This window comes from Pseudomonas sp. QS1027 (genome assembly GCF_002814235.1).
GTDB lineage: Bacteria > Pseudomonadota > Gammaproteobacteria > Pseudomonadales > Pseudomonadaceae > Aquipseudomonas.
Genome location: NZ_PHSU01000003.1, coordinates 510,061 through 625,403, shown reverse-complemented (window position 1 = coordinate 625,403; position 115,343 = coordinate 510,061). Strand labels below are relative to the sequence as shown.

The window sequence follows — 115,343 nt, the reverse complement described above, 5'->3', positions numbered from 1 at the left end:
ACCGTTGCCAGTGTCGCCGAGCGCCTGAATCTCGGTGCTTCGACATTGCGCCGTCAATTGGCGAACGAGGACGACAGTTTCAGCAATATCCTCGAGAACGTCAGGCTGGGGATGGCGTTGCAGTGGCTGCAGGTCACTCCGCGACCCATCGGGGAAATTGCTGCAGCCAGTGGATACGCTTCGGCGTCACGGTTTGCGGTGCGGTTTCGCAAGCATTATGGGTTATCACCGCGGGAGTTGCGGGCGGTGTTGTAACCCAAGACAAAGATAAACCCGCTAAATCTCTTCGTTTATTTCGGCTCTATAAAGCACCTTCTATTCAAGAATAGAGTCACAGGCATGGCCCCATGCCGTTTTTTTTGCAACATTCCAACCCCGCGCCACTAAATCAATAGTGACCGTTGAGCCGAACAACAATCTCGAAAATAGAGATTCTTCGAAGACCGTTCGTCGCCACACGAACAGAAGCCATCTTCATTTAGCGTATGAAACAGCCTACAAAAATCTAGTGCTCCGTTTCACAAACCTTGTTTCAGACAATCCGTAATCTCGCTAAAAAAATAGCGACTCCCTCTACTTCCCAAGAACCCGGCGAAACTTCCTACAGACAAACCTATCCGTATTTGACGCAGCCACAGCATAGAAACTATAGCTACTACTGTAGTTGGTGAAAACAGCTACTCACATCAACAGTACGTAGGAGCAACATAATAATGAGCACCGAAATTTTCGGAGAAATACTCTTCAACTTTAAAAATGGCCCAAGCTTCGACAAGAGCCCTCAAGCCAACAATGGCGGATCAGGTGGCCAAGGTGGATGCGGTGGCAGTGGCGGATGCGGTGGTGGCGGTGGCTGTAATGGAGGTAGCGGCGGAAGCGGAGGGTCTGGGGGGAATGCAATTACCAGCCATGAGAAAAGCCCAAGACTAGAAACTTCATGTGAAGGTTAAACCTCATAACCCTGCCAAGGTTGCTGCGCGGCAAGCTCCGCAACCTTGGCAGCAAGATCAAGGAGGCGCCCGATGAATATAAGCATACATAACTACGAAATACTGAACTTCCCAAAAGAAAATCTCATCGTGTCAGAAATGGGAGTTTCGAAAATAAGCTCCCCTTCTTTGCTAAACGCACTAAAAACAATAAAAAATCGAAACCAAAGCAACATATCTAAAGAAGAAATAAATGACATCTTAGTAGAGAACGGGCTTGATTCGGAAGCGGCTTTTTCCTTCATGGAAAAAGCCTTGCTGATCAAAAAATCAATCCATGAATACTACTTTAAAAAAATAATATTTATCCACAACTTGAATGACGAAGCAGTTGAGAATATTCTAACTTCTGAAATATGCCTCCCTGTTGAGTTCCATCACATATCTTCAACAACCCGTAAGCTCGACAACAATAGCCGAGATTTTATTTTTATTCTCTGCAAAGACTACGACTATAGCCGCCTGAAAAAATTATACTTCGAAATGGCATCTACTGCCCCACAAAGCGCCCTATCGGTAGGGACAATGATAGGAAACTTTTTCTGCATCAGCCCACCTTATATTGCCGAGATCGGCAATCCCTGTCACTTCTGCAATGTAGATCGATTAGAGTTCAATGATCAATTAAACCCAAGAGACAGTAGCTGGATAAAGCTATTCACGTTTTTCAAGGATCGAAACTCACCCATTCCATCCAGCCAACACACGCTTCTCCAAAAGAGCCTAATTTTTGGAGCTGTTGCCAACCACATAAATTTTTACACCACATCCAAAAACGAAAGCTGCCATCAAGACAGCCTCTTTCTTACATCATACGTAGATATCAGCAAAGGACTCATCACCGAAGAAAATCTATCCCACTGGTTCATGTGTGATTGTTTGAGGTCAACCAAATGAAAACCATTCCTCACGATTACTATTTAAAATTCATGGATCCGAAGGTGTTCGAACACGTACAGAATTTTCACAACAAGGAAAACTATACACTCCATGAAGCCTTCGAGGACATCACCTACCTGCATCAACTGAATGAAGAGCAACTTGATCTTCTGTGTACGAACGAGCTAAGCCTGTATCCAGACCTTGGCCTAACACAGGCCCTGCCTGAAAATATAAAAAAAATAAACACTTCTTACAGAAACGAATCCTGCGATTTTTTTGAACCTTCAACGTTAGATTTTTCAACCATCCAACAACTGATCGCTACGCTCCTGACAAAAAAAGCCAACTCCAAAAAAAGAAACTACCCAAGCGGAGGCGCACTCTATCCAATAGAAACCTTCATATGCTCGTTAAATGATGAAAATGAAGACTGGCCTCACCCTCAAAAAATCTTACACTTACTTCCCGCCTCAAAATCTCTTGAGATCATGCAAAATAGCTGTAGCACTCAGCATTTAAAGAAAACCATACTCTCAAACATACAAAGCGTCGGCAGCCCCAGCATAGCACTCATTTATGTCGCCTATTTGCCAAAAACCTTATTCAAATACAGATACCGCGGATACCGCCTAGCCTTAATGGAGGTAGGCTCAATCTATATGTTAATAGAGCTCAGAGCTGCGAGCCTTGGGCTGAACTGCAGATTATGGTCCGGCTACACAGACCATATGTTATCGAAAGCGATAGGGCTGAACCCTGCTCTATTTGCGCCGATGTGCGTCCATTTAATCGGAGCAAAAAAATGAATATCATAAACAATGATTTCGGAATCACACTCCCCAACCAAATAAGTTACCAACCTTCCGCTACGCTCGACTTCCCATCCATTACTGAAGTATTTGACTTCCACCTGAATACCGGCTCTGGCATAGGTATAGGTTCAAGCGCCATCAACACTGCCATGGGAGAGTATTTTGAAAGACGACATTTTTACATGGGAGTTTTTCCAACCTCAGAAAACACCCTTTCCAGCAGCCTCACCAACAAAGAAGTCAAATCCTTTACTCAAGCCTTCCGCCAGACGAGTTTCAAAAACCTCAAAAACGCTGACCTGGAGTCGCACAAATATAAACTAACGAATGTTTCAAGACTCTCCGACTTCACACCATGTGCTATCCCAACAGTCTGTATCTCCCTGAATGCATTTTCTTTAGGTAGCGATAATGAAATTTATCCATCGCGAGACACCTGTGGCTGCAGTTTTCACTGGGGCGCCGAGGAGTCAATGTTCGGCGCATTGAAAGAAAATCTGGAACGACAATTTTTATCCAGATTTTGGCTTACTCGAAAATGCTCTGCCATCCTAGAGCCTACAAAAATATTAAGATCTCTAAAATATCACGCTCTGACTAAATTACACGAAGCACTATGTAAGTCGGGAGAACTCATAGCTTTTGACATATCGGACAACAAATTCCCTGGCAAGTGCCTACTCATCGTTTACGGACAGAAAGAAACAACTCGCAACGTACAATATTGCGCAGGATTGTCCTATGCAGAAACCGAAGCAATCGCCTTGGAAAAAGCGATTAACGAACTTTGGCAAACCTTTCGCTTCATGAACCTATTTTCCAGCGCCAATGGAGAACCGCAAAAACTCCACGATCCTTATCTAAGGTATTTCTTAAGCTGTAACAACCATAAAATATTTAAAACCATGAACAACCCCATTATAAATGCCGACACCAACAAACGCACGACTCTCCCATTTAACTTCAGAGCCATCAGACAAGCCATTATAGATCAAAATATATCTGGCTATCTTTATACAAAAACACACCAACTCGGCGGCAATATTTGCACCATGAGCAAATTTATTTCCCCTGATCTATTCATGCACATGGATAACTCAAAAAACATAAATACAAACAACAAATACTCTTCTCAATTCAAGCACGACATAATCCCTGAACGAAAAGCGATGATGGTTCCATTCCCATAAAGGATAAACTAATGCAAAGCCGAATTATTTTCCGTTCAAATCGCCTGGCATGGCTTTTCATAAAGGAGCAGCTCAAGGAGCCCGTTGCCTTATTCTGGATTATTATTTCGCCATGCGCCGCTTTCTATCTACTAGCCCTGTCCAGAGGAGGAATGGACTCGCTCTCGGAAAGTTACATCGAACACACTGCCTGGTTCTATGCCTACATTTCCTCCAGCGTTGCCTTGTTCGGATTCTCTTTTTACATCATAGGCCGTCGAGAAAGCGGCTACATCCGGTCATTCATTTATAATCACGAGGCGAAACGCGTTTTCATCCTGGCCCAAACCATCGCCTACTCAATCATTGCCATAGTTTATTGCATTGTGTTTTACCTTACAACTCGCCCGTCATTTGGTACTTACTCCATCTTGGAACTCTTGGATATTATTTCGAGATTCTATATTTGCTACCTGCTATTCTGCTCAATCGGCATCTGCTTTAGCCTGCTACCCTTAAACTTCCAAAACGCAAACACTCTATTTTCTATTTTCTCATTCACCCTTCTAATCCTTGGTCTAGCCGGTTCACTCTCAACAAGTCCTTTACTTAAAGTCATCAACCTGGGCAACCCCTTACTGCGCGCCGCCGAGCTGATTGAAAACGGTTTTAAAGGAAAAACACTATTCATCCTACTCACTTTATCCCTATTCACTTCAAGCGTACTTATCACTATCAAATTTTTGCGCATCAACCCCGTCTGGAGTCGTTATTAATGAAAGGCCTCAAGATAGATTCAATATCATTCAAATATCACGATAAAATAATTTTTGAAGATGCGACATTGACAGTACAACCCGGCACCATTATCGGTGTGCTGGGCCCAAATGGATCAGGAAAAACAACACTCTTTGATATCATCTGCAAACTGAAGCACCCTTGCAGAGGGAACGTTAAAAACGGTTTCTCAAAAGAGCTTTATCTATCCCAGACACTGATGACACCGCCCGCTCTACGCATGTTCGATATTTTCAAAATGACCAACCTGTTTTGTTCTTCGACAACAAATACCCGATCACAAACACTCGACAAGCTTTCACAATGGAGTCCCGGCATCATCAATCGCTACAAAGAGATTTGGAAAAAAAAGTCTGCCTTGTGTAGCTATGGAGAAAAGCGTTGGTTTTTCACCCTTTCCCTTTTATCGATAGACGCGGACTTCATCATCCTGGACGAACCCACCGCGGGCGTCGATCCAGAGTTTCGTCACTATATCTGGCAGTGTCTGCACGGAGCGGCCAAAAGCGGGACTGCCATTCTGGTTTCCTCGCACAATGTCGATGAAGTCACCAACCACTGCGACTATTTTTATATGTTAAGCCAAAAGCAGTTCAAGCGATTTGATGACCGCCACACGTTCATGGATGCCTACGATGCGAAATCCCTTGATGAGGCGTTCATAAAGGCTGCCATTTTTTGAAACAACGATTCGATAGATTCAGAAATATCCTAGAGGACGCCAATCCGTAGCACAACAGTCTTAACCACTCTATCGATCTGTGCTTGCACATGGAAACATTTCATCACGCTTGGAAACTTGTCCGCCCTCTCATCTATAAATACCATTCCCTCTATTCGCAAAATACTACGTCCCTACAGGCACTTTCCTTGTCGCCGTATTTTTGTGCAACAACTGGAGATCATCATGAACTGCCACCCTCTGATTTTTAGGAGTAATCCTATATGGCCTGTCGTTCAAAAAATGGCAAACAGCGTATCGTGATTCATGAAAAATCAGATAACCACTAACAACCAACAGAGTCCTTGGCACCGCCACCCAGAACGGAGCCATGTCAATTGACGAATCCCTACTTCTACATTGCTGGAGCTGACCATGTCATATGTTAAATGTGGGCATTGCACCATAGACTCGCCGCGCCAACTTCTTCAGCTTCCAAATCTATCGATGCCCAATTGCTCGGCGTGCCGAAGAACCGTGTGTCACATTTGTCAGGTGCAACTGACATCGGTAGGCTGCCACCACAGCAACTATGAGCCCGCGAGCGTCGTCCTCTCTGGCCCATTGACGCAGAGGCCCTCTACGGCCGCCATCATCTTGCAAATGGTAAGGGTAAGTGTCGGCCAAAAGACAATGACGTACTCCTACAACTGCCCACCAGGTAGCTACCCTCCCACCTCAGGCGATGTACTCGCCATCTGGTCAGCCACGGAGGGCAAGTCCTTCTCCCCCGCCATGAAGGCTGCCACCAATGGCAGCGGAGGTGGAAAGATACTCACCAGCAATTCCCCTGTGTTCAACTTGCGTCAGGGAACCTCGGGACTTGCCCGTTACGGCGCCTATGATCATTTCCACGTGGCCTCTCCCGGAAACGCCCTTGGCAGTACTGATCGGGTCTGGTATTACGTCGATACCACCACGACTCCAGTCACCATAAAGTTCAGTCAGGTTCTGAATAACTGACGTGCTGCTTCAGAAGCGAAGCGGGTCGCATAATTTCAGGCGCAAGAAAACGAAACGCTGACCTGATCGGGCGCTTTGACTGAAATTTTGAGGGGTGGTGTTTCGATGGGTCCGTTATGGAGGCAACCCCACCAGCCACACCCCGGCACACAATGTTCCCGCTGTGGCTGCTTCCTTCCGGATCTGACCAGGTTCACGGGTAATCGTTGCGGGGGGACCGATGGAGTCACCATAACGACGCCCGCCTGACGGCGAGCCGCGCCATTGTACCTAGATAACGAGAAGTTACAACCGCTTGGCGTCGATAAAAATTCGATGAGGGTCAAGTACTTGTCGGTGTCTGGCGCCAGACCGCCATAGACGCGGTCCTGAGGGTGGATGAAGGCTTGTAGCTTGTCGGGGAAGGCAGTGGTGGATTCACTGCCGTCATCGCCAGCAAGCCGGCTCCTACAGGTCGGCGTTCCAACGCAAATATCGCCGAGCACGGTTTTGTGGCGAGCGGGCTTGCCCGCTCGCCACAAAACTCAGCCAGACTTGAGATCGCTTTTAACTGACCGACATGGGTGAACAACCGGCTCAGGCAGGAAGCGTCTGCTTGTCCAGCAGACCATCCACACGGCTCAGAGCCAAATCGACCAGATGCACCACGCCCAAGGCCAGCTTGCGATTGGAGCCCTGCAGGTTGTCCGCACACTCGTAAGCCGTGGCCGAAGCGGATTGGAGGATTTCGTCGATTTGAGCCAGAACGTCTTCAGTAGTCAGCCGTTCGTGCCGGCGACGCGGGGTGTTGTCCGGTGGTAACTCGTAGTGAGCGAAAGCTCGCTCAATAGCCAGTTGGCTGGCAAGAGAAGACAGGTCTTCAGTTGGGGGATTGGGGGTGATCTTGAACATAGTGATGGTCCTAAGTTGCTGAGTGGGAGCCATCACCCGTTCGCTTGCACGCGAATAGGGTGGCAGCTGTACGCAGGTGTGCAAGACCGGGGCAACATAGGAAACCCGGCAGATCCCGAAGATCTCCCGCGCACAGCCACCATAACGCCAGACTTCAGACACGGAGAATGAATGACTGAAGGCGAGGAGCGACAGTGCGCCTGATGTTGCGAACCGGACTTGCACGTCCACATCACCGATTTTGCGGTGACGGAATGCAGACTAGCCGCCGGTTCGAACAGGCGCAACGGGCTGGATTTTCTAGGAAATTTCAGGCAAGCGAAAGGGATTTTTCTACAATCAGGGCCTGGAACAAGGTCTTGCAAGCGGTTATTACCAAGGTCGAGATATCAAGTGGTCATTGATCGGCCAAGCGATTTCGACAAGAAGAAAAATCCACCTTATTAAAGGATTTTTCCGACTGAAAGCAGGTCGATAGAGCAGTCGTTTAGCTCCCTCCATCTCAGCACAATGAGCGATATGACCTACGCTTTACCTGCGCCGGTCTGCCGGCGCCGAGGCGATCATATGAGCAGGGCCTCACAACGATTTTGCTGAATAGTCAAAACAAGGACGTACCGATGAAAAGAGTCCCCTTCATTGCTGCCTGGACGGCTTCGCAACAAATCTATGATCCCTCCAACTCGGGTGCCAAGGTCGCTGAGGTGATTGGGGGATACGTTGAAAAGAACATCAACAACCCAGACTCGGCACAGCGCTGGAGCAACACCTGCGCGGTACGGATGAGCTATATCCTGAACCAGGCCGGCCTGAAAATTCCGAGCATGCCGGGGCAGACCGTATCCGGTGCCGACAAGTCCCAGTACTTTTTCCGCGTCAAAAACCTGATCGCCTTTCTGGAACAGCGCTGGGGCAAAGCTGAAATCGTGCAGTACCCACCCTCCGGTGGCGGAACCCTGAGAGGCAAGAAAGGCGTGATCCTGTTTGAAGTTCAGGGTTGGTCGGATGCCCAGGGACACGCCACGCTGTTCAACGGCAGTACTTGCTACGACCACTGCTATTTCAACGAGCCCGGCGCGAACTATCGCACCGACCGCGCGAACTTCTGGAGCTTGCAGTGAAGAAGGTTCTATTGGGCATCCTGCCAGCGTCCATTCTGATGCTGCTGACATCCGTGGCTTATGCGAAGGACAATGCAGGTACCTCCCCCGAGGCCGGTGCACGTACTTATGGGCAGAATTACAAGGACATGGTCCTGGCCACCTGCATTGCGAGTGCCTACAAGGACGACAAGCAGGCGGCCGTTGATGCGGGAAGCAGCGTCAGCGCATTGCGCGACTGGACCGAATACGACCTGGAAAAAGCGCCTGACGCGATCAAGGCTCTAGTGGACCGCTACCTGGCACGCGACTATCACAACCCGCTGGTTGAGTCGGAAGTCCAGGGCGTGCGTTTCGATTTGCTGAAATGCCTGGACCTTTATCACAGCAAGGAGCTGGAGGCCCAGGTCAAGCAATTGGTGATCCACCCGAAGCGGATTTACAGGCAGGACAAGTGAAGGGCTAATGCTGACGCGGGGTATCTGGGGCTGCGCGGCGCACTCCCGGCCATCGCCAGCAAGCCGGCTCCTACAGGAGTGGGCCAGCTATGAGACCTGTAGCACCTCATCCGCCCGGCCACCCTCCTCCTGGATCACCAGGTGAATGAAGTGCAGCTTGGCGATGGTCGCTGGCGGCAGCACAAAGGGGTAGAAATCCGGCTGGCCCATGCTACGGGACAGTTCGTTGAGCATCCCCGCCAGTTCGATCCAGGCGTTGACGAACGACAGGAACGCCGGCCCCTCCGGATGTTGCGGGTCGTAGAGCGCGCTCAGGGGAAACGATGGGTAGTCGAAATCCGATTCCTTGGCACTCATGCCAAAGCCCAGTGCCGTGTCCACCGCATCCATCATGTGCAGGTAATGCGCCCAGGTCTCAGCCCAATCTTCCCAGGGGTGCATGGTGGCGTAGGCGCTGACGAAGTGTTGCGGCCAGTCCTGCGGGGCGCCCTGCTGGTAATGGCGCTCCAGGGCGTCGGCATAACTGGCGCGCTCGTCGCCGAACAGACCTCGAAACGGTTCCAGCCAGTGGCTGTTGGCAATCAGCCGGTCCCAGTAGTAATGCCCTACTTCATGTCGGAAATGACCGAGCAAGGTGCGGTATGGCTCACGCATCTGCACGCGGACTTTTTCCCGGTGGGCATCGTCGGCTTCCTTGATATCGAGGGTGACCAGGCCGTTGGCGTGGCCGGTCATCGGTGCCTTGCCCTCCAGGTCGACACCGACGAAGTCAAAGGCCAGGCCGTTTTCTTCGTCCCAGGTTTTCGGGATGACTCGCAGTCCCAGGGTGATCAGTTGGGCCACCAGGCGACGCTTGGCGGTTTCGACCTTGCGCCAACGCTCGGGGTTTTCCGTGATGGACAGGTCGGGGATGGTGCGGTTGAGGGCGCACGCAGTGCACAGGGCGCTGCCGTGGGCGTAGGGGATCACCCAGTTGCAAGCCGCCGCGGTGTCGAGGTTGGCGCAGCGGCGGAACAGGCCCGCGTCGGGGTCGGTGTCCAGTTGCCAGCTCTCTGGGTAGGGGCCGGGTTGGAGGGATGACAGTACGCTACCCTGGGGCTCGTAGCCCAAGGCCGCGGAACAGGCCAGGCATTGGCTGTTGCGGAAGAATACCGATTGGCCACAACGGCAATGCCAGACCTTGCTGTTGCGCGAGGGTTCGCTGGCGAAGGGTGCAGCGATGCGCGAGCTGAGTTGTTCGAAGAACCGGTACATGGCGATCTCTCCAGGGGCCTGCCTAGACTAGATCATTGGGCGTGGTGGTGGGTTCCCTGATTCTGGGAAGAAACATGGGCGGTCGGAACGCGGCTCGCCGCAGAAGATTTGGTGGCCTCAAGGGCCTCTTCGCGGGCAAGCCCTGCTCCTACAGTTTCGCGTCGGACAGAAGTTGTGTGTACGACAACCTGTAGGAGCAGGGCTTGCCCGCGAAGCTTTTGACGTTCTCAAGGACGCCATCGCCGACAAGTCGGCTCCTACAGGAGGTCACGGCGCCCTTGGGCCTAGAGCTCGATACCAAGGCCTTTCAGGAATGCCACAAACGCCTCTTCATCCAGCACCTTGAGCCCCAACTCGTTGGCCTTCGCCAGTTTCGAGCCCGCCCCCGGGCCAGCCACCACGCAGTGGGTCTTGGCCGAGACCGAGCCCGCCACCTTGGCCCCCAGGCTTTCCAGCTTGTCCTTGGCCACGTCGCGGCTCATCAGTTCCAGCGAGCCGGTCAGCACCCAGGTCTGCCCCGTCAGCGGCAAGCCTTCCACCACCTTTCTCTCGCTCTGCCAATGCATGCCGAAATCACGCAGTTGCGCTTCAATCGCCAGGGCACGCTCGGCATTCCCCGGCTGAGCGAAGAATTCACGCACGGCGTTGGCCGGCTTTTCACTCAAGGTCTGACGCAGATCCAGCCAGTCCGCCGCGATAACGCCTTCGACCGAACCGAACTTGGCCGCCAGCTTTTCCGCCGCCGTCGGCCCCACCGAGCTGATATCCAGCTTGGCGATCAAACCGCCCAAGGTAGTGCTGGCGGCAAACTCTGCCCCCAGACCACCTTGATCCTGCAATTCCAAACCGCGCTCCAGCAGTTGCGCGATCACAGTGCGGTTGTGCTCGTCTTCAAAGAAGCTGTGGATCTCATGGGCCACTTCCATGCCGACATCCGGCAGGTAGGTCAGGACCGACGGCAGCGCCTGCATGACCCGCTCCAGCGAGCCAAGGCTACGCGCCAGAACCTTGGCCGTTTCCTCGCCCACATCGGGAATACCCAGGGCATAGATAAACCGCGCCAGGCTCGGTTTCTTGCTGTCGGCAATCGCTTCCAGCAGGTTGCGTGTCGACAGTTCGGCAAAACCTTCCAGGTCGACAATCTGCTCGTATGCCAGGGTGTAGAGATCCGCCGGCGAGGCGATCAGTTTTTCATCCACCAACTGCTCGATAGTCTTGTCGCCCAGGCCTTCGATATCCATGGCCCGACGGGAGACAAAGTGGATGATCGCCTGCTTGAGCTGCGCGCCACAGGCCAGCCGGCCAACGCAGCGATACACCGCGCCTTCGCTGACTGTCTCGCGCCCCTTGCTGCGCTTGACCAGTTGCGTGCGCTCGACATGGGAGCCGCACACCGGGCAGCTTTCCGGGATCTGCACGGCGCGGGCATTGTCCGGGCGCCGTTCGGTCACGACCTGCACCACTTGCGGGATCACGTCGCCGGCCCGGCGAATGATCACGGTGTCGCCAATCATCAGTCCCAGACGGGCCACTTCATCCATATTGTGCAAAGTGGCGTTGGACACGGTCACGCCCGCGACCTTGACCGGCTTCAGTCGGGCCACGGGGGTGACGGCACCGGTACGACCGACCTGGAATTCCACATCAAGCAGTTCGGTAAGCTCTTCCATGGCCGGGAATTTGTGGGCAATCGCCCAACGCGGCTCGCGGGCACGGAAACCCAGTTCACGCTGGGACGCCAGGCTGTTGACCTTGAACACCACGCCGTCGATTTCGTAGGGCAGCGCGTTACGCCGCTCACCGATATCGCGGTAATAATCCAGACACTCGCCGATACCTTTCGCCAGCTTCAGTTCGCGGCTGACCGGCATGCCCCAGGCCTTGAGTTGCTGGAGGTTGCCGATATGGGTATCGGCAATCTCGGCGGACACCTGGCCCAGGCCGTAGCAGCAGAATTCCAGCGGACGGCTGGCGGTGATCTTCGAGTCCAACTGGCGCAGGCTGCCGGCCGCGGCGTTGCGCGGGTTGGCGAAGGTCTTGCCGCCGACTTCCAGCTGCGAGGCGTTCAGGCGCTCGAAGCCGGCCTTGGACATGAAGACTTCGCCGCGCACTTCCAGGGTCGCCGGCCAGCCGCTGCCGTGGAGCTTGAGGGGGATGTTGCGCACGGTGCGCACGTTGACGCTGATATCTTCGCCGGTGGTGCCGTCGCCGCGGGTGGCGCCACGGACCAGCGCGCCGTCCTGGTACAGCAGGCTGACCGCCAGGCCGTCGAGCTTGGGTTCACAACTGTATTCGACCTCGGCACCGCCGCCGAACAGGTCGCCGGCCGGCAGGTCGAGGCCTTCGCTGACCCGGCGATCGAACTCGCGCATGTCGGTTTCTTCGAAGGCGTTGCCCAGGCTGAGCATGGGGATTTCATGCCGGACCTGGGTGAAGGCCGACAGCGCGGCGCTGCCGACGCGCTGGGTCGGTGAGTCGGCGCTGACCAGTTCCGGGTGCTCGGCCTCCAGGGCCTTGAGTTCGTGGAACAGGCGATCGTACTCGGCGTCCGGAATGCTCGGCTCGTCGAGGACGTGGTAACGATAGTTGTGCTGATCCAGTTCAGCGCGCAGCTCTAGAATCCGGGTGTGGGCGGCGGTCATGGAGTTCTCTCAAAAGCAAAAAGAGCAGCCGAGGCTGCTCAATATGTTAGTGCGGTAGGAGCCGGTTCGCTGGCGATGAGCGCAAAGCGCTCAGCCATTCAGCGCTTCTGGGTCAAGGCGCGACGTTCGAACTCGACGATGCGCTGACGGTAATGCTCGATGGTCTGGGCGGTCAGCACACTACGCTGGTCATCCTTCAGTTCGCCATTGAGCTCTTGTGACAATTTGCGAGCGGCAGCGACCATCACGTCGAACGCCTGCTTCGGATGACGCGGACCTGGCAGACCGAGGAAGAAGCTCACCGCCGGGGTGGTGAAGTGGTCGATATCGTCGAGATCGAACACACCCGGCTTCACCGCGTTGGCCATGGAAAACAGCACTTCGCCGTTACCGGCCATGCTTTCGTGACGATGGAAAATGTCCATCTCGCCGAAACGCAGACCGCTTTCCAGAATGTTCTGCAACAACGCCGGGCCTTTGAAACCGTTGGTGTCGCGGCTGATCACGCTGATCACCAACACTTCTTCCGCCGCTGGTTGTTCCTTTTCCTGACGCGCCGCTGGCTTGTTGCCCACCTCTGGGAAGTCATCGTCGCGGCTGCTGAAGCTCGGACCTTCATCCAGGTCCAGGTTCAGGTTCAAATCGCCCTGGCTCGGCTCGCCGCCACGCTTGCCGCGCTTGGACGGCTTCTCGCGGCCCTCGCGCGCAGGCATGCTCACGGACGGCAGGTCATGCTCGTCCAGCTCAGGTTCCTTATGGGTGTCCAGCACACGGGCCGGGCCCAGCAATTCGGCGCTGGTATCCTCGTCCGGCAGGTTCGACAGGCTCCGGTCCAAACGGAACTTGAGCTTGCCCTTGCCACCGCGCATCCGGCGCCAGCCATCAAAAAGAATACCGGCAATGACTATGATGCCGATGACGATCAGCCACTCGCGCAGACCGATTTCCATGTAATCCCGTGCCTCTAAATAAATGGTTCTATGAAGAAAGGGCTGAAAACCCTTTAAAGCGTGGCGCCAACTCTATGTTCTGACAGGCCTTTTTTCCCACGCACAAGAAAACTTGACATTAAATTAACACGACACAAGGAAACTTTACACCGTCTGTCGTACAGGCTTGCATTTATAAGTCCCCAAGGATCAGTGCTAGTTCCCACAACGCCCAAGGAAATCCCCTTACGCCTCGAATATCTTTGCCTCAACGGCGGACGATTCAGGCGTCCACCAGGGCCATGGCCTCCTCCACATCCACCGCCACCAGCCGCGAGCAACCCGGCTCGTGCATGGTCACGCCCATCAGTTGATCGGCCATTTCCATGGCGATCTTGTTGTGGGTGATATAGATGAACTGCACCGTTTGTGACATCTCTTTGACAAGTCGGGCATACCGTCCAACGTTAGCGTCATCCAGCGGCGCGTCAACTTCGTCGAGCATACAAAACGGTGCCGGATTCAATTTGAAGATGGCAAACACCAGCGCCAGGGCAGTCAGGGCCTTTTCGCCGCCGGAGAGCAAATGGATGGTGCTGTTCTTCTTGCCCGGGGGCCGCGCCATGATGGTGACCCCGGTGTCGAGCAGATCCTCGCCGGTGAGTTCCAGGTAAGCGCTGCCGCCGCCGAACACTTTTGGAAACAAAGCTTGTATGCCGGCGTTGATCTGATCGAAGGTGTCCTTGAAGCGATTGCGGGTTTCCTTGTCGATCTTGCGAATAACGTTTTCCAGGGTATCGAGGGCTTCCACCAGGTCGGCGTTCTGGGCATCCAGATAACGTTTACGCTCGGATTGTTGCTGGTATTCGTCGATGGCCGCGAGGTTGATCGCGCCCAAGCGCTGGATGCGCGCGGCGATGCGCTCGAGCTCTTCCTCGGCGTCCTTCTCGCTGGCCTCGGCCGTCAAGGTAGCGAGCACGCCGTGCAGGTCGTAGCCGTCTTCCAGCAACTGGTCCTGCAAGGTCTTGCGTCGTACGTTGAGGGCCTGCCATTCCATGCGCTGATGTTCGAGCTGGCCACGAATCAGCTGTGACTGCTGCTCGGCCTGGGTACGGCGCTTTTCTGCATCACGCAGCTCGCGATCGGCGTCTTCCAGGGCGATCTGTGCGGTCTTGAGTTCGACGTCGACACTCAGGCGCTTGTCGAGCAGTTCTTCGAGCTTGAGGCGCAGCTCTTCCAGCGGCGCCTCGCCCTCCTCCAGGTTCAGGCTCAGTTGCTCGCGTTTTTCGCTCAGGCGCTCGGACTGCAGTTCCAGGCGCTCCAGAGCCTGGCGGGTGGAGTCGTGCTGGGCCTTGAGGGAGCCGAGGCGTACCGCCAGTTGATGAGCATGGTCCTTATGCTGGCGAGCTTCCTGGCGAACCCGGTCGAGGCGTTCGCGCAGGCTGTCGCGCTGGGCCAGCAGCAGCTCGCGCTGCTCGGTGTCGACGGCCATGGTGTCGAGGGCCTCCTGCAGTTGCAGGCGGGCCTCGCCGACTTCTTCGTGTTCCTGGGCCCGCTGCTCGCCCAGTTCACCCTGTTCTTCATCGAGACGGGTGCGACGCAGTTGCAACTGCTCGGCCTTGGCCTTGCTGGCGGACAGCTTGGCCTTGAGCTCGCCCTGCTGGCGGGCTTCGTCCTGCAACAGGCGACGCAGGTGTTCGCGCCCGGTTTCCTGCTGGCGCTGGGTGGCGCGCAAGGTTTGCAAACGGGTTTCGAGGCTGGCCAGGGTTTCTTCGCGCTCTTCACGCTCCAGGCCCAGTCGCTGGATTTCCTGGCCACGGGCGAGCACACCGCTCTCGGCCTCGCTGGCCCGACGGACCCGCAGGAAATGCCGTCCAACCCAGAATCCGTCGCGGCTGATCAGGCTTTCCCCGGCGGCCAACTGGCCGCGCAGGGACAAGGCCTGCTCAAGGCTTTCAACCGGCTTGACCTGGCCCAGCCACGGCGACAGATCGATATCCGCCTCGACCTTCTCCAGCAGGCTGCCCGGCACCCGGGTGCCGTCCGGCGCTGGGCTGAGCAGGCGCAGGTCGCCCTGCTGGAAACCGCCCAGGTCGAGACCGGCGAAATCATCCACCAGCACGGCCTGCAAGTCGGCGCCGAGCACGGTTTCCACCGCCAGCTCCCAGCCCGCCTCGACCTTCAAACCTTCGGCCAGGCGCGGACGCTGCGCCAGCTGCTGCTCACGCAACCACTCGGCCGTGCCGGTGCCCGGATCGAGCGCCGCCTGCTGCAAGGCTTCGAGGGAGGCCAGGCGGCCGTTGAGGCGCTGCAAGTCGCCCTGGGCCTGCTGCTGATCCTGCGTGGCCTGCTGCAAATCCTGGCGCAGTTGTTCCAGACGCTCGACCTGGCCCTCTTCGCTGGCCTGCAGATCTTCCAGGGTCTGCTCGCTCTCGGCCAACTGCTCGCTGAGTTCGAGGATCGCCGCGTCTTCCGGGTCGGCCGAGAGCAAGGCGCGCTCTTCGGCCAGACGCCGTTGGCGCTCGGCCAGACGCTCCATGCTGGTTTCCAGCTGCTGGATGCGCGACTGCTGGACTTCGGCCTGGCGCCGCGGCTCGGCCGAGCTCAGGTTGAAGTTGTCCCACTGCTCCTGCCAGCCGTGCATGGTGGTTTCCGACTCTTCCAGCGCGGCGGCGGCTTCTTCGGCCGCGGCGCTGGTCACTTCCTGCTCGGGTTCGAGCATGGCCAGCTCTTCACCGAGGGTCGCCAGCAAGGTGCGGTCGTGGCCCAGGTGCGATTCGGTTTCCAGACGGGCGCGCTCGGCTTCACGCAAGTCGTCCTGCAACTGACGCAGACGCTGCTGGCCGTGCTGGATGCTCTGTTCGACCCGGGCGATATCGCCGCCGACCGAATAGAAGCGCCCCTGCACCAGATTGAAGCGTTCCGACAGTTCATGGTGCCCGTCGCGCAGGCGTTCGATGCTGGCATCGGCGTTGCGCTGCTCGGCCACCAGGGCTTCGAAGCTGATTTCCTGATTGCCGATAATCGCTTCGCGCTGGCCGACCTGTTCGTTCAGCGCCTGCCAGCGCAGGGCCGACAGTTGGGCCTTGAGCTGACGCTCCTCGCCCTTGTATTCCTGATACTTCTCGGCGGCCTGGGCCTGGCGGTGCAGGCGCTCGAGCTGGCGCTCCAACTCTTCGCGCAGGTCGGTCAGGCGCGCCAGGTTTTCATGGGTGCGGCGAATGCGGTTTTCGGTCTCGCGACGGCGCTCCTTGTACTTGGAGATGCCCGCCGCTTCCTCGATGAAATTGCGCAGGTCCTCGGGCTTGGCTTCGATCAGCTTGGAGATCATCCCCTGCTCGATGATCGAATAGCTGCGCGGGCCCAGGCCGGTGCCGAGAAAGATATCGGTAATGTCCCGGCGTCGGCATTTGGTGCCGTTGAGGAAGTAGCTGTTCTGGCTGTCGCGGGTGACCTTGCGGCGGATGGAGATTTCCGCATAGGCGGCGTATTCGCCGACCAGGGTGCCGTCGGAGTTGTCGAACACCAGTTCGATGCTCGCCTGGCTCACCGGCTTGCGGCTGGTGGAGCCGTTGAAGATGACGTCGGTCATCGACTCGCCGCGCAGGTTCTTCGCCGAGCTCTCGCCCATCACCCAGCGGACGGCGTCGATGATGTTCGACTTGCCGCAACCGTTGGGACCGACCACCGCCGCCATGTTACTGGGGAAGTTCACCGTGGTCGGGTCGACGAAGGATTTGAACCCCGCCAACTTGATGCACTTGAGCCGCACGCTTAGTCGACCGCCAGGGCAGACAGGACGATGTCGCAGCTACGCTGGGCGTAGTTGGCCAGGACCGTGCGGATCAGCGGCAGGTCGCGAGCCATGACGGCGGCCAGCAGTTGCGCGAACAGATTCAGGTATTCGCTCATTTCCGCCTTGCGCCGCTCCAGCGCCAGGTAATAGGCGCGGCTCATGGCCGGCTGCAGGTTCTCGACGGTTTCCTGCAGGTACGGGTTGTCGGCGAACGGAAAGGCCGCGCGCATCACGTTGAAGCTGTCTTCGACGAAGGTGCGGATATCCGCGTGCTCGAAGCTGGTGCTCAGGCGCTGCTGCAATTGCAGGAACGGCGCGAGGTCGGCCTGTTCCTTCCAGCGTTGAGCCACGGCATTGCCCAGCAGGATGTACAACTCGCTCATCAGGGTGCACAGGCTCTGCACCTTGTGGGCGGTGAGCTCGGTGACATGGGCGCCACGCCTGGGCAGGATGGCAATCAGATGGCGGCGCTCGAGAATCAGCAGCGCTTCACGTACGGAGCCACGGCTGACATTGAGCGCCAGCGTGACCTTCTGTTCCTGGATGCGCTCCCCGGGTTTGAGATCGCCGCGAATGATGCGTTCGGCGAGGTGGTGAGCAATTTGCTCGGCGAGGCTGTCCGGCGCCTTGAACGTCATGGTTTTCCTTCAAAATCTTCGATCAGTGCAAGCGGCGCAGTGTAGCGCACTTGATACCGGGTGGCGCAGGGCTCCAAAGGCGGAATTTGGCACGAATCCCGCAATTATTTCAGCAGCTAGACTGGGATAAAGCGCTCTACATCTTCAATCGCGAGATTTTCCTGACCCTTAGGTCAGATATTTGTTGACCGAAAAGTCAGATATCACTAGATTCTGCCCATCGGTCAACAACAATAATGAGTCTGCGAGGCCTTCCGTGATCCAGTTTTTACTCAACCAGGAACTCCGTCGCGAGCACGCCCTGGACCCGAATCTGACGGTGCTCGAGTATTTGCGCGAGCATCTGGGCAAGCCCGGCACCAAGGAAGGCTGCGCCAGCGGCGACTGCGGCGCCTGCACCGTGGTGGTCGGCGAGTTGCATTGCGACGATTCGGGTCATGATCAGATTCGCTATCGCAGCCTCAATTCCTGCCTGACCTTTGTCTCGTCCTTGCATGGCAAGCAGTTGATCAGCGTCGAAGACCTCAAGCACCAAGGCCAACTGCACAGCGTGCAACAAGCCATGGTCGATTGCCATGGCTCGCAGTGCGGCTTCTGCACGCCGGGCTTCGTGATGTCACTGTTCGCCCTGCAAAAGAACAGCGATGCCCCCGACAGCCACAAGGCCCATGAAGCCCTGGCCGGCAACCTCTGCCGCTGCACCGGCTACCGGCCGATCCTCGCCGCCGCCGAGCGCGCCTGCTGCAACAAGCCGGCCGACCAGTTCGATGCCCGAGAAGCCGAAACCATCGCCCGCCTCAAGGCCATCGCCCCCACCGAAACCGCCGAACTGAACAGCGGCGACAAGCGCTGCCTGGTGCCCTTGACGGTCGCCGACCTGGCCGCGCTCTACGACTCCTATCCGCAAGCCCGCCTGCTGGCCGGTGGTACCGACCTGGCCCTGGAAGTCACCCAGTTCCACCGCACCTTGCCGGTGATGATCTATGTCGGCAACGTGGCCGAACTCAAGCGCATCGAGACCTTCGACGAGCACCTGGAAATCGGTGCCGCCACTCCACTCTCCGATTGCTATGCGGCGCTCAAGGCCGAGTACCCGGACTTCGGCGAACTGCTGCAACGCTTCGCCTCCCTGCAGATCCGCAACCAGGGCACCCTGGGCGGCAATATCGGCAACGCCTCGCCCATCGGTGACTCGCCACCGCTGCTGATTGCACTGAACGCGCAACTGCGGCTGCGCAAGGGCGACAGCACTCGCACCCTGGCGCTGGAAGACTATTTCATCGATTACCGGGTCACCGCGCGCCAGGACAGCGAATTCATCGAAAGCATCATTGTACCCAGGGCCAATGCCGCGTGGCAGTTCCGCGCCTACAAGGTTTCCAAGCGCCTGGACGACGATATTTCGGCAGTCTGTGCAGCCTTCAACCTGCGCCTGGAAAACGGCATCGTGGCCGAGGCGCGGATCGCTTTCGGCGGCATGGCGGCGATCCCCAAGCGGGCCCGCGCCTGCGAACGCGCCCTGGTCGGCCAGCCCTGGAACCAGGACAACCTGGAACGTGCCTGCGCGGCGCTGGGAGAGGATTTCACTCCGCTGTCGGACTTCCGCGCCAGCAAGGAATATCGCCTGCTCAGTGCCCGCAATCTGTTGCGCAAGTACTTTATCGAGCTGCAAACACCGCACATCGAAACTCGGGTGACCGCTTATGTCTAACCCTCATGCCGTGGAAAAAACCCAGGCCGAGATGGCCGAACTGTTCGCCCGGGACCTGAGCACCGGCGTCGGTCGCAGCGTCAAGCACGACAGCGCCGACAAGCACGTGGCCGGCGAGGCGGTGTATATCGACGACCGCCTGGAGTTCCCCAACCAGTTGCACGTCTACGCACGGATGTCCGACCGCGCCCATGCGCGCATCCTCAGCATCGACACCGCGCCGTGCTACGCCTTCGAGGGTGTGCGCATCGCCATTACCCATGAAGACATTCCCGGCCTCAAGGACATCGGCCCGCTACTGCCGGGCGACCCGTTGCTGGCCATCGATATCGTCGAGTTCGTCGGCCAGCCGGTGCTGGCCGTGGCCGCCCGCGACCTGGATACCGCACGCCAGGCGGCCATGGCCGCGGTGATCGAATACGAAGACCTGGAGCCGGTGCTGGATGTGGTCGAGGCCTTGCGCAAACGCCATTTCGTGCTCGACAGCCATACCCACAAGCGCGGTGATTCGGCCGCCGCCCTGGCCAGCGCCGAACAGCGTATCCAGGGCAACCTGCATATCGGCGGGCAGGAACACTTCTACCTGGAAACCCAGATTTCCTCGGTGATGCCCACCGAAGACGGTGGCATGATTGTCTATTGCTCGACCCAGAACCCCACCGAAGTGCAGAAGCTGGTGGCCGAAGTGCTGGACGTGTCGATGAACAAGATTGTGGTCGACATGCGGCGCATGGGCGGCGGTTTCGGCGGCAAGGAAACCCAGGCCGCCAGCCCTGCCTGCCTCTGTGCGGTGGTGGCGCGCCTGACCGGGCAACCGACCAAGATGCGCCTGCCCCGGGTCGAAGACATGCTGATGACCGGCAAGCGCCACCCCTTCTATATCGAGTACGACGTCGGCTTCGACAGCAGCGGGCGCCTGCACGGGATCAACCTGGAACTGGCGGGCAACTGCGGCTGTTCGCCGGACCTCTCGGCGTCGATTGTCGACCGGGCGATGTTCCACGCAGACAACGCCTATTACCTGGGCGACGTCACCGTCAATGGTCATCGTTGCAAGACCAACACCGCTTCCAACACCGCCTATCGTGGCTTCGGCGGCCCCCAGGGCATGGTCGCCATCGAAGAGGTGATGGACAGCATCGCCCGGCACCTGGGCCTCGATCCGCTGGCGGTGCGCAAGGCCAACTACTACGGCAAGACCGAGCGCAACGTCACCCATTACTACCAGACCGTCGAGCACAATATGCTCGAGGAAATGACCGCCGAACTGGAGGCCAGCAGCCAGTACGCCGAACGGCGGGAAACCATTCGCCGCTACAACGCCCACAGCCCGGTGCTGAAAAAAGGCCTGGCGCTGACACCGGTGAAATTCGGTATCTCGTTTACCGCCAGCTTCCTCAACCAGGCCGGGGCGCTGGTGCACGTCTACACCGACGGCAGCATCCACCTGAACCATGGCGGTACGGAGATGGGCCAGGGCTTGAACACCAAGGTCGCGCAGGTGGTGGCCGAGGTGTTCCAGGTGGAAATCGACCGGGTGCAGATCACTGCCACCAACACCGACAAGGTGCCCAATACCTCGCCTACCGCCGCCTCCAGTGGTGCCGACCTGAACGGCAAGGCGGCGCAGAACGCCGCCGAGATCATCAAGCAGCGGTTGGTGGAGTTTGCCGCGCGGCACTACAAGGTCAGCGACGCGGACGTGGAATTCCGCAATGGCCATGTGCGGGTGCGCGACCAGATCCTGACGTTCGAGACGCTGATCCAGCAGGCGTATTTCGCCCAGGTGTCGCTGTCGAGCACCGGCTTCTACAAGACGCCGAAGATCTATTACGACCGCAGCCAGGCCCGGGGTCGGCCGTTCTATTACTTCGCCTATGGCGCGGCCTGCGCCGAAGTGATTGTCGATACCCTGACCGGCGAGTACAAGATGCTGCGCACCGACATCCTGCATGATGTCGGCGCCTCCCTGAACCCGGCCATCGATATCGGCCAGGTGGAAGGCGGCTTTGTCCAGGGCATGGGCTGGCTGACCATGGAAGAACTGGTGTGGAACGCCAAGGGCAAGTTGATGACCAACGGCCCGGCCAGCTACAAGATCCCGGCGGTGGCCGACATGCCGCTGGACCTGCGGGTCAAGCTGGTGGAGAACCGCAAGAACCCGGAGGACACGGTGTTCCATTCCAAGGCCGTGGGCGAGCCGCCGTTCATGCTCGGGATTGCCGTGTGGTGCGCGCTCAAGGATGCGGTGGCGAGCCTGGCGGATTATCGGGTTCAGCCGAAGATCGATGCGCCGGCGACGCCGGAGCGGGTGTTGTGGGGCTGCGAGCAGATGCGTCAGGTCAAGGCGGAGCAGGCCGCGGTTGCCGAACAGACGACAGAGAGGTGTCTATGAACTACTGGATCAGCGCCCTCGCCGACCTGCAGAACCAGGGTGAACCCTGCGTGCTGGTGACCATTATCGAAGAGCTCGGCTCGACACCGCGCAATGCCGGTTCGAAAATGGTCGTCAGTGCGGCCAGCACCTTCGATACCATCGGCGGTGGTCATCTGGAATACAAGGCCATGCAGATCGCCCGCGATATGCTCGCTCGCGGCCAGCAGACGACCCACCTGGAGCGCTTCAGCCTGGGCGCCAGCCTCGGCCAGTGCTGCGGCGGTGCCACGGTGCTGCTGTTCGAGCCCATGGGCCAGGTCCAGGCAGAGATCGCGGTGTTCGGTGCCGGCCATGTCGGCCGCGCCCTGGTGCCCTTGCTCGCCAGCCTGCCCTGCCGGGTACGCTGGATCGATTCCCGTGAGCAGGAGTTTCCGGCACAGCTTCCCAGCGGCGTGCGCAAGATCGTCAGCGAGGAACCGGTGGATGAAATCGACAACCTGCCCGTGGGCAGCTATTGCATCGTCATGACCCATAATCACCCGCTCGATCTGGAACTCACCGCCGCGATCCTCAAGCGCAACGACTTCGCCTATTTCGGCCTGATCGGCTCGAAGACCAAACGGGTGAAGTTCGAACACCGCCTGCGCGAGCGCGGCTTCGACGCCAGTGTGCTGCAACGCATGCGCTGTCCGTTGGGGTTGGCCGAAGTCAAAGGCAAGTTGCCTGTGGAAATCGCCATCTCCATCGCCGGCGAGATCATCGCCACCTATAACGCGAATTTCGGCCAGCACACCGCGAGCGCCGAACCTATTGCCAAACTGCTGCCGGCTTCGCGCCGCAGCCAGGCCACACACTGAGAAAGACCATGCCTTCGACCCGTACAGCCTACCGCGCCGCCCTCCTGCACAGCCTCGCCGATCCGGCCGAGGTTGGCATCGAGGCCTCCTATGAATATTTCGAAGACGGCCTGCTGGTGGTCGAGAACGGCCGCATCATCGCCCTCGGCGCTGCCAGCGATCTGCTGCCGAGCCTGCCCGCCGACGTTGAAGTCATCCACCATGTTGACGCGCTGATCACCCCGGGTTTTATCGACACCCATATCCACCTGCCGCAAACCGGCATGGTCGGCGCCTATGGCGAACAACTGCTGGATTGGCTGAACACCTACACCTTCCCCTGCGAAAGCCAGTTCGCCGACCGGGCCCATGCCGAAGAAGTCGCGGATATCTTTATCAAGGAACTGCTGCGCAACGGCACCACCACGGCCCTGGTCTTTGGCAGCGTGCACCCGCAATCGGTGGATGCCTTCTTCGAGGTCGCCGAGCAGCTCGACCTGCGGATGATCGCCGGCAAGGTGATGATGGACCGCAATGCACCGGACTATCTGACGGACACCGCCGAATCCGGCTATCTGGAGAGCAAGGCGCTGATCGAGCGCTGGCATGGCAAGGGTCGCCTGCACTATGCGGTGACGCCGCGTTTTGCGCCGACTTCGACGCCGGAGCAATTGACCCTGGCCGGCCAACTGCTGGGGGAATACCCGGACCTGTACATGCAGACCCACATCAGTGAAAACCTGCAGGAAGTGCAATGGGTCAAGGAGCTGTTTCCGGAGCGCAAGGGCTATCTGGACGTCTACGACCACTACCAATTGCTCGGCGAGCGCTCGGTGTTCGCCCACGGTGTGCACCTGTGTGACGATGAGTGTGCACGCCTGGCGCAGACCGGCTCGGCGGTGGCGTTCTGTCCGACGTCGAACTTCTTCCTCGGCAGCGGTTTGTTCAACCTGCCGATGGCGGAGAAGCACAAGTTGAATGTCGGCGTGGGCACGGACGTGGGCGGCGGCACCAGCTTCTCGATCCTGCACACCCTGAACGAGGCCTACAAGGTGATGCAACTGCAAGGGGCGCGGTTGAGCCCGTTCAAATCGCTGTACCTGGCGACCCTCGGCGGCGCCCGGGCACTGCGCCTGGAAGACAAGATCGGCAGCCTGCAACCGGGCAGCGATGCGGACTTCCTGGTGCTGGATTATCACGCCACGCCACTGCTCAGTTATCGCCTGAAACAGGCCAGCAACATTGCCGAGATCTTGTTCGTGCTGATGACCCTGGGGGATGACCGGACGGTGAAGCAGACTTACGCGGCGGGGAATCTGGTGCACCAGCGCTGAGCGCACCCAGTCTCATCGACAACACATAACCTGTAGGAGCAGGGCTTGCCCGCGAAGCTTTTAGCGCTCTCAAGGCCGCCTTCGCGGGCAAGCCCTGCTCCTACAAGGTCCGTATCGGTACGCTGTATTGTGGCAAGGCAGAACTGGGCAATAGCCTACAGTTTTGCCCCGGACCGCCCCGGCTTCTTCGCCAGCAACAGGTGCGAGAACACCGCATGCAGGTCATCCGACGCGCTCTCCTCATCGAGGTTGAGCTTGCTGTCGATATGGTCCATGTGGTGCATCATCAGATCCACCGCCAGCACCGCATCCCGGGCCTCGATGGCATCGATCAACTGGGTGTGTTCATCATAGGAACAGTGGGAGCGATTACCGCTTTCGTACTGGGCGATGATCAACGAAGTCTGCGACACCAGGCTGCGCTGAAAGCTGATCAGCGGAGCATTCTTCGCCGCTTCCGCCAGCTTGAGGTGGAACTCGCCGGAAAGACGGATTCCCGCCCCACGATCACCACGGGAAAAACTGTCGCGCTCGTCGTTGACCATCTGCCGCAACAGCGCCAATTCCTCGGCCGTGGCGTGCAGGACCGCCAGTTCGGTAATCGCCTTCTCCACCATGCGCCGGGCCAGGAACACCTGGCGGGCTTCCTCGACACTCGGGCTGGCCACCACCGCGCCACGGTTCGGGCGCAACAACACCACGCCTTCATGGGCCAGGCGCGACAAGGCGCGACGAATGATGGTGCGACTGACCCCGAAAATTTCCCCCAGCGCTTCTTCGCTCAATTTGGTCCCGGGTGCCAGCCGTTGTTCGAGAATGGCCTCGAAGATATGCGCGTAGACGATATCGTCCTGGGTCCCGGTGCGGCCAGCCTTGCCGGCACGCGGTTGTTTCTTGAGGGGCTGCAACTGTTCGTTCATGGGCACTCGGATCGGAGACGGCGGCGAATGGACCCCGACTGGCGAACGGCACAGCGGGTCACTGACAAGTAGCGCGTAAAAGCATGGCACATTGTACACAAAGCCGGGTGCCAACACGACTGTACGGCTGTTTGCCGCGCCGGCTGTATTGCAATCAGCCCTCACCTTTACGTTTAGTCTACCCGGACTGTTACTGCTTGTTTCCCCAGCACAAGGAATGCCGTCCCATGACCGACCTCACCCAGGCACGCCTGCGCCCATTGGCCGACACTTCACCCTCCGCCGTGGTCGCCGGTTTTATCGCGATGATGACCGGCTACACCAGCTCCCTGGTGTTGATGTTCCAGGCCGGGCAGGCCGCGGGACTGACCACCGGGCAGATCTCCTCGTGGATCTGGGCGCTGTCGATCGGCATGGCGATTTGCAGCATCGGCCTGTCCCTGCGTTATCGCACGCCGATCACCATCGCCTGGTCGACGCCCGGCGCGGCGCTGTTGATCACCAGCCTGTCCGGGGTGACCTACGGCGAGGCCATCGGTGCCTACATCACCTGCGCAGTGCTGGTGACGATTTGCGGCCTGACCGGCAGTTTCGAGAAGCTGGTCAAGCGCCTGCCCTCGTCACTGGCGGCGGCGCTGCTGGCGGGCATCCTGTTCAAGATCGGCAGCGAGATCTTCGTTGCCGCGCAGCATCGCACCGGGCTGGTGCTGGGGATGTTCTTCAGCTACCTGATCGTCAAGCGCCTGTCGCCACGCTATGCCGTGCTCGCCGCCCTGCTGGTCGGCACCGCTCTCTCGGGAATGTTCGGGTTGCTGGACTTCAGCGGTTTCCACCTGGAGGTGGCGACGCCGGTGTGGACCACGCCATCGTTCTCCCTGGCGGCGACCATCAGCATCGGCATTCCGCTGTTCGTGGTGGCCATGACCTCGCAGAACATGCCCGGCATCGCCGTGCTGCGCGCCGACGGTTACAACGTGCCGGCCTCGCCCTTGATCAGCGTGACCGGGATCGCCTCGCTGCTGCTGGCGCCTTTCGGCTCCCACGGGATCAACCTGGCGGCCATCAGCGCGGCCATCTGCACCGGGCCCCATGCCCATGAGGACAAGAACAAGCGCTACACGGCCGCCGTCTGGTGCGGGATTTTCTACGGGATTGCCGGGACCTTCGGCGCGACACTGGCGGCACTGTTCGCCGCGCTGCCCAAGGAACTGGTGCTGTCGATCGCGGCATTGGCGCTGTTCGGTTCGATCATGAATGGTTTGAACCTGGCCATGACCGAGCCCAAGGAGCGGGAAGCGGCGCTGATCACCTTTATGGTGACGGCGTCGGGGTTCACGCTGTTTTCGGTGGGTTCGGCGTTCTGGGGGATCGTGGCGGGGGTACTGACGTTGCTGATCCTCAACTGGCGCAAGGCCTGAGAATCACATACAACCTGTGGCGAACGGGATTGCCCGCTCGCCACGCTGCCATCAGATCCGGAAATGCCCGACCATCCCCTTCAACTCCATCCCCAACTGTGCCAGCTCGATGCTTGACGCCGCGTTGCCCTGCATCGCCAGCGCCGACTGATCGGCACTGGCGCGGATACTGGTCACGCTGCGGTTGATCTCTTCGGCCACCGAACTCTGCTCCTCGGCCGCCGCCGCAATCTGCTGGTTCATCTGCTGGATCAGCGACACCGCCGCGGCAATGCTGCCCAGCGCACTCTCGGTCTGCAACGCATCGCTGACCGCCAGCTTGACCAACTCACCACTGCTCTGGATCTGATGTACCGAGGCCTGCGCCGCCGTGCGCAAGGCACTGACCAGGCGCTCGATCTCTTCGGTGGACTGCTGGGTACGTTTGGCCAGGGCCCTTACTTCATCGGCCACCACGGCAAAACCACGGCCCTGCTCACCTGCCCGGGCCGCCTCGATGGCCGCGTTGAGGGCCAGCAGGTTGGTCTGCTCGGCCACGCTCTTGATCACTCCGAGCACCGTACCGATATTCTGGATTTCCGCACTGAGGCTTTCGATGCTCAGGCTCGCGGAACTGGCCGAATCCGCCAGTTGCTCGATCCGCTGCATGCTCTGGCGCACCACCTGCTGTCCACTGTCGACCTTGTCGTCGGCGGTCTGCGCCGCCTGGGCGGCCTCTTCGGCATTGCGTGCGACATCGTGCACCGTGGCCGTCATCTGGTTCATCGCGGTGGCGACCTGCTCGGTTTCTTCCTTCTGGCTGCTGACTTCCAGGTTGGTCTGTTCGGTGACCGCCGACAACGAATGCGCCGAAGTCGCCAGTTGTTCGATCCCCGCCTGCAGGCCGCTGACAATACCGCTCAAGCCCGCGCCCATCTGCTGCATGGCCTGCATCAGTTGACCAATTTCGTCGCGACGCCTGACCTCCACCTTACCGGTCAGGTCACCGGCGGCAATCTGCTGGGCCACCAGGATGACACTGCGTAACGGCGCGACAATCAGACGGGTAATCACCAGTGCCGCCACCAGCCCGACCAGCAAGGCCAGGGCCGATGAGCCAATGATAAGGAGCGCGTTCTTCTTCAGCTCGGCCTGCATCGACTGGTCTTCGGCGGCGTAGGCCTGGTTGACCCGCTCCACCACCTGGGCCGCGCGCTCATGCAACTGCTGGTAAACCTTTTTTTCCTGCTCCAGCAGGCCGGTGTATTCGGTGAGCTTGTCACCGAAGCTGGCGATATGGCCACTGACCTCGGTCAGCACCGTCTGATAGCCCGGGTCCTTGACTGCGGTCTTGAGCGCCTCCACCTGGGCCAGGGCCTGGTCGGCCTGCTCGATCTTGCCTTTGTTCTGATTCTCTTCATCGCCTTTGCGGCTCTGGTCGAGGCGCACGCGGGCCTCGTTCATCGCCTGCAACATCAACTGCGAGACATGGCTGACCTGGCCGGCCTGCTCGACAAACTCCTTGCCGTCCTTGCCCTGGGAATCCTTGAGGGCATAGGTGCCATCATCGGACAAACCGGCCTGGAGCACGTCAAGGTTGTTGGCCACGCTGGACACCGACCAACTGGCCATTTCCAGCGCCAGGTCCTTGGTCTGGGTCAACTCGACGAACTCGTCGAACGCCTTGCGGTAGGCACCCAGTGCCTGCTCGACATCGGTCATGACCGGTACGTTGGCCGCCGATTGCGCCTTGAGGACCTGCGCCTGCGCCAGCAGCCCGTCGACGCCCTGGTGCAGGGCATCGACGGTCTTGGGGTCCGAATGCAGCGCATATTCCTGCTCGAGCAAACGCACCCGCAGCAACTGGCTGTTGAGCGAAGACATCTGCTTGAGCCCATCGAAGCGCAAGCTGATGGTTTGCAAGGACCAGACACCGATCGCCGCCACCAGGCCGGTCAGCAACAATACCAGGGCAAACCCGATACCCAATTTCTTGGCCATACCGAGATTGGCGAAACGTCCTTGCACGGCAGAAATCATGGCGCTTAATCCCCGATTAGAATGCTGAAGGTGCACACGCCCATTCAAGATTCATGCAGATTCGCAATCGGGACGGGTAAAGCACAAGCCTTTGGCGCCGGAATAATGGCCAAAAGCTACATCCGCGTCGCTTTCAGGATGGTCGAGGTCGATTCGGCGCCCCCCAGCAGACGGAAGAACTTCTGCGCGCGCAGGTCCGAAGCATAGGCCACATTTATCCTCAGCCAGTCACTGCTTTTACCCTGCGGCATAAAGGCATCGCCCGGGGCCAGCAGCACCCCCAGCTTGCGCGCCCGGGCCAGGACTTGCGCCAGAGGATAGCCCGGGCTGCGGGCCCAGATGAACATGCCGCCGGCAGGCTCGGTGAACACCTCCCAGCCCGCCCGCTCCAAGGTGTCCAGGGTGGTGACCCGCTCCACGCTCAGGCGCTGGCGCAGTCGCTGCACCAACTTGCGATAGGTGCCATTGGCCAGCAGCATGGCGACCACACACTCGGCAAAGCGCGAGGCGCCGAGGCTGGTGATCATCTTCACTTGCGCCAGGCGCTGGATCAGTTCGCCCCGGGCGCGGACGAATCCGACCCGCAACGAACTGCTCAGGGTTTTCGAAAAGCCACCGACGTAGATCACCCGCTGGGCGCCATCCAGGGCGGCCAGTTGTACGCCGGGCCCGTTTTGCAAATCGCTGTAGATAGCGTCTTCGACGATCAGGAAGTCATGGGTCTGGGCCAGCTGCAACAACTGCGTGGCCACCGCCAGGGTCAGGCTGGTCCCGGTCGGGTTGTGGTAGAGGCTGTTGATGAACAGGCAGCGCGGACGGTACTGCTGCAACAGCCTGGATAACTGCTCCATGTCCGGCCCGGACTGCGTGCGCTCCACCTCCAGCAGCTTGACCCCCTGCAGCGCCAGCAATTTGTACAGGTTGGCGTAGCCCGGTGTTTCCACCAGGACGCAGTCACCCGGCTTGAGCAACTGACGCACCAGCAGATCCAGCGCCTGGGTGACACCATGGGTCGTCAGTATCTGCTCGGGGGCGCAGGCAATGCCCTTTTGCGCCAGGCGCTTCTGGATCTGTTGACGCAAGGCCAACAGCCCCTGGGGCGTGCTGTAGCTGAACATCCCATGCATCTGCGTACGACTGACCTGGCGAATCGCATAGGCGATGTCATCGCTCTCGCGCCAGCTTTCGGGTACCCAGCCGCAGCCCAGCTTCAACTCGCCCAGGGGATGTTCGCTGAAGGCGCCCCACTCCGCTTCCAGGCCTTCGTACCACTGCGGCTCGCCGTTGTCTCCGGCATCACCATGGGCATCAGAGACAATAAAGGCCGAGCCGTTGCGCGGTGTCAGCACGCCCTGCGCCACCAGGCGCTGGCAGGCTTCAAGGACATTCGCCTGGCTGAGGGAGTTGTCCTTGGCCAGCTGCCGAACCGATGGCAGGCGAGTCCCGGGGCCTGCGCGCTGGCAACGAATCCACTCGACCACGGCGTTGACGATTTGCTGCACGACGGGGACCAGCGCCTGCCGATCAATTTCCAAATCCATTCTGTTTGACGCTCCAACCCATTGTTATTTCTCGTTAAACAGTTAAACACAAAAGCCCGGGGGTCTTGCTTGCACAAAAAGCCTCTCGCCCCCGCCTTGTAAGGCCCGCCCGCCGGGCCCTGAAGACACCGACTGACGCGTGCGGGCGAATGTACCGACCGGATTTCCAACACCGGCGGACATAAAAAAACCCGCCATTAGGCGGGTTCCTTGCAAAAGGGCTACGAACCGGGGCGAAGCGAGCGACAGCTCAAATCGCGGTGGCTCCGCCGTCCACGGCCAGGGCATGACCGGTGGTGAAAGCGGCACCGTCACTGCACAGATAAAGCACCGCGCTGGCGATCTCCTCGACCTTGCCGATGCGCCCGACCGGATGCATGGCCGCGGCAAATTCAGCCTTCTTCGGATCAGCCTCATAGGCGCGACGGAACATATCGGTATCGATCACCGCCGGGCAGACGGCATTGACGCGGATTTTCTTCTTCGCGTACTCGATGGCCGCCGACTTGGTCAGGCCGATGACGGCGTGCTTGGAAGCCGCGTAGATACTCATCTTCGGCGCCGCGCCCAGGCCGGCTACCGAGGCGGTGTTGACGATGGCACCACCACCCTGGGCCAGCATCAGCGGCAACTGGTACTTCATGCACAGCCAGACGCCTTTGACATTGACGCCCATGATCGCATCGAACTCGTCCAGGGTACCGTCGGCCAGTCGGCCTTTCTCGATCTCGATACCGGCATTGTTGAAGGCGTAGTCCACCCGTCCGTAGGCGTTCACAGCCTGGGCCATGAGGTTTTGCACATCGGCTTCCTGGGTGACATTGCAACGCACGAACACGGCATCGCCGCCCGCGGCGCGGATCAGCTCGACCGTGCCCTCACCGCCGGTAACGTCGAGGTCGGCAACGACCACCTTCAGGCCTTCGGCGGCAAACGCCTGGGCGGTCGCACGGCCAATGCCGGCCGCTGCGCCGGTCACCAGGGCTACCTGGCCGGAAAACGTCATGCTCATGGGTATGTCCTCAATGCAATACGAAAGGGCTGCTGTGCTCTCAGTCTAGCCAGCGCGGCAACCGTCGCGGCAGCACTATCAGAAGCCCGGTTAATAGCTTATGCGTTGCAGTGATAAGGTTATGGGGACTTTCATCATTGAAGTGGATCACGCCCTATTCGCCTTGCCTGCAAAACTTGCTGTCTGCGCGATGAGGGTCTATCAACAAGACTTCATTGATCTTCGAGTGCCTGCCATGACCACCCAGAACAATCGCCAATTCCTGCTGGCCAAGCGCCCGGTCGGCCCTGCGACCCGCGAGACCTTCACCTACCAGCAAGTGCCGGTGGGCGAACCGGGAGCGGGCCAGATCCTGGTCAAGAACGAATACCTGTCCCTGGACCCGGCCATGCGCGGCTGGATGAACGAGGGCAAGTCCTACATCCCGCCGGTGGGCATTGGCGAGGTGATGCGCGCCTTGGGCGTCGGAAAAGTCGTGGCGTCCAACCACCCCGGCTTTGCCGTCGGCGACCATGTCAACGGTGCCCTGGGAGTACAGGACTATTTCCTCGGTGAGCCGAAGGGCTTCTACAAGGTCGACCCGACACTGGCGCCGCTGCCGCGCTACCTGTCCGCCCTGGGCATGACCGGCATGACCGCCTACTTCGCCCTGCTGGATGTCGGTGCGCCGAAAGACGGCGAAACCGTGGTGATCTCCGGTGCGGCCGGCGCGGTCGGCAGCATTGCCGGGCAGATTGCCAAGCTCAAGGGTTGCCGAGTGGTGGGGATTGCCGGCGGTGCCGAGAAGTGCCAGTTCCTGATCGACGAACTGGGCTTCGATGGGGCCATCGACTACAAGAGCGAGGACGTTGGCGCCGGCCTGAAACGTGAATGTCCGAAAGGCGTCGACGTGTATTTCGACAACGTCGGGGGCGACATTCTCGACGCGGTGCTGACCCGCCTGAACTTCAAGGCGCGCGTGGTGATCTGCGGTGCCATCAGCCAGTACAACAACAAGGAAGCGGTGAAAGGCCCGGCCAATTATCTGGCGCTGCTGGTCAATCGCGCGCGCATGGAAGGCTTCGTGGTGATGGACTACGCCAGTCGCTTCGCCGCGGCCGGACAGGAAATGGCCGGCTGGATCGCCAAGGGCCAGCTCAAGAGCAAGGAAGATATCGTCGAAGGCCTGGAGACCTTTCCGGAAACGCTGATGAAGCTGTTCAGCGGGGAGAATTTCGGCAAGTTGGTGCTGAAGGTCTGAGCCGACGTTTTTTCAGGTAACTCTTGTCTCGGGCAATCGACTATCGACCGATTGCCCGCGACAAGCCCGCCACCCAATCAGGCCAGTTCGGCCACTACCGCCGCCAGCGCCTGGGCCGGATCGGCCGCCTGGCTGATCGGGCGACCGATGACCAGGTAATCGGAACCGGCATCCAGGGCCTGACGAGGGGTCAGGATACGACGCTGATCGTCCTGGGCACTGCCCGCCGGACGAATCCCCGGGGTCACCAACTGCAAGCCCGGATGAGCACTCTTGAGCGCCGTGGCTTCCAGGGCCGAGCACACCAGGCCATCCATCCCGGCCTTTTCCGCCAACGCCGCCAGACGCAACACCTGCACCTGCGGATCGACATCCAGGCCGATACCGGCCAGGTCCTCGCGCTCCATGCTGGTCAGCACGGTCACGCCGATCAACAACGGCTGCGGGCCGCTGCGCTGGTCCAGCACCTCACGGCACGCCGCCATCATGCGCAGGCCGCCGGAGCAATGCACGTTGACCATCCACACGCCCATCTCCGCCGCCGCCTTGACCGCCATGGCCGTAGTGTTGGGAATATCGTGGAATTTCAGGTCGAGGAACACCTCGAAGCCCTTGTCACGCAGGGTGCCGACAATTTCCGCCGCGCAACTGGTGAACAGCTCCTTGCCGACCTTGACCCGGCACAGCTTCGGGTCCAGTTGATCGGCCAGCTTCAGGGCGGCGTCACGGGAGGGGAAATCCAGGGCGACGATGATAGGCGTCTGGCAGGCGGACATGGGCGGGCTCTCTGGCAAGTCGAAATCGGCGCGCATTGTAGCGGAACCCGGGGCGTATCGGGACCCGGTGATCGGTAAATCTAGTCCCGATGCGCCATAAATGCCCGAGCTCGCACCAAAGCAAGTCGAAACCCAGGCGAACATCGGCGAAACGTCCTCGATACGACAGCTTTTCGCAGATAACGACGCGATCCTGGCGGCTGGCACGTCCACTGCAATCCCCTGAGCCGAGCAATAAACAAACCGTTCAGGGAGAAACGTATGAACACACAACTCAAGCCCACGCTGGGCACGCTGCACCTGTGGGGGATCGCGGTCGGACTGGTGATCTCCGGGGAATATTTTGGCTGGAGCTACGGTTGGGGGACCGCCGGTACCCTGGGCTTTCTCATCACCACCCTGCTGGTGGCGACCATGTACACCTGCTTCATCTTCAGTTTCACCGAGCTGACCACCGCGATTCCCCACGCTGGCGGGCCCTTTGCCTACAGCCGTCGGGCCTTTGGCGAACGCGGCGGGCTGATCGCAGGGATTGCCACCCTGATCGAATTCGTCTTCGCTCCACCGGCCATCGCCATGGCCATCGGCGCCTATCTGAACGTCCAGTACCCGGACCTCGACCCGCGCCTGGCCGCCGTCGGCGCCTATGTGGTGTTCATGGGCCTGAATATCCTTGGCGTCAGCATCGCCGCCACCTTCGAACTGGTGGTGACGGTACTGGCAGTAGCCGAGTTGCTGGTGTTCATGGGCGTGGTCGCGCCGGGCTTCAGTTTCAGCAATTTCGTGCTCAACGGCTGGTCCGGCTCGAGCAACTTCAGCATCGACTCGATCCCCGGCATCTTTGCCGCGATCCCCTTTGCGATCTGGTTCTTCCTGGCCATCGAAGGCGCGGCCATGGCCGCCGAAGAAGCCAAGGACCCCAAGCGCACCATTCCCAAAGCCTATGTCGGCGGCATCCTGACCCTGGTATTCCTGGCCCTCGGCGTGATGGTGATGGCCGGCGGTGTCGGCGACTGGCGCCAGCTGTCGAACATCAACGACCCGTTGCCCCAGGCAATGAAAGCGGTAGTGGGCAGCAACTCCAGCTGGATGCACATGCTGGTATGGATCGGCCTGTTCGGCCTGGTGGCGAGCTTCCACGGCATCATTCTCGGCTACTCGCGGCAGTTCTTCGCCCTGGCCCGGGCCGGTTACCTGCCCGCCTACCTGGCCAAGCTGTCACGCTTCCAGACCCCGCACCGGGCCATTATTGCCGGTGGCCTGATCGGCATCGCGGCAATCTACAGCGACGGCCTGGTCAACCTGCAGGGCATGAGTTTGACGGCAGCGATGATCACCATGTCGGTGTTCGGCGCCATCGTGATGTACATCATCAGCATGCTCAGTCTGTTCAAACTGCGTAAAACCGAACCCAATCTGGAACGCAGCTTCCGCGCACCGGGTTATCCGATCGTGCCGGGGATCGCGCTGGTCCTGGCGGTGGTGTGCCTGATCGCGATGGCCTGGTTCAACACGCTGATCGGCCTGATTTTCCTCGGCTTCATGGCCGCGGGCTTCCTCTACTTCCTGTTGACCGGGCAATCGCGTGCCGCGGCGCCGGCCGACGCGATGCTGACCGGGCTTTAAGGGCTATTCGGGCAGATCAGGCTTACAATGGAACCACCGAGAAATCTTTTGACTCGAAGTGGTAAGGGCCGACCTTGCGGATGAAATGCTCATGCGCAAACGGCCCATCTAGGAGAACCTTATGCCCTGGTATGCCTGGCTGATCATCGTCGTCGCCATCGGCTCCATCGTCGGCGGACTGATGATGTTGCGTGACACCGCGAACAAAGTGGAGCTGACCGACGAACAACGTCGGCGCGTCGAGGAACGTAATGCCGAGATGGACGCCCAGGACGCGAAGGATCGCTGACCGCCCATTCCCGCAGGTTATTTCTCCCAGGCAGCCTTGGCGATATGCAAGCCATGCTGACCTTTGTAAGCCGCTCGTTCAGGCTGGCTCCAGCCTTCGAGCAATGACGGCTCCAGCCGATAGACTTCCACCCCCAATGGGCGACAGACGCTGAGGGGGTCCTGCGCCTCAGGCCCCCACATCGGCAGCGAGAGGTCGCCACCCGGACAGGTCGACAGCGCACACAGCAGATCGATCTCGGCGAAGAACTCCAGGTAGTCGCCCTTCTGCGCCGGACAGGCTTTCATGAAATACATGTCGTCGTGATTGAGCCCTGTGCACTGGAAGATATTCAGCACGTCGTGGACATCAAACTCGGTCAAGCCATACGGCAGGACGGCGCGGGTCAGGTTCGAGTGACAGTGATGGTGGAAGTCTTCCCCTGTGAGCATCTTGTTCACATACGGATCACAGCGTGTCCCCAGCAGATCGTGCAGACGTCCGCCATGCTCGTCGATCCCGTACCCGGCCAGGCTGTCATCGGTGATGGTGACCAGCGGACGAAGGAACGGCAGGTTCGACCAGAGCCGGTCATGGGTGCTGACATGGGCCCCTTGCAACTGACGGGTGCGGGCCGCCCAGAGGCGCTCGCGCGGGTCGTTGGCATTCCAGACGTTGAAATCGCCGACCTGCGGACCGACCGGCGTGGTTACCCGGAATACATGGCCGGCGGGCACCTTCCAGGCACGCCCGGTACGAATCGGCACCTCGAACTGCTCGATCAGCGTACGAGCCCCCTTTTCCTCGCGAATGCGCTCATAAAACGCGGTATCCACCTGCAAGGCCGAGCCTTTGCTGACCTGATAGGCGGCGGGATAGTCTTTGTACATGCTCAGGATCCTCGATCAGTGATGGGAAGGACGGCTTAAAAAGTCGAGCAGCATCTGCTCGGAATCGTCGAGGTACAGGCTCATCGCCTCCCCGGCGGCGTGCTTGTCACCCTCGGCGAGCAGGTCGTGGATATAACGATCACGCGCCAGCCAGGGCGCTTGGAAACGCTGCTCATCGGGCGCCGAACAAAACACCAGGCGCAACTGCGCAACGATATTGGTAAAAAACTCGTCGAACAGCGGACTGCGCATCAAGCCGACGATATGTTGATGAAACGCCAGGCTGTGGGTGCCCAGGGCCCGCCAATCCTCGCGCTCGCGAGCCAACTCGGCGGCCTCGATGGACTCGAGCATGCGGTCGGACTGGTATTCGCGCAGGGGTTTGCTCAGGGCGATGGCCTGCAGCTCCAGGGTGCGGCGCACTTGGAACAGATCGCGTACCTCCTCGACGCCGAGGCGGCGCACCATCACGCCCTTGTTCCGGACGTAACGTGCCAGGCCTTCCTGGCCGAGCCGATGGAGCGCCTCTCGAATCGTGTTGCGCGAAGCGTTGTAGGTATTGACCAGATCGTTCTCGACCAACGGCATGCCCGGCAGCAGGCGGCCACCGATGATATCGGCACGCAACTCCAGGGTAATCTGGTCGGCCAGGGACAGCTGTGTACTCATGATCATCGCCTTGGATTGTTCAACAATCGTAGATCAATGGGTAATCACTATTCATGCCAGGTCCATGGTTTCGGATTTTTTCCATTGGCTGCATGCGCCCTTGAAAAAACATGACAAATCGCCTACACGTCACGGTTATCATGGCTTAACGATTCGGAGAACCCGCCATGCGGTATTCACAAGACCACAAAGCCCAGACCCACGAACGCATCATCCGGGAAGCCGCCGCACGCTTCCGCCGTGATGGCATTGGTGCGACCGGCCTGCAACCCCTGATGAAGGCACTGGGGCTGACCCATGGTGGCTTCTACGCGCATTTCAAATCCAAGGATGAGCTGGTGGAGAAGGCATTGCAGGAAGCGGCGGCCGAACTGGATGTGCACTGCGATACGCTGTTCAGCCAGGACAAGCCGTTGCAGGCGTTTATCGACAGCTATCTGTCCGAGTGGCACCTGACCACCCCGGATCACGGCTGCCCACTACCGACCATGTGCCTGGAGTTGGGTCAGCGAGGCGAGCCGAGCCCGACAACGGATACGGTGATCGAGTCGCGACTCAAGCAGGTGGAGGAAGCTCTGGGGTCAGGGCCGGACGCCCAGGATCAGAGCATTGTCATGCTGGCGACGCTGGTGGGCGCCCTGGTGTTGTCCAGGAGTGCCGAGGATGAGGCCCTGGCGCAAAAGATACTGGCGGTGACGAAGGCGCACTTGAAGGATCAGGTGGAGTAAGACACCGCTTTACACCTTGAGAAGAGGCCGATCATGGGATAGACCTCTTCTCCCGATAGCGCGTACTCAGTTGATATCGAGCTTGTCGCGATTTTTGTCGAGCAGCGATTTGCCGATACCTTTGACTTCGAGCAACTCATCCACTGAAGAGAAAGGGCCATTCGCCTCACGATAGGCGACAATGGCCTGGGCCTTGGCCTCACCTATGCCGGAGAGTTCGTGCTGGATGGTTTGGGCATCGGCGGTGTTGAGGTTGAGCTTGCCGGACGTGGCGCTTGCCGCCGGGCTTGAAGCAGGAACCGACGAGTCGGTCTTGGTAGTCGCGGTCGGTGCCGAATTGACCACACCCGTGATACCCAGCAGCAGGACGAAAGCGAGGGAAGAGAAAAAGCTTGTACGCATAAGTGACACTCCATGAGATCGAGGGGTTGAAGCAGCTTTTCCGAAGCTGCCTCCCAAACTTAGGCGATGGGGTGGTGCTGTCAAAAGTGTGTCCGTTACAGGATATGAAACTATAAATGCAACGGGGCCCATGCAAGCAAGCCGATTTACCTGGCCCTGTTCAACCCACGCCGCAGCACTGACCGCCAGGCATCCGCCGAGCAGAACAAGCCACCGATGAAACCAAAGGAGGCACATGGACAGCGCACACCCAGAGGAACATCGAGAACAAATGAGTCATTCAATCAGCCCGATGCCCAAACCGCTTTTTTCACGGCATCTGAATATCCTTTCGTTTGCCTTGATTTCAGCCGTCTTCTACTGGATGGCTTATTACTCTGTTTCGGGTCTTCTGCCGAACTCTATTCCCATCCACCACGACGATTACAACAACTATTCGTTTCTGGCCAATGGAGTCGCCTGGTCGTGGATCCGCCCCTTGTCGACATGGCTGATCTTCGTACTGTCATCGCTGGGGCCGGACTGGCTGATCTGGAGCGTACGGATCCTCACTGCCACTTATGTGTTCCTGTGCTGGAAGATCCTGATTGAAGTGGTGCAGCCCCGCCAATACTGGATCACCCTGGCGCTGTTCGCGACAGCGTCACTCTCGAGCCCGATCGTGGCCGAGTATGCTCGTTACACCGGCATGGTGACCCACATGATGTCCGGCTGCCTGGGGCTGGCAGCGGTCTATTGCCTGTTCAAGGATGATCGCCAGGAGAACGATACCTGGCTGTACGTTTCTGCGGCCTTGCTGCTGCTGTCCACACTGGCAAAGGAAGACTTCATCCTTTTCTACGCGTTCTCTTTCGCCTATATCCTGTTCAAATCAAAAAAGGCACTCAACAAACGCCTCCTGGTTGGCTTGGTCGGCCTGGCTATTTCCCTGCTGATCGTGGCGGGCTCGAAGTTCATCGCGGCATCCCCCTTCCTGGGGATCAGCGATGCACAATCCCCGTACCTCGTTGATATTTCACCAAGCAGGGTGGCAGCCACCGTCTGGCGTTATCTGAGGTGGGACGAGCACCCGGTGATGATGGTGCATGGCCTGATCATTTCCATGACCCTGATTTTTTCAAGCATCGTGGCAATGATTGTGCTGCTGCGTGACAGAACACTACCCAAAACACTCTATATCGTGGGTGCGGTGCTGACGCTGATCGCCCCCTATTCAGTGCTGCCAAATCACGTGAACCCTTACTACGAGCTGATTTGGCTACCGTTCATCATCGGTTCTGTTTATGTTGCGCTGACAGAGCTGCTGAACATGAACACGGTGACGCGCCCGCGCACTTATCTGGTTTGTGCCGCACTAGCCGCCCTCGTCATTCCGCTGTATCTCACCGATACGCCGAGGCGCTTCAGTGTCGGTCACTGGTATGACGCACTGGAGTCCAACAACAGCAAGGTATTCAAACTCCTTGAAGACAACAAAGTCGCCATCAACGCAGCCCCTTCGGCCTGTGTGTATGGGGCCGATAGTTTTTCGCCCTGGTACATGCATGGCGGCCAGTATCTCGACAGCGTGATGGACCTGCACACGGTATGGAACATCGTTATCGATAAAACCTCCCCGCTCTACCCGGGTTTTCTACAAGGCGCAGCATTCTCCAGGGGACGGATCGTCGTAACAGATCCATCCGAGGTAAATACGAATTGCCTGAAACTATCACTCACAAAGGCTGAGTAATGCGCACACTGGCAGATCTATTCGTTGGCAAAAATAACAACCTGACCTTTATCCGGCTTATGGCGGCACTCTCGGTCATCTACGGCCACACGCCTGCAATTGTGGCCGGAGTGCCGGCAGACTGGGTCACAAAGACGACCGGCTACGCCTACATTGGCGGCGTTGCAGTTGACCTGTTCTTCCTGATCAGTGGTTTTCTGGTCACCGCTAGCATCCTGAACAGCGGGGCGAAGCATTACGTGATTTCCCGAGTGTTGCGAATCTATCCGGCACTTTGGGTCAACATGATTCTGGTCACCTTTGTCCTGGGCAGTATTGTGACAACACTGCCCGTAGGCGAATACCTGACCAACGGAGCCGTTTGGACTTACTTCAAAGGGCTGGCATTCACCTACCAGGGAGGGTTTTTCCTGCCGGGTGTCTTCACCCAGAACCTCAACCAGGCCGTGAATGGTTCGATCTGGTCGGTCCTGATCGAAGTATGGCTGTACATCATCGTGCTGTTTGTTTATCTCTTCGGGATCATGCGCAGCCGTGCCCTTTTCAACACCGTGTTTTTCGTATTACTCGTAGTGTTCTGGAACGACAAGTCGTACTTGCCCGACGCCTTGAGCAGCAAAACCAACTTGCACGTTTGCTTGCTGTTCTATATTGGCTCTTTCCTCTACATCAATCGCGACAGTGTGCCGGTCAGCCCCTATTTCATGCTGATCGCGCTGTTTCTGGCCGGTATCACCCTGGGTACTGATAAATTTGCCTACGGGTACATTTTGCTGCTCGTGACCTTCTTCTGCACGGTCAGCTTTTTCAAGCAGTTCGCATGGCTGGATAAATGGGGCGATTACTCCTACGGAGTCTATCTCTACGGCTGGCCGGCACAGCAATTGACGGCCTGGGCATTTCCACAGTTCTCAGGAACTCAAAACTTCCTGACCGCCAGCACGATTGCACTGCTATGTGGTATTGCTTCCTGGCATCTTGTCGAAAAAAGAGCCCTGCGCCTCAAAAAAATCTTTTTCAGAAAGTCTGAAACGCCCCCACTCAACTCCGACTTGAGCACGCAAGGAGCATTACTATGATCCCCCTCTTTTCAGACGTGGCGATGAACAAAAATCTGGACCTGCTTGGCGCGGTCAAGAAAGTCCTTGATCGCCACTGGTATGTTCTGGGAGAAGAAGTAACCGGTTTCGAATCGGAGTTTGCCGACTACGTGGGCGTCGGCCATTGTATATCCATGGCCAATGGTACTGATGCCATTGAAATCGCCTTGCGCAGCGTTGGCGTCGAACCCGGTGATCTGGTCGTGACCGTTGCCAACGCCGGCTTCTACAGCAGCACTGCGATCCATGCCGTCGGGGCGGTGCCGCTGTATGTCGACATCGCCCCATCCTGCATGACCATGTCCGTAAATGCCTTGGCCGAAGCTCTTAAACAGAAACCCAGATGTGTCATCGTGACTCACCTTTATGGGCAAATGGCGAACATCAAAGAGTTGCTGGCTCTGACCCACGACGCTGGTGTGACGCTGATTGAAGACTGTGCACAATCCCATGGTGCAAAACTGGAGGGCCGACAAGCAGGCAGCTGGGGCGATGCGGCATGCTTCAGTTTCTACCCAACCAAAAATCTTGGTGCCATGGGCGATGGCGGTGCAGTAGTGACCAATAATGACAAGTTGGCGACCCGGCTCAAAGCCATTCGCCAATATGGCTGGTCGTCGAAATATCACGTAGGTCACACCGGAGGCAAAAACAGCCGCCTGGATGAAATTCAAGCGGCTATTTTGCGAATCAAATTGCCTCTGCTCGATACTTGGAACGTCGCTCGCCGAGACATTGCCTCTCGCTACAACGAAGCTTTTTCAGGCTTGGGCTTTGATGCATTGCCATTTGTAGATGAATCATTTGCCGCACACCTTTACGTTACACGTATCCACCGCCGCGAAGCACTACGCGAGTTCCTCAAGGCCCATGGTGTTGCTACAGAAATTCACTACCCCATTCCAGATCATCAACAGGTGGCCTACCCTCAGTCTCTTATTGCCGGCTCCATGGCGGTCACCAACAGCTCGTGCCAAAAGCTGTTGACCCTACCGTGCTTCCCCGGCATGACCGATGAAGCTGTAGAGTCGGTTATTGCAGCCGTCAAAAAGTACTTCGAACAATAAGGAGCACCATCGTTTGCTAACGCTAGTTATTCCCGTTTACAAAAACGAAAGCTCATTGCCAGATTTGTTGATCGCCATCGATGGACTGAGCAGCAAGCTAGCAGGCGATTTCGAAGCTGTTTTTGTGATCGATGGCAGTCCGGACCGCTGCTACGATATCTTGAGAGAACAACTGCCAAAGCAACGCTTCGAATCCCAACTCGTACTACTTTCACGTAACTTCGGTTCATTCCCGGCAATTAGGGTAGGTCTGGGGGCTGGCAGAGGCGATCGTTTTGCAGTCATGGCTGCGGACCTGCAAGAACCACCGGATCTCGTGCTCGAGATGAACGCACAACTATTGACCGAACAATACGATGTTGTTCTTGGGGTTCGCGAAGGACGGGACGATCCACTTCTTTCGCGCCTTGCATCCAAGACTTTCTGGAGCCTGTATCGTCGATACGTAGTACCCGAAATACCGGAAGGTGGTGTGGACGTCTTCGCTTGCAACAAAGCCTTTCGTGATACGTTGCTAACACTCGATGAAAGGCACAGCTCGCTCATTGCACAAGTTTTCTGGCTAGGATATCGCCGCAAGACCATTTCCTACAATCGCCTAAAACGTGAGCACGGCGCATCGGCCTGGACGTTATCCAAGAAAGTGAACTACATGATGGACAGTATCTTTGCCTTTACTGACCTGCCAATCCGCCTGCTTACACGCCTGGGTGGGATGACCACCATTTTGGCAGCCTGCTTCGGCATCGTTGTGACTGTTGCGCGGCTGATGGGATTGATTACTGTCTCGGGTTACGCGATGACCATTAATGTCATCGTCTTCCTGGGAGCGGCTAACCTGTTCGGACTGGGTATTGTAGGTTCTTACGCGTGGCGCACCTATGAAAATACTAAAGCCAGACCGCTTGCCATCCCAATGAGGACTGAGAGTTTTAATCATGACAAATGAAAACAGCGAGTACTTTGTTCATCCCAACGGGCTTTGTGAGTCTCGCCACATCGGCAAGGGCACCAAGATCTGGGCCTTTGCGCACGTTTTGCCACAGGCCCGCCTCGGTTCGGAATGTAATATCTGCAACAACGTTTTCATTGAGAACGATGTGACCATTGGTGACCGCGTCACTATCAAGTGTGGTGTCCAAGTCTGGGACGGCATCGAAATAATGGATGACGTGTTCATCGGCCCCAACGCTACCTTTACCAACGACCGCTTCCCGCGCAGTAAACAGTACCCTGACGAGTTCCTGCGTACGGTGGTAAAAACCAAAGCGACCATCGGAGCCAATGCAACCATCCTTCCAGGCCTGATCATCGGCGAAAATGCCATGGTGGGTGCCGGTGCAGTCGTGACACGCTCGGTCCCGCCCTTCGCTATCGTCGCCGGCAACCCCGCAAAGATAATTGGTTACGCAGACGCCGTCGACTCCACCAGCGAGAACATGAAGGTTCCAGTATCCTCAGCGCCCTCAGTCACCAAAACCAACGTATCCGGTGTCACACTGCATACATTCAAGGCTGTCCCTGACCTGCGCGGCAACCTGTCCGTCGGCGAGTTCGAACGTGAAATCCCGTTCAACCCGAAACGCTATTTTCTGGTTTATGACGTCCCCACTGCTGATACTCGCGGCGAGCACGCCCATCACCAATGCCATCAGTTTCTGATTGCTGTCAGAGGCAGTATTCACGTTGTTGTGGATGACGGCGAAACACGCGAAGAGATCACGCTTGATAGAGCAAACATAGGCTTGTATCTACCTCCAAAAACCTGGTGCATCCAATACAAGTACTCACCAGACGCCATGTTGCTGGTGTTTGCATCTGACTATTACGACGCCGACGACTACATCCGAGAATACGGCGATTTTATAACGTTGATCAAATCGCAAATACAGGCTTAACCGGATGTCGAGACATAGGTCATTTATCGACTTGATCAAATTCATAATAGGCGGCAGCATCAATACCGCCTTTACGTATGGCTTGTATTTTGGCCTTCAGTTCGCGATCCCTTACCAGGTTGCGTACGCCTTGGCATTTTCAATCGGCATCCTATTTTCGTACTGGTTCAACGCAACGATCGTTTTCAAGACCCCTGTCAGTTGGAAAGGTTTCTTCGCCTTTCCACTGGTGTATTTGGTTCAGTACTTGATATCGGCAGTCCTATTGAGCCTCTTCATCGAACGCTTTGACATTCCCCAAAGCGTCGCCCCCCTCGTTGTCATCATCGCGACCATTCCAATTACTTTCGTACTGACACGCTGGCTCCTGCGCCAAACCTAGCTCATTCAGCATCACATTGTACGGGGTCGTCTATCAAAAATACGCCCTTATCAAGTGTTCAACGGTCAGGTGTCCATACGGCGCTGCTGGTATATCCAGTCGACGATCTCACCATCGGGCGCGTAACCGCTTACGGTATCGCGCAACATTTGCCGTACGCGCACGTAATCATCACTCTCAACCGCAGCCACCAATTCATACAGCCTGGACTTGAGCACATCCCAGGAAAGCATATCTTCGTGGGCGCTCATGATCATCGGGTGCTGGGTCGCTTCGACGTTGTCACCGATCAGCAACTCTTCGTAAAGTTTTTCACCCGGGCGCAACCCGGTGAACTCGATCGCGATGTCACCATGGGGACTCTTGTCCGTACGAACGCTCAAGCCGGAGAGATGAATCATCTTTTCGGCCAGCTCGACGATCCTGACAGGCTCGCCCATATCCAGCACAAAGACATCACCACCCTGCCCCATCGAGCCGGCCTGGATAACCAGTTGCGCCGCCTCCGGGATAGTCATGAAATAACGTGTGATCTTCGGGTGGGTAACGGTCAGCGGCCCACCCATCTTTATTTGCTTGTGGAACAGTGGGATAACAGACCCCGAGGATCCGAGCACGTTGCCAAAGCGGACCATGGTGAAGCGGGTCTTGTTCACCCGCGATACATTGGCCTGATCGCCAAAGAGTACCGGGGCGAGTTCACGACTGAGGGCCTGGAGCGTCATTTCAGCCAGACGCTTGGTACTGCCCATCACATTGGTTGGACGCACGGCCTTGTCGGTGGAAATCAGCACAAAGTTTGCGACACCCGCCTGCAAGGCCGCTTGTGCGGTATTCAAGGTACCGATCACATTGTTCAATACGCCTTCGGCAATATTGTGCTCAACCATCGGCACATGTTTGTAGGCCGCCGCATGGTAGACCGTCTCGACATGCCAGGTTTTCATGACCGACAGCAGCTTGTCCTGGTTACGCACGGAACCCAGGATCGGTAGCAAGCGTACCGACAGCGACTCCCGATCAGCACGCTGTTCAAGCTCAGAGAGGATGGTGTAGAGATTGAACTCGCTGTGCTCGTAAAGCAGCAGGGTAGTGGGGCGAAGCGTCAGAATCTGCCGGCACAACTCGGAACCGATTGAGCCGCCGGCGCCCGTCACCAGCACCGAGCGCCCCTTGATACAGCGCTCAAGCAGGTCCTCTTGAGCAGGGACAGTATCGCGTCCGAGCAAATCGGCGATATCAACTTCCTGGATATCGTCGACCTTGACCCGTCCACTGGCCAGGTCCATGAAACCCGGCACACTTCGAACATGCAGTGGATAACCTTCCAACAGGGCCAGTATTTCACGGCGCCGGCCCCGGGAAGAGGACGGGATCGCCAGGAGTATCTCCTGGGCCCCCGTGGCATCGATCATCTGCTGGATATGCTTGGGCTTGTAGACTTGCAAGCCGGCGATATTGCGGTCGGCAATACCGCTATCGTCATCGATAAAGGCCACAGGCCGCATGGCACGACCCATGCGCAACGCGGCAACCAGTTGATTCCCCGCCGAGCCGGCGCCGTAAATGGCGACCTTGGGCAGACCATCATCACGATTGGTGAACGGCATATGCTGCGCGGTACCAAACCAGTCACCCAGGAAGTACTGGCGCATGGCAAGCCGCAGGCCACCGACCATGACCAGGCTCAACCACCAATAGTTGAAGATGATCGAACGCGGAACAACCACCTGATGGTTGCTATAGACATAGACGACCACCCCCAGGATCAGCGACGAAAGGCTCACCGCCTTGACGATGGTGATCAGCGCGTCGTTGCCGAAATAACGCATCACCGCCCGATACAGGCCGAATCGGATGAACAGGGGAATTGCGACAACCGGGGCGGCAACAAATAACCAGCGGTGCTGGGTAAATGGATTGATCAGGTCACCCACCCCCAAACGCACGACAAACGCCATCCACAGCGCCGCCCAGACCATGACGATATCGGTGAGCACCTGCAGAACGCGCTTTTTTCGACGCGGAAGGCCTACCAAATAGGCTCGTATCTTATCCATAACCCCTCTATAGCTTACCTGCAAAATTTCATCGTCCTGGATCGACAATCGGCCAACCCTGCTCCAGGCCACGACAGATTAACCAACCTTCTCCAACTCGCCTGCATGAAATCTGACCGCGATAAACACCAAAGGAGCGTAAGCCAACAACATACCGGTGAGACCATCCAGTACAGACAAGCCGACACACAAGCCGATGGGCAATAACCAGACGACATTGATCCCGAGCGCAGCCAGGGTCACGGGTAAATGCCGTCCCACCTGGCGCGAGGCAAATTGATAGGCGTGACTGCGATGAGCTTCATAGACCTTGTCTCCACGGAGCAGTCGACGCCCCAGCGTAAACGTCGCATCGACGATAAATACGCCCAGTAAAATCAACCATACCCACAGCAAATGAGGTGAATGCCAAGCGGCCTGGAGAGAAAGCCCGCCCAGCATGATGCCTAGAAAACCGCTGCCCGCATCGCCCATGAAAATGCGGGCGGGTGGAAAATTCCAATAAAGAAAGCCGGCCACGGCCAGCGCCAGGCACAGCGGAGCCCAAACCAAGCCCTCGTAACCGCCCAATTCATAGACAAGACAGGCACCGAGGCACACAAAAATAGCTTCGACACTGGCAATCCCGTCAATGCCATCCATGAAATTATAGAGATTGAGCATCCACACAAGGTAAAAGGCCGCGAGGATGTGCCCCAGCCAGCCCAAATCAACCTCTGCTCCGAACAGATTAAGGGCGGGCATGCCCCCCAAACAAAGCAGGATCCAAAAAGAGGCAGAAAAGTGAGCCAGTAGACGCCAACGAGCGGCTATATGCCCATGATCATCGAGGAAGCCCACGATGGCGACAACCGCACCGGCCGCAAACAGTGCCAGGAATACCGCCACGGGCAACCTGTCCATCCAGGCGAGTACCGGCAATGCGATCAGGAAAGCGAGCACGATCGCCACACCGCCCCCCCGCGGCGTTGCAACAGAATGGGAACTGCGCCCATTGGGAACATCCAGCAGACTGCGAGCCAACGCGTATCGGCGTAACGCACCGGTCAACAACAATGAGGAGACCAGTACGAACGCGCACAGCAGCAAAATCATCATCTAGTTCAAAAGTCCTGGAACATTGGCCACAAACAAGCCAAGGCAAAGAGCGAAGCCCGTGAATTCAATCCACCATTCTACGCAACATCGCAATAGCACGTCAGGCTCTGCCTGCCGGTAAAAGGCATTGAAAGCTCGCGCAGGGGTCGAGTCGCCCGCGGCCAGGGATGAGACCTGCCTTGCCTAAGCTGCTGGCCGTCGAGCGGCTCAGGGCAAGTCTGTATCGCTCAGCTCAAAGGGCCGGGGCAGAAAACCAAACTGGCATTGAGCCTCGGAATGATCAAACACCAGATCCTCGACCATTCGTGAGGCCATGGCGGCGGACAGATGCCGATAACGAGGCAGGCAACGCGCTATTGAAATGGCCAAGCGCAGAAAAACCACCGGGATGCTGACAATACGCACAGGCAGCCGCTGCGCCTCGAATATACGGATGACCATCGCCCGATAGGAAAGCACTTCGCCTCCGGACAGGTTGTAACCTCCCGACACGACAGCGGACGCGGTCAAGGCGCGCAAGCAGACCTGGGCCAGATCGTCGGCATGTATAGGTTGACGCAACCCCGTACCGCCGCCCGCTAACGGGAAAAAGCCAAATCGCCGGGTGAATCGGGCGACTTCAGAGATATTTTTATCCCGCCCCAAGCCATAGATCAGGGTAGGACGTAACACCACCCACTCGACCCCAAGATCCCGGGCCCAATGCTCCAGCACCGACTCGCTCGCGGCCAGACGATCGGCCAGCGCCCGCTCGGCAAGATCCGGCGATTCGCACTTGGTATATCGACTGGTTGAGGAGAGGGCAACGATGCGCTTGACCTTGCTTCGAGCAAGGCGCTCCAGATACTCGGGAAGGGCCCAGATCGGCGCCAGGCAGACACAGACGTCGAACTCCAGGCGTGGCCAATCGTCGATGTGCCGCCACGCCACTACAGAGGAGGAAAGCCGAGAGCGGTCACGGGTAAAAGAGGTCACCTCAAAACCGGAACGCAGCAACAGCGGGATCAGTCGCTCTCCGAGAAAGCTCGCTCCCCCCAGGATCGCAATACGCACCTTATGCGCCTTTTTTCTGTTTAAAAAAGGCGACCACACCCATAACCAGATGGCGAGCGACAACTAGGCTGAAGCGTAGCCAGACGCCAATCACCACACTCACCCACAAAACCCCGGGATATTGGTGGCGAAAGAACTTCTGATAAAAACGCAACATTCCACGGTGCTTGTGCCACTCGACGAAATAGGGGCGACTACGACTGCACACCCCAAACTGATGGCTTACCTTGGCGCCCGGCACATACAGGACATCCCAACCCGCCTGACGAAAACGCATGCACCAATCCAGATCCTCGCAGTGGAGAAAATACCCCTCATCCCAAAGCCCGACCGATTCGATGGCCTCACGCCGGACAAGCATGCAGGCACCGGAAATGGCTTCCACGACCATGGGCTCACGTGGCAGAGGTTGTTCATGCAGCAAGAAGTCGGAAAATGAAGCCGGCAGGAACTTCGACAACCGAGAGAGCCCGAATGCCCGCAAAAAAGCCCGCTTGGGCGTCGGAAAAACTCTCCGGCCACCCGGCTGTTCCGTGCCGTCGGGATTACAGAGGAAGCCCCCGACCATCCCTGAGCGCGGATAACTCACCAACGCCTGGATCATGCCACCCAAGGCATCGGCGGCCAGCACGCAATCCGGGTTGAGAAACAACACATAAGGGGCCGACGTATGGTGGACGCCGATATTGCACGCGGCAGCAAACCCAAGATTGGACGAATTGCGCACGATGCGCAGCTCTCCTCCTTGAAGCGACATCAGCGTGTCCAGGCTGTCGTCCCTTGAGGCGTTATCCACCACAATGACACGAGACGCTCCGCTCGCCCACGAGGAAAGCACGCTTTCAGATAAGAATCCGCCTGCATTGTAGTTAACAATGACAACATCGCAAGTACCTTCCAACGGCACAGGCGAAGAATTGGAAGAATGTACTTCACATGAAGCTTGTTCACTGCAGATCAATATAGAATTCAAAACAGCTTCCAATCCGTGATCCATACGGTAACAACTCTGATACCTAGTCGCCACCTACTGCTACAATCGTCGAAGCGACATTGAATGCGAACGCTTCCCTACCACCACGGTGCAATATATAGTACTCACGCGCCTTGAGAACAGCTAATCATCGACATGCAAAACGTCACAGGAATGACGCCACAAGAATGACACCACTCGAAAAATAATCAGCCCCACACCTACTAATAAATAAGTCATGCATGAGTCGATGCCTGATCACCCGAGACACCAGCCTGATGCAGTCGTTCAGTTCATCTCCCACCTCAATGCTGAGCAGTATCTTGAACAACAAGAGCCTGATCCGCGCCCTTATTCTCCGGGAGATCACAGGCCGCTATAAAGGTTCAATACTGGGTCTTCTCTGGTCTTTCGTCACCCCGCTCTTCATGTTGCTGGTCTATACATTTTTTTTCAGTGTGGTCTTCAAAGCCCGCTGGTCAGGCGGAAGCGACTCGAAGAGCGAATTTGCGCTTGTGCTGTTTGCCGGATTGCTGCTCTTCAATCTGTTCTCCGAGTGCGTAAACCGTGCTCCCGGGCTGATCTTGAGCAATCCCAATTACGTCAAGAAAATTGTCTTCCCCCTGGAAATCCTCCCGTTCGTATCGCTCGGCGCCGCATTATTTCACGGTGCTATCAGCCTTCTGGTCTGGCTGCTTTTTTATGTCGTGCTGTTTGGCATTCCACCTGTGACCGCCCTGTCACTGCCGCTGATCGTTCTCCCCCTGAGCTTACTGATACTTGGAGTCAGTTGGTTCCTCGCGGCCCTCAGCGTCTACCTGCGTGACATCAGTCAGTTGATCGGTATCCTGACCACCGCCTTGTTGTTTATGTCACCTATTTTTTATCCGGTATCCGCACTCCCGGAAAGTTATCATGTTTTTCTCAAGTCCAACCCCCTGACCTTTCCGGTAGAAATGGCCCGCGATGCTCTATTCTGGGGGGCCTGGCCACACTGGGAGGGGCTGGTTATCTATTATGTGGTCACTTTCCTGGTGGCGTGGCTGGGGTTTGCCTGGTTTCAAAAAACACGCAAGGGCTTTGCTGATGTCATCTGAAATGGCGATCAGTGTTGAGGGGCTGTCAAAGCACTATCATCTCTACGAAAAACCCTTTCAGCGTTTGCTGCAGATGTTTACCGGTCGACGCAAACAGTACTTCAACACCCGTCGGGTCCTGAACGATATTAGTTTTCAAATAAAAAAGGGCGAAACCGTCGGTATTATCGGCCGCAATGGCAGCGGCAAGTCCACTTTGTTGCAACTCATTTGCGGCCTGCTCAATCCCAGCGGTGGCAGTATCAAAACCCATGGCCGTATCGCTGCGCTACTGGAGTTGGGGGCCGGCTTCAACCCTGAGTTTACGGGGCGCGAAAATATTTATCTCAATGGCATCATGCTGGGTTTGAGCATTGAAGAGATCGACGAAAAATATACCGCAACAGAAGCATTCGCCGAAATTGGCGACTACATCGAACAACCGGTTAAAACTTACTCCAGTGGCATGTATGTGCGCCTGGCGCTTGCCATCCAGGCCAATATTGACCCGTGCCTGGGGGACCAGAGATGCCAGGTCATCGGTGCCCGGCTTTATGACACGCACAGAAACCCCAAAGAAATCTGCACACCGATCCATTTCGATACAACCTTCAGCATTGATCGGGTGCCTTAACCTCCACCCACTCGCCAGAAAGCACGGATAAAAAGCAGGTGTCGCGCTGTCGACCTAATGACAGACTCTCAGGTCGGCCGTTTTGCCCACAGGAAAATAAAAGCATGGAACAGATTGATCGCCTTCTCGAGCGCATGGACAAACTGACCTGTGCAGTGGAGCGTAAGTCGGGCGAAAGCGCGCAATTGCTCAAGGTCATCGAAAGCAGAGACCAAGCCATTGACCAACTGCACATCGAGAAAAAACGGCTCGATGATTGCCTGTCAATGCACGCGTCCGAGTTGGGGCGCTTGACCGGGCAAATGGAGCACAGCCAGCAACAGGTACAGGCGGTATCGCAGAAACTCAAGGAAGCCGAGAAACGGCTTCAGGAGCAAAAAGCTGAAACCCAGGGACTGTCGGAGCAAATCGCCAACCTGCATCAGCAGCTTGCGTCAAAACAAACCGAACTATTGAGTCTCTCGGACTGGGCAATCACCATAGACCGTGCACCGCTGCGCCATCTGCTGCACAAGATGCTGTTCAATTCGGCTCGTTATGTGTACACCCACCTCCCCCTTGCCCCCAGCAAGAAGAGCAAATTGGCCCGTAAGGCCCGTCGCTGGCTGAAAGGCAACACCGCACCCGTCACTCAAATCCAACCGTTTTCAGCGCTGATGACACTGCCAGCGAACAACCCCGAAGCACCAGCAGCTTACGAAAAGCAGACGGCCGCCTTTATCTTTGGCGTCATTGACTGGCATTTCCGTATCCAGCGCCCACAGAACCTGGCCAAAGAGCTGGCACGAACCGGCCAGGTGACGTTCTACATTTCCAACCACTTCATTGATAACGACCGCCCCGGCTTCGAAGTTGAACCCCTTGAGGGCGTGAGTGGGCTATTCCAGATCAGATTGAATGTGTCCGGCGCGCCGGCCATCTATCACGCCCCACCCACCAGCGCCGCGATAAAACAACTGCGCCTGAGTCTGGCGGAGTTGATGCAATGGGCAAAGATCGAGAAGGTGAACTGCGTTGTCCAGCACGCCTATTGGTTTCCGCTCGCCAGATGCGTTCCCAACTCCACCCTGATCTATGACTGCATGGATCATCACGAGGGGTTTGGCAATGTGGCCCAGGAGCTGCTGGACCTGGAAAAAGCCCTGATGCGTCGAGCGGACCTGCTGGTTGCCACATCGACCTGGATCGAACAGCACGGCAAACGTGAAAACCAGAACGTCAGCGTGATACGCAATGCCGCGGAATACAGCGCCTTCTGCCAAGCGCCAGAGCAAGTCTATCGGGATGCCCAAAACAGAAAAATCATCGGTTACTACGGCGCGATCGCGGAGTGGTTCGATCTTCAACTCGTCAAACAGCTTGCCCAGGCCCTTCCACAACACCTGGTATTGCTCATAGGCAACGATACGGTCAATGCAAAAAAACACTTCAAGGGTTGCCCGAACATTGTCATGCATGGCGAGGTTCCCTACGCCTCCCTGCCGTACTATCTCCATGCAATGGACGTGTGCCTGCTGCCGTTCAAGGTCATTCCCCTGACACTGGCGACCAACCCGGTGAAAGTCTATGAGTACCTGAGCGCCGGCAAGCCCGTGGTATCGGTCAAGCTGCCTGAACTGGATCAGTTCGGCAGCCTGGCCAATACCGCTGAAAACCCGGCGGAGTTTATCGCCGCCGTCCAAGAGGTTCTGGAACAGCTCCCCGAACCCTACTCGGCACGCCTGGCACGCCAACAATTCGCGCAAACCCAGACTTGGGAACATCGAGCCATTGCCCTGCGCCAGGCCATCGACAGCTTGCCCGCGCCAAGAGTCAGCGTCGTGGTGCTGACCTATAACAACCTGGAGTTGACCCAGGCCTGTCTCAAGAGCCTGGTCAACGAAAGCAACTACGAAAACCTTGAGATTATCGTCGTTGACAACAACTCCACCGATGACACACCGGCGTTTCTGGCCGAGTGGGCCAAGGACGGCCCAGACCGCATCATCATTCTCAACCAGGACAATAAAGGCTTCGCGGCCGGCAACAACCAAGGGTTGGCAGCCGCCAGCGGTGACTACCTGGTCATACTGAACAATGACACGATTGTCACGGCCGGCTGGATCAAGGGCCTGATGCGTCATCTGATAGACAATGATGACATCGGCATTATCGGACCGGTCACCAACAATATTGGCAATGAGGCGCGTATCACCACGCGCTATACCCACCTGGGCGAAATGCACGCCGAGTCCACCCGCATCACCCGCCAACACATGGGGCAGTGGTTCGAAATCAATACCCTGGCCTTTTTCTGCGTGATGCTGCCACGCTCAAGCTATGAGCAGATCGGCGGCTTATGTGAAGACTATGGATTGGGCTTTTTCGAAGACGACGACTACTGCCGTCGTATTCAACACCAGGGTATGCGCGCCGCCTGTGCCGAAGATGTGTTTGTCCATCATCACTTGTCGGCGTCCTTCAATAAGCTCGGCGCAGAAAAAAAGCAGGCGCTTTTTGAAAAGAACAAGGCGATTTATGAAAGCAAGTGGGGAGCCTGGACTCCCCATCGATACCGTGACGCATGAAACATGCAGACAACAGGATCTAAAGGAATGACCCAGAAGGTGCTCTGCATTATTGGCACACGCCCCGAGGCCATCAAAATGGCCCCCGTGATCAAGGCGTTGCAAGCAGAAGGCAGTATCAACTGCCGAGTCCTGGCCACGGCCCAGCATCGCCATATGCTGGACCAGGTCCTTGATTTTTTTGAGATTGTTCCAGATATGGACCTGGACATCATGCGTCCCAACCAGTCCCTTGCGACCTTGAGCGCACGCCTGCTGGAAGGGCTCGATGAGGTACTGCTTGCCGAAAAACCTGATGTCGTCCTGGCTCAAGGCGATACCACGACGGTCATGGCTGCCGCACTGGCTTGCTTCTACCAGCGCATTCCATTTGGACATATTGAGGCAGGATTGCGCACCGCAGATCTGTACAACCCGTTCCCCGAGGAGGCAAACCGGGTCATCGTCGGCAGGCTGGCACGCTGGCATTTCGCGCCGACCCAGGGCGCCATGGAAAACCTGTTGCAGGAAGGTATTGCCACAACGGCGATCACCATGACCGGAAATACCGTCATTGATGCACTCTTGATGGCGGCAGCCAAACCGCTTGCCCTTGATATGCAACTGGATGAGAGCAAACGCCTGGTGCTGGTGACCTCCCACCGCCGCGAGAACTTCGGCGCGCCCTTCCGTTCGATATGCCAGGCACTCAGGACGATCGCCGAAAGAAACGCTGATGTGCAGATACTCTATCCCGTCCACCCCAACCCCAACGTCAAGGACGTCGCCCACGAAATACTGGGCCAGACGTCCAACATCATGCTTTGCGAGCCCCTGGACTACCCACAGTTCGTCGCCGCCATGAAGCGCTCCTACTTGATCATCAGTGACTCCGGTGGCGTTCAGGAAGAAGCTCCAGCCCTTGGCAAACCCGTACTGGTGCTGAGGGAGGAAACCGAACGCCCCGAAGCCGTCGAACTCGGGGTGGTAAAGCTGGTCGGTGCAGATCGGGAGACCATCATCGGACAGGCCCAGCGATTGCTTGACGATCCCACGGCCTATAAAGCCATGGCGCGAGGTGTCTCTCCTTATGGCGATGGCCTGGCGGCCGGGCGTATCCTCGAAACCCTGGTACGGCACTTTCAAACATGCGAATGATCTATCTGTCCCCGGTCCCCTGGGCCAGCTTCAGCCAGCGCTCGCACCACTTCGTGGCCTGGTATCACGAGCAAACGCAGTCAGAGGTACTGTGGATAGATCCGTACCCCACACGACTGCCGAGACAATCCGATTTCAAGCGCAAAACCGTTGCTCCAACCCCAGCAGCCAAAGAGTGGCTGCCCACCAAATGGCTACATCTGATCAAACCCAAGGTTTTGCCCATCGAGCCCATTCCGGGGTCGGGACTGCTTCAAACACTGCTCTGGCGCGAGGTCATCAACAAGGCCCAGGCTTTCGCCGCGGAACATCCTTGCATGATTTGCGTCGGCAAACCTTCGGAACTTGCGCTGCAACTACTCACGCGCATGCCCGAAAGCTATGCGGTTTACGATGCCATGGACGATTTTCCTGCCTTCTACAAGGGGCTTTCTCGTCGCTCCATGGCTACTCGCGAGCGATTGCTGGTTGAGCGGGTATCGAAAATCCTGGTCTCCTCCACTGCCATCGGTAGAACGATGGGCGCCGTGGCCGACAAGGTGGAGCTGGCCCTGAATGCTTGCGACATCCAGAAACTGGCCCCCCTCGAATCGCTGGTGCTGGATACCAAGCAACAGTTGCTGGGCTATGTGGGGACGATTGGCAGCTGGTTCGACTGGGACTTGGTCATCGCGCTGGCACAGGCCAACCCCGAAAATCGGATACGACTGATCGGCCCGATCTTTACCCCCCCGCCCTGCCTGCTACCGGGGAATATCGAGTTATTACCTGAGCGCCCCCATGCCGAGGCCATTGCCGCCATGGCGACGTTCTCGGTTGGCTTGATCCCATTCAAGCTCAGTCGTCTGACAGCCTCCGTCGATCCGATCAAATACTACGAATACCGTTCGCTTGGCCTGCCGGTGATCTCCACTCGCTTCGGTGAAATGGCCTTGCGCGATAAAGAGACGGCGGTATGGCTGATCGATGAAAACAGCGATCTACGCCTGACAAGCCGACAGGCGCTTGACTACCGCTGCAATTCTTCAAGGATCCAGGCGTTTCGCCAGGACAATTTGTGGGCAACACGCTTTTCGGCAACTCGCCTGCTTTCGGACGCTCTTGCAGGCGCCCCGCCTCCCAGAGGCCGCTGACTATTGCAGTCTTGCGCCGCCCGGCCGATATCAAACCTCATAACGTATTCAGGACCGCCCCTTTATGACCGACGCACAACCTCCACTCGTGATGTGGCATGCCAGTCAAGTGACACCGGAAGACCGCCAGCAATTGCTGAGGCAGAAACCGATCACCGTCTGGTTGACCGGTTTGAGCGCCTCGGGAAAGTCGACCCTGGCCTTTGCCCTGGAACAACGTCTGCTGGATAAGGGGCAACTGTCTTTCGTACTCGATGGCGATAATGTTCGCCATGGGCTCAATAGCAATCTGGGCTTCAGCGCCGAGGATCGTACGGAAAATATCCGTCGCGTGGCGGAAGTGGCGAAATTGATGAACGATGCCGGCCTCATCGTCATTGCGGCCTTTATTTCCCCTTTCACCCAGGATCGTGCACTGGCCCGGACAATCATCGGAGCCGAGCACTTCCGTGAGGTTCATGTCAGCACCTCATTGGGGGTCTGTGAGTCCCGTGACCCGAAAGGCATGTACAACAAAGCCAGGTCAGGCAACCTGCCGAACTTCACCGGAGTTTCTTCTCCTTACGAAGCCCCCGAACAGCCCCACTTGAGAATCGACACGCAAAATGTGGGTCTGGATGCCGGGGTGGATCAATTAATCGCCCTGATCAACGGTCCGCATTAATCAGCTCTACCACTACCTGAACAAGGACGTTTATGTAAACACTGTCGTTTACGAGCACTTTGGAAATCCAGAAGTGCTCGACGACTACATTTCGTCACTTTCGGCTGCCGGTACAGAAACGCATACCCCACCTATTTGATAATCTGCTGGTCTCTTCGCCCAATGGAGGCGGGCTTCTATTTATACATGGAGACCAGGCATTTCACCTGGACACTCTCCATACCACGGGCATCAGCCTGAGCGGGGCGAACAGGCCGCTCGCAGGCGGGGCTGACTTCGAAGCCTGGATGAAGTTATGGCGGCTCTGGCACCTGTTGTTCTGGGGAGAACTGCCGGCCGAGTTTGCTCAGAATGATAGGACGAAGAGTCGCTTTTTGTCCGTGCGAACGCTGGACAGCTCTTTTGAGCAACAACAAAAATCAATGGTCGGCTGACGGTAAGCAACCAGTTGATCGGACCGCGGTAGGAATGGCAGTCATCTGCCTCCCCCGCGCAGATCCGTAACTGCAGAATTACCGCATACGGTTCCTGCCTTGGATTTTCAAGCCGAAGCGAGTGATGGGATAAGCAGGCATCGGCAACTCACATGGATAGGGGATGAATAATTCCCCCTGTGGCTCAACCTTCTTCCTCTTCCTCATTCACCCGATCCCGCAACTCCTTCCCCGGCTTGAAATGCGGTACGAACTTCCCATCCAGGCTTACCGACTGCCCGGTCTTGGGGTTTCGTCCAACCCGCGGAGCGCGATAATGCAGCGAAAAACTCCCAAACCCGCGGATCTCGATACGGTCGCCGGTTGCCAGGCACTGGGACATTTGCTCAAGCATGGTCTTGATGGCCAGCTCTACATCCTTGGATGAAAGCAGCCCCTGATGGGTGACAATTCGTTCGATCAGCTCCGACTTCGTCATATTTTTCCCTTCTTTTTCAAGCAGCTAGGAAAGCACTTCGAAGGTTTTAGCATGAGCGGAAGGTTTTGAACAGCCCATCTATTGACTTATCTGCATGCAGAAGAAACGAGGAACAGGATCGTCTAATTGCAAATCACCAGCATGGTGCGAGTGACAGCACCCGCCGGATTCCAGCCAAAAAGATATCCATCCCCATCATCCTTGGCATCACTGGACTTGGTGACGACCTTATAGCCCTGAGCCTTGCACTCCAGGGCCGCTCGTGCGTAGCACTTGTCCCAGTCCGACCCCAGCCCCGAACAATCGATCTCGACACCGCTCACACCGCGCCTGACGTGAGTCGTCGCCTGGGTGACGCACCCCGCAAGCAACAACAACGCGAGGACAATCATTAGCTTGCTCATTCCTTTCCTTACTGACGCGCTCCCTGAACCGCTCACGGAGCACAAACCAAACGTTCCTGACGACAAACGTTTTTACACTGATAAATAAGACCGTCGCCACCCTGAATTCGTTTCAGATTTTGAACGTCAAATCGCAGGCACAAAAAAGGGCGACCGAAGTCGCCCTTTTTCTATGGTCCGACAGAACTTAGTTCTGTTTTTCCATCTGAGCACGCAGCAGAGCACCGAGAGTGGTGTCGACTGGAGCATCCGAAGCAGCTGGCTTGTCGCGCAGGCTCTGGATGGCTTCTTTTTCGTCTTCAACGTCTTTCGACTTGATCGACAGCTGGATCACGCGGCTCTTGCGGTCAACGCTGATGATCTTGGCTTCTACTTCTTCGCCTTCTTTCAGAACGTTGCGCGCGTCTTCAACGCGGTCACGGCTGATTTCGGAGGCTTTCAGAGTCGCTTCGATATCGTCGGCCAGAACGATGATGGCGCCTTTGGCGTCAACTTCTTTCACGATACCTTTAACGATGGCGCCTTTGTCGTTAACCGAGACGTACTCGGAGAACGGGTCGCTTTCCAGTTGCTTGATCCCCAGGGAGATGCGCTCGCGCTCTGGGTCAACCGACAGGATAACGGTGTCCAGCTCGTCGCCCTTCTTGAAACGACGTACGGCTTCTTCGCCCACTTCGTTCCAGGAGATGTCGGACAGGTGAACCAGACCGTCGATGCCGCCGTCCAGACCAATGAAGATACCGAAATCGGTGATCGACTTGATGGTGCCGGAGATTTTATCGCCCTTGTTGAACTGGCCAGAGAAATCTTCCCATGGGTTAGATTTGCACTGCTTGATGCCCAGGGAGATACGACGACGCTCTTCGTCGATGTCCAGAACCATGACTTCCACTTCGTCGCCGACTTGTACGACTTTCGAAGGGTGGATGTTCTTGTTGGTCCAGTCCATTTCGGAAACGTGTACCAGGCCTTCAACGCCTTCTTCCAGCTCAGCGAAGCAGCCGTAGTCGGTCAGGTTGGTAACGCGAGCGGTGACGCGAGTGCTTTCTGGGTAACGGGCTTTGATAGCAACCCATGGATCTTCGCCCAGTTGCTTGAGGCCCAGGGAAACACGATTGCGTTCGCGATCGTACTTCAGAACCTTGACATCGATCTCGTCGCCAACGTTGACGATTTCCGATGGGTGCTTGATACGCTTCCAAGCCATGTCGGTGATGTGCAGCAGGCCATCGACGCCACCCAGATCGACGAATGCGCCGTAATCGGTGAGGTTCTTGACGATACCTTTGACTTGCTGACCTTCCTGCAGGGATTCCAGCAGAGCTTCACGCTCGGCGGAGTTCTCGGCTTCCAGGACGCTGCGACGGGAAACGACAACGTTGTTGCGTTTCTGGTCGAGCTTGATGACCTTGAACTCGAGCTCTTTGCCTTCCAGGTGCGTGGTGTCGCGCACTGGACGGACGTCAACCAGAGAACCTGGCAGGAACGCACGGATGCCGTTAACGTCGACAGTGAAGCCGCCTTTAACCTTACCGTTGATAACGCCCTTGACCACTTCTTCGGCTGCGAAGGCTGCTTCCAGAACGATCCAGCATTCAGCGCGCTTGGCTTTTTCACGGGACAGCTTGGTTTCACCAAAGCCATCTTCAACCGAATCCAGCGCCACGTGAACTTCGTCACCGACGTTGATGTTCAGCTCGCCAGCATCGTTGTAGAACTGTTCCAGCGGGATCAGAGCTTCAGACTTCAGACCAGCGTGGACAGTGACCCAACGAGCTTGGTAATCGATATCAACGATAACACCGGTGATGATCGAACCAGCCTGAAGATTAAGGGTCTTCAAGCTCTCTTCAAAGAGTTCCGCAAAGCTTTCGCTCATTTTAATTCCTGTTGATAAGGGCGAAGAATACGCCCATCTGCCACACCCCAGACGGTGTGGGTTACGTTCATATGAAAGAGGCCGCGCAGGACTATGACTGGTCCCCTGCACACCTCTTGTTCACCCGGCGATATCGCGAATGGCGATCTCGCTCATGATGCGTTCCAGCACCTGCTCGATGGACAATTCCGTGGAATCCAGCTGTATCGCGTCAGCCGCCGGCTTGAGCGGGGCTACCGCTCGCTGGGTGTCACGCTCATCGCGTGCACGTATCTCATCTAGCAGACTCGACAGACTAACATCATCGCCCTTGGCCTTCAACTGCAAGTACCGGCGACGAGCCCTCTCCTCGGAGCTGGCAGTCAGGAAAATCTTCAACGGCGCATCGGGAAACACCACCGTGCCCATGTCCCGGCCATCGGCCACCAGGCCCGGCGGCTCCTGGAACGCCCGCTGGCGTTGCAGCAAAGCCTCGCGCACCGCCGGCAACGCCGCCACCTGGGAAGCCCAGGCACCGACCTGTTCGTTGCGGATATCTTCGGTGACGTCGTCACCCTCGAGGATGATCCGCGCCGTACGATCGCTGGTTGCACCGACGAACTGCACATCCAGGTGAGCGGCCAGGGCCTTGAGCAACTCCTCGTTGGTCAGGTCGACCCCATGGTTGCGCGCAGCGAACGCCAGCAACCGATACAGCGCGCCGGAATCCAGCAGGCACCAGTTCAGGCGCTTGGCCAGAATCCCGGCGACCGTGCCCTTGCCCGAACCGCTCGGCCCGTCAATGGTGATAACTGGAGCTTGAATATTCACGACCGTGCCTCTTTGTGATCATCATTGGCGTTCTGGGTGCCCTTGCGGGCCCGACGGGCCAGGATTCTGCCGAAATGCTCGCGCGCCGCTTGCGCACGCTGGAATACTTCCAGCAACTGAGGCCCATCCCCGGCATCGACCGCGTCACGCAAGACGTCCAGGTCACCGCGAAAGGTGTCCAGCGCACGCAGCACAGCATCCCGATTGGCCAGGAAGATATCGTGCCACATCACCGGATCGCTGCCAGCGATCCGCGTGAAATCGCGGAATCCACCAGCGGCGTAGCGAAAAATCTCCAGGTTCTCGTTGCGTTTGGCCAACGAGTCCACCAGGCCGAAGGCCAGCAGGTGCGGCAGATGACTGGTCGCCGCCAGCACTTCGTCGTGGCGCTCGACCTGCATGTGCTCGACATCCGCACCCAGGGCCCGCCAGAGCGCATCGACCGTCGCCAGCGCCGACGGATCGGTCTCGGCCAGCGGCGTCAGGATCACCTTGTGCCGACGGAACAGCGCGCTGTTGGAAGCCTGCACGCCACTCTGTTCGGACCCGGCAATCGGGTGCCCCGGGACAAACCGCGGCGGCATGCCACCAAAGGCCCGACCGGCGGCACGCACCACATTACCCTTGGCACTGCCGACATCCGTGAGGATCGCGTGGCCCAGGTCCATGTCCGCCAGCAAGCCGAGCATTTTCTCCATGGCCAGGATCGGCACCGCCAGTTGAATCACATCGGCGCCCTGGCAAGCAGTCGCCAGGTCGGCCTCACAGCGATCGACCACACCCAGCTCGACCGCGAGCTCACGGGAGTGCGGATCGAGATCGACACCCACCACTTCCCGGCACAGACCGCTTTCCCGCAGTCCCTTGGCAAAGGATCCGCCGATCAAACCCAGGCCAACCACCACAAGGCGGCCGATCATAGGCCTCACAGATTGCATCGACATGACATCAACCACGGGCCAGGACCTTGGCCAGCGCCTCCAGCAAACGACTGTTCTCGCTGGCCAGGCCAATGCTGACCCGCAGGTGCTTCGGCAGGCCATAGCCGGCCACCGGACGCACGATCACACCTTCACGCAGCAAGCCCTGATACACGGGACCTGCCTCACGACCGACATCGACCGCGATGAAGTTGGCCTTCGAAGGAATCCAGCTCAGCCCCAACTGGCGAAAACCTTCTTCCAGTTGCTGCATGCCGGCTTCGTTCAAGCTTCGGCTACGGGCGACATACTCGACATCGTCGAGTGCCGCACGGGCCGCGACCAGCGCCAGGCTGTTGACGTTGAACGGCTGGCGAACGCGATTGAGGATATCCGCCACGGCGGGCGACGACAGCGCATAACCGACGCGCAAAGCCGCCAGACCGTAAGCCTTGGAGAACGTCCGCGAAACCAGCAGGTTCGGATAGCTCGCCAGGTAGTTCAAGCCATCCGGCAGGTCGACACCCTCGGCATACTCGATATAAGCCTCGTCCAGTACCACCAGAACGTCCTGCGGCACCGCGGCGAGAAACGTCTCCAGCGCCCGCGGGCCGAACCAGGTACCGGTCGGGTTGTTCGGGTTGGCGATAAACACCACACGGGTGTTCTCGTCGATGGCCGCGAGCATCGCCGCCAGGTCATGACCGAAGTCCTTGGCCGGCGCCACACGGGCCTCGGCATTCACTGCCTGGGTGACGATGGGGTAGATCGCAAAGGCGTGTTCGCTGAACACCGCGTTCAACCCCGGCGCCAGGTAGGCACGGGCAACCAGTTCAAGAATATCGTTGGAACCGTTGCCCAGGGTCACCTGGCAGGCCTGCACCCGGCACAACTCGGACAGACGCTGCTTGAGTTCGAAACCATTGCCGTCCGGGTAACGGGTCAAGTCCGCCAGGGCATCGTGAATCGCCGCCAGGGCCTTGGGACTCGCCCCCAGGGGATTTTCGTTGCTCGCCAGCTTGATGATCCGCGCCGGATCGATATCCAGCTCACGGGCCAGCTCGTCCACGGGCTTGCCCGGAACGTAAGGCGACAGTTGTTGCACGCCCGGCTGCGCCAGGGCGAGGAAGTTACCGCTCATGATCAACGCCTTTACAGAACCGCTTTCGGGTAGGAGCCCAGCACCTTGAGGGCGACGGCTTCCTGACTGATCTTCTCCAGCACACCCTTGACCAGCGGATCACGGTGATGGCCGACGAAATCGATAAAGAACACATACGTCCATTTACCACTGCGCGAAGGTCGGGTCTCGATACGCGTCAGGTCAATCCCGTTGTCGTGGAACGGCACCAGCAGCTCGTGGAGCGCGCCAGGCTTGTTGCTCATGGAAACAATGATCGAGGTCTTGTCATCGCCGGTAGGCGGCACTTCCTGGCTGCCGATCATCAGGAACCGCGTGGAGTTGTCCGGACGGTCCTCGATTTTCTCCGCCAGGCGGGTCAGGCCATACAGGCCGGCCGCCATGTCGCCGGCAATCGCCGCCGAGTTCCACTCACCCTTGACCCGCTTCGCCGCTTCGGCGTTGCTGGAAACCGCCACGCGCTCAACGTTCGGGTAGTGGGCGTCCAGCCACTTGCGGCACTGGGCCAGGGACTGGGCGTGGGAGTAGATGCGGCTGATGCTGTCGGTCTTGGTGTTTTCGCCCACCAGCAGGTGGTGGTGAATGCGCAGCTCGACCTCACCGCAAATCACCATGTCGTGCTCGAGGAAACTGTCGAGGGTGTGGTTGACCGCACCCTCGGTGGAGTTTTCCACCGGCACCACGCCGAAGTTCACCGCGCCGGCCGCCACTTCACGGAAGACTTCGTCGATCGCCGCCATCGGCTTGCTGATCACCGCATGACCGAAATGCTTCATGGCCGCGGCCTGGGTGAAAGTACCTTCAGGGCCCAGGTAAGCCACTTTCAGTGGTTGTTCCAGGGCCAGGCAGGAAGACATGATCTCGCGAAACAGCCGCGCCATCTCTTCGTTGCCCAACGGCCCCTGGTTACGCTCCATGACCCGTTTGAGCACCTGGGCTTCACGTTCCGGACGATAGAACACCGGCACTTCGCCTTCGGCCAGCGAGGCCATTTTTACCCGCGCGACTTCCTGGGCGCAGCGTGCACGCTCGCTGATCAGTTCGAGAACTTTCTCATCGAGGCTGTCGATACGCAGGCGCAGTGCCTTGAGTTCTTGCTCGGACATTAGCCGTGTTCCTTCTCGAACGCTGCCATGTACGCCACCAGCGTGTTCACCGCGTTGATGTCGACAGCGTTGTAAATGGAGGCGCGCATGCCACCCACCGAACGGTGCCCCTTGAGGTTCAACAGGCCCTGCTCTTCGGCGCCGGCCAGGAACGGCTTGTCCAGGCGGTCGTCGGCCAGACGGAACGGCACGTTCATCCAGGAGCGGTTGGTCTTGTTGATCGGGTTGCTGTACAGGCCGCTGGCGTCGATGAAGTCATACAGCGTGCGCTGCTTGATTTCATTGAGCTTGCCGATGGCTTCGACCCCACCCTGCTCCTTGAGCCACTCAAAAACCAGGCCCGACAGGTACCAGGCCAGGGTCGGCGGAGTGTTGTACATAGAGCCGTTGTCAGCCGCGACCTTGTAGTCGAGCATGGTCGGGCAGATCGAACGGGCACGACCCAGCAGGTCTTCACGGACGATATTGACGACGATGCCGCTCGGGCCGATGTTCTTCTGCGCACCGGCGTAGATCATGCCGAAGCGGGAAATATCCACCGGACGCGACAGGATGTCCGAGGACATGTCGGTGACCAGCGGTACATCGCCGGTTTCCGGGATCCAGTCGAATTCCAGGCCGCCGATGGTTTCGTTCGACACATAGTGAACATAGGCCGCGTCTTTCGACAGCTTCCATTCGTTCTGGCCGGGAATGGCGAAATAGTCATAGGGCTTGGCGCTGGCGGCGACATTGACATTGCCGAAACGCGAAGCTTCCTCGATGGCCTTCTTCGACCAGATACCGGTCTCGATGTAGTCGGCCTTGCCGCTTTCAGGCAGCAGGTTCAGTGCGACCTGGGCAAACTGCTGGCTGGCGCCGCCCTGCAGGAACAGCACCTTGTAGTTCGAGGGAATATCCAGCAGGTCACGCAGATCCTGCTCGGCCTTGGTGGCGATGGACACGAACTCATCGCTGCGATGACTCATTTCCATGACCGACAGGCCTTTGCCGTGCCAGTCGAGCAGCTCGGACTGGGCACGCAAAAGGACGGCTTCAGGCAGCGCAGCAGGACCCGCGCAGAAGTTATAGGCTCGTTTGCTCACATCCACTCTCGCTATGCTTTTCAATACACACCGGCCTGCGCCCTACTCCAGACCGGCTACGCCTACGGTAGAGAGTAGAGCAGACAGGCGCTTTTAGTCCTGCGGTTGCGCCTCGTCGGTCGCTGCATCCAGCGCCTGGTCGTCGGCCGCGTCGTCGATCAGCACTTCACCGTCGAGCTCAACACCGTCTTCCAGTTCTTCGCCTTCGACTTCCGAAGGCTCCTGGACACGTTCCAGGCCCACCAGCGTTTCATCGCTGGCCAGCTTGATCAGCGTCACACCCTGGGTATTACGGCCCAGGCTGGAGACTTCATCGACACGGGTACGTACCAAGGTGCCCTGGTCGGAAATCAGCATGATCTCCTCACCGTCGAGCACCTGTACCGCACCGACCAGACGGCCGTTACGCTCGTTGCTGACCATGGCGATCACACCCTGGCCGCCACGCTTGTACTCGGGGAACTCGCTGATCGCGGTGCGCTTGCCGAAGCCGCGCTCGGAAGCCGTGAGTATCTGGCTGCCTTCTTCCGGGATAATCATGGAGATCAGCTTCTGGCCTTCGTTCAGGCGCATACCACGTACACCGCGGGCCGTACGGCCCATGGCACGGACGTCGGACTCCTTGAAGCGGGTGACCTTGCCGGCGTCGGAGAACAGCATGACCTCACGCTCGCCATCGGTGATCGAGGCGCTGATCAGCACGTCGCCTTCGTCCAGCTCCAGGGCGATCAGGCCAACGCTGCGCTGACGGCTGAAGGCTTCCAGCGGGGTCTTCTTCACGGTACCGTCGGCGGTCGCCATGAAGATGAAGTGACCTTCGGTGTACTCCTCCACCGGCAGCATGGTGGTGATGTATTCACCCTCATCCAGCGGCAACAGGTTCACCAGCGGACGGCCACGGGCCGCGCGGGACGCTTCGGGAATTTCGTAGGTCTTGAGCCAGTACACCTTGCCCTTGCTGGAGAACAGCAGCAGCGTGGTGTGGCTGTTGGCAACCAGCAGGTGGGCAATGTAGTCCTCATCCTTGACGCCGGTCGCCGACTTGCCTTTGCCACCGCGGCGCTGGGCCTGGTAGGCCGCCAACGGCTGGGTCTTGGCGTAGCCGCCGTGGGAGATGGTCACCACGCGCTCTTCTTCCGGGATCATGTCACCCAGGGTCAGGTCGAGACGGGCATCGAGGATCTCGGTACGACGTACGTCACCGTACTCGGCACGAATCACTTCCAGCTCTTCGCGGATCACTTCCATCAGGCGCGTGGCGCTGTTGAGGATGCGGATCAGCTCGCCGATCTGGTTGAGGATCTCCTGGTACTCGGCCAGCAGCTTCTCGTGTTCCAGGCCGGTCAGGCGGTGCAGACGCAGTTCCAGAATGGCTTGCGCCTGCTCCGGCGACAGGAAGTACTTGCCGTCACGCAGACCGTATTGCGGGTCCAGGGTCTCCGGACGGCAGGAATCGGCACCGGCACGCTCGACCATCGCCACGACCGCGGACGATTCCCAAGCCATGCCGATCAGCGCTTCCTTGGCTTCCGACGGGGTCGGCGAGGCCTTGATCAGGGCGATCACCGGATCGATGTTGGACAGCGCAACCGCTTGACCTTCGAGGATATGACCACGCTCGCGAGCCTTGCGCAGCTCGAACACGGTACGCCGGGTCACGACTTCGCGACGGTGACGGACGAAGGCTTCCAGCAGGTCCTTGAGGTTGAGGATCCGTGGGCGACCGTCGATCAGCGCGACGATGTTGATACCGAACACGCTCTGCAACTGGGTCTGGGCATAGAGGTTGTTGAGAATCACCTCCGGCACTTCGCCACGACGCAGCTCGATGACCACGCGCATACCGTCCTTGTCGGACTCGTCGCGCAGCTCGGTGATGCCTTCGAGCTTCTTCTCTTTCACCAGCTCGGCGATCTTCTCGATCAACCGGGCCTTGTTCAGCTGGTACGGCAGCTCGGTGATGACGATCTGCTGGCGACCACCGACCTTGTCGATGTCTTCAATGCTCGAACGGGCACGCATGTAGATGCGCCCACGACCGGTGCGATAGGCCTCGATGATGCCGGCACGACCGTTGATGATCGCGGCGGTCGGGAAGTCCGGCCCCGGGATGTACTGCATCAGGTCATCGACGCTCAGCTCGGGATTGTCGATGAGTGCCAGGCAACCGTCGATGACTTCACCGAGGTTGTGCGGCGGGATGTTGGTCGCCATGCCCACGGCGATACCGCTGGAGCCGTTGACCAGCAGGTTGGGGATACGGGTCGGCATGACCGCCGGGATCTGCTCGGTGCCGTCATAGTTCGGCACCCAGTCCACGGTTTCCTTATGCAGGTCGGCCAGCAGCTCGTGCGCCAGCTTGGTCATGCGCACTTCGGTGTATCGCATGGCCGCGGCGTTGTCGCCGTCCACCGAACCGAAGTTGCCCTGGCCGTCGACCAGCAGGTAGCGCAGGGAGAATGGCTGCGCCATCCGAACAATGGTGTCGTAGACCGCGGTATCACCGTGCGGGTGATACTTACCGATCACGTCACCGACCACACGGGCAGATTTCTTGTACGGCTTGTTCCAGTCATTACCCAGTTCGCTCATCGCGAACAGAACACGCCGGTGCACGGGCTTCAAGCCATCGCGCGCATCAGGCAGTGCCCGCCCGACAATCACGCTCATCGCGTAGTCGAGGTAGGACTGTTTCAGCTCGTCTTCGATATTGACCGGGAGGATTTCTTTGGCCAGTTCGCCCATGAGAAGCCTGATTCCTTTTTCTGGTGAAACTTCGTCACATCCATATGGGACGAACGAAGCTCGCCGCCGCGGGCCTGATGCCCTGCAACGACTTACGACAAATCAACGAGTTATGCCTTGGATCTGCGCAGTGAAGGCAGCCGGTTCGGGCTACCCTGGAAACCGTCGGATGTTATCACAATCGCCGCCACGCACCTACCCCGGCAGAGGCAAGGAAGTAGACGGGCGGCGACTGTAACCGACCGGGAGCGCGCCGAGAGGGGCTTAGAGGCAAAATAACGGCCTTTCTGGCACGCAAAATACCCCTCGGCCGGGGACAAAAGCCGGTCAATGCAGGCGTTTGCGACACATCAACTGGGCCATCTTCGCGGTGTCCGGGCGCTCGACGATGCCTTTTTCGGTCACGATGACATCGATCAGGTCCGCCGGCGTCACGTCGAAGACCGGATTAAAGGCCTCGACCTCGGCCCCCACCCGATGACCGCCGACACTCAACAGCTCGCTGCCGTCGCGCTCTTCGATCGGGATATCGTCGCCACTGGCCAGGTCCATGTCGATGGTCGAACTCGGCGCCACCACCATGAAACGCACGCCGTGGTGCATCGCGCAGACCGCCAGCTGATAGGTGCCGATCTTGTTGGCCACATCGCCATTGGCGGTGATGCGGTCGGCCCCGACGATCACCCAGGTCACGCCCTTGGTCTTCATGATGTGCGCGGCGGCCGAGTCGGCATTCAAAGTCACCGGAATGCCTTCGTTGGCCAGTTCCCAGGCGGTCAGGCGCGAGCCTTGCAGCCAGGGCCGGGTTTCATCGGCATAGACCTGCTCGACCATGCCTTCCAGAAAGGCCCCGCGAATCACCCCCAGGGCCGTACCGAAGCCGCCGGTGGCCAGGGCGCCGGTATTGCAGTGGGTGAGAATTGCCTGGGCATTGCCCTGGTGCTTGCGGATCAGGTCGACCCCCAGTTGCGCCATGGTCAGATTGGCCTCGCGATCGCTGTCATGGATCGCCACCGCTTCGGCCTCCAGGGCCGCCAGCGGATCGGCGCCGTCCTTGACCCGCTCCAGACGCTCTCGCATGCGGTCCAGGGCCCAGAACAGATTGACCGCGGTCGGTCGCGAGTTCGCCAGCAGGGCAAAGTCGGCTTCCATCGCCGCCAGCCAGTCGCCACCCTCGGCGATTCGGGCCCGCGCCGCCAACACCACGCCATAGGCGGCGCTGATGCCAATGGCCGGCGCACCGCGCACCACCATCGAGCGAATCGCCTCGGCGACCCCCGCCGCGCCGTCGTAAGCCAACCAGGTTTCCTCGAACGGCAGCATGCGCTGATCGAGCAGATACAAGGCACCATCACGCCAATCGATGGCCTTCACTTTTTCCGCAGCCAACAGCCGATCGCGCATGATTCACCCCACACTCCGGAACAAAAGCCGCCGATTATAGCGATCCCCCCGTGGGGACGCTCGGGTATACTTCGCCATTATTTCAGATAAAGCCCGGAAGCCGTCCACGATGCCGAATACCGCCGCCCCGCTCGATCTTCTCCTGCTGCCGACCTGGCTGGTCCCGGTCGAGCCCGCCGGCGTGGTACTCAAGGAGCATGGCCTGGGCATTCGTGACGGACGCATCGCCTTTATCGGCCCCCGGGCCGAGGCCTTGAAACTCGGCGCCAGGGAAGTCCGCGAACTACCGGAGACCCTGCTCGCCCCCGGTCTGGTCAATGCCCACGGGCACGCCGCCATGACCCTGTTTCGCGGGCTGGCCGACGACCTGCCGCTGATGACCTGGCTGGAGCAGCATATCTGGCCCGCCGAGGCCAAATGGGTCGACGAAGCCTTCGTCCGCGACGGCACCGACCTGGCCATCGCCGAGCAACTCAAGGGTGGCATCACCTGTTTCTCGGACATGTACTTCTTCCCTAAAATCGCCAGCGAACGCGTGCACAACAGTGGCATGCGCGCGCAGATCGCCATTCCGATCCTGGATTTCCCGATTCCCGGCGCCGCCAGCGTCGACGAGTCGTTGCGCCAGGCCGTCGAGCTGTTCGGCGACCTGAAGCATCACCCACGGATCAAGATCGCCTTCGGTCCCCATGCACCCTACACCGTTGGCGACGAAAACCTGGAAAAAGTCCGGGTCATCGCCGAAGAGCTCGATGCCGCGATCCACATGCACGTGCATGAGACCGCCTTTGAAGTGCAGCAGTCAGTCGAGCAACGCGGCGAACGTCCGCTGGCGCGCCTCGGCCGCCTCGGTCTGCTCGGCCCGCGCTTCCAGGCCGTGCACATGACCCAGATCAGCGATGACGACCTGGCATTGCTGGTAGAAAGCAACAGCAGCGTGATCCACTGCCCGGAATCGAACCTGAAACTGGCCAGCGGTTTCTGCCCGGTGGAGCGCCTGTGGCAAGCCGGCGTGAACGTGGCCGTGGGCACCGATGGCGCGGCGAGCAACAACGACCTCGACCTGCTCGGCGAAACCCGTACCGCCGCTTTGTTGGCAAAGGCCGTCGCCGGTTCCGCCACGGCCTTGGACGCGCACCGCGCACTGCGCATGGCGACCCTCAATGGCGCCCGGGCCCTGGGCCTGGAGCAGGAGATCGGTTCGCTGGAAGTCGGCAAAGCCGCGGATATGGTCGCCTTCGACCTGTCGGGCCTGGCCCGGCAGCCGATCTACGACCCGGTGTCGCAACTGATTTACGCCAGCGGCCGCGACTGCGTGCAACATGTCTGGGTCGGCGGCAAGCCTCTGCTCGAAGACCGCCGCCTGACTCGCCTGGACGAACAGCAGTTAGGCGCCACGGCCCGGGCCTGGGGCCAGCGCATCGGCGCTCAGGCACATTGATTGACGCGCCATCGGGCGCACTGAATTGAAGATGACGCAACGCCCGGCGGGCGCATCAACCTGATTTCCAAGCTTTAGAGGATAGTCCATGAGCAACGTCGACCACGCTGAAATCGCCAAGTTCGAAGCCCTCGCCCATCGCTGGTGGGACCGCGAAAGCGAGTTCAAGCCGCTTCACGACATCAACCCGCTGCGGGTCAACTGGATCGACGAGCGGGTCAAGCTTGCCGGCAAGAAGGTCCTCGACGTCGGCTGCGGCGGCGGCATTCTCAGCGAGGCCATGGCCCAGCGCGGTGCCACCGTGATGGGCATCGACATGGGTGAAGCGCCCCTGGCCGTGGCCCAGCTGCACCAACTGGAATCCGGTGTCAGTGTCGAGTATCGGCAGATCACCGCCGAAGCCCTGGCCGAGGAAATGCCCGAGCAGTTCGACGTGGTGACCTGCCTGGAAATGCTCGAGCACGTCCCCGACCCGTCCTCGGTGATCCGCGCCTGCTTCCGCATGGTCAAGCCCGGCGGCCAGGTGTTCTTCTCCACCATCAACCGCAACCCCAAGGCCTATCTGTTCGCCATCGTCGGCGCGGAATACATCATGGGCCTGCTGCCACGCGGCACCCACGACTTCAAGAAATTCATCCGGCCTTCCGAACTGGGCGCCTGGAGCCGCGAAGCCGGCCTGGCGGTCAAGGACATCATCGGCCTGACCTACAACCCCCTGACCAAGCACTACAAGCTGGCGGCGGACGTTGACGTCAACTACATGATCCAGACCCTGCGCGAGGAGTAACCGATGCGCTTGAGAGCGGTTCTCTTCGACATGGACGGCACCCTGCTCGACACCGCGCCGGACTTCATCGCCATCTGCCAGGCCATGCTCGCCGAGCGCGGCCTGCCGCCGATTGCCGACCGGGCGATTCGCGACGAGATCTCCGGCGGTGCCCGTGCCATGGTCGCCATCACCTTCATGATGGACCCCGAGTCGCCGGGCTTCGAAGCCTTGCGCCAGGAGTTCCTCGAGCGCTACCTCAAGGCCTGCGCCGTGCACAGCCGCCTGTTCGACGGCATGGCCGAGCTGCTGGCCGACATCGAGAAGGCCAATCTGCTCTGGGGCGTGGTCACCAACAAGCCGCTGCGCTTCGCCGAACCGATCATGCAACAGCTGGGGCTGGCAGAGCGCTCGGCGCTGTTGATCTGCCCGGACCACGTGAAGAACAGCAAGCCCGACCCGGAGCCGCTGATCCTCGCGTGCAAGATGCTCGATCTCGACCCGGCCAGTGTCTTGTTCGTCGGTGACGACCTGCGTGATATCGAGTCCGGTCGCGACGCCGGCACCCGTACCGCCGCAGTGCGCTACGGCTACATCCATCCGGACGACAACCCCGATCACTGGGGCGCCGATGTGGTGGTCGATCATCCGCTGGAGTTGCGCAAGGTATTGGATAACGCGCTGTGCAGCTGCTGAGCCTGCCAGCTGTTTTACATCTGTAGAGGTTTAGCCATGTTCGATTATTCCGCCCGCCCCGACCTGCTCAAGGACCGTGTCATCCTGGTCACCGGTGCCGGCCGTGGCATCGGCGCCGCCGCCGCCAAGACCTACGCCGCCCACGGTGCCACCGTGCTGCTGCTGGGCAAGACCGAAGCCAACCTGAGCCAGGTCTACGACGAGATCGAAGCCGCCGGCCACCCGCAACCGGCGGTGATCCCGTTCAACCTGGAAACCGCCCTGCCGCACCAGTACGACGAACTGGCGGCGATGATCGAAAGTGAATTCGGCCACCTCGACGGCCTGCTGCACAACGCCTCGATCATCGGCCCGCGCACCCCGCTGGAACAGCTGTCCGGCGAAAACTTCATGCGCGTCATGCACGTCAACGTCAACGCCATGTTCATGCTGACCAGCACCTTGCTACCGCTGCTCAAGCTGTCCCAGGACGGTTCGGTGATCTTCACCTCCAGCAGCGTCGGTCGCAAAGGCCGCGCCTACTGGGGCGCCTATGGCGTGTCCAAGTTCGCCACCGAAGGCCTGATGCAGACCCTGGCCGACGAGCTGGACACAGTAGCCCCGGTGCGCGCCAACAGCATCAACCCCGGCGCCACCCGTACCAGCATGCGCGCCCAGGCCTATCCCGGCGAGAACCCGGAAAACAACCCGACACCGCAACAAATCATGCCGGTCTACCTGTACCTGATGGGGCCCGACAGCAGCGGCGTCAACGGCCAGGCCTTCGACGCGCAATAACCCCTCGCCTCACCCCGCCGCGCGTGCCGGAATACCGGCACGCAGCGACTTAATTTCAAAAAGCCATCAGCACAAGTCAAACAACTGCCGCCATCGCCCACCAGCGGCACGCTTCTCGGAAAATCAAAGCCCCTGAATTCAAACGACTTTTATTCGGTTGAACCGATTGGCACGACTTTCGCTCTAACTCATTCAACTACGCAGCGCGAGAGCGACTCCCAAGCCGCTCTCGCCCACCCTGTAAGACCGTATTTTGTGCTTAGGGGCTCACCACCATGAAAACGCCGACCCAGACCAACGCAATTGACTTTGATCGCGCCAGATTGCAACGTCTGGGCTTTGGCCAGCTCCCCCCCGCCCAGCAACGCCCCATCAGCCTGGCTCAACTGCGCCATCAACTGGCCCTGCAGTTGCAGATCAGCCTGGAGCCGGAGCGCATCCTGGACATCTTCTTCCGCGAGATCCAGCGCGTGGTGCCACTGGACGCCTTGAGCTACCTGCACCCGGCCAGCGACTTGCGCCTGGAGTTCGGCCAACGCGGCCATCACCTGATCAGCTACAGCCTCAGCCATGAGGGTGAACAACTGGGCGAGTTGATATTCCGTCGTAACAGCCGCTTCGACGAACAGGAACTGGGCAGCCTGGAATCAACACTGGCAAGTCTGCTGTACCCGATGCGCAACGCCCTGCTCTACCGTGCCGCCACGCGCTGCGCATTGCGCGACCCGCTGACCGAAACCGGCAACCGCATCGCCATGGAGCAGGCCCTGCAGCGGGAATTCGAACTGGCGCGCCGCCATAGCCAGCCGATCTCGGTGCTGATGCTGGATATCGACCATTTCAAACAGATCAATGACAACCACGGTCATAGCGCCGGCGACAAGGTACTGAAAATCGTCGCCGCGTCGATCAAGGACCAGCTGCGCAATGTCGACCGGGTGTTCCGCTATGGCGGCGAGGAGTTTCTGATCCTGTTGTCCAATACCCATCGCGAGGCGGCGGCATTGGTCGGCGAACGCCTGCGCCATGCGGCCCAGGCCCAGGATTACGACTGCGACGCAAAGTTGATCAACCTGACGGTGAGCCTGGGTTGCGCCACGCTGTTGCCGGGGGAGTCCACCGAGAGCCTGCTGCGCCGCGCGGACAGTGCCTTGTATGTGGCCAAACGCGAAGGTCGCAACCGCCTGGCCATGGCGGGCTGAATCCGCGACACAAGCCGGAAACTCAAGACTGCAGGCAATTCCTTTAGGAGCCGGCTTGCTGGCGATGAGGCCCTTAGCCTTGCATCGCCTGGCCGGCCGCTATCGCCGGCAAACCGGCTCCCACAGTGACTGCATCGAGTTCAGGCTCAACACGCTACCAGTCAGCCCTCGGCGAGAGCGGCCTGGCGCTCGCGAGCGGCCGGAGCCTTTTCCCCGTGCTCCAGCTGCATGCAACGTTCGAGGAACAGGTACATGTAGTCGTAGCTCTTGCAGATCGCCTGCCGCAGCTCGACCTGCAGCGCCTTGGCGGGATTGTTGCCGGCCAGGGTGCAGATGATTTCCAGTGCTTCCCACGGATGGGCATCATCGTACTGGGCATGCATCTTCAACCATTTCATCGCACGCTTGCGGTCTTCCTCCGGAAAAGCCGCGGCATAGACCCCCGTCGAACAGACCAGCGCCGACCACTCGCCGGTGGCCCCTTCAATGGCGTAGTTGGTCGCGGCAATCCCGACGATCAGTGCATCGGACGAACTGGTGTGCCAGCACCAATGACTCAGCGCATGCAGCTCGGGCGGTACCTGTTGTGCCTGCAGATCCTCGAGGGTCACGCCGTGGGCGCGACTCCAATGCAGCCAATAGTCGGCGTGGTTCAGTTCCACGCGGATATTGCGCATCAGCCAACGCCGCGCCATGTCCTCGCCGGGATGGCGGGCAAAACGGGTCTTGGTGAGGTTCTGGGCCATGTATAACGCAAACTGTTCAACCACCGGCCAGCCGCCAATCAGATAGTGGCGCATGGTTTTCGCGCTCAATCTGTTGTCGCGCATCCGCTGGTAAAGTTCGTGTTCGACAACCCGGCGCTTGCTCTCGCTACAGTCCTGAATGAGCTGCTGCGCCCACGCGGGGTAGCTGGAGGCCTCCATAAGCGGGCCGGTTCTGCTGAAAGTGTCGATCACTGTCGGGCTCCTTCTGAGTGGTGATTTAAGCAGATCAGCAAAGGTTTCAGCGGAATGTACCAGGCGCCTTGAACAGGAGAGGCCGGGGTCGAGCGGGCCGACACAACAGGCTGTCACAGGTGAACAACTGCGGCCGCTCGATAATGTAGCCTTGAGCATAGTCGACACCGATTTCGAGCAGGGCCTGCTCGATCTGCGGTGTTTCAACAAATTCAGCAATCGTTCGCTTCCCCATGACATGGCCGATGTGATTGATCACCTCGACCATGGCGCGGTTAATCGGGTCGTCCAGCATATCCTTTACGAAACTTCCATCGATCTTCAGGAAGTCTACAGGCAAATGTTTGAGATAAGCGAACGAAGACATTCCCGCGCAAAAGTCGTCCAACGAGAACCGACAGCCCAAGTTCTTGAGTTCATTGATAAATCGTATGGCACTGCCGAGATTGGAAATGGCGCTGGTTTCAGTTATTTCGAAACAAATCATATCCGGCGGAATACCGTGCACCTTGAACTGCTCATGCAGGAAGCCGAGGAAGCCCTCGTCGCCAATGGTGGTACCCGACAGATTGATCGCGCACATCGCCATCGCGCCCTCGCGCTTCTGGGCGATGCATTCGGCAATGACCTTGAAGACGTTATGCACCACCCAACGATCCAGCTGGGTCATCAGGCCATAACGCTCGGCGGCCGGGATAAAGCTGTCGGGCAGGATCATCCGCCCGGCTTCGTCGTGCAGACGCAGGAGGATTTCGACATGGCCACCGGTGTGATCGGTGTGCCCCAGGGCAGCAATTTCCTGGGCGTACAGGCAGAACCGGTTTTCCTCCAGGGCCATGTGCAGACGCTGGACCCAGGCCATCTCGCCAAAGCGCAGGGACAACTCCGAATCGTCCGCGTGATACACCTGGACCCGGTTGCGGCCCTTCTCCTTGGCCATGTAGCAGGCCATGTCCGCCGCCCGCAACGAAGCCTCCAAAGTGGTCGGTGCCTGGGCGATATGTACCAGGCCGATACTGACCGTGGTCACGAACGGCCGCCCCTTCCAGACAAAATGCAGGTTCTGTACGGTCTGCCGCAGGCCTTCGGCGATCTTTTCCGCCGCCTCCGACGGGCAGTTCTCCAGCAATATGCCGAACTCGTCACCGCCCAGGCGGGCCAAGGTATCGCCCTCGCGCAAGCCGGATTGCAGCAAGGCGCAGATGTGCCGGAGCAATTCATCGCCGGCGGCATGACCACAGGTGTCATTGACCAGCTTGAACTGGTCCAGGTCGAGGAACATCAACGAATGGCGTGCCGGTTGGCGGCCCAGGTTGTACAGCGCCTGTTCCAGGCGATACTCGAATTCGCGGCGGTTGGCCAGGCCCGTCAAGGCGTCATGGGTAGCCTGCCACGACAGGTTGGCAATGTACTGGCGCTCCTGGGTCATATCGTGCAGCACCAGCACCGTGCCACTGACCTTGCCGGCGTTGCGGATCGGCGCCCCCACCAGGGTCACCGACACGGTGCTGCCATCCAGGCGCTGGATCAGCTTGGAATGCTCGCTGCCACCGCTCAGCCGGCCGCTGAGAATATGTTCGATCAGGGTAAAACCTTCGTCCTGGGCATTTTCGTCGAGCAGGTTGAACAGCGCCGCCAGGGGCAAGCCATAGGCCTGTCCGGCCTTCCAGTGGGTCAGATGCTCGGCGGCCGGGTTCATATAGGCGATGGCACCTTCCACATCGGTGGTGATGACCCCGTCGCCAATCGACTCGAGGGTAATCTGCGCCCGCTCTTTTTCCAGTTGCAAGGCATCGGCAAAGGCATGGCGCTGGGCCAGTAACTTGTGCGTGCGCAGCAGGGCCAGGGCGATCAGGCCCAGGGCTGTGGCCAGGTTGGTGATCAGCAGCAAGCGCAGAATGACCCGCGAACCTTCACCCAAGGCATCGCTGAAAGCTTTCGCGGCGGGAGTCACGCCATCGTTGATGGCAAAAATCTGGCTTTTCCAGCGCTGGATATCGTTATTACTTTCCTGGTTGGCCGAGATCGCCCGATGCATCTGCTGGGCAACGTTGTCCAGCCGCACCAGATAAGTGTCGCCCACCGTCCATTTTTCAATGGCTCGTTCCAGATAGCTGAAGTGCCGGAAGTTCAGGTACAACCAGATGATGCTGGAGACATCGTCGGGGTGGTTGCCGCCTTGCAGGATACCGCGCCGGGCGGCCGCCAGGTCCGGGGTCGGTGCATCCAGGGCAACCCGCAGGTCGTGGCCGCCCTGGGGCACGGCAATGGCTTCCTGGTATTTCTGGAAAATCGTTTCGTCGCGACTATCGGCGTACAGGTTGAGGTAGTAGATGGCGTCCTTCTGGCCCTTGGACCAGAGGCTCTCGCCCGCTACATAACCGCGCACGGCGGACAGCACGTACAGGCTCAGGCAGCCCAGCAAGGCCTGAAACAGGACAACCGCGATAAATGGCCAGACGATGCCCAACAGTCGTGGGGTTCCGAGAGTCCGCGTTTGCTTCATGAGATCCCTTGCATCAGCACTGCCAGATGAGTACTCGAGAGAAATCCACTTCTGATAGCACAGCCTAGGCTAATTTCCACGACATCGAAGGGATCAACACCCCCTTCCAGATCACCGGAACTCATCCATCGTTCGTACGCACAGAGAAAAAAGTCTTTCCTTCAGCCAATTCAACCACTAAGCACAGAAAACCGGGCAAAACTCAAGCACGTCAAACTTTTTGCAAATGCCCGTAGAGCTTGGCATAAAGACCTCCGTCAGCAATCAGTTGCTGATGATCTCCGTCCTCGGCAATCCGCCCGCCGTCGAACACCAGCACCCGATCCGCCTGTTTCACCGCAGACAGGCGGTGGGCAATGATCAAGGTGGTACGACCGCTGAGAAACCGGCTCAGGGCCTGGTGCAGGTTGTACTCGGTGGCCGCGTCGAGTGCCGAGGTCGCCTCGTCGAGAATCACCACCTTGGGCTCGGCCAGGACCATCCGGGCAATCGCCAGGCGCTGGCGCTGGCCGCCGGACAAACGCACTCCGGAACGCCCGACAATACTGTCCAGCCCTTGCGGCAATACCTTGATCGTAGCGTCGAGCTGGGCAATTTCCAGTGCCCGCCAGCAAGCTTCATCACTGCGCTCGCGGCCCATGGTGAGATTGGCGCGCACGGTATCGTTGAACAACGCCGGGTGCTGCAACACCACCGCGACGTTCTCGCGCACGGTGTCCAGGCCGATCTCGGCCTGGGATGCACCGCCGAAGCGAATGGTTCCGGACTGGGGCGTATACAGGCCCAGCAGCAGTTGCACCAGGGTGCTTTTGCCACCACCGCTGGCGCCGACAATCGCGACTTTTTCGCCCGGGGCGATGGACAGGTCCAACTGGTCGAGCACCGGCTCCTCGCCATAGGCGAAACTAAGGGCCTGTACCTCGATGCCCACGGTGTCACGCCCGGCAAAAGGGTCGACACCGCCAGGGTATTGCGGCTCGTCGGCACGCGCCAGCAGCTCGTTGATCCGCTCGAGCGCACCGCCGGCGGCATAGAAGGCATATTGCAGGTTCAGCAGTTGCTCCACCGGCCCGATCATGAACCAGAGGTAGCTGAACACCGCGAGCATCTGGCCGATGGACAGGTCCGAGAACAGCACCGTGAGCATCGCCGCCGCGCGGAAGATATCGATGCCGAACTGGAACAGCAGCCCCGTGGCCCGGCTCGAGGCATCGCTTTTCCATTGCGAGGCCACGGCGTAGTCCCGCACTTCCCGGGCGCGGGTGCCCAGGCGACCGAGGAAAAAGCCCTGGCGGTTGCCGGCGCGTACTTCCTGGATCGCGTCGAGGGTCTCGGTCAACGCCTGGGTAAACCGCGAGGTGCTGTCGTTTTCCAGCTTCTTCAGGTGCTTGACCCGCTTGCCCAACTGCACCGTGGCATAGATCACCAACGGGTTGAACAGCAGGATCAGCAGCGCCAGCTTCCAGTGCATCCAGACCAGGATGGCCGAGGTGCCCACCAGCGTAAGCATCGCCACCAGAAAGCGGCTCAGGGTTTCGCCGACGAACTTGTCCAGGGTGTCCAGGTCGGTCACCAGGTGCGTGGTCACGGTGCCGCTGCCGAGACTTTCGTACTCGCCCAGGGAAATGCGCTTCAAGCGTTCGATCAAGCGGGTGCGGATGCGATAGACAATGTCCTTGGCCAACCCGGCGAACAGCCGTGCCTGGACCACGTTGAACACCAGGGCGGCGCTGCGCAGGCACAGGGTCACCAGCAACATCAGGCCGATATAACCGACGGCGCGCTGCCAGGGGTCGGGCAGCAGGTGGTTCATCACCTTGAGCGCGGCATCGCCGTGGCCCAGCAGGACTTCGTCCACCAACAGCGGCAACAGCAGGGGAATCGGCACACTGCACAAGGTCGCCAGTACGGCCACCGCGTTGGCGATCCACAGCGCTTTTTTATGGTGCAGGGCCAGACGACGTATCTCGGCCCAGCTCAGGCGGTCCGCCGGGGGTTTGACGGGTTCGGGTTCGGGCTGCTCAAGCACTGGCCGCGCGCTCCAGCCAACGGCCGAGCAGCGGGGCAAGTTCAGCCAGTGGCTGGTAGCCATTGGTCAGCAGCGCCAACTGGCCATTACGCTCGGCCAGCAAAGTCGGGAAACCGGCAATCCCCAGGTCCTGGACCCAGGTGAAATCGGCGGCGGTGGCCGCGTGTTGCTCGGCCGTATCGAAAGCGCCGGCAAATTCGATGCGCGGCAAACCGGCTTGCTCCGCCAGCTCCACCAGCACGCTGGCTTGGGTGACATCCCGGCCCTCGACATAAAAGGCCTGCTGGATCAGCCCCACCAGTGTCCACGCGCAGTCCGGTGCCAGGCTACGGGCGGTGATCACGGCGCGACAAGCCGGCTCGGTGTCGTAGATGAAACCGTCGGGCAAGGCGCCGTCGAGCTTGAACGGCTGGCCGGTGGTCTCGGTGACCGCCTGCCAGTGCTCCATGATATAGCGCCGGGTCGTCGGCTCCAGCGCGGCGCCGCTGCCGGTGCGCAGGCCGCCCATCACCAGGTGCAGCTCGACCCCCGCCGCCTGCGCCTGCTTGACCAGTGCCTCGGCCACCGGGGCAAACCCCCAGCACCAGGAACACATCGGGTCCATCACATACAGCAGGCGCGCGGACATGATTCAGCCCTCGGAAGATTGACGGTAGTTGTAACCAATCGGGTGCGGCTGGTTACGTGCCTTGGCCAGTTCGATCTGCTTCTGGCGATCGATGGCGCTGCGACGGGTTTTCTCGCTCAGGGTGTCCCAGCAATGCGGGCAACTGATCCCGGCCACGTAGTGCTCCGAAGCTCGTTCCTCGACGCTGATCGGCGTACGGCAGGCATGACATTGATCGTAGTCGCCTTCCGTCAGGTCATGGCGCACGGTCACCCGATTGTCGAAGACAAAGCAGTCGCCCTGCCACTTGCTCTGCTCCTGAGGCACCTCTTCGAGGTACTTGAGGATCCCGCCCTTGAGGTGATAGACCTCGTCGAAACCCTGGCTGAGCATGTAGCTGGAGGCCTTCTCGCAGCGAATGCCACCGGTGCAGAACATCGCGACCTTCTTGTGCCTGGCCGGGTCGAAATGGGCTTTGATGTAGTCGGGAAACTCGCGAAAACTGGTGGTTTTCGGGTCGATGGCGCCTTCGAAGGTGCCGATCGAGACTTCATAATCGTTGCGGGTGTCGATCAGCAACACTTCCGGGTCGGCGATCAGCGCATTCCAGTTCTGCGGATCGACATAGGTGCCGACCTGCTTGTTCGGGTCCACGCCCTCGACACCCAGGGTGACGATTTCCTTCTTCAGCTTGACCTTGGTCCGATAGAACGGCTGGTCGTCGCAATAGGATTCCTTGTGGTCGATGTCGACCATCCGCGGATCCAGCTTGAGCCAGGCGAGCAGGCCGTCGATGCCTTCGCGGCTACCGGAAACGGTCCCGTTGATGCCTTCTTCGGCGATCAGCAGGGTGCCCTTGATGCCGTTGTCGACCATTGCCTGCAGCAGTGGCTCGCGCAGGGCAACGTAATCTTCCAGGGTGACGAACTTATAAAGTGCCGCCACGACTATGGGTTGAGTCATGGGTGATTCTCTCCAGGTGGCTGCCCTCGCAAAGGGCGAACCGGATGCAAAAAAAAACGCGCCGACAGTGCGGCGCGTTGCGGATTCTAGCAAAAAAACACCGGTCAAAAAACCAGCATCAATGCCCTCCGCCGGCGCAGACCGGCGATGCCGGGGCCACGCCGATTTTCACCCACTCTTCAGGGGTGTAGGTATGCAGGGCCAACGCATGGAATTCACTCATCAGGTCACCCAGGGCGGCATAGACCTTCTGGTGGCGCTTGACGCTGTTCAACCCGGCAAACTGTGCGCTGACCAGCACCGCCTTGAAGTGGGTCTGCAACCCACGGCTGTGCATATGGCTCTCGTCCAGGACTTGCAGGTGCTCGGGTTGCAGGGCGCCCAGTGCGGTTTCGATACGTTGCTGCATACTCATTTCAGGCTCCGCTTACGGCTTTTTCTTGACCGCAGGTGCTGCTGCCTTGGGCGTCAGCTCGTTGGTCATGTCTTCCAGCAGCTTGTTCACCACCGGCACTGCGCTTTCCAGCTTGGCCTGGGTCATCTGGGCCGATTGCTGGGTCAGCTGTGGCATTTTTTCCAGGACTTTCTTGCCCAGTGGCGACTGGTAGAACGCGACCAGGTCCTTGAGTTCGGATTCGCTGAAGTTGTCGGTGTAGAGCTTGACCATGTCCGGCTTCAGCTTGTTCCAGCCGATCGCCTGGTCCAGGGCGGCGTTGGCCTTGGCCTGGTAGGTGTCGAGCAACGGCTTTTTCGAGGCCGGTGCCTGGGTCTGCTCGAAGCGCTGGGCAAACATTTGCTGCACTTGCATGTAGACCGGGGTGCCCAGCTTGTCGGCATGGGCCAATGTCAGGAAAGCCTCGGCACTGGCGTTGTGGCTGGCGGTATCGGCGAAAACCTGGCCGCTGGCGCATACCAGAGCAACCGCGGTACAGATGGCACGAAGACGGGTCATCGAGTTTCCTTTCTAAACAGGCGAGGTAAAACCCCAAGGGCGCCCATTCTGCGCCTAACAAAGTGTGTCACTCAACCCCGTGGCCAATGCTCGGGTGTCCGACGGTCGCGAAGAGAGTAAAACCTGGAAGGGAACCCACGCGTTCGATCAGGACCTAAACTGCGCTAACCCGCCATCAGGAGTGAAACCGAATGAGTCGCATCGAAACCGACAGCCTTGGCCAGGTGAACGTACCGGAAGAAGCCTACTGGGGCGCCCAGACCCAGCGCTCGCTGATCAACTTCGCCATCGGCACGGAAAAAATGCCCCTGGCGGTCATGCACGCCCTGGCACTGATCAAGAAGGCCGCGGCACGGGTCAACGACCGCAATGGCGACCTGCCCGCCGATATTGCCCGGCTGATCGAGCAGGCGGCCGACGAAGTGCTCGCCGGCGAGCACGACGACCAGTTCCCGCTGGCGGTCTGGCAAACCGGCAGCGGCACCCAGAGCAACATGAACGCCAACGAAGTGATTGCCGGGCGGGCCAATGAGCTGGCCGGCAAGGGCCGTGGCGGCAAGTTGCCGGTGCACCCCAACGATCACGTCAACCGCTCCCAGAGCTCCAACGACTGTTTCCCCACCGCCATGCACATCGCCGCTGTCCAGGCGGTGTACCAGCAGTTGCTGCCGGCGATCGCCGAGTTGTCCGGCGGACTGGCGGAACTGGCGGCACGCCATATGAAGCTGGTGAAGACCGGGCGCACCCATATGATGGATGCCACGCCGATCACCTTCGGCCAGGAGGTCTCGGCGTATATCGCGCAACTGAACTACGCCGAGCGGGCGATTCGCTCGGCCTTGCCGGCGGTCTGCGAACTGGCCCAGGGCGGCACCGCCGTCGGCACCGGACTGAATGCGCCCCATGGCTTTGCCGAAGCGGTCGCCGCCGAACTGGCGGCGCTGTCCGGCTTGCCGTTCATCAGCGCGCCGAACAAGTTCGCCGCCCTGGCCGGCCATGAGCCCTTGACCACCCTCTCCGGCGCCCTGAAAACCCTCGCCGTGGCCCTGATGAAAATCGCCAACGACCTGCGCCTGCTGGGCTCCGGGCCGCGGGCCGGGTTGGCCGAGGTCAGGTTGCCGGCCAACGAACCGGGCAGTTCGATCATGCCCGGCAAGGTCAACCCGACCCAGTGCGAGGCGCTGTCGATGCTGGCCTGCCAGGTCATGGGCAATGACGTGACGATCGGCTTTGCCGCGAGCCAGGGTCACTTGCAGTTGAATGTCTTCAAGCCGGTGATCATCCACAACCTGCTGCAGTCGATCCAACTGCTCGGCGATGGCTGCCGCAACTTCCAGCAGCACTGCATTGCCGGACTGGAGCCCGACCCGGTGCAGATGGCCGCGCACCTGGAACGCGGCCTGATGCTGGTGACGGCATTGAATCCGCATATCGGCTACGACAAGTCAGCCCAGATCGCCAAGAAGGCCTACAGCGAAAACCTCACCTTGCGTGAGGCAGCGCTGGCCCTCGGTTATCTGACCGACGAGGAGTTCGATGCCTGGGTACGGCCGGAAAACATGCTCGAATCCGGCAAGAATGGCTGACGCCGAGCGTTAGTTCGCCATCAAACGCACGCGCCGGGCCTTGAGCCCGGCCATCAGCGATGGCCCCAACGCCACCAGCGCCGAGCCCAGCACCACCAGCAACGCGCCGCCATAACCCAGGCCATTGATATCTTCGGGCTGCACAAACCCGGGCCATAACCAGGCCGCCAGGGCCACCGCGACAAAGGTCACCAGTGGCGTAATCGCCAGGGTCGCGCTGACCCGCGAGGCTTCCCAGTGCGCCAGGGCCTCGGCAAAGGCGCCGTAGGCCACCAGGGTATTGAGACAGCAAGCGAGCAATAGCCAGCCCTGCAACGGGCTCAGTTGCAGGACTTCGGCCGGGTGTACCCAGGGCGTGAGCAACAAGGCGCAAAACAGGTAGATCACCATCATCACCTGCAACGAATTCCACACCGTCAGCAATTGCTTCTGGCTCAAGGCATAGAAAGTCCAGACCGTGGACGCCAGCAACACCATCAATACCCCGGCGGTGTAAGTCCCCAGGGACGTCAGCAACTCACCCAGGCGCTGATTGAAAAACAGCCCGAAGCCGAACAGCAGCACCAGCAAGCCGATCCCCTGCCCCAGGCTGAAGCGCTCCTTGAACACGAACAGGCTGGCGATCAACAGGAAGATCGGCCCCATCTGCACCACCAGTTGCGCGGTGCCCGGACTGAGGCGGTTCAAGCCCATCAGGTAAAACACGTAGTTGCCCACCAGGCCGAGCACCGCCATCAGTACCAGCCAGCCACCTCGCGGCCCGAGGACATGCCGGCTCGGCAGACGCCGGGTCGCCGCCAGATAGACGAACAGAAAGCCCCCCGACACGATCAGCCGGCACCAGGTCACGGTCACCGGGTCCATCACCTGCAACACCTGCTTGAGCTTGATCGGCAAAATGCCCCAGAGCACGGCGGTCAGCAGCGCCAGGAACAGGCCATAACCCCAGCGACCGGATGAGATGTGCATGAAGAGTCCTATGGGCGTATGGGGAAGCCGCCATTCTAGGCTTTGCCCGGTCGGCAACACAGCCGGAGAAGGCAGCCCGATGCGACCTTGAGCATGCCAGAAACGTCGCCAATAAACTGGCCTTGACCATTGATCGGACGATCAGGCGCGCTATGTTCATAAGTTTTATGCTGGTTTTCTGACAGCTACACCCACCAGCGAGATTTCGCCATGTTCGGCAAACGCGCACAAGACAACACCGAGGCCACGCATTTTCGCACTGGCCGAGTGACGACCATCAACGGCCAGTTTTTTTTCAGCACCCGGGAAAACACCCTCGAAGGGCCGTTCGTCAGCCGAACCGACGCCGAGCGCGAAACCCAGGTGTATGTAAAACGCATGCAGCGGAGCAACGCCATCAAGGCCAGCCAGACCCTGTAGCAACAGGGTCTGGTCCAGGTTCAGAGCAAGGCTTCAAACAACCCCGTCGCGCCCATCCCACCGCCCACGCACATGGTGACGATGCCATAACGCAGTTTGCGCCGTTGCAGCTCGCGCACCAGATGCCCGACCTGGCGCGAGCCGGTCATGCCGAACGGATGGCCGATGGAAATCGAACCACCGTTGACGTTGTACTTGTCGTTGTCGATGCCCAACCGATCACGGCTGTACAGGCACTGCGAGGCGAACGCTTCGTTCAACTCCCACAGATCGATATCCGCCACGTTCAGGCCCCTGGCCTTGAGCAGCCGCGGTACCGAGAACACCGGACCGATACCCATCTCGTCCGGTTCGCAGCCGGCCACGGCAAAACCACGGAACAAGGCCTTGGGCGTCAGCCCCAGTTCCAGGGCTTTTTCCAGGCTCATCACCAGGGTCATCGAAGCGCCGTCGGACAGTTGCGACGAGTTGCCGGCGGTCACCGAACCGTCTTCGGCGAATACCGGTTTCAAACCGGCCAGGCTTTCCAGCGTGGTGTCCGGACGATTGCAGTCATCGCGCTCCACCACGCCTTGCAGCTGCTGGATCTGCCCGCTGACCTTGTCCTCGACCGCGTAGGTCACGGCCATGGGCACGATTTCATCGTCGAACAGGCCGGCGGCCTGGGCGGCGGCGGTGCGCTGCTGGCTTTGCAGTGCGTAAAGGTCCTGCTGCTCACGGCTGACCGCATAACGTCGGGCGACGATCTCGGCGGTCTGGCCCATGGGGAAATAGATCCCCGGCACCTGCTCCTTGAGCAGCGGATTGATCAGGTTGTCGGTGTTGACGCTTTTCATCGTCAGGCTGATGGACTCGACGCCACCGGCGACGATGATCTCGCTGCAGCCGGAAGCGATCTGGTTGGCGGCAATGGCAATCGCCTGCAAGCCCGAGGAACAGAAACGATTGAGGGTCATGCCGGCGGTGCCGGTGCCCAGCTTCGACAACACCGCGACATTACGCCCGATGTTGTAACCCTGGGCGCCTTCGTTGGAGCCGGCGCCGACAATGCAATCCTCGACGCTGGCCGGGTCGATGCCGTTGCGGCTGAGCAAGGCATTGACGCAATGGGCGGCCATGTCGTCCGGCCGGGTCTGGTTGAATTTGCCGCGAAAGGACTTGGCCAAGCCCGTCCGCACGCTGTCGACGATCACCACTTCACGCATGGCCCACCTCATGGATTGTTGTTGTCGGTTGGAAGGATCGAGCGAGCATAAGCCCACCCGATTCCCGATCGCGACAATCATTCACCCGGCGTATGCGCAGCCATCGTCCTACTTCGACTTGCCCTTCTTCTTGTCGTGCTTGTCGCGTTTTTCGAAGGCATCCTCGATCGCCCGGTTGATCGTGCGCAGCACCTTGACCCGGGCCCAACGCTTGTCGTTAGCCTCCACCAGCGTCCAGGGCGCCACTTCGGTGCTGGTACGATCGACCATATCGCCGACGGCGTCGCGGTACAGGTCCCACTTCTCGCGGTTGCGCCAATCGTCTTCGGTGATCTTGAAGCGCTTGAACGGAATCTCTTCGCGGGCCTGGAAACGTTCCAACTGGGTCTGCTTGTCGATGGCCAGCCAGAACTTCACCACGATCACCCCGGCCTCGCTCAACTGCTCCTCGAAATCGTTGATTTCACTGTAGGCGCGCATCCAGTCGGCCTGGCTGCAGAAGCCTTCGATCCGCTCCACCAGCACCCGGCCATACCAGGAGCGGTCAAACACGGTGAACTTGCCGCGCGCCGGGATCTGCCGCCAGAACCGCCAGAGGTAAGGCTGGGCGCGTTCGTCCTCGGTCGGCGCGGCGACGGGAACGATGCGGTATTGCCGCGGATCGAGCGCCGCCGCGACCCGGCGAATCGCCCCGCCCTTGCCCGCCGCGTCATTGCCTTCGAACACCGCCACCAGCGCGTGCCGGCGCATGCGTTTGTCCCGCAGCAGACCGGCCAGGCGTGCCTGCTCGGTAATCAGTTGTTCTTCGTAGTCGTCCTTGTCCAGGTGCTGGCTCAGGTCCAGGCTGTCCAGCAGACTGAGTTCGTCCACCCCGGAAAGCAGGGGCGCGGCATTGGTCGGGCGCGGCTTGGCGTCCTTGGTCTTGAGGGCCGTCTGCAAGCCTTCGAGCAGGATCTTGCCCACGGTCAGGCTGCGATAATGCGGATCGACCCCTTCGATCACATGCCAGGGCGCATAGTCGTTGCTGGTGCGCCGCAGCACCCGCTCGCCGAAATGCACGAACTGGTCATAAGTCTCCGATTGCTGCCAGTCCAGCGGGCTGATGCGCCAGCTGTGCAAGGGATCATCCTGGAGTGATTTGAGGCGGGCCTTCATCTGCTTCTTGGACAGGTGGAACCAGAACTTGAAGATCAACGCACCTTCGTCGCAGAGCATGCGCTCCAGGCGCTCGGCGCCATTGATCGCCTGGTCCAGCACCGCGTCCTTGAATTCCCCGTTCACCCGCCCCTGCAACATCTGGCTGTACCAATTGCCGAAGAACACCCCCATGCGACCCTTGGCCGGCAATTGCCGCCAGTAGCGCCAGGCCGGTGGCCGGGCCAGTTCTTCATCGGTCTGCTGGTCGAAGGTACGGACCTCGATCAGGCGCGGGTCCATCCATTCGTTGAGCAACTTGACCGTCTCGCCCTTGCCCGCCCCTTCAATGCCGTTGATCAGCACAATGACCGGAAAGCGCTTTTGCTGCTGGAGCTCGAACTGCGCCTCGAGCAAGGCTTCACGCAAGGCCGGAACTTCGGCGTCGTAAGTTTCTTTGTCGATGGCGTGACCGATTTCGGCGGATTCAAACATGGGCGACTCCCTTCCAAGATAGAGCAAGACTAACGGATCGGACCACGCGGTGTGGCGGGAAATCCCCAGGCCTTGCCGTGGATCAATCCGGCGCCCGGCAATGGGCTAGAATAGCCGCCTTGTTGCCGTCGAGTTGCCCCATGACCTGCGTACCGCCCACTCCTCCCAGCCACGCCCAGATCGACTGGGACGACCAGGGTCGCCCGCACTCGCGGGTCTTCGATGACGTGTATTTCTCCGACCAGTCGGGCCTGGACGAAACCCGCTACGTCTTTATCGAGCAAAATCGCCTGAAAGAGCGTTTTACAGCCCTGGGGCCGAACGAGCGGCTGGTGATCGGCGAAACCGGCTTCGGCACCGGGCTGAATTTCCTCTGTGCCTGGCAGTTGTTCGATACCTGCGCGGTAGCGGGCGCCCGACTGCATTTCGTCAGCGTGGAAAAGTACCCGCTGAGCCGTGCCGACCTGCAGCGCGCCCTCGCCCTCTGGCCGGAACTGGCGACGTTCAGCGCGCAATTGCTCGGGCAGTATGTCGCCATTCACCAGGGCTTCCAGCGCCTGCTGCTGGACAATGGCCGGGTGACCCTGACGCTGTTGGTCGGCGATGTCCTGGAGCAGTTGCCGCAACTGGATGCGCGGATCGATGCCTGGTTCCTCGACGGTTTTGCCCCGGCCAGGAACCCCGAGATGTGGACGCCCGAGCTGTTCGCCGAACTGGCGCGACTGGCGGCCCCCGGTGCGACCCTGAGTACCTTCACCAGCACCGGCTGGGTTCGACGCTCGTTGAATGCCGCAGGTTTCAAGATGCGCCGGACGCCGGGTATCGGCCATAAATGGGAAATCCTCCGGGGCGAATTTATCGGCTGGCCCGCGGACATCGCCGAGCCGCCTCCGACCAAGCCCTGGTTCGCGCGCCCACGACCGCCCGGTGGTGAACGCAAGGCCCTGGTGATCGGCGGCGGCCTGGCCGGTTGCGCCAGCGCGGCGAGCCTCGCTGCCCGTGGCTGGCAGGTCTGCCTGCTGGAGCGCCACGACGCCCTGGCCCGGGAAGCCTCGGGCAACCCGCAAGGCGTCCTCTATCTCAAGCTGTCGGCCCATGGCACCGCGTTGTCACAATTGATCCTCAGCGGTTTCGGGCATACCCGTCGCCTGCTCGAACAGTTGCACAAAGGCCTCGACTGGGACGACTGCGGTGTCCTGCAACTGGCCTTCGACGAGAAAGAGACCGAGCGCCAGGCCCAGTTGGCCGCCGCCTTCAGTCCCGACTTGCTCCAGGTCCTCGATCAAGCCCAGGCCCAGGCCCGCGCCGGCGTGTCCCTTGAGCACGGCGGACTGTTCTTTCCGGAAGGCGGCTGGGTTCATCCGCCAACCTTGTGCCAATGGCAAGCCAAACACCCGAATATTGAAGTGCGTCCCCATAGCGACGCCGTCGAACTGCGCAAGGTCGACGGTCAATGGCAGGCGTGGGACGCCGACACCTTGCTGGGTAGCGCCCCGGTGGTGATCCTCGCCGGGGCCGCCGAAGTGAAACGCTTCGCCGCCAGCGCGGCGTTGCCACTCAAGCGCATTCGCGGGCAGATCACCCGCCTGGCGCAAACCGCCGCCAGCGCCGCCTTGAACACCGTGGTCTGCGCCGAAGGGTATGTCGCGCCGGCACGCCTCGGTGAACATACCCTGGGGGCCAGCTTCGATTTCAAGAGCGAGGACCTGACGCCCACCACGGCGGAGCACATCGGCAACCTGGCCTTGCTACAGGACATCTCGCCCGACTTGGTCGCACGTCTGAATGTCGGCGAACAGGCCCCCGAGCAACTGCAAGGGCGGGCCGCCTTTCGCTGCACCAGCGCCGACTACCTGCCGATCGTCGGGCCGCTGGCGGACCCGCAGTCGTTCGCCGAGGCCTACGGCATCCTCGCCCGGGATGCCCGGCAGGTCCCACAGGTCCCCTGCCCCTGGCTCGAAGGCCTGTATATCAACAGCGGCCACGGCTCCCGTGGCCTGATCAGCGCACCGCTCTCGGGTGAGCTGCTGGCGGCGTGGCTGGAGGACGAACCGCTGCCGCTGCCCCGCAGTATTGCCGAGGCCTGTCATCCGAATCGCTTCGCCTTGCGCGCCTTGATTCGCGGCACGGGCAAATCCCGGGCGAACACCTGAACCGGCGCCCCGACCAGACATCAGAGCGGGGCGGGATGCTCATCCAGTTCGTACTGGGTCAGCGCTTCAAGAAAGTCTTGCTCCTCGGCGAGACGGGTCTCCATCAACGTCGACAAACGCCGGGCATACCTGTCGCTGAGCATCTCCGGGGACTGGGTCAGCAGTTGTTGCTCCTGCTCATGAAACGGCTTGTTGAAGAGGGCGAAGTCCCGTGGGTACTTCTTCCTCAGGTAGTCGATCCAGAAATCCCGCGAAGCAATAAAGGTCTTCATGGCCGCTGTCCCCTCAGCCTGCCGTACGCGACTGCGGGCGTCCAGGATCTGCTCCTCGCTGACATCGGCAATGGATCTGAAGAACATCTCCTTCGGCTGCCCGGGCAGATACAGTGAGCGCCCAAGGCCGACCCGATAGGCCAGATTCACTTCGATCTCATCCACCACACTGGCTGAAGGCCGTTCGGGGCGTTCGTACAGCGCCTTGACATGCTCCCGGGCAATCTCATCGATACGCTCCAGGCGAAACAGGCCACGCGCCAGCTTCAGTAACTCCGTCGGCTCATTGCTCTTGACCGCCAGGAGCCGGGCCCGGGCCAGCAGCATCCGGACTTCCAGGTGACTGAAGTTGCGGGCGGCACTGTCCACACAGGTCAACGGATCGGCCGCCAGGTCGAACAGTTCACGACGCAACGTGGTGCTCTCGGCGGCTTCCGCCAACACCTCCCAGACACGTCGCGTCAGGTCGGCGCGAGTCTTCTGATATTCGGCGCTGCCGCCCAGGCGTCCCAACAACGCGAACAGTTCCTCGGAGCCCTCCTCTTGCCGCAAGTCATGCCACAGGTCGCGCAAGCTGTCACGGCGCTCGCCGTCCTCGATATCCGCCAGCCAACGCTGACGCGCACTGTAGTCATCCAACGCCAACTCGGTATCAGGAATGCCGAAGGTAATGCCGGTGCGCGCCCGATAGGCCGCCAACAGGTTCTGGTGATACTCCGACAAGGGGTTGTTACGCAGGATGATCCGCCGATTGATCGGCGAAGGTGCCGTGTAGATCGCGTTCGGCACACCCTGGATCCGGTTGTCGCGCAGATCCGCTTCGTACAGGCGAACCCGTGTCAACAGGCCCACAGGCAAACCGTCGATACCTGTCCCGCGCAGATGCAGGCGGCGCAAGCGCGGCATCTGGCCGACATCCAGCAAGCTGACATCGAAGTTGCCATTCAGGTTCAGGGTTTCAAGGTCGTGCAAACCCGACAGCACACCGACGGCGTTCGGCGTCAGGGTGATCTGATTGTCCTGCAGATAAAGCTCCCTGAGCAGGCTCATATCGGCAATCGCATTCGGCAGGAACTCCAGCCGATTGTTGTTCAACTCCAGCCGGCGCAGATTGGGAAAACGCTCGAGAAAACCTTCGGGGATCCGACTGATTCTCATGTTCTTCAATGAAAGCTCGGTGACATGATCAAAACTGATACCGGCGGGCAAACTCGGCAGGCTGTCGACGCGCAAGCCCGCCAGGCTCAGGCTGTGACCGATGACCGCGCCATTTTCGTTGTAGGTAGTGGGTGTTTGCCGTCGCCAGCAACGCTCGATGATCTCGGCCGCCTGCTCACGGCTCTCGGCCATGCCTCCCAGCCAGGCATGCGCCCTTACCGCCTGCTCTCCGCGCCAATCGGCCAGCGTCGAGCGCAGTTGCCGGAGCTCCTCTTCGAGCGCCTGGAGCCGAGCTCTGACCTCAAGCGGATCGTCGCCAAAAGAAAAAAAGAGGTTACGCGCCTCCGCCTCGCAGAGGTCTGGATACAGTCGGGTCAACCGGCGTAATCCGCGTCGCGACCCATGGACAATGCCGCGCCTGACACGCAGGCAACCGCCAATATCGCTGTCGCGCCATGTCGGCGAGCGCGGTCCTGGCTTGCGCGGCGGCAGGCCGAGGGTCTCTTCGAGCTCAGCCTGCGGACGCTGCAGGATCTTGGACATCAACAACTGGTGCAGCAAGTCGGCCTCGTCCAGCTTGACCCCCATCGCCTCCCGCTCGCTCAGCCGCAAGCCACTGAGCACGGCCGCGCTCAGGGCCTCTGGCCCGTCGGCCAACGGCCCCAGACTCAGGCCCTGGTCATCAAAGGCCTGATACCCCTGCTCGGTCCTGACCAGAACCCGGCGCCGGGGCAGATAGTCATCGCCCATCTTGAACAACAGGCGTCCGTCGAAGCGCTCCTGGCGAATCTCCCAGCGCACATCCGTCGGCCACCCGCCCATCGTTTTCAGCAGGGACAACTGCAACCTGGCGCTATCCAGATCGCCCGTTTTCTTGAGAAAGCCACCGTCCAGTGCGTGATTGACTCGAATCTCACGCCTGCTCTCGCTAGCCTTTTCAATCAGCTCCAAGGGCAGACGCCCGCCAAGGCTCAAGCGCCCTTTCAGCACGTCGTCCGTCTGTCCCAGGACTTCACGCAAGACCCCGCCCGGTAAATCGGCAAAGCCTTGCCTGACGCTCACGGGCAAGTCGACATCGGTCACGCAGCACAAGCTGTAGAGACGCTGGAACACCGTGCCGCGCTGTTCGCGTACATGGGTGCGCAGCATCCCTTCCAGAAGCGCCGATGCCTGGTCGAGATCCGCCCCCGGACCGAGCAGCATCCGCTGCTCCTGGAGCGTCAGTTTGTCCGCGATCACCGCCAATCCGTTCGCCTCGACATCCTTGGACTGGAGCATGAGCCGCATCGGTTGCTCCGTCAGATCCGCCCCGTATTCCTTGGGCGGTTTGCCCGCCTCACCCAGCAACATGAGCGTGCGATTCTGGGGCCAGCCCTTGAGGCTTGGCAGAATCTGCAACTTCAGGTCGAGCACACGTGCCGCGGCCGATGTCGGCGCAGTGGCCGGTACCAGCAGCCAACCCAATTCATTGTCCAACCTGAAGCGCTGTATCGTGTCGACCAGGGAAGCCGGGATCTTGGCATTATTCATATGCAACCGACGCAACAGCGGTTCGTCGAGTCGCTGAATCGACAGGATCCGTTCGAGGGTTTCATCGCTCAAAAACCGTACATCAGGCCCCAGGCGGCGCAGCAGGTAAACCGGGTCGTGCCACCGCAAGGGCCATTCGTGCGCCAGCCTCCAGGCCCCACTACCATTGTGCTCAAGCCAGGGTTCGTAAGCCGATTCACGGCTCGGATGCCGCAGACGCCAGGCCCCGGCGGACTCATCCCGGTAGGCCCGGTAAGGCTCATCAGCGATATCCAGGTAACGATGTCCGTCACCCGCGTCGTCGCCCAGGTAAAAACCCTGATGGTCCAGTTCCCTGTCCGCAAGCTCGGGGACATCATGACGATAGGCGCGCAGATCGGCCTGCCACAGCCGGTAGCGACCATCGCTCGACTTGACCGGCAGAAGGCTGTCAAAAAAGTCCGAATGCCGCTGGAAGAAACCTTTGAGGGCCTTGCCTCCCCAATGCACGGCCAGCCCCAGGGCCACCATCGTCGCAATGTCCTCCGCCACCGACATCATGTGCGAGATCGCCTCGTCACGCTCACCGCGCTGCCAATCCTCATAACCCTCATAGGCTTGCGCCAACAGTTGCCCGACCGCCACCCCCATCATCAGCAAACCCAACCAGGGGTTGGCGAAGGCGGCCAGGTTCAGCAAAGTCATTCCCAGGCCAAACAGGGACTGGATTCTGGCCTCGCGGGCATCCAGGTCGACATCTTCGGTCGGAACCGCCACGACCCGCCCATCCTCCTGGAGCCGCAGGATCTGTTGTCGATAGAGGTGAAAACACAACTCGCCGCTCAACGACTCCGGCTTCAACGCCAAATCGGCCGCCTGATTCAGCGATTTCGTGACATTGTCAAAGGCATCCCGGGTCTCCAGGGTCAGGCGCGCCCTCAATTGCGCCAGGAACCTCGGCAGATCGCGCTGGCTGACAAAACCACAGAAGAACGCTTCATACGACGGCTCCCAAAGACGGCTGCGCAGTTCGGCGTGGAACGCCGCGAGCGAGGCATAGAGTTTGAAGCGGGTGAACGGATCATTGGGAATATGCACCAGTAGCCGATTTTTCATCGCAGCCGTTTCGCTCGCTGGCACATTCTGCAGCGTGAACAGGCAAATACCCGATAACGAAACACCCAGCACCGTCAACCCATTGGCCATCATCCATGAACCATCCGGGGCAACGGCGACATTCCACTCGATCAACTTGCAGACCTGTTGATGGGCAAGCTGATCGATGTCCTTTTTCATGTAGGCGATATAGGCATCCACCAACATATCGGCTTTCTTTTGCTGGACGATCGCGGACTCAATCCGAAATTCGTTGTCATCCGCCGCCTCCCCCTCTGTTGCCGGGAGATGAAAAGCCTGGCACAGGTGATTCTGATAGAGCCGGCCCAGATCGAGCTGGCGCACCAGTTCGACGAAATCCTCCAGACGGACTTTTGGCACCCGCTTCGGGTCACCGCTCAGGCTTATATGGGATTTGGGGGGGCGGCGTTCGTCCGCTTCGAAGTTCTGCAACGCGGCCTCCAGCAAACTGCGGCTGGTATAGGTCATCGGAAAGACTTGGGACGACTCGATTGGATAGCGCAGTGACGGCCATCGATCGGCAATTTTCACTTGATCCCGGTAGATATTCAGGCCCGGGCCGAATCGGCTCAACAACGCATGCTCCAGGACCGGCCCGCAAAACTCCCGGACGGGTTTCAAGTCCTTGAGCCGCTCGGACAGTTCTTCCTTGAAAAAAAGGCTGCGCCGCAAGTGTTCGCGCAGGCGCGCGATATCTTCGGGGCGGGCCGCCAACAACCAGGGCGGAGCATGGGCATTGATCACATCTTCGTTTTCGCTTTGTTCGTCCAGGGCAGACGGTACAAAACTGGGAATAGCTGACATTTCAAATATCCTTTTTAAAAAGCTCGCCGCCGCGACCTGTTTCTCCAGGGTGGCGACCAGCGTCTCCAGAGTCTCGGTACAGCTATGCGGTCCATCGGCATAGCTGAACAGTGCTTCATGCAAGACCGTGTCACGGGTGGCGGCATCGACGATCGACCAGACACGTCGAGCCGCCTCCTCTTGCGTCCACGGGGTCTGCTCCCGCGACCACAGGTGCAGACGCCAGAACAGTAGAAAAAAGCCCTCGGCCATCGGCTCGGCACGCAAGCGCTGCCATTTCAGCCGCTGTCCGGCCAGTCGCGCCTGGCACGCCGTAGTTGCCAACTGCGCCGGATCGCAAGACTCGATCCAGGCATCCTCTTCCTCTTGTCCGCTACCACGCACCGGAAGTGGCATCACACCCAGGCTGATCCCCGCGTTCTGCCTGAGCGCCGCCAACCGGCGAAGGTTTTCTTCGGACAAGGGATTGCTCTGCTGGCCGATGTAACGCGTGACCGCAGCAGGCGCATTGAACAATTGGGGAGGGATCGACACGATCCGGCTATCGCGCAAGTCCAGTGCCTCCAGGGCAACGTGCGTGAACAAGCCATTCGGCCAACGGTCGATGCCGGTATCGCGCAGCATCAGTTGTCGCAAGGCCGGCAAGCCACTCAGATCAGGAAGCTGATGGAGGGGATTGCCATTGAGGTTGAGGGTTTCCAGCGCGGTCATGACCGTCAGCAACGCCGAACTGTGTGCGGTCAGGGAAATCTGATTGCCTTGCAGGTACAGATGGGTCAGTTGCTCCATCTCGGCCAGGGCATCCGGCAAGGCCTGGACCAGTCGCGGTCCGGCAAATTGCGCCAGGGGTTGATACTGCTCGAGCGCCGCGTCTATTTCATCGCGGTAATACTCGCTCAACCTCATGCTTTCGCCCAAGGCAGGCCACAGGTTGCATTCGACGGCCCTGCGTCTCAGATAACGCGGGGCGTTTTGGGCAAAAACGCTCTCGCTTCGAAAACTGCGCGGCTCCGACGGCATCAAGCGTTGCTCGCCGGCATTCGACTCTTTCAACATGCGGAAATACCCTTGATCGTCCATGTCCATCGAGGGTATCAGTCCGCCCAAGCTTGAAAATCTCAAAAAATCTATTGTTTATCAGCAGCTTAAACAAAAAATCCAAATCCTTTGGATAGCCGGATAACACCTCCGCGCGCAACACGCCGCGCCACCGGGGCTCATCCGGTGAGCACGGTCGCGCGACTTTTTATCACCATTGGACAGGGGAAATTTCAGCTGGGCTCAGCCCAGGTCGCAGTCCCGTGGCCGGGGCCAGGTACGTGCGGGTTTCTGCGCCTTGACCTCGTCGCTCGCCTCGATGCCGATGCTATCCGTCCCCAGCAATGCCTCCAGTTCCGCAATGCTGCGAATGTAGTGGTCCAGCGGCTCCAGCGTCGCCTGGTTGGGAATGTACCAACTGATGGCCCGGGTATTGCCCTCTGCATCGGTGGTCACGATGGTTTTCCAGAAGGCCTCGGGGGTGCGGATACCATGGGATTCGAGGAAGAAGTCATTCGCCGGATTATCGTGGATCACCCCGCCGTAGACCTGGACTGGCGCCAGGTCGCGATAGCATTCCGAGACCTCCTCCGTTTGCACCCAGATCCCCTGGTTGAAGCGCGCGGCCTGGGGCACGATATTGCTCATGTAATGGGCCTGGCGAATCGCCATATCACTCTGGTCCATTTGATTGGAGGGCACCAGGTGTCCCCGATCCCAGCCAGGCACCGCGCTGTATCCTCTGGCGGAAAGTTGCGTCGGACACCCAGCGGGCAGATCGGGGTCCAGCTCAAACCCCCTGGGCCGTTTTGCATGGCCCTTGTCCGCGGTCAGCTGATACGCGTACCTGAGCGCCGTGCGGTTTTCACAGTCATAGGTCAGGGTGAAGCCCTCGCGGACCAGGGTGATCTTCCCGGGAGGAGGTGCCAGATCGGGCAATGGCGAAACACAACCGCCCAGGCCCAGCAACAGCCCTCCCAGGAACGCTCGGCGACCGGCATTGGCAAAGGCCAGGCGCAATACCGGCCTGATGGGGTGTACTACAATGTTGTTCATTTTGTTGTTCCTCATCCATAACGACCTGCCCTTGGCAGCCCGTCAGGAAGAGAACATTCTTGTGTTGCCTATGTCTGTCAGAACGGGACGAAACAGGCGAAGGGCCTGTCATTACACCTTGGCGTTGTAGCCCGACAGGCCCTGGCACAGTAGCATCAGGCCCCCTAGCCGCCAGAGACGATTCCATGCTGATTCCCTACGAGCAACTCGAGCCCGACACCCTCACCCGCCTGATAGAAGACTTCGTCAGCCGCGACGGTACCGACAATGGTGACGACACCCCCCAGGAGACCCGCGTGCTGCGTGTGCGCCACGCGTTGAGCAAGGGCCAGGCGGTGATCCTCTTCGATATCGAAAGCGAGCAATGCCAGTTGCTGCCCAGGCATGCGGTGCCAAAAGAGTTTTTCGACTGACCGTCAGACAACGGAGTCGCGGGCAGGCTCCGGCTCGCCCAGTTGGGTCAGGATCCGACGGTAGATTTCCGCCCGGTGCACATTGACGTTCTTCGGCGCCTCGACACCGAAACGAACGTGGTTACCGTTAATGGCGAGAATTCTCACGGTGATGTTATCGCCGATGGAAATCATCTCGCCGACGACGCGGCTCAGTACAAGCATGGCACTCAATCCTCAAGGGTTTATGAGCAGCCAAGACTGCCCGGCCCGATGAGCGCCTTCAATGCAGGCACGGCAAATCAGCCGGCCCTGACCGACAGGGCCGACTCGCCCTACAGAATCAGATTACTTACCGGGCCAAGTCGGAGAATTTACCAAGGAGAGCTGGATTCAGGACGGCGAAAAGCGCGGCCCCAACAGGATGATGCTCGCACCGAGCACGCAGAGCGCGGCGCCCAACCAGTCGGAACCGAGGGGACGAATACGCTCGATCAGGCCCAGCCAGGCAATCGAAGCAACGATGTAGATCCCGCCGTAGGCCGCGTAGGCCCGACCTGCGTAGGTCGCCTCCACCTTGGTCAACAGCAGCGCAAACAGCGTCAGGCTCAAGAGCGCCGGGGCGATCCACCAGGCGCTCTTGCCCAGGCGCAGCCACATCCAGAACGCATAACATCCGGCGATTTCAAACAGCGCCGCGAGAAAGAACCACAAATAGTTGATCACACTAAACACTCGTCAGGATTGCACATTGCTGGCAACCCTAACCAGCCATCGATTTACCGGCAAGCTCAATGGGGAACTTGTTTGGCCTTGGCCCGCATCTTGTCGGCCATCACGGTCATTTCGTCATAGAGCAACTGTGGATTCTTCTGCTTGAGGGCCCAGGCCATGCGCCCTTGCTCGTGGGGCAGAATCATGAATTCGCCCAGGCCGACCCGGGTGTAGATGTAGTCGGCGATATCGCTCGCGCTGATCGGCGAGCTTTCCAGCAGTTTGCCGACCTGGGCCTTCATCGCCGGCGTTGGCCCGCGGAAAGAGTCCAGCAGGTTGGTCTGGAAAAACGACGGGCAGACAACGTGCACGCCGACTTCCTGCTGCGCCAATTCGATCAACAGGCTTTCCGACAAGGCCACCACACCGGCCTTGGCCACGTTGTAGTTGCTCATGGCCGGCCCCTGCATCAGCGCCGCCATGGAAGCGATATTGATGATCTTGCCCTTGCTCTGTTCCAGCAGCGGCAGGAACGCCTTGCAGCCCTTGACCACCCCCATCAGGTTGATCGCGATCTGCCAGTCCCAGTCTTCCAGGGACAACTCGCTGAAGAACCCGCCCGAAGCAACGCCGGCGTTGTTGACGATCACATCGATGCCGCCGAACTTGACCTCGCACGCCTGGGCGAAAGCCGTCAACTGGCTGTAGTCACGCACGTCGCAACGCTGGGTGAAACCGTCGCCGCCGGCTTCGCGCACCAGCCTCAGGGTCTCCTGCAGGCCCGGTTCGCTGACATCCGACAGTGCCAGGCGCCAGCCCTCGCGGGCCCAGCGCAGTGCGATTTCGCGGCCAAGACCGGAGCCGGCGCCAGTGATCATGATGCGATTGTGCATAGCAGATGCCTTGTGGGTTCTGAGGACGATGAGCGGCAGTGTAGCGAAGGACGCTCGAAGGCCCATGCACCATCAGATTGCTGAATGCTCCAGGCAAAGTGACGGCTGAGGAGACTGTCGGGGAAGGCGCGGCTTCATTGTTCGACACCGCCCAGGGAGGAACGGTCGATCAATAAAACAATAAGACGAGGGCGTGCGAATGATCGCGGAAAAACTGAATTTTCTTCTTGTCGCTCGAGTCGGACTTATTAAGCAGCCTGTTATTCAACAGCTGAACGTGCAAGACAGCACTTCGAAAAACCGCACAAGGAAAGCCCCATGAGTCTTATTCTGATCGTCATCCTGATCCTGCTGCTGGTCGGCGGCCTGCCCGTGTTCCCACACTCCAGAAGCTGGGGTTATGGTCCATCGGGGGTGATCGGGACCGTCTTGATCATACTGCTGATCCTGGTACTGCTCGGCCGGATATGAACCTGCCGGCTTGACGCAGGTTCGCGACGGTCTGGTTGACGATCATCGCGAGCCTGCGAGGGCGGTATCAGTCGTTGCTCGGCTTGTTCACGGCCTGCAGCACGTATTGCGGCAAGGCAAACGCGCCGATATGGATCTCGGGATTGTAGTAGCGCGTGACAATACCGCTGCCGGCAAAACGCTGGCGCAGGGTTTCCAGCGACAGCTTGCGCGACGCGGTACTGGTTGCGCCCCAGGCGAAGGTCATGGCACCGCCGATGTAGGTCGGTACCGCGGCCTGGTAGAAGTGCCAGTCCGGAAACAGGCTGCGCAGGCGTCCCGCGGTGGTCTGCACTTCGGCCAATTGCATGAACGGCGTACCGTTCTGGGTCACCAGGATGCCGCCTTCGTTCAGGCAGCGACGGCAGGCCTGATAGAAGTTTTCGGAAAACAGCACTTCCCCGGGACCGATGGGGTCGGTGGAGTCGGAAATGATGACGTCGAACTTTTCCTCGGTGGTGGCGACGAAACGCATGCCGTCGTCGATCACCAGGTTCAGCCGCCCGTCGTCGAACGCGCCCTTGGAATGCTCAGGCAGGAACTGCTTGCACATTTCCACCACGGTGGCGTCGATCTCTACCATGGTGATGTGCTCGACGCCGCGATGCTTGGCCACTTCACGCAGCATGCCACCGTCGCCCCCCCCAATGATCAGCACGCGCTTGGCGCTGCCATGGGCGAGGATCGGCACATGGGTGAGCATCTCGTGGTAGATGAACTCATCGGCTTCGGTGGTCTGGATGACACCGTCCAGGGCCATGACCCGGCCCATGCGGGCGTTTTCGAAGATCACCAGGTGCTGGTGCCCGGTGCGCACTTCGTGCAGCAGCTTGTCCATGCGAAAGCGCTGGCCGTAGCCTTCGTAGAGGGTTTCCTGGTAGTGGGTTTCAGGCGTATTGCTCATGGGAAGTGCTCCGGTGAAGGCGAGTGGCAACGGACGGTTACCCGCCCATGACGGACTATCGAACAAGCAATGGGCGCTGGCGGCCATCGTCTCGATAATCCGAGAAAGGCGCGCAGTCTACGTTGCGAACTATGACAGGTCGAACCGTCCCCGGACAAAGGCCATCGACTTGCGCGTTCTAGGGAACGAGATATTTGATCAGCAATGCGGTGACCGTCGACACGGTCCCGACAAAGCCAATGGCAATCGCGACCGGGTACCAGAATGTTTCCCGTGTCATCTTCCCCGCCTCGGCATTGAGCTTGCGTTGCTCGGCGATAAGCTTGGCAATCTCGACATGGGTTTTCTCAAGCTGGGCCTGTTCCATACTCATCTCCTGCATGGGCTAATCCTTTAGCGTAGGGTTTCGGGACAGCTCCTCCCTCGAATCCGGGAGAAGCCTGAGGGCAAAGCGTCCAAGCCTTTTACCCTGTTCAAACCCTAGGACTTCATCCGTGTAGATGCCATCAGCCGCCCGCAACCAAGATCGTAGGCAATTTCCGAGACGCAAACAGAATGTGTCACGCCCTCTGCCAGAGCGGTACCTTGCTCAAGCCTGTATTGACCGCCCCTAACGCAAATTGCCACGCGGCCCGGCGATGGCCCAGATGATCAGGCCGAGTACCGGCAGGAGGATGATCAGCAGGATCCAGAGGATCTTCATCCCGGTTTCGGCGCCGCTTTTCAGCACATAGAGGATGGCCCAGATATCCAGCGCCAGGATGATCAGGCCGATCAGGCCGTTGAAAGTGGAACCCATGGTCTTGCTCCTAGATGAGGATCTGCCCCCATAGGATAGCCGGCCGCGGCCAGGGTTCACTTTATTGCCGAGCCCTCAACCGCGGTGACTCAGACGTGCAGCGCGATCCGCAGGGCTTCCAGGGACGGTGCGGCGGCAATCCCGACTTCTTCGCACAGGGCCAGTACCCGCGGCAGGTCATTGCCGTAGACCAGCACCGCCTGCAGTTCGTCGTCGAGCAACTGGCTGAAGTTCACCAGTACGTAGCCGCCCATTTCCGGGTTCATGCTGCTCAGTTGCACCTGGATGCGGTTCAAGGCGGTCAAGGCCTCGACCTTGGCCAGTTGCTTGGGCTTGATGTTGAACGACACATCCTTGCCGAAGGACTCGACGATCCGGGCGAACAGATCCATGTAGGTGTCGGCCTGGAACAGCACGGTCTCGGGCAGGCTGCCGACCACCACCCACTCGCCGAGGGGAATCGGAAAGCTGTCGTCGTAGTTGATGTCCGGATTGGCCGCCAGGAAACCGGTCTGGTCGGCGTAGGCCTGGGCCGCTTCATCGGCGATCTGCAGGATTTCGGCCTCGCTCATGCAGCCGGAGCTGATTTTGCTGATGAGTTCGACGAGGGCGGTTTTCATGGACAGGTCCTGCAGAGGAGAAAATGACGGCCGCAAAGGATACACCAATTCCCCCGCAAGCCAGACCGTCCGCGCCTGAATCCCCGTGACCGGGCCTTTGGGCGGTATCGCCGCGCCAACATTTGGCATTATTATTTTCATAAAATTGATTTATGAAATAAAACATGTCATTTATAGCCACGACAAGATCAGGCGGACCCACACGCCACGCCAATCCGGACGGCACCTCGCCCACGCTTCACAAACAACGGGAGTCAACAATATGAACAAGACAGGACTTCTAGGTGCCCTGGCCCTCTGCGCCTTCAGCATCCTGGCCCATGCCGACGAGGACAGTCTGCGTATCGGCATCGAAGCCGCCTACCCGCCCTTCTCCTACAAGACCCCGGAAGGCAACCTCGGGGGGTTCGACTACGACATCGGCAATGCCTTGTGCGATGAAATGAAGGTCAAGTGCCAATGGGTGATCCAGGAGTTCGACGGAATGATCCCCTCGCTCAAGGTGCGCAAGATCGATGCGGTGCTGTCGTCGATGTCGATCACCGACGACCGCTTGAAGTCGGTCGACTTCAGCGAAAAGTACTACCACACCCCGGGCAAGTTCGCGATGAAGGCCGGCAGCCTGATCAACGACCCGCTGGTGGATCTCAAGGGCAAGAAAGTCGGCGTGCAACGCTCCTCCACCTACGACCGCTTCGCCACCGAACAACTGGAGAAAGCCGGCGTCGAGATCGTGCGCTATTCCTCACAGAACGAGGCCTTTCTTGATCTGGCTTCGGGTCGCCTGGATGCCACCCTCGCCGACATCGTCAACACCGACGAGAGCTTTATCAAAACCCCGGCGGGTAAAGGCTTCGCGCTGGTCGGCCCCGACATCAACGACCCGAAATACTTCGGTCGAGGCGCCGGTATCGCCCTGCGCAAGGGCGACACCGCGAACGCCGCGCGCCTGAACGCGGCCATCGACGCCATCCGCGCCAATGGCAAGTACCAGCAGATACAGGCCAAGTACTTCGCGTTCGATATCTACGGCGAGTAAACCTTCCCGAGACCTTGGCGCCAGCGTGCCGCGGGCGCCCTTCTCCAACTTGTCCCGCGCGCCCGACGGCGCTTCGGGCGAGGAATTTCATCATGCTCCACGGTTACGGATCGAGCATTCTCGAGGGTGCCTGGCTGACCCTCAATCTGGCCCTGAGTGCGATGGCGATGGCCATTGTCCTGGGTCTGATCGGTGCCGCCTTTCGGTTATCCCCGCTCAAATGGCTGGCGATGTTGGGCGAGGGTTACACCACCCTTATCCGCGGCATCCCCGACCTGGTCCTGATTCTGCTGATTTTCTATGGCGGTCAGGACCTGGTGAATCGCCTGGCTCTCGCACTCGGCTACACCCACTACATCGACATCAACCCGTTCATGGCCGGTGTCTGCACCATGGGCTTCATTTTCGGCGCCTATCTCTCGGAAACCTTTCGCGGCGCGTTCATGGCCATCCATGACGGCCAGGGCGAAGCCGGGGCGGCCTATGGCATGAGCGGCCTGCAGGTGTTCCGGCGGATCCTGCTGCCACAGATGATTCGCTTCGCCATTCCCGGTTTCACCAACAACTGGCTGGTGCTGACCAAGTCCACCGCGCTGATCTCGGTGATCGGCCTGCAGGACATGATGTTCAAGGCCAAGAACGCCGCCGATGCGACCCATGAGCCCTTCACGTTCTTCCTCGCCGTGGCGGCGCTCTACCTGATGCTGACCAGCCTGTCGCTGCTGGTGCTGCGCTACCTGGAAAAACACTATTCGGTCGGCATCAAAGCCGCCGAGCTGTAAGTGGAGAGCCACCGATGATTCTCGATTACAACCTGATCTGGCAAAACCTGCCGCTGTATCTCGGGGGTGCCTTGCTGACCCTCAAGCTGCTGCTGATTTCCCTGGCCCTGGGCCTGATGCTGGCCATCCCCCTGGCGCTGCTGCGGGTCTCCCGCTCGCCGCTGCTCAACTTCCCGGCCTGGCTGTACACCTACGTGATCCGCGGCACGCCGATGCTGGTGCAATTGTTCCTCGTCTACTACGGCCTGGCGCAGTTTGAAGCGGTTCGCCAGAGCCTGCTCTGGCCCTACCTGTCGAGTGCGACCTTTTGCGCCTGCCTGGCCTTTGCGATCAATACCAGCGCCTACAGTGCCGAGTTGCTCGCCGGCAGCCTGAAGTCGACACCCGGCGGCGAAGTCGAAGCCGCCCGGGCCATGGGCATGTCACGCGTCACCCTGTACCGCCGCATTCTCCTGCCCTCGGCCTTGCGCCGCGCGTTGCCGCAGTACAGCAACGAAGTGCTGATGATGCTGCAAACCACCAGCCTGGCGTCGATCGTCACCCTCGTCGATATCACCGGCGCGGCGCGCACCGTCAGCGCGCGCTTCTATCTGCCCTTCGAAGCCTTTATCACCGCCGGCCTGATCTACCTGGCCATGACCTTCGTCCTCGTGCGTCTGTTCAAGTTGGCCGAGCGCCACTGGCTGGCGTATCTGGCGCCACGCAAGCACTAAGGAACCCCCATGCAGCAGATCAACTACGCCCTGCCCTGGAGTGCCACGGGCACCGAACGCCAGCTGTCACTGTTTCGATTCGGCAGCGGCTCGCGCAAGGCTTACATCCAGGCTTCCCTGCACGCCGACGAACTGCCAGGCATGCGCGTTGCCGTCGAGCTCAAGCGCCGCCTGCGCGAACTGGAAGATCAGGGTCGCCTGACCGGGGTGATCGAACTGGTGCCGATGGCGAATCCCATCGGCATCGGGCAGATGTTCCAGGCCACCCATCAGGGCCGCTTCGAACTCTCCAGCGGCAGCAACTTCAATCGCGACTTCCCGCAACTGACCGACGCCGTGGCCCGGCAGCTGGAAGGCCAACTGGGCGCGGACGCCATGGCCAACGTCGGACTGATTCGTCGCACCATGCTCGCGGCTATCGAAGACCTGCCCCCGGCCATCTCGGAACTCGACGGTTTGCGTCGCCGGTTGCTGCGTCATGCCTGCGATGCCGATGTGGTGCTCGACCTGCACTGCGACTTCGAGTCGATCATGTTGCTCTACGCCCTGCCGCAAAACTGGTCACGCCTGCGTTCCCTGGCCGCGCGCCTCGGCGCTGGTGCCGCCCTGCTGGCCGAGGATGCCGGCGGCAATGCCTTCGACGAAGCCTGTGCCAGCCCTTGGGTGCAACTGGCCAAACGCTTCCCCCTGGCCAATATTCCCCTCGCCTGCATCGCCACCACCATTGAGTTACGGGGTATGGCCGACACCGATCGCGAGCCGTGTATCGCCAGCGCCGAGCAGATCCTCGGCTACCTGGCCGAACAGGGCCTGATCAGTGGTCAGTGGCCGGCCGCGCCCGCCCTCTGCTGTGAAGCCAGCCCATTCGCCGGTGCGCAATATGCCTATGCACCGCATCCCGGCGTGGTCAGCTTTCTCCAGCCGCTAGGCGCGCAGGTCAAGGTCGGCGACCCGCTGTTCGAGGTCATCGACCCCGTGACCGACCAGCACAGCGTGGTGACCGCCAGTACCGACGGCATTCTCTATGCCCGCGAACGCCTGCGTTTCGCCCAACCCGGCTTGTGGCTGGCGAAAGTCGCCGGTCGTACCCCTATTCGCCAGGGTCGCTTGCTCAGCGACTGACTTCAGCAGAGTGAACAGCATGAACAAACTTGAAATTCAGGACCTGCACAAAAGCTACGGTGCTCACGAAGTGCTCAAGGGCGTGTCGCTGGAGGCAAAAGCCGGCGACGTGATCAGCCTTATCGGCTCCAGCGGCTCCGGAAAAAGCACCTTCCTGCGCTGCATCAACCTGCTCGAACAACCCAATGCCGGCCATATCCGCCTCAATGGCGAACAGCTCAAGCTCGTAGCCAACGCCTCGGGCGGGCTCAAGGCCGCCGAGCCGAAGCAACTGCAACGCATGCGTTCACGACTGGCAATGGTGTTTCAGCACTTCAACCTGTGGTCGCACATGAGCGCCGTTGAAAACGTCATGGAAGCTCCGGTGCAGGTCCTCGGCGTGCCGAGGAAGGAAGCCCGGGAAAAGGCCGAACACTACTTGAACAAGGTCGGCGTGGGACACCGCCTGAACGCCTATCCGGCACATATGTCCGGCGGCGAGCAGCAGCGTGTGGCGATTGCCCGGGCCCTGGCCATGGAGCCGGAGGTGATGCTCTTCGATGAACCGACTTCGGCGCTCGACCCGGAGTTGGTCGGTGAAGTGCTCAAGGTCATGCAGGACCTCGCCCAGGAAGGTCGCACCATGGTCGTGGTGACCCATGAAATGGGCTTCGCCAGGGAGGTCTCCAATCAGTTGGTATTCCTCCACAAAGGCCAGGTCGAAGAACGCGGCAATCCGCGCGAAGTGTTGCGGGGGCCCCAGTCCGAACGCCTCCGGCAATTCCTCTGCGGCAGCTTGAAATAACCGCCACCTGACGCCCCGCACGTCGACGGCCGGCTTCGGATACACTGGCGCCGGCCTTGCGCCCTGGCGCCCGCCCTTCCACCCACCAGAACCTGTTGAGCCGGATATGCCGACCCCCTCGAAAAACACCACGGTCTATGCCGCACCGGTCATGCGCAAACTGGCGGAAATCGTTGCCGATCTGCAGCCCTCGCTGCGCAAGGTGGCCGACTTCATCCTGCGCCATCCGTTGAAAGCCGCGACCCTGACCATCGAGGAGATGGCGCAGGCCACCGCCACCTCGCCCGCCGCGGTCAACCGCCTGGCCAAGGCGCTGAACCTGGGGGGCTACACCGGCATGAAAGCCGAGCTGGTGGCGACCTTGCAGCAGATGGTGTCGCCAGTGGACAAACTGCGCAACGAACTGGCGCACCGCCCCGGCGGCGCCTTCGGCCTGCATGAGCAGATCGAGAGTGCGATCGGCAACCTCGGCACCACCGGCACCAACAACCACCCCGAAACCTTCGAAGCCTTTGTCACCTGCCTGACCCAGGCCCGCAAGATCTACATCCTCGGCTTTGGCAACAGCGTCTACATGGCCGGCCTCGCGGCTTCGACCCTGATGCCCTTCTGCGCCGACGCGACTGCCATCAGCATGGAAGGCGGCAACGAAAACGCCGCTTATCGACTGGCGGCCATCACTGACCAGGACATCCTCCTGGCGATCTCGCTGCCGCGCTATTCCCTCGACACGTTGCAGCTCTCGCGGTTTGCCCACGAGCGTGGCGCCACGGTGCTGGCCATCACCGACTCCCCGGCCTCACCGCTGACCGGCATCGCCCAGCACGTGCTCTTTGCCCCGGCCGACCACGCCGTGTTGACCAGTTCCAATATCGCGGTCCTGGCGTTGATCGAAGGCCTGGTGGCCGGGGTGATGGCGCGCAATAAAGAGGCGGTGAAACTGGCCACCGAACTGACGGAAAGCGTGATGTCCTACCTGCACATACCCGGCAGCAGCAAGCCCACGAAAAAGTGAGCACAGCCGTTGCGCGGTATTGGCGGCAATGTGTCAGCCGAGGATTTTCTGCAACTGCGCCGCCGTGTCCTGCGCGCCCATGGTCTGCGCCGCAGCCAGTGCGGTGACGCCGTTGGCGTCCTGGGCCCGGGGATCGGCACCCTGGCTGAGCAGGTAGTCGACAATCGTGGTGCGATTGAACATCGCCGCCATCATCAGCGCCGTACGACCGTCCTTCGACGTCCCTTCGACCTGGGCCCCGCCTTCGATCAGCAACCGGACCATCTCCAGGTCGCCCTTGAACGCCGCGCCGGCAATCGGGCTCTGGCCGTTGTCGTTCTGGATCTGCGGATCGGCCTTGTGCTCGAGCAAGACGCGCACCGCATCGGCATGCCCGTGATAACTGGCCAACATCAGCAAGGTGTCGCCCTTGTGGTTACGCAGGTTCGGCGGCAGGCCTTTGCTCAACAAGGCCGCGAGCATCGGTGCATCACCCTTGCGCGCCACATCGAACACCTGCTCGGCAAATTCGGCGGCTTCGTCTTCGGTCATTTGTCGGGCCTGGTCGGACATGTGGGGCTCCTTGGCGTTGCTTGGACAGGGCTGTAAAGGCCTCCAGTTTCCCGAGCCCTCTGCTCGCTGTCATGCCTTATTTTTCAAGCGCTTCCATAGAAACAATCAATAAAAGCCAGTGGGCGGCCCGGCGCCAGGCCTGCGCCGAACGGTCAAACATCGGCAAAATGCAGGATGCACGATGGCCTTTCTTGCAAAATGCACGACCACGCAAAATCAACAAAAACGTAACTAGTTGTTTTGTAAGTAATTTTTAAAAACCCCATGCTGGCACAATCACTGCACCTATGACTCCATGCCCTTCATGAGCTAAAGGAGTCCATAGACATGAGCCTGATCCAGGAAAAGTTCGCTTCAGTGTTTTCCAACTACAAGGTCACCACCCAACCGCGTCCGGATGGCGGCATTCTGCTGACCCTGCTGGCCAGCGACGGCAAGCAAGTCAGGCGCTCGGTTTCCTACGCGCAATTACACACCGCGGAACAACTCACCTGGGTGATCAGCGCCATTCGCCGTGATCTCGCCAGCGAGCCCGGTGAACTGCCGTCGATCGCACTGTTGCAAAGCCAGAACCGTTTTGCACTGCCGACCTATCAGTAAGCAGAAAGCCACAAGCGACCCGTTGAAGCCTGTCGGACTATCCAGGCAGCACTTCCACGGGTCGCATGCAACTTGCCAGCCCCCGCTCACACCAAGCCACGATTAACCGCCTCTCCCACGGCATGGGCTCGATTGCTCACACCCAGCTTGTGATAGATATTGCGCAGATGAAACTTGACCGTGGCTTCGGAAACATCGCGAATAACGCTGATTTCCCAGACGGTCTTGCCCGCCCGCGCCCAGCGCAATACTTCCAGTTCCTTTTCGCTCAAGGTCTTGCTCTTTGACAGTCGGCACCGGCGCGGCTTGTCCAGCACGGGCAGGACGACAACGTGGGACGACGCCTTGGAGGATTGAATAAAATCCTGTTTATTCCGCCCTCGTGAATCGGCGATATCGACCACCTTGCACGAAACTCTGTGCACGGCATCGGCACCCAGCATCTCGGGAACGTTCATGATTGTTTCTCCCTCTGGTTTCAATAGATCTCCCTGCCGTGACTAATGCCTATTAGCCACAGACAAACACCCATCAAAAAACAGAGAGTTACACAGAAAGGGGATTTAACAAGCAACCACAAACACAAACAGGGATGCCCGACATTTCAACAGGCATTTTCCTACAACTTAAAGTATATAAGGCCGACTCAAGTTTTAATCAAACCGACCGTTCATGCTCTGTTTAACCTAGAGTGTCGCCAGATCAATCTCGGCAAAACTGCTCGCGTTCGGGTGGCCGGGCAGTTCGCCACCGTCGCGCACCAGACCATACGTCAGCAGGCCGGCCTGCCGCGCGGCGTCGAGTTCTTCGACGATATCCGAGAGGAACAGGATCTGGCTCGCCGGGCAACCGATGGCTTCGCTGATATGTCGATAGGACTGGGCTTCGCGCTTGGGTCCCGAGGTGGTATCGAAATAGCCGCTGAACAAGGGCGACAGGTCGCCAGCCTCGGAACAACCGAAGATCAGTTTCTGTGCCTGGATCGAGCCCGAGGAATACACGTACAGCGCATAGCCCTGCCCGTGCCAGTCCCGCAACGCCTGGACCGCATCCGGGTACACATGCCCCTTGAGCTGGCCGGCTTCATAACCCTGTTGCCAGACCATGCCTTGCAAGGCCTTGAGCGGCGTGGCCTTGCGGTCCTCGGCGAGCCAGCCGAGGAGAATCTCGATCACCCGTTCGACATCCGCCGCCGGTTCACCGCTGTCCAGCCGCACCGCCCCCAGTTGCACCGCCACCTCCGGGCGCTCGGCGTGTTGCCGGACAAAATCCGGCAGATGCCTGGCCGCGTAGGGAAACAGCACGTCGAAGACGAAGCTCACTGCACTGGTGGTGCCTTCGATGTCCGTGAGGATGGCTTTGATCGGCATGTCAGGTCCTTCTGGGTGGAATGGCGGATTCAGTCTTCGAGACGCGGGAAACGATTGGCGATGTCCTCGCCGGTGAACTGGGCGACCCAGCCTTCGGGGTTGTTGAACAGGCGGATGGCGACGAAATGCGGGTGTTCGCCCATGTCGAACCAGTGCGGTGTGCCGGCCGGTACCGAAATCAGGTCGTTCTTTTCACAGAGCACGGCGTAGACATACTCGCCGATATGCAGGGTGAACAGACCACGGCCGGCAACGAAGAAACGCACTTCGTCTTCGGCATGCCGGTGCTCGTCGAGGAACTTGGCGCGCAACTCGGCCTTCTGCGGGTGATCGCTGTTCAGGCTGACGACGTCGACGGTGATGTAGCCGCGCTCGGTCATCAGGCGGTCGATCTGGACCTGGTAGGCGGCGATCACTTCTTCCTGGCTGGCACCGGGCTGAATCGGCGCGGCGGCTTGCCAACGGTCGAAGCGCACCCCTTGCTCGGCCAGGGTCGAAGCGATGTCGTCGATGTGGGTCAGGACCTTGTTCGGGAGGTCCGGGCTTGAAACGTGATAAACGGACAGGCTGCTCATGGGACTCTATTCCTCGACTGGGCTCAGCGTCGGCCTGCTCTGGAGGCCGCTCCGACGCGCCGGATAATCAGATAACCAACAGTTCGTGCACAAGGCAATATTCAGGAAGACCGCAGCGAACGGACTTTCAACTCACATTCAAAGAGAAACTCGAAAGCTTCGATCTGGCGCAGGGCATCACTCATGCGCGCCCCCCAGGTATAGAGACCGTGCCCGCGGATCAGATAGCCGACACACTCGGGATGCCCATCGAGCCAAGGCTGCACCTTGGCCGCCAGCCGCGCAATATCCTGATCGTTATCGAAGATCGGCACCCGTACCCGCGATTCATGGGTCGTGACCCCGGAGAAGGCCTTTTGCAGCTCATAGTCTTCGAAATCGATGAACTCGCCAGGCGTCATCCGCGACAGCACCGTGGCATTCACCGAATGGGTGTGCAAGACCGCGCCGATTCCCGCCCGCCAGCTATAGAGCTGGGTGTGCAGCAAGGTTTCGGCCGAGGGTTTCTTGCCCGGCTCCAGGCTGTTGCCCATCAGGTCGGTGGCGAGCACATCGTTCGGACCCAACTGGCCCTTGTGCTTGCCGGATACCGTCAGCAGCGCCTGGCTGGCCGACAGGCGGGTCGAATAGTTGCTGCTGGTGGCCGGCGACCAGCCGCGGCCGTACAGAAAACGTCCGGCCTCGATGATCTCCAGGCTCAATTGTTCACGGGTCAGGCTCATGGCCGCTCCTCTTCCATGCGTGTGGCAATGATAATGGCCGCGGCCAACGCCGCGAGGCTGGCGATACTGAAGGTCCAGGTCGGTCCCAGGCTGTTCCAGCTATAACCGGCGTACAACGCGCCCAAGGCCCCGCCCGTACCGGCCAATGCAGCGTACAACGCCTGCCCCTGGCCTTGCTGACGCGCGCCGAAGCTACGTTGCACGAAATGAATGGCAGAGGCGTGAAAGCTGGCAAAGGTCGCCGCGTGCAGCACCTGTGCGAACAACAGCACCGCCAGGTGATCGGCCAACGAGCCCAGCAACAGCCAGCGCACGGCGGCCAGAAGGAAACTGGCGAGCAACACCCGACGCACCGAAAAGCGCGCGAGGATCCGGCTCATGGCCAGGAACATCAGCACTTCCGCCACCACCCCCAGCGCCCAGAGCATGCCGATCAGTCCGCGAGTGTAGCCGAGGCTTTCCAGGTGCAGGGTCAGGAAGGTGTAGTACGGACCATGACTCATCTGCATCAGCGCGACACAGGCATAGAACGCCAGTACCCCGGGGCGGCGCAACTGTCGCAGAAAACCTTCGCCGGGCACTCGCGGCCCCTGGCTCGGCGGCTGGGCATTGGGCACCCAGGCGCTGCTGAGGATGATACCGCTCATGATCACCACGATCGCCACCGGGTAGATATCCAGGCTCAGCGACTCGAACAAGCGCCCGAGCCCGACCACCGTGAGGATAAAACCGATGGAGCCCCACAAACGGATCTGGCTGTAGCGCGCCGCCTGTCCCTGGACCTTCAGATGGGCCAGGGTGATGACCTCGAACTGCGGCAGCACCGCGTGCCAGAAAAACGCATGCAGGGCCATGACCAGCGCCAGCCAGGCATAGCTCTTGTCGAAGAAGATCAGCGAAAACGCCAGCAAGGTGCAGACCGCGCCGAAACGCACGATCGCCAGGCGCCTGCCCGTGTAGTCCCCCAGCCAGCCCCAGATATTCGGCGCCACGCAGCGCATCAGCATGGGAATCGCCACCAGTTCGCCAATACGCGCCGGGGCAAAGCCCAGATGGTGGAAGTACAGCGCCAGGAACGGCGCCGTCGCTCCCAGCAAGGCGAAGTAGAACAGGTAGAAACTGGACAACCGCCAGTAAGGGAGCGGCGCCCCCGGCATTACAGTTGGCCCAGTACCGGTGTGCTGACCCGAACGTCCGCATTCTGTCCGCGATGACGCAGCAGGTGGTCCATCAGCACGATCGCCATCATCGCCTCGGCGATCGGGGTGGCACGGATGCCTACGCAAGGGTCATGGCGGCCCTTGGTGATCACATCCACCGGGTTACCGTGGACGTCGATGGAACGGCCCGGCGTGGTGATGCTCGAGGTCGGCTTGAGGGCCAGGTGCGCGACAATCGGTTGACCGGAGGAAATCCCGCCGAGGATGCCGCCGGCGTTGTTGCTGAGGAAACCTTCTGGGGTCAGTTCGTCGCGGTGTTCGGTGCCGCGCTGGGCCACGCAGGCAAAGCCGGCACCGATCTCGACACCCTTGACCGCGTTGATGCTCATCAGCGCATGGGCCAGTTCGGCATCCAGGCGGTCGAAGATCGGCTCGCCGAGGCCAGGCATGACGCCTTCTGCGACCACGGTGATCTTCGCTCCGACCGAATCCTGGTCACGCCGCAGCTGGTCCATGTAGGCCTCCAGCTCGGGCACCTTGTCCGGGTCGGGGCAGAAGAAGGCATTCTCCTCCACCGAGTCCCAGGTCTTGAACGGGATTTCGATAGGGCCCAGCTGGCTCATGTAGCCGCGGATAACAATGCCCTGGCTGGCCAGGAACTTCTTCGCGATGGCACCGGCCGCCACGCGCATGGCGGTTTCCCGGGCGGAGCTGCGACCGCCGCCGCGATAATCGCGCTCACCGTATTTTTGGTGGTAGGTGTAGTCGGCGTGGGCCGGGCGGAACAGGTCCTTGATCGCCGAGTAGTCCTTGGACTTCTGGTCGGTGTTGCGGATCAGCAGGCCGATGGCGCAGCCGGTGGTACGGCCTTCGAAAACCCCGGAGAGGATTTCCACTTCGTCGGCTTCCTGGCGCTGGGTGGTGTGGCGGCTGGTGCCTGGCTTGCGGCGGTCGAGGTCGCGCTGCAGGTCGTCCAGGGACAACTCCAGGCCCGGAGGGCAGCCGTCGACAATGGCGACCAACGCCGGGCCATGGCTTTCGCCTGCGGTGGTGACAGTGAACAGCTTGCCGTAAGTATTGCCGGACATGCAGGGCGCTCCGCGAATCGAGTCTAGATCAAGCGTGTCAGTATACGCAGGCTATTCCCGTAGTTCATCCTCGAACCTTATTCTCGGTGACGAGTCGAACCGACACTCTGTAGATGATGGCGTGATAATGCTGCGATTGATCCTGATGACCTTGACCCTGTTCAGCGGTTTTGCCCAAGCCTCCGTGCTGCTACAACAACCGATCACCCTGGACACCGGCAGCGGCGAGCTGTTCGGCTCGTTGCTGCTGCCCCGCTCGGACGCACCGGTACCGGTGGTGCTGATCGTGTCCGGCTCAGGCCCCACCGATCGCGACGGCAACAATCCCGATGGCGGTCGCACCGACAGCCTCAAGCGCCTGGCCTCGGTGCTGGCCAGCCACAATATCGCCAGTGTGCGCTTCGACAAACGTGGCGTGGCCGCCAGCCTCCCCGCCGCACCCGACGAGCGAACCCTGAGTATCGAGGGATATACCGCGGATGTGGTGGCCTGGGGCGAGAAGCTCAAGGCCGACCCGCGGTTTGGGCCGTTGATCCTGCTCGGCCACAGCGAAGGCGCGCTGATCGCCACCCTGGCGGCGCCCAAGCTGGACGCCGTGGCGCTGATCAGTGTCGCCGGCAGCGGTCGTCCGGTCGACAGTGTGGTCCGCCAGCAACTGGCCAATAACCTGCCGCCGGCCTTGATGCTGCGGGCCAACGCTCTGCTCGACAGCCTCAAGGCCGGGCATCTGGACAACGATATCCCCGCGCCGCTGATGCCGATCTTCCGCCCCAGCGTCCAGCCCTACCTGATCAGCCTGTTTCGCCAGGACCCGGCGGCGGCCTTTGCCCGCCTGAAAATCCCGGCGCTGATCGTCCAGGGTCGCAACGATATCCAGGTTGGTGTCGGTGATGCAGAGGCGCTAAAGGCCGCCAAACCGGACGCGCAGTTGGTGCTGATTGGCGGCATGAATCATGTGCTGCGCATTGTCCCCGACGACCTCAAGAGCCAATTGGCCTCCTACAAGAACCCGCAACTGCCGCTCGCCGCCGAACTGGGCAGCCAGATCCTGGCCTTTATCGACGGGGTGCTGCACCACTGACGCCCTCCTCTCCAGGGGCCGCCGAGCAACACTCGATAGCGCGCGCCTATAGTCCTGCCAAAAACGGCCGATAAGCCATTGCCGGTACCGATATTGTGACCGGCAAGCTGGATACGGACAGGATCTTGCCGAATGACTGAAACCCAAGCCTCAACCGAAAGCACAGCCGAAGCCGCCGAAACCCCGCCGGTGGAACTGCCGTGGGCGGACGTCCAGGCCGAGCACTTCAAGCTGCTGCGCCTGGCGCCACTGCCCACCGAGCGCAGCACCGGCGCCCGTCCCCTGCGCTTTGTCCAGTTCGGCTACGCCGAGCGCCACAGCAAGGAACGCAGCCTGCTGCGCCTGGAGATCCAGCTGCCGGGACAACGGGTGCGCAAGGAACAGAACCACCTGGACGTGTGGGTCGACCACAGCACCAAGCGTTTGCATTTCGGGCCGGAAAGCGGCTTGCAGATCGAACCGGCGAATCGCGGTATCGGGCGATTCCTGGCCGCCCAGGCGGCGATCTGGGCACAGAAGAAGGGCTCACACTACGTTGTCGATGGCGCCGCCCTGCAAAACAAGGACGCCTTGAACGAAGACACCCGCCTGCGCCGCGATCACTTCCTGAAAGTCCAGGGCTACGAAGTCGAGTACGCGGATGCCCCGCTGCACCTCAAGGGCAGCTACAAGGACGTGCAGGTCGGCGACCTGCGCACGGCGTGGAACACCGAAAAGCTGCAATTCGTCGAAATACTCGAAGCGGCGCAGATGCTGCAAATCGCCGAGCAGAACCTGCAGGAACAGGAAGTGAAGCTGCGCCAGCAGGAAGAGCGCGTGGGCAAGTTCAAGCGTGAAGACACCGGCCTGCGCTTCACCATCACCTGCCTGGTGGCCTTTGCGATGTTCCAGGCCGGCTTGCTGATCTGGATCGCGACCCGTCACTGAACCTTGTGGCGCCCATCCGGGGGCGCCAGGGTCAGGCAGACGACGAATGCTTCAACCCCGATGCAATTTGCTCATCAGTTCCGCCTCGGCCTGGGTCAGGCCGCAGGACTGCGTCAATTCATCAACGCTGGCCCCCATCCCCACCAGCCGCGCCGCCTGGGCGAAGGACAGGCTCGACGGATCACGCTGCTCCAGCTGGGCAAGCTTTTCCGGTAACGGCGCGACGACGGCCCGCAGCTCGTGCAGGTCCTCGCCCATGCGCACAGTGCCGTTCTGGAAGTTATCCACACGCCGCGCCAGCTCCTTGATGCGCTGGTCCCGCAGCGCATCGCCCTCGGCCTGCTGCCCGGCAATCAGT

General features: G+C 59.6%; 100 protein-coding genes, 1 other RNA gene and 4 pseudogenes (2 of these 105 only partly in view). 48 read left to right on the top strand and 57 right to left on the bottom strand.

What is annotated here, in order from left to right; translation table 11 throughout:
• From CWE01_RS03600 to CWE01_RS03575, 6 genes are all read left to right on the top strand, one after another.
• Positions 1-255: the 3' end of a helix-turn-helix transcriptional regulator gene (locus CWE01_RS03600; protein ID WP_100939137.1), read on the top strand. Its footprint begins 567 nt before the window's first position; only the last 255 of its 822 coding nucleotides appear in the window; the start codon falls outside the window, past its left edge; its stop codon occupies positions 253-255.
• A gap of 767 nt (positions 256-1,022) precedes the next feature.
• Positions 1,023-1,886, top strand: a complete 864-nt coding sequence (locus CWE01_RS03595; RefSeq protein WP_100939136.1) for an McbB family protein — start codon at positions 1,023-1,025, stop codon at positions 1,884-1,886.
• Complete coding sequence (locus CWE01_RS03590; protein WP_100939135.1) at positions 1,883-2,677, top strand: SagB/ThcOx family dehydrogenase; 795 nt, start codon at positions 1,883-1,885, stop codon at positions 2,675-2,677. The genes CWE01_RS03595 and CWE01_RS03590 overlap by 4 nt, the downstream gene beginning before the upstream one ends.
• Positions 2,674-3,873 carry a YcaO-like family protein gene (locus tag CWE01_RS03585; RefSeq protein ID WP_157815178.1) on the top strand — a complete coding sequence of 400 codons (1,200 nt, stop codon included), beginning with the start codon at positions 2,674-2,676 and terminating at the stop codon, positions 3,871-3,873. Before CWE01_RS03590 ends, CWE01_RS03585 begins: the two co-directional genes overlap by 4 nt.
• A gap of 11 nt (positions 3,874-3,884) precedes the next feature.
• A complete protein-coding gene (locus tag CWE01_RS03580; RefSeq protein WP_100939133.1) occupies positions 3,885-4,628 on the top strand; it encodes an ABC transporter permease in 744 nt (247 codons plus the stop codon).
• Positions 4,628-5,332: an ATP-binding cassette domain-containing protein gene (locus tag CWE01_RS03575; RefSeq protein WP_100939132.1), complete on the top strand. Its 705-nt coding sequence runs from the start codon at positions 4,628-4,630 to the stop codon at positions 5,330-5,332. Before CWE01_RS03580 ends, CWE01_RS03575 begins: the two co-directional genes overlap by 1 nt.
• Before the next feature lie 1,128 nt (positions 5,333-6,460).
• Here CWE01_RS03575 and ffs read toward each other — a convergent pair.
• Positions 6,461-6,557, bottom strand: an RNA gene (ffs, locus tag CWE01_RS03570) — signal recognition particle sRNA small type.
• 353 nt (positions 6,558-6,910) lie between these two features.
• Positions 6,911-7,225: a DUF6124 family protein gene (locus tag CWE01_RS03565; protein ID WP_100939221.1), complete on the bottom strand. Its 315-nt coding sequence runs from the start codon at positions 7,223-7,225 to the stop codon at positions 6,911-6,913.
• 620 nt (positions 7,226-7,845) lie between these two features.
• On the opposite strand from CWE01_RS03565, the gene CWE01_RS03560 reads away from it, so the two are divergent.
• Together CWE01_RS03560 and CWE01_RS03555 are read left to right on the top strand one after the other, a co-directional pair.
• Complete coding sequence (locus CWE01_RS03560; RefSeq protein ID WP_100939131.1) at positions 7,846-8,346, top strand: type VI secretion system amidase effector protein Tae4; 501 nt, start codon at positions 7,846-7,848, stop codon at positions 8,344-8,346.
• Between the two features lie 38 nt (positions 8,347-8,384).
• Complete coding sequence (locus CWE01_RS03555; RefSeq protein WP_100939220.1) at positions 8,385-8,783, top strand: type VI secretion system amidase immunity protein Tai4; 399 nt, start codon at positions 8,385-8,387, stop codon at positions 8,781-8,783.
• 87 nt (positions 8,784-8,870) lie between these two features.
• Here CWE01_RS03555 and CWE01_RS03550 read toward each other — a convergent pair whose 3' ends face one another.
• From CWE01_RS03550 to CWE01_RS03530, 5 genes are all read right to left on the bottom strand, one after another.
• On the bottom strand, positions 8,871-10,037 hold the full coding sequence (locus CWE01_RS03550) for a putative zinc-binding metallopeptidase (RefSeq protein WP_100939130.1): 1,167 nt from the start codon (positions 10,035-10,037) through the stop codon (positions 8,871-8,873).
• 284 nt (positions 10,038-10,321) lie between these two features.
• Positions 10,322-12,679 carry an NAD-dependent DNA ligase LigA gene (gene ligA / locus CWE01_RS03545; RefSeq protein ID WP_100939129.1) on the bottom strand — a complete coding sequence of 786 codons (2,358 nt, stop codon included), beginning with the start codon at positions 12,677-12,679 and terminating at the stop codon, positions 10,322-10,324.
• A gap of 98 nt (positions 12,680-12,777) precedes the next feature.
• On the bottom strand, positions 12,778-13,629 hold the full coding sequence (gene zipA, locus CWE01_RS03540) for a cell division protein ZipA (RefSeq protein WP_100939128.1): 852 nt from the start codon (positions 13,627-13,629) through the stop codon (positions 12,778-12,780).
• A 262-nt stretch (positions 13,630-13,891) separates the two neighbouring features.
• Positions 13,892-17,380 (bottom strand): chromosome segregation protein SMC, encoded by a 3,489-nt coding sequence (smc, locus tag CWE01_RS03535; protein ID WP_100939127.1) that lies wholly within the window; start codon positions 17,378-17,380, stop codon positions 13,892-13,894.
• A gap of 2 nt (positions 17,381-17,382) precedes the next feature.
• Entirely contained in the window at positions 17,383-18,042 is a 660-nt protein-coding gene (locus CWE01_RS03530) for a GntR family transcriptional regulator (protein WP_100939126.1), read from the bottom strand.
• Between the two features lie 256 nt (positions 18,043-18,298).
• Here CWE01_RS03530 and xdhA point away from each other — a divergent pair, with 256 nt between their 5' ends.
• The 4 genes from xdhA to guaD are packed head-to-tail and all read left to right on the top strand — an operon-like array spanning position 18,299 to position 24,300.
• The gene (gene xdhA / locus CWE01_RS03525; RefSeq protein ID WP_100939125.1) at positions 18,299-19,753 is read left to right on the top strand and encodes a xanthine dehydrogenase small subunit; all 1,455 of its coding nucleotides are present in this window, start codon (positions 18,299-18,301) and stop codon (positions 19,751-19,753) included.
• Positions 19,746-22,148, top strand: coding sequence for a xanthine dehydrogenase molybdopterin binding subunit (xdhB, locus tag CWE01_RS03520; protein ID WP_100939124.1), 2,403 nt, complete (start codon positions 19,746-19,748; stop codon positions 22,146-22,148). The genes xdhA and xdhB overlap by 8 nt, the downstream gene beginning before the upstream one ends.
• A complete protein-coding gene (gene xdhC, locus CWE01_RS03515) occupies positions 22,145-22,987 on the top strand; it encodes a xanthine dehydrogenase accessory protein XdhC (protein WP_100939123.1) in 843 nt (280 codons plus the stop codon). The genes xdhB and xdhC overlap by 4 nt, the downstream gene beginning before the upstream one ends.
• A gap of 8 nt (positions 22,988-22,995) precedes the next feature.
• Complete coding sequence (gene guaD / locus CWE01_RS03510) at positions 22,996-24,300, top strand: guanine deaminase (RefSeq protein WP_100939122.1); 1,305 nt, start codon at positions 22,996-22,998, stop codon at positions 24,298-24,300.
• Positions 24,301-24,455: 155 nt separating this feature from the next.
• Here guaD and CWE01_RS03505 read toward each other — a convergent pair whose 3' ends face one another.
• A complete protein-coding gene (locus CWE01_RS03505) occupies positions 24,456-25,220 on the bottom strand; it encodes a GntR family transcriptional regulator (protein WP_100939121.1) in 765 nt (254 codons plus the stop codon).
• Between the two features lie 227 nt (positions 25,221-25,447).
• On the opposite strand from CWE01_RS03505, the gene CWE01_RS03500 reads away from it, so the two are divergent.
• The gene (locus CWE01_RS03500) at positions 25,448-26,638 is read left to right on the top strand and encodes a benzoate/H(+) symporter BenE family transporter (RefSeq protein ID WP_100939120.1); all 1,191 of its coding nucleotides are present in this window, start codon (positions 25,448-25,450) and stop codon (positions 26,636-26,638) included.
• A gap of 51 nt (positions 26,639-26,689) precedes the next feature.
• Here the strand turns inward: CWE01_RS03500 and CWE01_RS34145 are convergent, their stop codons facing one another.
• The 4 genes and pseudogenes from CWE01_RS34145 to CWE01_RS03485 form a co-directional block, all read right to left on the bottom strand.
• The gene (locus tag CWE01_RS34145) at positions 26,690-27,394 is read right to left on the bottom strand and encodes a methyl-accepting chemotaxis protein (RefSeq protein WP_371315603.1); all 705 of its coding nucleotides are present in this window, start codon (positions 27,392-27,394) and stop codon (positions 26,690-26,692) included.
• A 204-nt stretch (positions 27,395-27,598) separates the two neighbouring features.
• Positions 27,599-27,775, bottom strand: a pseudogene (locus tag CWE01_RS34140) (HAMP domain-containing protein); the annotation flags it as partial.
• A 998-nt stretch (positions 27,776-28,773) separates the two neighbouring features.
• A complete protein-coding gene (locus tag CWE01_RS03490) occupies positions 28,774-30,198 on the bottom strand; it encodes a PLP-dependent aminotransferase family protein (RefSeq protein ID WP_100939118.1) in 1,425 nt (474 codons plus the stop codon).
• A gap of 250 nt (positions 30,199-30,448) precedes the next feature.
• A complete protein-coding gene (locus CWE01_RS03485; protein ID WP_100939117.1) occupies positions 30,449-31,210 on the bottom strand; it encodes an SDR family oxidoreductase in 762 nt (253 codons plus the stop codon).
• Positions 31,211-31,445: 235 nt separating this feature from the next.
• Between CWE01_RS03485 and CWE01_RS03480 the strand changes: the two genes are divergently transcribed.
• Positions 31,446-32,450 carry an NADP-dependent oxidoreductase gene (locus CWE01_RS03480; RefSeq protein WP_100939116.1) on the top strand — a complete coding sequence of 335 codons (1,005 nt, stop codon included), beginning with the start codon at positions 31,446-31,448 and terminating at the stop codon, positions 32,448-32,450.
• A gap of 77 nt (positions 32,451-32,527) precedes the next feature.
• On the opposite strand, the gene pyrF is transcribed toward CWE01_RS03480, so the two are convergent.
• On the bottom strand, positions 32,528-33,226 hold the full coding sequence (pyrF, locus tag CWE01_RS03475; protein ID WP_177145861.1) for an orotidine-5'-phosphate decarboxylase: 699 nt from the start codon (positions 33,224-33,226) through the stop codon (positions 32,528-32,530).
• Positions 33,227-33,487: 261 nt separating this feature from the next.
• Between pyrF and eat the strand changes: the two genes are divergently transcribed.
• Positions 33,488-34,852 carry an ethanolamine permease gene (gene eat / locus CWE01_RS03470; protein WP_100939114.1) on the top strand — a complete coding sequence of 455 codons (1,365 nt, stop codon included), beginning with the start codon at positions 33,488-33,490 and terminating at the stop codon, positions 34,850-34,852.
• A gap of 121 nt (positions 34,853-34,973) precedes the next feature.
• Complete coding sequence (locus tag CWE01_RS03465) at positions 34,974-35,141, top strand: DUF2897 family protein (RefSeq protein WP_100939113.1); 168 nt, start codon at positions 34,974-34,976, stop codon at positions 35,139-35,141.
• A gap of 17 nt (positions 35,142-35,158) precedes the next feature.
• Here CWE01_RS03465 and CWE01_RS03460 read toward each other — a convergent pair whose 3' ends face one another.
• On the bottom strand, positions 35,159-36,010 hold the full coding sequence (locus CWE01_RS03460) for a DUF1989 domain-containing protein (RefSeq protein ID WP_100939112.1): 852 nt from the start codon (positions 36,008-36,010) through the stop codon (positions 35,159-35,161).
• A 15-nt stretch (positions 36,011-36,025) separates the two neighbouring features.
• On the bottom strand, positions 36,026-36,679 hold the full coding sequence (locus tag CWE01_RS03455; protein ID WP_100939111.1) for a GntR family transcriptional regulator: 654 nt from the start codon (positions 36,677-36,679) through the stop codon (positions 36,026-36,028).
• Between the two features lie 167 nt (positions 36,680-36,846).
• Between CWE01_RS03455 and CWE01_RS03450 the strand changes: the two genes are divergently transcribed.
• On the top strand, positions 36,847-37,407 hold the full coding sequence (locus tag CWE01_RS03450; RefSeq protein WP_100939110.1) for a TetR/AcrR family transcriptional regulator: 561 nt from the start codon (positions 36,847-36,849) through the stop codon (positions 37,405-37,407).
• A gap of 66 nt (positions 37,408-37,473) precedes the next feature.
• Here CWE01_RS03450 and CWE01_RS03445 read toward each other — a convergent pair whose 3' ends face one another.
• Positions 37,474-37,809: a ComEA family DNA-binding protein gene (locus CWE01_RS03445; RefSeq protein ID WP_100939109.1), complete on the bottom strand. Its 336-nt coding sequence runs from the start codon at positions 37,807-37,809 to the stop codon at positions 37,474-37,476.
• 235 nt (positions 37,810-38,044) lie between these two features.
• On the opposite strand from CWE01_RS03445, the gene CWE01_RS03440 reads away from it, so the two are divergent.
• Genes CWE01_RS03440 through CWE01_RS03415 form a run of 6 tightly spaced genes read left to right on the top strand, consistent with a single transcriptional unit; the run spans position 38,045 to position 43,988 of the window.
• Positions 38,045-39,541, top strand: coding sequence for a hypothetical protein (locus CWE01_RS03440; protein WP_100939108.1), 1,497 nt, complete (start codon positions 38,045-38,047; stop codon positions 39,539-39,541).
• Positions 39,541-40,620: an acyltransferase gene (locus CWE01_RS03435; RefSeq protein ID WP_100939107.1), complete on the top strand. Its 1,080-nt coding sequence runs from the start codon at positions 39,541-39,543 to the stop codon at positions 40,618-40,620. The genes CWE01_RS03440 and CWE01_RS03435 overlap by 1 nt, the downstream gene beginning before the upstream one ends.
• Positions 40,617-41,708: a DegT/DnrJ/EryC1/StrS aminotransferase family protein gene (locus CWE01_RS03430; protein ID WP_100939106.1), complete on the top strand. Its 1,092-nt coding sequence runs from the start codon at positions 40,617-40,619 to the stop codon at positions 41,706-41,708. The genes CWE01_RS03435 and CWE01_RS03430 overlap by 4 nt, the downstream gene beginning before the upstream one ends.
• 13 nt (positions 41,709-41,721) lie before the next feature.
• Positions 41,722-42,657: a glycosyltransferase family 2 protein gene (locus tag CWE01_RS03425; RefSeq protein ID WP_100939105.1), complete on the top strand. Its 936-nt coding sequence runs from the start codon at positions 41,722-41,724 to the stop codon at positions 42,655-42,657.
• Positions 42,647-43,606, top strand: a complete 960-nt coding sequence (locus CWE01_RS34060; protein WP_100939104.1) for a WxcM-like domain-containing protein — start codon at positions 42,647-42,649, stop codon at positions 43,604-43,606. The genes CWE01_RS03425 and CWE01_RS34060 overlap by 11 nt, the downstream gene beginning before the upstream one ends.
• A gap of 31 nt (positions 43,607-43,637) precedes the next feature.
• Entirely contained in the window at positions 43,638-43,988 is a 351-nt protein-coding gene (locus tag CWE01_RS03415) for a GtrA family protein (RefSeq protein WP_218177175.1), read from the top strand.
• Positions 43,989-44,053: 65 nt separating this feature from the next.
• Here CWE01_RS03415 and CWE01_RS03410 read toward each other — a convergent pair whose 3' ends face one another.
• The 4 genes from CWE01_RS03410 to CWE01_RS03395 all read right to left on the bottom strand — a co-directional run bounded on the left by CWE01_RS03410 (position 44,054) and on the right by CWE01_RS03395 (position 49,184).
• Positions 44,054-46,048 carry a nucleoside-diphosphate sugar epimerase/dehydratase gene (locus tag CWE01_RS03410; RefSeq protein WP_100939102.1) on the bottom strand — a complete coding sequence of 665 codons (1,995 nt, stop codon included), beginning with the start codon at positions 46,046-46,048 and terminating at the stop codon, positions 44,054-44,056.
• Between the two features lie 78 nt (positions 46,049-46,126).
• Positions 46,127-47,146, bottom strand: a complete 1,020-nt coding sequence (locus CWE01_RS03405) for a glycosyltransferase family 4 protein (protein WP_100939101.1) — start codon at positions 47,144-47,146, stop codon at positions 46,127-46,129.
• 207 nt (positions 47,147-47,353) lie between these two features.
• On the bottom strand, positions 47,354-48,199 hold the full coding sequence (locus tag CWE01_RS03400) for an NAD(P)-dependent oxidoreductase (protein WP_100939100.1): 846 nt from the start codon (positions 48,197-48,199) through the stop codon (positions 47,354-47,356).
• A 1-nt stretch (position 48,200) separates the two neighbouring features.
• Positions 48,201-49,184, bottom strand: a complete 984-nt coding sequence (locus tag CWE01_RS03395; RefSeq protein ID WP_256579298.1) for a glycosyltransferase family 2 protein — start codon at positions 49,182-49,184, stop codon at positions 48,201-48,203.
• A gap of 266 nt (positions 49,185-49,450) precedes the next feature.
• On the opposite strand from CWE01_RS03395, the gene CWE01_RS03390 reads away from it, so the two are divergent.
• The 6 genes and pseudogenes from CWE01_RS03390 to cysC all read left to right on the top strand — a co-directional run bounded on the left by CWE01_RS03390 (position 49,451) and on the right by cysC (position 56,383).
• Positions 49,451-50,269 (top strand): ABC transporter permease, encoded by an 819-nt coding sequence (locus tag CWE01_RS03390; RefSeq protein ID WP_100939219.1) that lies wholly within the window; start codon positions 49,451-49,453, stop codon positions 50,267-50,269.
• A pseudogene (locus tag CWE01_RS03385) lies at positions 50,259-50,759 on the top strand (ABC transporter ATP-binding protein); the annotation flags it as partial. The gene CWE01_RS03390 and the pseudogene CWE01_RS03385, both read left to right, overlap by 11 nt.
• Before the next feature lie 227 nt (positions 50,760-50,986).
• On the top strand, positions 50,987-53,449 hold the full coding sequence (locus tag CWE01_RS03380; RefSeq protein WP_100939097.1) for a glycosyltransferase: 2,463 nt from the start codon (positions 50,987-50,989) through the stop codon (positions 53,447-53,449).
• Between the two features lie 27 nt (positions 53,450-53,476).
• The gene (gene wecB / locus CWE01_RS03375; RefSeq protein WP_100939096.1) at positions 53,477-54,586 is read left to right on the top strand and encodes a non-hydrolyzing UDP-N-acetylglucosamine 2-epimerase; all 1,110 of its coding nucleotides are present in this window, start codon (positions 53,477-53,479) and stop codon (positions 54,584-54,586) included.
• Positions 54,577-55,719, top strand: a complete 1,143-nt coding sequence (locus CWE01_RS03370) for a glycosyl transferase (protein WP_100939095.1) — start codon at positions 54,577-54,579, stop codon at positions 55,717-55,719. The genes wecB and CWE01_RS03370 overlap by 10 nt, the downstream gene beginning before the upstream one ends.
• A 91-nt stretch (positions 55,720-55,810) precedes the next feature.
• On the top strand, positions 55,811-56,383 hold the full coding sequence (gene cysC, locus CWE01_RS03365; RefSeq protein WP_371315602.1) for an adenylyl-sulfate kinase: 573 nt from the start codon (positions 55,811-55,813) through the stop codon (positions 56,381-56,383).
• Between the two features lie 618 nt (positions 56,384-57,001).
• On the opposite strand, the gene ihfB is transcribed toward cysC, so the two are convergent.
• From ihfB to mtnA, 10 genes and pseudogenes are all read right to left on the bottom strand, one after another.
• The gene (gene ihfB, locus CWE01_RS03355; RefSeq protein ID WP_100939092.1) at positions 57,002-57,295 is read right to left on the bottom strand and encodes an integration host factor subunit beta; all 294 of its coding nucleotides are present in this window, start codon (positions 57,293-57,295) and stop codon (positions 57,002-57,004) included.
• A gap of 122 nt (positions 57,296-57,417) precedes the next feature.
• Positions 57,418-57,699 carry a hypothetical protein gene (locus CWE01_RS03350; protein ID WP_100939091.1) on the bottom strand — a complete coding sequence of 94 codons (282 nt, stop codon included), beginning with the start codon at positions 57,697-57,699 and terminating at the stop codon, positions 57,418-57,420.
• Positions 57,700-57,886: 187 nt separating this feature from the next.
• Positions 57,887-59,578 carry a 30S ribosomal protein S1 gene (gene rpsA / locus CWE01_RS03345; RefSeq protein ID WP_100939090.1) on the bottom strand — a complete coding sequence of 564 codons (1,692 nt, stop codon included), beginning with the start codon at positions 59,576-59,578 and terminating at the stop codon, positions 57,887-57,889.
• Between the two features lie 120 nt (positions 59,579-59,698).
• Positions 59,699-60,388, bottom strand: coding sequence for a (d)CMP kinase (gene cmk, locus CWE01_RS03340; protein ID WP_100939089.1), 690 nt, complete (start codon positions 60,386-60,388; stop codon positions 59,699-59,701).
• 5 nt (positions 60,389-60,393) lie between these two features.
• A pseudogene (locus CWE01_RS03335) lies at positions 60,394-61,344 on the bottom strand (prephenate dehydrogenase/arogenate dehydrogenase family protein); the annotation flags it as partial.
• Positions 61,337-62,449 carry a histidinol-phosphate transaminase gene (gene hisC, locus CWE01_RS03330; RefSeq protein ID WP_100939087.1) on the bottom strand — a complete coding sequence of 371 codons (1,113 nt, stop codon included), beginning with the start codon at positions 62,447-62,449 and terminating at the stop codon, positions 61,337-61,339. The pseudogene CWE01_RS03335 and the gene hisC, both read right to left, overlap by 8 nt.
• 11 nt (positions 62,450-62,460) lie before the next feature.
• A complete protein-coding gene (pheA, locus tag CWE01_RS03325) occupies positions 62,461-63,555 on the bottom strand; it encodes a prephenate dehydratase (RefSeq protein WP_017129662.1) in 1,095 nt (364 codons plus the stop codon).
• Positions 63,555-64,640, bottom strand: coding sequence for a 3-phosphoserine/phosphohydroxythreonine transaminase (gene serC / locus CWE01_RS03320; protein WP_100939218.1), 1,086 nt, complete (start codon positions 64,638-64,640; stop codon positions 63,555-63,557). Before serC ends, pheA begins: the two co-directional genes overlap by 1 nt.
• A 93-nt stretch (positions 64,641-64,733) precedes the next feature.
• Complete coding sequence (gene gyrA / locus CWE01_RS03315; protein ID WP_100939086.1) at positions 64,734-67,385, bottom strand: DNA gyrase subunit A; 2,652 nt, start codon at positions 67,383-67,385, stop codon at positions 64,734-64,736.
• A 327-nt stretch (positions 67,386-67,712) separates the two neighbouring features.
• Positions 67,713-68,789 carry an S-methyl-5-thioribose-1-phosphate isomerase gene (mtnA, locus tag CWE01_RS03310; protein ID WP_100939085.1) on the bottom strand — a complete coding sequence of 359 codons (1,077 nt, stop codon included), beginning with the start codon at positions 68,787-68,789 and terminating at the stop codon, positions 67,713-67,715.
• A 109-nt stretch (positions 68,790-68,898) separates the two neighbouring features.
• Here mtnA and CWE01_RS03305 point away from each other — a divergent pair, with 109 nt between their 5' ends.
• The 5 genes from CWE01_RS03305 to CWE01_RS03285 all read left to right on the top strand — a co-directional run bounded on the left by CWE01_RS03305 (position 68,899) and on the right by CWE01_RS03285 (position 73,671).
• A complete protein-coding gene (locus CWE01_RS03305) occupies positions 68,899-70,230 on the top strand; it encodes a TRZ/ATZ family hydrolase (RefSeq protein ID WP_100939084.1) in 1,332 nt (443 codons plus the stop codon).
• 88 nt (positions 70,231-70,318) lie between these two features.
• A complete protein-coding gene (ubiG, locus tag CWE01_RS03300) occupies positions 70,319-71,017 on the top strand; it encodes a bifunctional 2-polyprenyl-6-hydroxyphenol methylase/3-demethylubiquinol 3-O-methyltransferase UbiG (RefSeq protein ID WP_100939083.1) in 699 nt (232 codons plus the stop codon).
• 3 nt (positions 71,018-71,020) lie between these two features.
• A complete protein-coding gene (gene mupP, locus CWE01_RS03295) occupies positions 71,021-71,692 on the top strand; it encodes an N-acetylmuramic acid 6-phosphate phosphatase MupP (RefSeq protein WP_100939082.1) in 672 nt (223 codons plus the stop codon).
• 36 nt (positions 71,693-71,728) lie between these two features.
• On the top strand, positions 71,729-72,469 hold the full coding sequence (locus CWE01_RS03290; RefSeq protein WP_100939081.1) for a YciK family oxidoreductase: 741 nt from the start codon (positions 71,729-71,731) through the stop codon (positions 72,467-72,469).
• 275 nt (positions 72,470-72,744) lie between these two features.
• The gene (locus CWE01_RS03285) at positions 72,745-73,671 is read left to right on the top strand and encodes a GGDEF domain-containing protein (RefSeq protein ID WP_100939080.1); all 927 of its coding nucleotides are present in this window, start codon (positions 72,745-72,747) and stop codon (positions 73,669-73,671) included.
• A 161-nt stretch (positions 73,672-73,832) separates the two neighbouring features.
• Here CWE01_RS03285 and CWE01_RS03280 read toward each other — a convergent pair whose 3' ends face one another.
• The 7 genes from CWE01_RS03280 to CWE01_RS03250 form a co-directional block, all read right to left on the bottom strand.
• Positions 73,833-74,597 carry a TenA family transcriptional regulator gene (locus tag CWE01_RS03280; protein WP_218176862.1) on the bottom strand — a complete coding sequence of 255 codons (765 nt, stop codon included), beginning with the start codon at positions 74,595-74,597 and terminating at the stop codon, positions 73,833-73,835.
• Positions 74,598-74,676: 79 nt separating this feature from the next.
• Positions 74,677-77,136, bottom strand: coding sequence for an EAL domain-containing protein (locus CWE01_RS03275; protein ID WP_100939078.1), 2,460 nt, complete (start codon positions 77,134-77,136; stop codon positions 74,677-74,679).
• Positions 77,137-77,347: 211 nt separating this feature from the next.
• Positions 77,348-79,165 carry an ABC transporter ATP-binding protein gene (locus tag CWE01_RS03270; protein WP_100939077.1) on the bottom strand — a complete coding sequence of 606 codons (1,818 nt, stop codon included), beginning with the start codon at positions 79,163-79,165 and terminating at the stop codon, positions 77,348-77,350.
• Positions 79,158-79,760: a DsbA family protein gene (locus tag CWE01_RS03265; RefSeq protein ID WP_177143592.1), complete on the bottom strand. Its 603-nt coding sequence runs from the start codon at positions 79,758-79,760 to the stop codon at positions 79,158-79,160. The genes CWE01_RS03270 and CWE01_RS03265 overlap by 8 nt, the downstream gene beginning before the upstream one ends.
• 36 nt (positions 79,761-79,796) lie before the next feature.
• Entirely contained in the window at positions 79,797-80,735 is a 939-nt protein-coding gene (locus CWE01_RS03260) for a rhodanese-related sulfurtransferase (protein WP_100939075.1), read from the bottom strand.
• A gap of 118 nt (positions 80,736-80,853) precedes the next feature.
• Positions 80,854-81,150, bottom strand: coding sequence for a BolA family transcriptional regulator (locus CWE01_RS03255; RefSeq protein WP_100939074.1), 297 nt, complete (start codon positions 81,148-81,150; stop codon positions 80,854-80,856).
• A gap of 12 nt (positions 81,151-81,162) precedes the next feature.
• Positions 81,163-81,687 carry a DUF2059 domain-containing protein gene (locus tag CWE01_RS03250; protein ID WP_100939073.1) on the bottom strand — a complete coding sequence of 175 codons (525 nt, stop codon included), beginning with the start codon at positions 81,685-81,687 and terminating at the stop codon, positions 81,163-81,165.
• A 191-nt stretch (positions 81,688-81,878) separates the two neighbouring features.
• On the opposite strand from CWE01_RS03250, the gene CWE01_RS03245 reads away from it, so the two are divergent.
• Positions 81,879-83,273 carry a class II fumarate hydratase gene (locus CWE01_RS03245; RefSeq protein WP_100939072.1) on the top strand — a complete coding sequence of 465 codons (1,395 nt, stop codon included), beginning with the start codon at positions 81,879-81,881 and terminating at the stop codon, positions 83,271-83,273.
• Positions 83,274-83,282: 9 nt separating this feature from the next.
• Here CWE01_RS03245 and CWE01_RS03240 read toward each other — a convergent pair whose 3' ends face one another.
• On the bottom strand, positions 83,283-84,242 hold the full coding sequence (locus CWE01_RS03240; RefSeq protein ID WP_100939071.1) for a DMT family transporter: 960 nt from the start codon (positions 84,240-84,242) through the stop codon (positions 83,283-83,285).
• A gap of 210 nt (positions 84,243-84,452) precedes the next feature.
• On the opposite strand from CWE01_RS03240, the gene CWE01_RS03235 reads away from it, so the two are divergent.
• Positions 84,453-84,662, top strand: coding sequence for a DUF6316 family protein (locus CWE01_RS03235; protein WP_100939070.1), 210 nt, complete (start codon positions 84,453-84,455; stop codon positions 84,660-84,662).
• A 20-nt stretch (positions 84,663-84,682) separates the two neighbouring features.
• Here the strand turns inward: CWE01_RS03235 and CWE01_RS03230 are convergent, their stop codons facing one another.
• Together CWE01_RS03230 and pap are read right to left on the bottom strand one after the other, a co-directional pair.
• The gene (locus CWE01_RS03230; protein ID WP_100939069.1) at positions 84,683-85,867 is read right to left on the bottom strand and encodes a thiolase family protein; all 1,185 of its coding nucleotides are present in this window, start codon (positions 85,865-85,867) and stop codon (positions 84,683-84,685) included.
• A gap of 108 nt (positions 85,868-85,975) precedes the next feature.
• Positions 85,976-87,496, bottom strand: coding sequence for a polyphosphate:AMP phosphotransferase (gene pap / locus CWE01_RS03225; protein ID WP_100939068.1), 1,521 nt, complete (start codon positions 87,494-87,496; stop codon positions 85,976-85,978).
• Between the two features lie 140 nt (positions 87,497-87,636).
• On the opposite strand from pap, the gene mnmC reads away from it, so the two are divergent.
• Positions 87,637-89,649: a bifunctional tRNA (5-methylaminomethyl-2-thiouridine)(34)-methyltransferase MnmD/FAD-dependent 5-carboxymethylaminomethyl-2-thiouridine(34) oxidoreductase MnmC gene (mnmC, locus tag CWE01_RS03220; RefSeq protein WP_100939067.1), complete on the top strand. Its 2,013-nt coding sequence runs from the start codon at positions 87,637-87,639 to the stop codon at positions 89,647-89,649.
• 20 nt (positions 89,650-89,669) lie between these two features.
• On the opposite strand, the gene CWE01_RS03215 is transcribed toward mnmC, so the two are convergent.
• Positions 89,670-95,435, bottom strand: coding sequence for an NEL-type E3 ubiquitin ligase domain-containing protein (locus CWE01_RS03215; protein WP_157815177.1), 5,766 nt, complete (start codon positions 95,433-95,435; stop codon positions 89,670-89,672).
• A gap of 375 nt (positions 95,436-95,810) precedes the next feature.
• Positions 95,811-96,623 (bottom strand): DNA/RNA non-specific endonuclease, encoded by an 813-nt coding sequence (locus CWE01_RS03210; protein ID WP_100939066.1) that lies wholly within the window; start codon positions 96,621-96,623, stop codon positions 95,811-95,813.
• A gap of 185 nt (positions 96,624-96,808) precedes the next feature.
• Here CWE01_RS03210 and CWE01_RS03205 point away from each other — a divergent pair, with 185 nt between their 5' ends.
• The gene (locus tag CWE01_RS03205; protein WP_100939065.1) at positions 96,809-97,036 is read left to right on the top strand and encodes a YheU family protein; all 228 of its coding nucleotides are present in this window, start codon (positions 96,809-96,811) and stop codon (positions 97,034-97,036) included.
• Between the two features lie 3 nt (positions 97,037-97,039).
• On the opposite strand, the gene csrA is transcribed toward CWE01_RS03205, so the two are convergent.
• The 3 genes from csrA to CWE01_RS03190 all read right to left on the bottom strand — a co-directional run bounded on the left by csrA (position 97,040) and on the right by CWE01_RS03190 (position 98,622).
• Positions 97,040-97,240: a carbon storage regulator CsrA gene (csrA, locus tag CWE01_RS03200; RefSeq protein WP_100939064.1), complete on the bottom strand. Its 201-nt coding sequence runs from the start codon at positions 97,238-97,240 to the stop codon at positions 97,040-97,042.
• Between the two features lie 168 nt (positions 97,241-97,408).
• Positions 97,409-97,741, bottom strand: a complete 333-nt coding sequence (locus tag CWE01_RS03195) for a YnfA family protein (RefSeq protein ID WP_100939063.1) — start codon at positions 97,739-97,741, stop codon at positions 97,409-97,411.
• Between the two features lie 65 nt (positions 97,742-97,806).
• The gene (locus tag CWE01_RS03190) at positions 97,807-98,622 is read right to left on the bottom strand and encodes an SDR family oxidoreductase (RefSeq protein ID WP_100939062.1); all 816 of its coding nucleotides are present in this window, start codon (positions 98,620-98,622) and stop codon (positions 97,807-97,809) included.
• A gap of 318 nt (positions 98,623-98,940) precedes the next feature.
• Between CWE01_RS03190 and CWE01_RS03185 the strand changes: the two genes are divergently transcribed.
• On the top strand, positions 98,941-99,093 hold the full coding sequence (locus tag CWE01_RS03185; RefSeq protein ID WP_100939061.1) for a DUF3309 family protein: 153 nt from the start codon (positions 98,941-98,943) through the stop codon (positions 99,091-99,093).
• Positions 99,094-99,160: 67 nt separating this feature from the next.
• Here CWE01_RS03185 and speE read toward each other — a convergent pair whose 3' ends face one another.
• The 4 genes from speE to CWE01_RS03165 form a co-directional block, all read right to left on the bottom strand.
• Positions 99,161-100,036, bottom strand: coding sequence for a polyamine aminopropyltransferase (speE, locus tag CWE01_RS03180; protein ID WP_100939060.1), 876 nt, complete (start codon positions 100,034-100,036; stop codon positions 99,161-99,163).
• 178 nt (positions 100,037-100,214) lie between these two features.
• Positions 100,215-100,403: a hypothetical protein gene (locus CWE01_RS03175; protein WP_100939216.1), complete on the bottom strand. Its 189-nt coding sequence runs from the start codon at positions 100,401-100,403 to the stop codon at positions 100,215-100,217.
• Positions 100,404-100,646: 243 nt separating this feature from the next.
• Complete coding sequence (locus tag CWE01_RS03170; RefSeq protein WP_100939059.1) at positions 100,647-100,835, bottom strand: PLDc N-terminal domain-containing protein; 189 nt, start codon at positions 100,833-100,835, stop codon at positions 100,647-100,649.
• A gap of 89 nt (positions 100,836-100,924) precedes the next feature.
• On the bottom strand, positions 100,925-101,455 hold the full coding sequence (locus CWE01_RS03165) for a hypothetical protein (protein ID WP_100939058.1): 531 nt from the start codon (positions 101,453-101,455) through the stop codon (positions 100,925-100,927).
• A gap of 262 nt (positions 101,456-101,717) precedes the next feature.
• Here CWE01_RS03165 and CWE01_RS03160 point away from each other — a divergent pair, with 262 nt between their 5' ends.
• From CWE01_RS03160 to CWE01_RS03135, 6 genes are all read left to right on the top strand, one after another.
• On the top strand, positions 101,718-102,494 hold the full coding sequence (locus CWE01_RS03160; protein WP_100939057.1) for an ABC transporter substrate-binding protein: 777 nt from the start codon (positions 101,718-101,720) through the stop codon (positions 102,492-102,494).
• Positions 102,495-102,586: 92 nt separating this feature from the next.
• Positions 102,587-103,276, top strand: coding sequence for an ABC transporter permease (locus CWE01_RS03155; protein WP_100939056.1), 690 nt, complete (start codon positions 102,587-102,589; stop codon positions 103,274-103,276).
• Positions 103,277-103,290: 14 nt separating this feature from the next.
• Positions 103,291-103,989 carry an ABC transporter permease gene (locus CWE01_RS03150; RefSeq protein ID WP_100939055.1) on the top strand — a complete coding sequence of 233 codons (699 nt, stop codon included), beginning with the start codon at positions 103,291-103,293 and terminating at the stop codon, positions 103,987-103,989.
• A gap of 9 nt (positions 103,990-103,998) precedes the next feature.
• Positions 103,999-105,111, top strand: coding sequence for a succinylglutamate desuccinylase/aspartoacylase family protein (locus CWE01_RS03145; RefSeq protein ID WP_100939054.1), 1,113 nt, complete (start codon positions 103,999-104,001; stop codon positions 105,109-105,111).
• A gap of 19 nt (positions 105,112-105,130) precedes the next feature.
• Entirely contained in the window at positions 105,131-105,895 is a 765-nt protein-coding gene (locus CWE01_RS03140) for an ABC transporter ATP-binding protein (RefSeq protein ID WP_100939053.1), read from the top strand.
• 106 nt (positions 105,896-106,001) lie between these two features.
• Positions 106,002-106,910, top strand: coding sequence for a MurR/RpiR family transcriptional regulator (locus CWE01_RS03135; RefSeq protein WP_100939052.1), 909 nt, complete (start codon positions 106,002-106,004; stop codon positions 106,908-106,910).
• Positions 106,911-106,943: 33 nt separating this feature from the next.
• Here the strand turns inward: CWE01_RS03135 and CWE01_RS03130 are convergent, their stop codons facing one another.
• On the bottom strand, positions 106,944-107,462 hold the full coding sequence (locus CWE01_RS03130; protein ID WP_100939051.1) for an ankyrin repeat domain-containing protein: 519 nt from the start codon (positions 107,460-107,462) through the stop codon (positions 106,944-106,946).
• Positions 107,463-107,789: 327 nt separating this feature from the next.
• On the opposite strand from CWE01_RS03130, the gene CWE01_RS03125 reads away from it, so the two are divergent.
• Positions 107,790-108,062 (top strand): DUF3509 domain-containing protein, encoded by a 273-nt coding sequence (locus CWE01_RS03125; protein WP_100939050.1) that lies wholly within the window; start codon positions 107,790-107,792, stop codon positions 108,060-108,062.
• Positions 108,063-108,148: 86 nt separating this feature from the next.
• On the opposite strand, the pseudogene CWE01_RS33755 reads toward CWE01_RS03125, so the two are convergent.
• The 6 genes and pseudogenes from CWE01_RS33755 to aroC all read right to left on the bottom strand — a co-directional run.
• Positions 108,149-108,328, bottom strand: a pseudogene (locus CWE01_RS33755) (helix-turn-helix transcriptional regulator); the annotation flags it as partial.
• Between the two features lie 420 nt (positions 108,329-108,748).
• On the bottom strand, positions 108,749-109,432 hold the full coding sequence (mtnC, locus tag CWE01_RS03115; protein ID WP_100939048.1) for an acireductone synthase: 684 nt from the start codon (positions 109,430-109,432) through the stop codon (positions 108,749-108,751).
• A gap of 29 nt (positions 109,433-109,461) precedes the next feature.
• Entirely contained in the window at positions 109,462-110,007 is a 546-nt protein-coding gene (locus CWE01_RS03110) for an acireductone dioxygenase (RefSeq protein ID WP_100939047.1), read from the bottom strand.
• Between the two features lie 101 nt (positions 110,008-110,108).
• Complete coding sequence (locus tag CWE01_RS03105) at positions 110,109-110,729, bottom strand: methylthioribulose 1-phosphate dehydratase (RefSeq protein WP_100939046.1); 621 nt, start codon at positions 110,727-110,729, stop codon at positions 110,109-110,111.
• The gene (locus tag CWE01_RS03100; protein ID WP_100939045.1) at positions 110,726-111,886 is read right to left on the bottom strand and encodes an MFS transporter; all 1,161 of its coding nucleotides are present in this window, start codon (positions 111,884-111,886) and stop codon (positions 110,726-110,728) included. The genes CWE01_RS03105 and CWE01_RS03100 overlap by 4 nt, the downstream gene beginning before the upstream one ends.
• Positions 111,886-112,977, bottom strand: coding sequence for a chorismate synthase (aroC, locus tag CWE01_RS03095; RefSeq protein ID WP_100939044.1), 1,092 nt, complete (start codon positions 112,975-112,977; stop codon positions 111,886-111,888). The genes CWE01_RS03100 and aroC overlap by 1 nt, the downstream gene beginning before the upstream one ends.
• Before the next feature lie 127 nt (positions 112,978-113,104).
• Between aroC and CWE01_RS03090 the strand changes: the two genes are divergently transcribed.
• Positions 113,105-114,058, top strand: coding sequence for an alpha/beta hydrolase (locus CWE01_RS03090; protein ID WP_256346674.1), 954 nt, complete (start codon positions 113,105-113,107; stop codon positions 114,056-114,058).
• Positions 114,059-114,190: 132 nt separating this feature from the next.
• A complete protein-coding gene (locus CWE01_RS03085) occupies positions 114,191-114,985 on the top strand; it encodes a hypothetical protein (RefSeq protein WP_100939042.1) in 795 nt (264 codons plus the stop codon).
• Between the two features lie 51 nt (positions 114,986-115,036).
• On the opposite strand, the gene CWE01_RS03080 is transcribed toward CWE01_RS03085, so the two are convergent.
• A protein-coding gene (locus tag CWE01_RS03080; RefSeq protein ID WP_100939041.1) for a DUF2802 domain-containing protein crosses the window boundary here: on the bottom strand, positions 115,037-115,343 show its 3' portion. It continues 86 nt past the right edge of the window; the window shows 307 of its 393 coding nt (coding positions 87-393); its start codon lies off the right edge, out of view; its stop codon occupies positions 115,037-115,039.

Excerpts from the sequence above, each read along its gene's own strand:
- CWE01_RS03595 (WP_100939136.1), top strand. The coding sequence starts at position 1,023 with ATGAATATAAGCATACATAACTACGAAATACTGAACTTCCCAAAAGAA.
- CWE01_RS03590 (WP_100939135.1), top strand. The coding sequence starts at position 1,883 with ATGAAAACCATTCCTCACGATTACTATTTAAAATTCATGGATCCGAAG.
- CWE01_RS03585 (WP_157815178.1), top strand. The coding sequence starts at position 2,674 with ATGAATATCATAAACAATGATTTCGGAATCACACTCCCCAACCAAATA.
- CWE01_RS03580 (WP_100939133.1), top strand. The coding sequence starts at position 3,885 with ATGCAAAGCCGAATTATTTTCCGTTCAAATCGCCTGGCATGGCTTTTC.
- CWE01_RS03575 (WP_100939132.1), top strand. The coding sequence starts at position 4,628 with ATGAAAGGCCTCAAGATAGATTCAATATCATTCAAATATCACGATAAA.
- CWE01_RS03565 (WP_100939221.1), bottom strand. The coding sequence starts at position 7,225 with ATGTTCAAGATCACCCCCAATCCCCCAACTGAAGACCTGTCTTCTCTT.
- CWE01_RS03560 (WP_100939131.1), top strand. The coding sequence starts at position 7,846 with ATGAAAAGAGTCCCCTTCATTGCTGCCTGGACGGCTTCGCAACAAATC.
- CWE01_RS03555 (WP_100939220.1), top strand. The coding sequence starts at position 8,385 with ATGCTGCTGACATCCGTGGCTTATGCGAAGGACAATGCAGGTACCTCC.
- CWE01_RS03550 (WP_100939130.1), bottom strand. The coding sequence starts at position 10,037 with ATGTACCGGTTCTTCGAACAACTCAGCTCGCGCATCGCTGCACCCTTC.
- ligA (WP_100939129.1), bottom strand. The coding sequence starts at position 12,679 with ATGACCGCCGCCCACACCCGGATTCTAGAGCTGCGCGCTGAACTGGAT.
- zipA (WP_100939128.1), bottom strand. The coding sequence starts at position 13,629 with ATGGAAATCGGTCTGCGCGAGTGGCTGATCGTCATCGGCATCATAGTC.
- CWE01_RS03530 (WP_100939126.1), bottom strand. The coding sequence starts at position 18,042 with ATGACGTTCAAGGCGCCGGACAGCCTCGCCGAGCAAATTGCTCACCAC.
- xdhB (WP_100939124.1), top strand. The coding sequence starts at position 19,746 with ATGTCTAACCCTCATGCCGTGGAAAAAACCCAGGCCGAGATGGCCGAA.
- xdhC (WP_100939123.1), top strand. The coding sequence starts at position 22,145 with ATGAACTACTGGATCAGCGCCCTCGCCGACCTGCAGAACCAGGGTGAA.
- guaD (WP_100939122.1), top strand. The coding sequence starts at position 22,996 with ATGCCTTCGACCCGTACAGCCTACCGCGCCGCCCTCCTGCACAGCCTC.
- CWE01_RS03505 (WP_100939121.1), bottom strand. The coding sequence starts at position 25,220 with ATGAACGAACAGTTGCAGCCCCTCAAGAAACAACCGCGTGCCGGCAAG.
- CWE01_RS03500 (WP_100939120.1), top strand. The coding sequence starts at position 25,448 with ATGACCGACCTCACCCAGGCACGCCTGCGCCCATTGGCCGACACTTCA.
- CWE01_RS34145 (WP_371315603.1), bottom strand. The coding sequence starts at position 27,394 with ATGACGGCCACGGTGCACGATGTCGCACGCAATGCCGAAGAGGCCGCC.
- CWE01_RS03490 (WP_100939118.1), bottom strand. The coding sequence starts at position 30,198 with ATGGATTTGGAAATTGATCGGCAGGCGCTGGTCCCCGTCGTGCAGCAA.
- CWE01_RS03485 (WP_100939117.1), bottom strand. The coding sequence starts at position 31,210 with ATGAGCATGACGTTTTCCGGCCAGGTAGCCCTGGTGACCGGCGCAGCG.
- CWE01_RS03480 (WP_100939116.1), top strand. The coding sequence starts at position 31,446 with ATGACCACCCAGAACAATCGCCAATTCCTGCTGGCCAAGCGCCCGGTC.
- pyrF (WP_177145861.1), bottom strand. The coding sequence starts at position 33,226 with ATGTCCGCCTGCCAGACGCCTATCATCGTCGCCCTGGATTTCCCCTCC.
- eat (WP_100939114.1), top strand. The coding sequence starts at position 33,488 with ATGAACACACAACTCAAGCCCACGCTGGGCACGCTGCACCTGTGGGGG.
- CWE01_RS03465 (WP_100939113.1), top strand. The coding sequence starts at position 34,974 with ATGCCCTGGTATGCCTGGCTGATCATCGTCGTCGCCATCGGCTCCATC.
- CWE01_RS03460 (WP_100939112.1), bottom strand. The coding sequence starts at position 36,010 with ATGTACAAAGACTATCCCGCCGCCTATCAGGTCAGCAAAGGCTCGGCC.
- CWE01_RS03455 (WP_100939111.1), bottom strand. The coding sequence starts at position 36,679 with ATGAGTACACAGCTGTCCCTGGCCGACCAGATTACCCTGGAGTTGCGT.
- CWE01_RS03450 (WP_100939110.1), top strand. The coding sequence starts at position 36,847 with ATGCGGTATTCACAAGACCACAAAGCCCAGACCCACGAACGCATCATC.
- CWE01_RS03445 (WP_100939109.1), bottom strand. The coding sequence starts at position 37,809 with ATGCGTACAAGCTTTTTCTCTTCCCTCGCTTTCGTCCTGCTGCTGGGT.
- CWE01_RS03440 (WP_100939108.1), top strand. The coding sequence starts at position 38,045 with ATGGACAGCGCACACCCAGAGGAACATCGAGAACAAATGAGTCATTCA.
- CWE01_RS03435 (WP_100939107.1), top strand. The coding sequence starts at position 39,541 with ATGCGCACACTGGCAGATCTATTCGTTGGCAAAAATAACAACCTGACC.
- CWE01_RS03430 (WP_100939106.1), top strand. The coding sequence starts at position 40,617 with ATGATCCCCCTCTTTTCAGACGTGGCGATGAACAAAAATCTGGACCTG.
- CWE01_RS34060 (WP_100939104.1), top strand. The coding sequence starts at position 42,647 with ATGACAAATGAAAACAGCGAGTACTTTGTTCATCCCAACGGGCTTTGT.
- CWE01_RS03410 (WP_100939102.1), bottom strand. The coding sequence starts at position 46,048 with ATGGATAAGATACGAGCCTATTTGGTAGGCCTTCCGCGTCGAAAAAAG.
- CWE01_RS03405 (WP_100939101.1), bottom strand. The coding sequence starts at position 47,146 with ATGATGATTTTGCTGCTGTGCGCGTTCGTACTGGTCTCCTCATTGTTG.
- CWE01_RS03390 (WP_100939219.1), top strand. The coding sequence starts at position 49,451 with ATGCAGTCGTTCAGTTCATCTCCCACCTCAATGCTGAGCAGTATCTTG.
- CWE01_RS03380 (WP_100939097.1), top strand. The coding sequence starts at position 50,987 with ATGGAACAGATTGATCGCCTTCTCGAGCGCATGGACAAACTGACCTGT.
- wecB (WP_100939096.1), top strand. The coding sequence starts at position 53,477 with ATGACCCAGAAGGTGCTCTGCATTATTGGCACACGCCCCGAGGCCATC.
- CWE01_RS03370 (WP_100939095.1), top strand. The coding sequence starts at position 54,577 with ATGCGAATGATCTATCTGTCCCCGGTCCCCTGGGCCAGCTTCAGCCAG.
- cysC (WP_371315602.1), top strand. The coding sequence starts at position 55,811 with ATGTGGCATGCCAGTCAAGTGACACCGGAAGACCGCCAGCAATTGCTG.
- ihfB (WP_100939092.1), bottom strand. The coding sequence starts at position 57,295 with ATGACGAAGTCGGAGCTGATCGAACGAATTGTCACCCATCAGGGGCTG.
- CWE01_RS03350 (WP_100939091.1), bottom strand. The coding sequence starts at position 57,699 with ATGAGCAAGCTAATGATTGTCCTCGCGTTGTTGTTGCTTGCGGGGTGC.
- rpsA (WP_100939090.1), bottom strand. The coding sequence starts at position 59,578 with ATGAGCGAAAGCTTTGCGGAACTCTTTGAAGAGAGCTTGAAGACCCTT.
- hisC (WP_100939087.1), bottom strand. The coding sequence starts at position 62,449 with ATGAGCGGTAACTTCCTCGCCCTGGCGCAGCCGGGCGTGCAACAACTG.
- pheA (WP_017129662.1), bottom strand. The coding sequence starts at position 63,555 with ATGTCCGAGCAAGAACTCAAGGCACTGCGCCTGCGTATCGACAGCCTC.
- gyrA (WP_100939086.1), bottom strand. The coding sequence starts at position 67,385 with ATGGGCGAACTGGCCAAAGAAATCCTCCCGGTCAATATCGAAGACGAG.
- mtnA (WP_100939085.1), bottom strand. The coding sequence starts at position 68,789 with ATGCGCGATCGGCTGTTGGCTGCGGAAAAAGTGAAGGCCATCGATTGG.
- CWE01_RS03305 (WP_100939084.1), top strand. The coding sequence starts at position 68,899 with ATGCCGAATACCGCCGCCCCGCTCGATCTTCTCCTGCTGCCGACCTGG.
- ubiG (WP_100939083.1), top strand. The coding sequence starts at position 70,319 with ATGAGCAACGTCGACCACGCTGAAATCGCCAAGTTCGAAGCCCTCGCC.
- mupP (WP_100939082.1), top strand. The coding sequence starts at position 71,021 with ATGCGCTTGAGAGCGGTTCTCTTCGACATGGACGGCACCCTGCTCGAC.
- CWE01_RS03290 (WP_100939081.1), top strand. The coding sequence starts at position 71,729 with ATGTTCGATTATTCCGCCCGCCCCGACCTGCTCAAGGACCGTGTCATC.
- CWE01_RS03285 (WP_100939080.1), top strand. The coding sequence starts at position 72,745 with ATGAAAACGCCGACCCAGACCAACGCAATTGACTTTGATCGCGCCAGA.
- CWE01_RS03280 (WP_218176862.1), bottom strand. The coding sequence starts at position 74,597 with ATGGAGGCCTCCAGCTACCCCGCGTGGGCGCAGCAGCTCATTCAGGAC.
- CWE01_RS03275 (WP_100939078.1), bottom strand. The coding sequence starts at position 77,136 with ATGAAGCAAACGCGGACTCTCGGAACCCCACGACTGTTGGGCATCGTC.
- CWE01_RS03265 (WP_177143592.1), bottom strand. The coding sequence starts at position 79,760 with ATGTGTTCCTGGTGCTGGGGGTTTGCCCCGGTGGCCGAGGCACTGGTC.
- CWE01_RS03260 (WP_100939075.1), bottom strand. The coding sequence starts at position 80,735 with ATGACTCAACCCATAGTCGTGGCGGCACTTTATAAGTTCGTCACCCTG.
- CWE01_RS03255 (WP_100939074.1), bottom strand. The coding sequence starts at position 81,150 with ATGAGTATGCAGCAACGTATCGAAACCGCACTGGGCGCCCTGCAACCC.
- CWE01_RS03250 (WP_100939073.1), bottom strand. The coding sequence starts at position 81,687 with ATGACCCGTCTTCGTGCCATCTGTACCGCGGTTGCTCTGGTATGCGCC.
- CWE01_RS03245 (WP_100939072.1), top strand. The coding sequence starts at position 81,879 with ATGAGTCGCATCGAAACCGACAGCCTTGGCCAGGTGAACGTACCGGAA.
- CWE01_RS03240 (WP_100939071.1), bottom strand. The coding sequence starts at position 84,242 with ATGCACATCTCATCCGGTCGCTGGGGTTATGGCCTGTTCCTGGCGCTG.
- CWE01_RS03235 (WP_100939070.1), top strand. The coding sequence starts at position 84,453 with ATGTTCGGCAAACGCGCACAAGACAACACCGAGGCCACGCATTTTCGC.
- CWE01_RS03230 (WP_100939069.1), bottom strand. The coding sequence starts at position 85,867 with ATGCGTGAAGTGGTGATCGTCGACAGCGTGCGGACGGGCTTGGCCAAG.
- pap (WP_100939068.1), bottom strand. The coding sequence starts at position 87,496 with ATGTTTGAATCCGCCGAAATCGGTCACGCCATCGACAAAGAAACTTAC.
- mnmC (WP_100939067.1), top strand. The coding sequence starts at position 87,637 with ATGACCTGCGTACCGCCCACTCCTCCCAGCCACGCCCAGATCGACTGG.
- CWE01_RS03215 (WP_157815177.1), bottom strand. The coding sequence starts at position 95,435 with ATGAGGTTGAGCGAGTATTACCGCGATGAAATAGACGCGGCGCTCGAG.
- CWE01_RS03210 (WP_100939066.1), bottom strand. The coding sequence starts at position 96,623 with ATGAACAACATTGTAGTACACCCCATCAGGCCGGTATTGCGCCTGGCC.
- CWE01_RS03205 (WP_100939065.1), top strand. The coding sequence starts at position 96,809 with ATGCTGATTCCCTACGAGCAACTCGAGCCCGACACCCTCACCCGCCTG.
- csrA (WP_100939064.1), bottom strand. The coding sequence starts at position 97,240 with ATGCTTGTACTGAGCCGCGTCGTCGGCGAGATGATTTCCATCGGCGAT.
- CWE01_RS03190 (WP_100939062.1), bottom strand. The coding sequence starts at position 98,622 with ATGCACAATCGCATCATGATCACTGGCGCCGGCTCCGGTCTTGGCCGC.
- CWE01_RS03185 (WP_100939061.1), top strand. The coding sequence starts at position 98,941 with ATGAGTCTTATTCTGATCGTCATCCTGATCCTGCTGCTGGTCGGCGGC.
- speE (WP_100939060.1), bottom strand. The coding sequence starts at position 100,036 with ATGAGCAATACGCCTGAAACCCACTACCAGGAAACCCTCTACGAAGGC.
- CWE01_RS03175 (WP_100939216.1), bottom strand. The coding sequence starts at position 100,403 with ATGGAACAGGCCCAGCTTGAGAAAACCCATGTCGAGATTGCCAAGCTT.
- CWE01_RS03170 (WP_100939059.1), bottom strand. The coding sequence starts at position 100,835 with ATGGGTTCCACTTTCAACGGCCTGATCGGCCTGATCATCCTGGCGCTG.
- CWE01_RS03165 (WP_100939058.1), bottom strand. The coding sequence starts at position 101,455 with ATGAAAACCGCCCTCGTCGAACTCATCAGCAAAATCAGCTCCGGCTGC.
- CWE01_RS03160 (WP_100939057.1), top strand. The coding sequence starts at position 101,718 with ATGAACAAGACAGGACTTCTAGGTGCCCTGGCCCTCTGCGCCTTCAGC.
- CWE01_RS03155 (WP_100939056.1), top strand. The coding sequence starts at position 102,587 with ATGCTCCACGGTTACGGATCGAGCATTCTCGAGGGTGCCTGGCTGACC.
- CWE01_RS03150 (WP_100939055.1), top strand. The coding sequence starts at position 103,291 with ATGATTCTCGATTACAACCTGATCTGGCAAAACCTGCCGCTGTATCTC.
- CWE01_RS03145 (WP_100939054.1), top strand. The coding sequence starts at position 103,999 with ATGCAGCAGATCAACTACGCCCTGCCCTGGAGTGCCACGGGCACCGAA.
- CWE01_RS03140 (WP_100939053.1), top strand. The coding sequence starts at position 105,131 with ATGAACAAACTTGAAATTCAGGACCTGCACAAAAGCTACGGTGCTCAC.
- CWE01_RS03135 (WP_100939052.1), top strand. The coding sequence starts at position 106,002 with ATGCCGACCCCCTCGAAAAACACCACGGTCTATGCCGCACCGGTCATG.
- CWE01_RS03130 (WP_100939051.1), bottom strand. The coding sequence starts at position 107,462 with ATGTCCGACCAGGCCCGACAAATGACCGAAGACGAAGCCGCCGAATTT.
- CWE01_RS03125 (WP_100939050.1), top strand. The coding sequence starts at position 107,790 with ATGAGCCTGATCCAGGAAAAGTTCGCTTCAGTGTTTTCCAACTACAAG.
- mtnC (WP_100939048.1), bottom strand. The coding sequence starts at position 109,432 with ATGCCGATCAAAGCCATCCTCACGGACATCGAAGGCACCACCAGTGCA.
- CWE01_RS03110 (WP_100939047.1), bottom strand. The coding sequence starts at position 110,007 with ATGAGCAGCCTGTCCGTTTATCACGTTTCAAGCCCGGACCTCCCGAAC.
- CWE01_RS03105 (WP_100939046.1), bottom strand. The coding sequence starts at position 110,729 with ATGAGCCTGACCCGTGAACAATTGAGCCTGGAGATCATCGAGGCCGGA.
- CWE01_RS03100 (WP_100939045.1), bottom strand. The coding sequence starts at position 111,886 with ATGCCGGGGGCGCCGCTCCCTTACTGGCGGTTGTCCAGTTTCTACCTG.
- aroC (WP_100939044.1), bottom strand. The coding sequence starts at position 112,977 with ATGTCCGGCAATACTTACGGCAAGCTGTTCACTGTCACCACCGCAGGC.
- CWE01_RS03090 (WP_256346674.1), top strand. The coding sequence starts at position 113,105 with ATGCTGCGATTGATCCTGATGACCTTGACCCTGTTCAGCGGTTTTGCC.
- CWE01_RS03085 (WP_100939042.1), top strand. The coding sequence starts at position 114,191 with ATGACTGAAACCCAAGCCTCAACCGAAAGCACAGCCGAAGCCGCCGAA.